This window comes from Nocardioides thalensis (assembly GCF_013410655.1).
GTDB lineage: Bacteria > Actinomycetota > Actinomycetes > Propionibacteriales > Nocardioidaceae > Nocardioides > Nocardioides thalensis.
Genome location: NZ_JACCFP010000001.1, coordinates 1,456,902 through 1,571,154, shown reverse-complemented (window position 1 = coordinate 1,571,154; position 114,253 = coordinate 1,456,902). Strand labels below are relative to the sequence as shown.

At 71.8% G+C, this 114,253-nt stretch carries 104 protein-coding genes and 1 pseudogene (2 of these 105 only partly in view); 30 read left to right on the top strand and 75 right to left on the bottom strand.

Features of this window, described 5'->3' with window-relative positions; all coding sequences use genetic code 11:
- On the top strand, nucleotides 1-799 hold the 3' portion of the coding sequence (locus HNR19_RS07735; protein WP_179667374.1) for a DMT family transporter. It extends 101 nt beyond the left edge of the window; only the last 799 of its 900 coding nucleotides appear in the window; its start codon lies off the left edge, out of view; its stop codon occupies nucleotides 797-799.
- Here the strand turns inward: HNR19_RS07735 and HNR19_RS07730 are convergent.
- Nucleotides 743-1,993, bottom strand: a complete 1,251-nt coding sequence (locus HNR19_RS07730; protein WP_179667373.1) for a glutamate-5-semialdehyde dehydrogenase — start codon at nucleotides 1,991-1,993, stop codon at nucleotides 743-745. The genes HNR19_RS07735 and HNR19_RS07730 overlap by 57 nt on opposite strands.
- A 104-nt stretch (nucleotides 1,994-2,097) precedes the next feature.
- Here HNR19_RS07730 and HNR19_RS23465 point away from each other — a divergent pair, with 104 nt between their 5' ends.
- Entirely contained in the window at nucleotides 2,098-3,630 is a 1,533-nt protein-coding gene (locus HNR19_RS23465) for a lysyl oxidase family protein (protein WP_179667372.1), read from the top strand.
- Between the two features lie 109 nt (nucleotides 3,631-3,739).
- Here HNR19_RS23465 and HNR19_RS07720 read toward each other — a convergent pair whose 3' ends face one another.
- The 4 genes from HNR19_RS07720 to HNR19_RS07705 all read right to left on the bottom strand — a co-directional run bounded on the left by HNR19_RS07720 (nucleotide 3,740) and on the right by HNR19_RS07705 (nucleotide 6,854).
- Entirely contained in the window at nucleotides 3,740-4,702 is a 963-nt protein-coding gene (locus HNR19_RS07720) for an electron transfer flavoprotein subunit alpha/FixB family protein (protein ID WP_179667371.1), read from the bottom strand.
- A 13-nt stretch (nucleotides 4,703-4,715) separates the two neighbouring features.
- Nucleotides 4,716-5,483 (bottom strand): electron transfer flavoprotein subunit beta/FixA family protein, encoded by a 768-nt coding sequence (locus HNR19_RS07715; RefSeq protein ID WP_343047098.1) that lies wholly within the window; start codon nucleotides 5,481-5,483, stop codon nucleotides 4,716-4,718.
- 206 nt (nucleotides 5,484-5,689) lie between these two features.
- On the bottom strand, nucleotides 5,690-6,067 hold the full coding sequence (locus HNR19_RS07710; RefSeq protein WP_179667369.1) for a hypothetical protein: 378 nt from the start codon (nucleotides 6,065-6,067) through the stop codon (nucleotides 5,690-5,692).
- A 4-nt stretch (nucleotides 6,068-6,071) separates the two neighbouring features.
- Entirely contained in the window at nucleotides 6,072-6,854 is a 783-nt protein-coding gene (locus HNR19_RS07705) for an enoyl-CoA hydratase/isomerase family protein (protein ID WP_179667368.1), read from the bottom strand.
- A gap of 110 nt (nucleotides 6,855-6,964) precedes the next feature.
- On the opposite strand from HNR19_RS07705, the gene glgX reads away from it, so the two are divergent.
- Entirely contained in the window at nucleotides 6,965-9,142 is a 2,178-nt protein-coding gene (gene glgX, locus HNR19_RS07700) for a glycogen debranching protein GlgX (protein ID WP_179667367.1), read from the top strand.
- A 109-nt stretch (nucleotides 9,143-9,251) separates the two neighbouring features.
- On the top strand, nucleotides 9,252-9,794 hold the full coding sequence (locus HNR19_RS07695) for a hypothetical protein (RefSeq protein WP_179667366.1): 543 nt from the start codon (nucleotides 9,252-9,254) through the stop codon (nucleotides 9,792-9,794).
- Here the strand turns inward: HNR19_RS07695 and glgP are convergent.
- Complete coding sequence (glgP, locus tag HNR19_RS07690; protein WP_179667365.1) at nucleotides 9,781-12,357, bottom strand: alpha-glucan family phosphorylase; 2,577 nt, start codon at nucleotides 12,355-12,357, stop codon at nucleotides 9,781-9,783. The two genes, HNR19_RS07695 and glgP, sit on opposite strands and share 14 nt — an antisense overlap.
- 198 nt (nucleotides 12,358-12,555) lie before the next feature.
- Here glgP and HNR19_RS07685 point away from each other — a divergent pair, with 198 nt between their 5' ends.
- From HNR19_RS07685 to HNR19_RS07660, 6 genes are all read left to right on the top strand, one after another.
- Nucleotides 12,556-13,761, top strand: coding sequence for a molybdopterin-binding protein (locus tag HNR19_RS07685; RefSeq protein WP_179667364.1), 1,206 nt, complete (start codon nucleotides 12,556-12,558; stop codon nucleotides 13,759-13,761).
- Between the two features lie 65 nt (nucleotides 13,762-13,826).
- Complete coding sequence (locus tag HNR19_RS07680) at nucleotides 13,827-15,875, top strand: alpha-1,4-glucan--maltose-1-phosphate maltosyltransferase (RefSeq protein WP_179667363.1); 2,049 nt, start codon at nucleotides 13,827-13,829, stop codon at nucleotides 15,873-15,875.
- Entirely contained in the window at nucleotides 15,872-17,578 is a 1,707-nt protein-coding gene (treS, locus tag HNR19_RS07675; RefSeq protein ID WP_179667362.1) for a maltose alpha-D-glucosyltransferase, read from the top strand. The genes HNR19_RS07680 and treS overlap by 4 nt, the downstream gene beginning before the upstream one ends.
- On the top strand, nucleotides 17,578-18,999 hold the full coding sequence (locus HNR19_RS07670; protein WP_179667361.1) for a maltokinase N-terminal cap-like domain-containing protein: 1,422 nt from the start codon (nucleotides 17,578-17,580) through the stop codon (nucleotides 18,997-18,999). Before treS ends, HNR19_RS07670 begins: the two co-directional genes overlap by 1 nt.
- A complete protein-coding gene (gene glgB, locus HNR19_RS07665) occupies nucleotides 18,996-21,014 on the top strand; it encodes a 1,4-alpha-glucan branching protein GlgB (protein ID WP_179667360.1) in 2,019 nt (672 codons plus the stop codon). The genes HNR19_RS07670 and glgB overlap by 4 nt, the downstream gene beginning before the upstream one ends.
- 29 nt (nucleotides 21,015-21,043) lie before the next feature.
- Nucleotides 21,044-21,814, top strand: a complete 771-nt coding sequence (locus tag HNR19_RS07660; protein WP_179667359.1) for an NUDIX domain-containing protein — start codon at nucleotides 21,044-21,046, stop codon at nucleotides 21,812-21,814.
- Nucleotides 21,815-21,838: 24 nt separating this feature from the next.
- On the opposite strand, the pseudogene HNR19_RS07655 reads toward HNR19_RS07660, so the two are convergent.
- Nucleotides 21,839-22,708 (bottom strand): annotated as a pseudogene (locus HNR19_RS07655) (EamA family transporter); the annotation flags it as partial.
- Nucleotides 22,709-22,754: 46 nt separating this feature from the next.
- Here HNR19_RS07655 and HNR19_RS07650 point away from each other — a divergent pair.
- Nucleotides 22,755-23,645 carry a LysR family transcriptional regulator gene (locus tag HNR19_RS07650; RefSeq protein WP_179667358.1) on the top strand — a complete coding sequence of 297 codons (891 nt, stop codon included), beginning with the start codon at nucleotides 22,755-22,757 and terminating at the stop codon, nucleotides 23,643-23,645.
- Nucleotides 23,646-23,855: 210 nt separating this feature from the next.
- Here HNR19_RS07650 and HNR19_RS07645 read toward each other — a convergent pair whose 3' ends face one another.
- The 5 genes from HNR19_RS07645 to HNR19_RS22630 all read right to left on the bottom strand — a co-directional run bounded on the left by HNR19_RS07645 (nucleotide 23,856) and on the right by HNR19_RS22630 (nucleotide 27,946).
- Nucleotides 23,856-24,602, bottom strand: coding sequence for an EI24 domain-containing protein (locus HNR19_RS07645; RefSeq protein WP_179667357.1), 747 nt, complete (start codon nucleotides 24,600-24,602; stop codon nucleotides 23,856-23,858).
- A 28-nt stretch (nucleotides 24,603-24,630) separates the two neighbouring features.
- Nucleotides 24,631-25,584: a co-chaperone YbbN gene (locus HNR19_RS07640; RefSeq protein WP_179667356.1), complete on the bottom strand. Its 954-nt coding sequence runs from the start codon at nucleotides 25,582-25,584 to the stop codon at nucleotides 24,631-24,633.
- Nucleotides 25,585-25,613: 29 nt separating this feature from the next.
- Nucleotides 25,614-26,141: a PH domain-containing protein gene (locus HNR19_RS07635; RefSeq protein ID WP_179667355.1), complete on the bottom strand. Its 528-nt coding sequence runs from the start codon at nucleotides 26,139-26,141 to the stop codon at nucleotides 25,614-25,616.
- 10 nt (nucleotides 26,142-26,151) lie between these two features.
- On the bottom strand, nucleotides 26,152-26,322 hold the full coding sequence (locus HNR19_RS07630; RefSeq protein ID WP_179667354.1) for a hypothetical protein: 171 nt from the start codon (nucleotides 26,320-26,322) through the stop codon (nucleotides 26,152-26,154).
- Nucleotides 26,323-26,470: 148 nt separating this feature from the next.
- Nucleotides 26,471-27,946: a M1 family aminopeptidase gene (locus HNR19_RS22630; protein WP_179667353.1), complete on the bottom strand. Its 1,476-nt coding sequence runs from the start codon at nucleotides 27,944-27,946 to the stop codon at nucleotides 26,471-26,473.
- A 174-nt stretch (nucleotides 27,947-28,120) separates the two neighbouring features.
- On the opposite strand from HNR19_RS22630, the gene HNR19_RS07620 reads away from it, so the two are divergent.
- Complete coding sequence (locus tag HNR19_RS07620) at nucleotides 28,121-29,011, top strand: serine protein kinase RIO (protein ID WP_179667352.1); 891 nt, start codon at nucleotides 28,121-28,123, stop codon at nucleotides 29,009-29,011.
- Nucleotides 29,012-29,022: 11 nt separating this feature from the next.
- Here the strand turns inward: HNR19_RS07620 and HNR19_RS07615 are convergent, their stop codons facing one another.
- Nucleotides 29,023-30,177 carry an acyl-CoA dehydrogenase family protein gene (locus HNR19_RS07615; RefSeq protein WP_179667351.1) on the bottom strand — a complete coding sequence of 385 codons (1,155 nt, stop codon included), beginning with the start codon at nucleotides 30,175-30,177 and terminating at the stop codon, nucleotides 29,023-29,025.
- Between the two features lie 109 nt (nucleotides 30,178-30,286).
- On the opposite strand from HNR19_RS07615, the gene HNR19_RS07610 reads away from it, so the two are divergent.
- Together HNR19_RS07610 and HNR19_RS07605 are read left to right on the top strand one after the other, a co-directional pair.
- Nucleotides 30,287-31,003 carry a winged helix-turn-helix transcriptional regulator gene (locus HNR19_RS07610; RefSeq protein WP_179667350.1) on the top strand — a complete coding sequence of 239 codons (717 nt, stop codon included), beginning with the start codon at nucleotides 30,287-30,289 and terminating at the stop codon, nucleotides 31,001-31,003.
- Nucleotides 31,004-31,023: 20 nt separating this feature from the next.
- The gene (locus tag HNR19_RS07605) at nucleotides 31,024-31,878 is read left to right on the top strand and encodes an LOG family protein (RefSeq protein ID WP_179667349.1); all 855 of its coding nucleotides are present in this window, start codon (nucleotides 31,024-31,026) and stop codon (nucleotides 31,876-31,878) included.
- Here the strand turns inward: HNR19_RS07605 and HNR19_RS07600 are convergent.
- The gene (locus HNR19_RS07600) at nucleotides 31,860-33,026 is read right to left on the bottom strand and encodes a glycosyltransferase family 4 protein (protein ID WP_246303491.1); all 1,167 of its coding nucleotides are present in this window, start codon (nucleotides 33,024-33,026) and stop codon (nucleotides 31,860-31,862) included. The two genes, HNR19_RS07605 and HNR19_RS07600, sit on opposite strands and share 19 nt — an antisense overlap.
- Nucleotides 33,027-33,147: 121 nt before the next feature.
- On the opposite strand from HNR19_RS07600, the gene HNR19_RS07595 reads away from it, so the two are divergent.
- Nucleotides 33,148-34,839, top strand: coding sequence for a TIGR03767 family metallophosphoesterase (locus HNR19_RS07595; protein ID WP_179667348.1), 1,692 nt, complete (start codon nucleotides 33,148-33,150; stop codon nucleotides 34,837-34,839).
- Between the two features lie 6 nt (nucleotides 34,840-34,845).
- On the opposite strand, the gene HNR19_RS07590 is transcribed toward HNR19_RS07595, so the two are convergent.
- The 11 genes from HNR19_RS07590 to rpsB form a co-directional block, all read right to left on the bottom strand.
- Nucleotides 34,846-35,640, bottom strand: a complete 795-nt coding sequence (locus tag HNR19_RS07590; RefSeq protein ID WP_179667347.1) for a GNAT family N-acetyltransferase — start codon at nucleotides 35,638-35,640, stop codon at nucleotides 34,846-34,848.
- Between the two features lie 8 nt (nucleotides 35,641-35,648).
- Nucleotides 35,649-36,767 carry a dual-specificity RNA methyltransferase RlmN gene (rlmN, locus tag HNR19_RS07585; protein ID WP_179667346.1) on the bottom strand — a complete coding sequence of 373 codons (1,119 nt, stop codon included), beginning with the start codon at nucleotides 36,765-36,767 and terminating at the stop codon, nucleotides 35,649-35,651.
- A gap of 37 nt (nucleotides 36,768-36,804) precedes the next feature.
- Nucleotides 36,805-37,179, bottom strand: coding sequence for a hypothetical protein (locus HNR19_RS07580; RefSeq protein ID WP_246303490.1), 375 nt, complete (start codon nucleotides 37,177-37,179; stop codon nucleotides 36,805-36,807).
- A complete protein-coding gene (locus HNR19_RS07575; RefSeq protein WP_179667345.1) occupies nucleotides 37,163-38,068 on the bottom strand; it encodes a phosphatidate cytidylyltransferase in 906 nt (301 codons plus the stop codon). Before HNR19_RS07575 ends, HNR19_RS07580 begins: the two co-directional genes overlap by 17 nt.
- Before the next feature lie 30 nt (nucleotides 38,069-38,098).
- On the bottom strand, nucleotides 38,099-38,653 hold the full coding sequence (gene frr, locus HNR19_RS07570) for a ribosome recycling factor (protein WP_343047340.1): 555 nt from the start codon (nucleotides 38,651-38,653) through the stop codon (nucleotides 38,099-38,101).
- Nucleotides 38,654-38,704: 51 nt separating this feature from the next.
- Nucleotides 38,705-39,418, bottom strand: coding sequence for a UMP kinase (gene pyrH, locus HNR19_RS07565; protein WP_179667343.1), 714 nt, complete (start codon nucleotides 39,416-39,418; stop codon nucleotides 38,705-38,707).
- A 51-nt stretch (nucleotides 39,419-39,469) separates the two neighbouring features.
- The gene (locus HNR19_RS07560) at nucleotides 39,470-39,742 is read right to left on the bottom strand and encodes a hypothetical protein (protein WP_179667342.1); all 273 of its coding nucleotides are present in this window, start codon (nucleotides 39,740-39,742) and stop codon (nucleotides 39,470-39,472) included.
- Nucleotides 39,739-40,980 carry a TFIIB-type zinc ribbon-containing protein gene (locus tag HNR19_RS07555; RefSeq protein ID WP_218910181.1) on the bottom strand — a complete coding sequence of 414 codons (1,242 nt, stop codon included), beginning with the start codon at nucleotides 40,978-40,980 and terminating at the stop codon, nucleotides 39,739-39,741. Before HNR19_RS07555 ends, HNR19_RS07560 begins: the two co-directional genes overlap by 4 nt.
- Nucleotides 40,981-40,996: 16 nt before the next feature.
- Complete coding sequence (locus HNR19_RS07550) at nucleotides 40,997-42,190, bottom strand: SPFH domain-containing protein (protein ID WP_179667340.1); 1,194 nt, start codon at nucleotides 42,188-42,190, stop codon at nucleotides 40,997-40,999.
- A gap of 336 nt (nucleotides 42,191-42,526) precedes the next feature.
- A complete protein-coding gene (tsf, locus tag HNR19_RS07545) occupies nucleotides 42,527-43,336 on the bottom strand; it encodes a translation elongation factor Ts (protein WP_179667339.1) in 810 nt (269 codons plus the stop codon).
- A gap of 43 nt (nucleotides 43,337-43,379) precedes the next feature.
- Nucleotides 43,380-44,315 (bottom strand): 30S ribosomal protein S2, encoded by a 936-nt coding sequence (gene rpsB / locus HNR19_RS07540; protein WP_179667338.1) that lies wholly within the window; start codon nucleotides 44,313-44,315, stop codon nucleotides 43,380-43,382.
- 329 nt (nucleotides 44,316-44,644) lie between these two features.
- On the opposite strand from rpsB, the gene HNR19_RS07535 reads away from it, so the two are divergent.
- A complete protein-coding gene (locus HNR19_RS07535; protein ID WP_179667337.1) occupies nucleotides 44,645-45,244 on the top strand; it encodes a murein hydrolase activator EnvC family protein in 600 nt (199 codons plus the stop codon).
- Nucleotides 45,245-45,250: 6 nt separating this feature from the next.
- On the opposite strand, the gene HNR19_RS07530 is transcribed toward HNR19_RS07535, so the two are convergent.
- The 14 genes from HNR19_RS07530 to rplS form a co-directional block, all read right to left on the bottom strand.
- Complete coding sequence (locus HNR19_RS07530) at nucleotides 45,251-45,487, bottom strand: hypothetical protein (protein ID WP_179667336.1); 237 nt, start codon at nucleotides 45,485-45,487, stop codon at nucleotides 45,251-45,253.
- Between the two features lie 31 nt (nucleotides 45,488-45,518).
- Nucleotides 45,519-46,469 (bottom strand): tyrosine recombinase XerC, encoded by a 951-nt coding sequence (locus tag HNR19_RS07525; protein WP_179667335.1) that lies wholly within the window; start codon nucleotides 46,467-46,469, stop codon nucleotides 45,519-45,521.
- A gap of 61 nt (nucleotides 46,470-46,530) precedes the next feature.
- Nucleotides 46,531-47,703 carry a DNA-processing protein DprA gene (gene dprA, locus HNR19_RS07520; protein WP_179667334.1) on the bottom strand — a complete coding sequence of 391 codons (1,173 nt, stop codon included), beginning with the start codon at nucleotides 47,701-47,703 and terminating at the stop codon, nucleotides 46,531-46,533.
- Nucleotides 47,700-49,304: a YifB family Mg chelatase-like AAA ATPase gene (locus HNR19_RS07515; RefSeq protein WP_179667333.1), complete on the bottom strand. Its 1,605-nt coding sequence runs from the start codon at nucleotides 49,302-49,304 to the stop codon at nucleotides 47,700-47,702. The genes dprA and HNR19_RS07515 overlap by 4 nt, the downstream gene beginning before the upstream one ends.
- Entirely contained in the window at nucleotides 49,304-49,735 is a 432-nt protein-coding gene (locus HNR19_RS07510) for a YraN family protein (RefSeq protein ID WP_246303489.1), read from the bottom strand. Before HNR19_RS07510 ends, HNR19_RS07515 begins: the two co-directional genes overlap by 1 nt.
- Nucleotides 49,736-49,890: 155 nt before the next feature.
- Nucleotides 49,891-51,804 carry a pilus assembly protein TadG-related protein gene (locus HNR19_RS07505; RefSeq protein ID WP_343047339.1) on the bottom strand — a complete coding sequence of 638 codons (1,914 nt, stop codon included), beginning with the start codon at nucleotides 51,802-51,804 and terminating at the stop codon, nucleotides 49,891-49,893.
- The gene (locus HNR19_RS07500) at nucleotides 51,687-52,154 is read right to left on the bottom strand and encodes a TadE/TadG family type IV pilus assembly protein (protein ID WP_179667331.1); all 468 of its coding nucleotides are present in this window, start codon (nucleotides 52,152-52,154) and stop codon (nucleotides 51,687-51,689) included. The genes HNR19_RS07505 and HNR19_RS07500 overlap by 118 nt, the downstream gene beginning before the upstream one ends.
- A gap of 165 nt (nucleotides 52,155-52,319) precedes the next feature.
- Complete coding sequence (locus tag HNR19_RS07495) at nucleotides 52,320-54,077, bottom strand: pilus assembly protein TadG-related protein (RefSeq protein ID WP_179667330.1); 1,758 nt, start codon at nucleotides 54,075-54,077, stop codon at nucleotides 52,320-52,322.
- A complete protein-coding gene (locus HNR19_RS07490; RefSeq protein WP_179667329.1) occupies nucleotides 54,077-54,505 on the bottom strand; it encodes a TadE/TadG family type IV pilus assembly protein in 429 nt (142 codons plus the stop codon). Before HNR19_RS07490 ends, HNR19_RS07495 begins: the two co-directional genes overlap by 1 nt.
- 138 nt (nucleotides 54,506-54,643) lie before the next feature.
- Nucleotides 54,644-56,452 (bottom strand): pilus assembly protein TadG-related protein, encoded by a 1,809-nt coding sequence (locus HNR19_RS07485; RefSeq protein WP_281366467.1) that lies wholly within the window; start codon nucleotides 56,450-56,452, stop codon nucleotides 54,644-54,646.
- A 137-nt stretch (nucleotides 56,453-56,589) separates the two neighbouring features.
- The gene (locus HNR19_RS07480; protein WP_179667327.1) at nucleotides 56,590-56,895 is read right to left on the bottom strand and encodes a DUF2469 family protein; all 306 of its coding nucleotides are present in this window, start codon (nucleotides 56,893-56,895) and stop codon (nucleotides 56,590-56,592) included.
- Complete coding sequence (locus tag HNR19_RS07475) at nucleotides 56,892-57,629, bottom strand: ribonuclease HII (protein WP_179667326.1); 738 nt, start codon at nucleotides 57,627-57,629, stop codon at nucleotides 56,892-56,894. Before HNR19_RS07475 ends, HNR19_RS07480 begins: the two co-directional genes overlap by 4 nt.
- A gap of 16 nt (nucleotides 57,630-57,645) precedes the next feature.
- The gene (gene lepB / locus HNR19_RS07470) at nucleotides 57,646-58,470 is read right to left on the bottom strand and encodes a signal peptidase I (RefSeq protein ID WP_343047097.1); all 825 of its coding nucleotides are present in this window, start codon (nucleotides 58,468-58,470) and stop codon (nucleotides 57,646-57,648) included.
- A 227-nt stretch (nucleotides 58,471-58,697) separates the two neighbouring features.
- A complete protein-coding gene (rplS, locus tag HNR19_RS07465; protein WP_179667325.1) occupies nucleotides 58,698-59,060 on the bottom strand; it encodes a 50S ribosomal protein L19 in 363 nt (120 codons plus the stop codon).
- A 145-nt stretch (nucleotides 59,061-59,205) separates the two neighbouring features.
- Between rplS and HNR19_RS07460 the strand changes: the two genes are divergently transcribed.
- On the top strand, nucleotides 59,206-60,426 hold the full coding sequence (locus HNR19_RS07460; protein WP_179667324.1) for a Fic family protein: 1,221 nt from the start codon (nucleotides 59,206-59,208) through the stop codon (nucleotides 60,424-60,426).
- A 192-nt stretch (nucleotides 60,427-60,618) separates the two neighbouring features.
- On the opposite strand, the gene HNR19_RS07455 is transcribed toward HNR19_RS07460, so the two are convergent.
- From HNR19_RS07455 to HNR19_RS07425, 7 genes are all read right to left on the bottom strand, one after another.
- On the bottom strand, nucleotides 60,619-61,827 hold the full coding sequence (locus HNR19_RS07455; protein WP_179667323.1) for an ammonium transporter: 1,209 nt from the start codon (nucleotides 61,825-61,827) through the stop codon (nucleotides 60,619-60,621).
- A gap of 119 nt (nucleotides 61,828-61,946) precedes the next feature.
- Entirely contained in the window at nucleotides 61,947-63,131 is a 1,185-nt protein-coding gene (gene trmD, locus HNR19_RS07450; RefSeq protein WP_179667322.1) for a tRNA (guanosine(37)-N1)-methyltransferase TrmD, read from the bottom strand.
- Nucleotides 63,131-63,676, bottom strand: coding sequence for a ribosome maturation factor RimM (rimM, locus tag HNR19_RS07445; protein ID WP_343047096.1), 546 nt, complete (start codon nucleotides 63,674-63,676; stop codon nucleotides 63,131-63,133). The genes trmD and rimM overlap by 1 nt, the downstream gene beginning before the upstream one ends.
- A 67-nt stretch (nucleotides 63,677-63,743) precedes the next feature.
- Complete coding sequence (locus tag HNR19_RS07440) at nucleotides 63,744-63,989, bottom strand: RNA-binding protein (RefSeq protein ID WP_179667320.1); 246 nt, start codon at nucleotides 63,987-63,989, stop codon at nucleotides 63,744-63,746.
- A 4-nt stretch (nucleotides 63,990-63,993) separates the two neighbouring features.
- On the bottom strand, nucleotides 63,994-64,509 hold the full coding sequence (gene rpsP / locus HNR19_RS07435; protein ID WP_179667319.1) for a 30S ribosomal protein S16: 516 nt from the start codon (nucleotides 64,507-64,509) through the stop codon (nucleotides 63,994-63,996).
- Nucleotides 64,510-64,676: 167 nt separating this feature from the next.
- Nucleotides 64,677-65,501, bottom strand: coding sequence for a TylF/MycF/NovP-related O-methyltransferase (locus tag HNR19_RS07430; RefSeq protein ID WP_179667318.1), 825 nt, complete (start codon nucleotides 65,499-65,501; stop codon nucleotides 64,677-64,679).
- A 55-nt stretch (nucleotides 65,502-65,556) separates the two neighbouring features.
- Nucleotides 65,557-66,633, bottom strand: coding sequence for an amidohydrolase family protein (locus tag HNR19_RS07425; RefSeq protein WP_179667317.1), 1,077 nt, complete (start codon nucleotides 66,631-66,633; stop codon nucleotides 65,557-65,559).
- 40 nt (nucleotides 66,634-66,673) lie between these two features.
- Here HNR19_RS07425 and HNR19_RS07420 point away from each other — a divergent pair, with 40 nt between their 5' ends.
- Nucleotides 66,674-67,519, top strand: coding sequence for a sulfotransferase family 2 domain-containing protein (locus HNR19_RS07420; RefSeq protein ID WP_179667316.1), 846 nt, complete (start codon nucleotides 66,674-66,676; stop codon nucleotides 67,517-67,519).
- Nucleotides 67,520-67,588: 69 nt separating this feature from the next.
- On the opposite strand, the gene HNR19_RS07415 is transcribed toward HNR19_RS07420, so the two are convergent.
- Nucleotides 67,589-69,643 (bottom strand): glycoside hydrolase family 3 protein, encoded by a 2,055-nt coding sequence (locus HNR19_RS07415; RefSeq protein WP_179667315.1) that lies wholly within the window; start codon nucleotides 69,641-69,643, stop codon nucleotides 67,589-67,591.
- Nucleotides 69,644-69,805: 162 nt separating this feature from the next.
- On the opposite strand from HNR19_RS07415, the gene HNR19_RS07410 reads away from it, so the two are divergent.
- Nucleotides 69,806-70,969 (top strand): ROK family protein, encoded by a 1,164-nt coding sequence (locus HNR19_RS07410; RefSeq protein ID WP_179667314.1) that lies wholly within the window; start codon nucleotides 69,806-69,808, stop codon nucleotides 70,967-70,969.
- An 11-nt stretch (nucleotides 70,970-70,980) separates the two neighbouring features.
- Here the strand turns inward: HNR19_RS07410 and HNR19_RS07405 are convergent, their stop codons facing one another.
- Nucleotides 70,981-71,349 carry an NYN domain-containing protein gene (locus HNR19_RS07405; protein WP_179667313.1) on the bottom strand — a complete coding sequence of 123 codons (369 nt, stop codon included), beginning with the start codon at nucleotides 71,347-71,349 and terminating at the stop codon, nucleotides 70,981-70,983.
- A 124-nt stretch (nucleotides 71,350-71,473) separates the two neighbouring features.
- On the bottom strand, nucleotides 71,474-73,060 hold the full coding sequence (gene ffh, locus HNR19_RS07400; protein ID WP_179667312.1) for a signal recognition particle protein: 1,587 nt from the start codon (nucleotides 73,058-73,060) through the stop codon (nucleotides 71,474-71,476).
- A gap of 182 nt (nucleotides 73,061-73,242) precedes the next feature.
- On the opposite strand from ffh, the gene HNR19_RS07395 reads away from it, so the two are divergent.
- Nucleotides 73,243-75,378, top strand: coding sequence for a carbon starvation CstA family protein (locus tag HNR19_RS07395; protein WP_179667311.1), 2,136 nt, complete (start codon nucleotides 73,243-73,245; stop codon nucleotides 75,376-75,378).
- Nucleotides 75,375-75,560, top strand: coding sequence for a YbdD/YjiX family protein (locus HNR19_RS07390; protein ID WP_179667310.1), 186 nt, complete (start codon nucleotides 75,375-75,377; stop codon nucleotides 75,558-75,560). The genes HNR19_RS07395 and HNR19_RS07390 overlap by 4 nt, the downstream gene beginning before the upstream one ends.
- A gap of 12 nt (nucleotides 75,561-75,572) precedes the next feature.
- Here HNR19_RS07390 and HNR19_RS07385 read toward each other — a convergent pair whose 3' ends face one another.
- The 8 genes from HNR19_RS07385 to HNR19_RS07350 all read right to left on the bottom strand — a co-directional run bounded on the left by HNR19_RS07385 (nucleotide 75,573) and on the right by HNR19_RS07350 (nucleotide 84,293).
- The gene (locus tag HNR19_RS07385; RefSeq protein WP_179667309.1) at nucleotides 75,573-76,925 is read right to left on the bottom strand and encodes an APC family permease; all 1,353 of its coding nucleotides are present in this window, start codon (nucleotides 76,923-76,925) and stop codon (nucleotides 75,573-75,575) included.
- A 39-nt stretch (nucleotides 76,926-76,964) separates the two neighbouring features.
- Nucleotides 76,965-79,208, bottom strand: a complete 2,244-nt coding sequence (locus tag HNR19_RS07380; protein ID WP_179667308.1) for a [protein-PII] uridylyltransferase — start codon at nucleotides 79,206-79,208, stop codon at nucleotides 76,965-76,967.
- 4 nt (nucleotides 79,209-79,212) lie between these two features.
- Entirely contained in the window at nucleotides 79,213-79,551 is a 339-nt protein-coding gene (locus tag HNR19_RS07375) for a P-II family nitrogen regulator (RefSeq protein WP_179667307.1), read from the bottom strand.
- Nucleotides 79,548-80,885, bottom strand: coding sequence for an ammonium transporter (locus tag HNR19_RS07370; RefSeq protein ID WP_179667306.1), 1,338 nt, complete (start codon nucleotides 80,883-80,885; stop codon nucleotides 79,548-79,550). Before HNR19_RS07370 ends, HNR19_RS07375 begins: the two co-directional genes overlap by 4 nt.
- Nucleotides 80,886-80,981: 96 nt before the next feature.
- Nucleotides 80,982-81,320: a P-II family nitrogen regulator gene (locus HNR19_RS07365; protein ID WP_179667305.1), complete on the bottom strand. Its 339-nt coding sequence runs from the start codon at nucleotides 81,318-81,320 to the stop codon at nucleotides 80,982-80,984.
- Nucleotides 81,317-82,753 carry an ammonium transporter gene (locus tag HNR19_RS07360; RefSeq protein WP_343047095.1) on the bottom strand — a complete coding sequence of 479 codons (1,437 nt, stop codon included), beginning with the start codon at nucleotides 82,751-82,753 and terminating at the stop codon, nucleotides 81,317-81,319. Before HNR19_RS07360 ends, HNR19_RS07365 begins: the two co-directional genes overlap by 4 nt.
- A gap of 125 nt (nucleotides 82,754-82,878) precedes the next feature.
- Nucleotides 82,879-84,036, bottom strand: a complete 1,158-nt coding sequence (gene ftsY / locus HNR19_RS07355; protein ID WP_179667304.1) for a signal recognition particle-docking protein FtsY — start codon at nucleotides 84,034-84,036, stop codon at nucleotides 82,879-82,881.
- A gap of 65 nt (nucleotides 84,037-84,101) precedes the next feature.
- On the bottom strand, nucleotides 84,102-84,293 hold the full coding sequence (locus HNR19_RS07350; RefSeq protein ID WP_179667303.1) for a hypothetical protein: 192 nt from the start codon (nucleotides 84,291-84,293) through the stop codon (nucleotides 84,102-84,104).
- A gap of 117 nt (nucleotides 84,294-84,410) precedes the next feature.
- Between HNR19_RS07350 and HNR19_RS07345 the strand changes: the two genes are divergently transcribed.
- Complete coding sequence (locus HNR19_RS07345; protein ID WP_179667302.1) at nucleotides 84,411-87,017, top strand: glycosyltransferase; 2,607 nt, start codon at nucleotides 84,411-84,413, stop codon at nucleotides 87,015-87,017.
- Nucleotides 87,018-87,077: 60 nt separating this feature from the next.
- Nucleotides 87,078-89,126 carry a phosphoadenylyl-sulfate reductase gene (locus HNR19_RS07340; RefSeq protein ID WP_179667301.1) on the top strand — a complete coding sequence of 683 codons (2,049 nt, stop codon included), beginning with the start codon at nucleotides 87,078-87,080 and terminating at the stop codon, nucleotides 89,124-89,126.
- Between the two features lie 83 nt (nucleotides 89,127-89,209).
- Here HNR19_RS07340 and HNR19_RS07335 read toward each other — a convergent pair whose 3' ends face one another.
- From HNR19_RS07335 to HNR19_RS07325, 3 genes are read right to left on the bottom strand one after another with little or no spacing between them, the layout of a single operon-like run.
- The gene (locus HNR19_RS07335) at nucleotides 89,210-89,953 is read right to left on the bottom strand and encodes a glycosyltransferase family A protein (RefSeq protein ID WP_179667300.1); all 744 of its coding nucleotides are present in this window, start codon (nucleotides 89,951-89,953) and stop codon (nucleotides 89,210-89,212) included.
- Nucleotides 89,950-91,860 (bottom strand): glycosyltransferase family 4 protein, encoded by a 1,911-nt coding sequence (locus HNR19_RS07330; protein WP_179667299.1) that lies wholly within the window; start codon nucleotides 91,858-91,860, stop codon nucleotides 89,950-89,952. The genes HNR19_RS07335 and HNR19_RS07330 overlap by 4 nt, the downstream gene beginning before the upstream one ends.
- Entirely contained in the window at nucleotides 91,850-92,788 is a 939-nt protein-coding gene (locus HNR19_RS07325) for an NAD-dependent epimerase/dehydratase family protein (protein ID WP_179667298.1), read from the bottom strand. The genes HNR19_RS07330 and HNR19_RS07325 overlap by 11 nt, the downstream gene beginning before the upstream one ends.
- A 43-nt stretch (nucleotides 92,789-92,831) precedes the next feature.
- Here HNR19_RS07325 and HNR19_RS07320 point away from each other — a divergent pair, with 43 nt between their 5' ends.
- From HNR19_RS07320 to HNR19_RS07310, 3 genes are read left to right on the top strand one after another with little or no spacing between them, the layout of a single operon-like run.
- Entirely contained in the window at nucleotides 92,832-93,878 is a 1,047-nt protein-coding gene (locus tag HNR19_RS07320) for a hypothetical protein (RefSeq protein WP_179667297.1), read from the top strand.
- On the top strand, nucleotides 93,875-94,957 hold the full coding sequence (locus HNR19_RS07315) for a hypothetical protein (protein WP_179667296.1): 1,083 nt from the start codon (nucleotides 93,875-93,877) through the stop codon (nucleotides 94,955-94,957). Before HNR19_RS07320 ends, HNR19_RS07315 begins: the two co-directional genes overlap by 4 nt.
- Nucleotides 94,954-95,661, top strand: a complete 708-nt coding sequence (locus tag HNR19_RS07310; protein ID WP_179667295.1) for a sulfotransferase family 2 domain-containing protein — start codon at nucleotides 94,954-94,956, stop codon at nucleotides 95,659-95,661. The genes HNR19_RS07315 and HNR19_RS07310 overlap by 4 nt, the downstream gene beginning before the upstream one ends.
- A gap of 41 nt (nucleotides 95,662-95,702) precedes the next feature.
- On the opposite strand, the gene smc is transcribed toward HNR19_RS07310, so the two are convergent.
- The 11 genes from smc to HNR19_RS07255 form a co-directional block, all read right to left on the bottom strand.
- On the bottom strand, nucleotides 95,703-99,263 hold the full coding sequence (smc, locus tag HNR19_RS07305; RefSeq protein ID WP_179667294.1) for a chromosome segregation protein SMC: 3,561 nt from the start codon (nucleotides 99,261-99,263) through the stop codon (nucleotides 95,703-95,705).
- Between the two features lie 117 nt (nucleotides 99,264-99,380).
- Entirely contained in the window at nucleotides 99,381-100,634 is a 1,254-nt protein-coding gene (locus HNR19_RS07300; RefSeq protein ID WP_179667293.1) for an MFS transporter, read from the bottom strand.
- A gap of 65 nt (nucleotides 100,635-100,699) precedes the next feature.
- Nucleotides 100,700-100,894, bottom strand: a complete 195-nt coding sequence (locus HNR19_RS07295) for a hypothetical protein (protein ID WP_179667292.1) — start codon at nucleotides 100,892-100,894, stop codon at nucleotides 100,700-100,702.
- Between the two features lie 134 nt (nucleotides 100,895-101,028).
- On the bottom strand, nucleotides 101,029-101,898 hold the full coding sequence (mutM, locus tag HNR19_RS07290; RefSeq protein WP_179667291.1) for a bifunctional DNA-formamidopyrimidine glycosylase/DNA-(apurinic or apyrimidinic site) lyase: 870 nt from the start codon (nucleotides 101,896-101,898) through the stop codon (nucleotides 101,029-101,031).
- A gap of 7 nt (nucleotides 101,899-101,905) precedes the next feature.
- Nucleotides 101,906-102,619 (bottom strand): ribonuclease III, encoded by a 714-nt coding sequence (gene rnc, locus HNR19_RS07285; RefSeq protein WP_179670151.1) that lies wholly within the window; start codon nucleotides 102,617-102,619, stop codon nucleotides 101,906-101,908.
- A gap of 22 nt (nucleotides 102,620-102,641) precedes the next feature.
- A complete protein-coding gene (rpmF, locus tag HNR19_RS07280; RefSeq protein ID WP_179670150.1) occupies nucleotides 102,642-102,827 on the bottom strand; it encodes a 50S ribosomal protein L32 in 186 nt (61 codons plus the stop codon).
- 28 nt (nucleotides 102,828-102,855) lie between these two features.
- Nucleotides 102,856-103,428 carry a YceD family protein gene (locus HNR19_RS07275; protein WP_179667290.1) on the bottom strand — a complete coding sequence of 191 codons (573 nt, stop codon included), beginning with the start codon at nucleotides 103,426-103,428 and terminating at the stop codon, nucleotides 102,856-102,858.
- Between the two features lie 81 nt (nucleotides 103,429-103,509).
- Entirely contained in the window at nucleotides 103,510-103,983 is a 474-nt protein-coding gene (gene coaD / locus HNR19_RS07270) for a pantetheine-phosphate adenylyltransferase (protein WP_179667289.1), read from the bottom strand.
- 10 nt (nucleotides 103,984-103,993) lie between these two features.
- The gene (rsmD, locus tag HNR19_RS07265) at nucleotides 103,994-104,575 is read right to left on the bottom strand and encodes a 16S rRNA (guanine(966)-N(2))-methyltransferase RsmD (protein WP_179667288.1); all 582 of its coding nucleotides are present in this window, start codon (nucleotides 104,573-104,575) and stop codon (nucleotides 103,994-103,996) included.
- 7 nt (nucleotides 104,576-104,582) lie between these two features.
- Nucleotides 104,583-106,823, bottom strand: a complete 2,241-nt coding sequence (locus HNR19_RS07260; RefSeq protein WP_179667287.1) for a DEAD/DEAH box helicase — start codon at nucleotides 106,821-106,823, stop codon at nucleotides 104,583-104,585.
- Nucleotides 106,824-106,851: 28 nt separating this feature from the next.
- A complete protein-coding gene (locus HNR19_RS07255; RefSeq protein ID WP_179667286.1) occupies nucleotides 106,852-108,558 on the bottom strand; it encodes a DAK2 domain-containing protein in 1,707 nt (568 codons plus the stop codon).
- A 129-nt stretch (nucleotides 108,559-108,687) separates the two neighbouring features.
- Here HNR19_RS07255 and rpmB point away from each other — a divergent pair, with 129 nt between their 5' ends.
- Complete coding sequence (gene rpmB / locus HNR19_RS07250; protein WP_179667285.1) at nucleotides 108,688-108,873, top strand: 50S ribosomal protein L28; 186 nt, start codon at nucleotides 108,688-108,690, stop codon at nucleotides 108,871-108,873.
- A gap of 110 nt (nucleotides 108,874-108,983) precedes the next feature.
- On the opposite strand, the gene HNR19_RS07245 is transcribed toward rpmB, so the two are convergent.
- The gene (locus tag HNR19_RS07245) at nucleotides 108,984-109,973 is read right to left on the bottom strand and encodes a thiamine-phosphate kinase (RefSeq protein ID WP_179667284.1); all 990 of its coding nucleotides are present in this window, start codon (nucleotides 109,971-109,973) and stop codon (nucleotides 108,984-108,986) included.
- A gap of 95 nt (nucleotides 109,974-110,068) precedes the next feature.
- Between HNR19_RS07245 and HNR19_RS07240 the strand changes: the two genes are divergently transcribed.
- Nucleotides 110,069-110,305 carry an Lrp/AsnC family transcriptional regulator gene (locus tag HNR19_RS07240; protein ID WP_179667283.1) on the top strand — a complete coding sequence of 79 codons (237 nt, stop codon included), beginning with the start codon at nucleotides 110,069-110,071 and terminating at the stop codon, nucleotides 110,303-110,305.
- A gap of 27 nt (nucleotides 110,306-110,332) precedes the next feature.
- Nucleotides 110,333-110,845, top strand: coding sequence for a DUF3515 family protein (locus HNR19_RS07235; protein ID WP_179667282.1), 513 nt, complete (start codon nucleotides 110,333-110,335; stop codon nucleotides 110,843-110,845).
- A 20-nt stretch (nucleotides 110,846-110,865) separates the two neighbouring features.
- On the opposite strand, the gene HNR19_RS07230 is transcribed toward HNR19_RS07235, so the two are convergent.
- A complete protein-coding gene (locus tag HNR19_RS07230; RefSeq protein ID WP_179667281.1) occupies nucleotides 110,866-111,990 on the bottom strand; it encodes a D-alanine--D-alanine ligase family protein in 1,125 nt (374 codons plus the stop codon).
- A 24-nt stretch (nucleotides 111,991-112,014) separates the two neighbouring features.
- Here HNR19_RS07230 and HNR19_RS07225 point away from each other — a divergent pair, with 24 nt between their 5' ends.
- Nucleotides 112,015-113,115, top strand: a complete 1,101-nt coding sequence (locus tag HNR19_RS07225) for a trans-sulfuration enzyme family protein (RefSeq protein ID WP_179667280.1) — start codon at nucleotides 112,015-112,017, stop codon at nucleotides 113,113-113,115.
- Between the two features lie 3 nt (nucleotides 113,116-113,118).
- Here HNR19_RS07225 and HNR19_RS07220 read toward each other — a convergent pair whose 3' ends face one another.
- Nucleotides 113,119-114,126, bottom strand: a complete 1,008-nt coding sequence (locus tag HNR19_RS07220; protein ID WP_179667279.1) for an NAD(P)H-dependent glycerol-3-phosphate dehydrogenase — start codon at nucleotides 114,124-114,126, stop codon at nucleotides 113,119-113,121.
- Between the two features lie 3 nt (nucleotides 114,127-114,129).
- Nucleotides 114,130-114,253, bottom strand: the 3' end of a protein-coding gene (locus tag HNR19_RS07215; RefSeq protein WP_343047093.1) for a lysophospholipid acyltransferase family protein. 617 nt of this gene lie beyond the right edge of the window; only the last 124 of its 741 coding nucleotides appear in the window; its start codon lies off the right edge, out of view — the gene reads right to left on this strand; its stop codon occupies nucleotides 114,130-114,132.

The window sequence follows — 114,253 nt, the reverse complement described above, 5'->3', positions numbered from 1 at the left end:
CGGTCTCGTGGTCCTGATGAGGTTCCTCGTACGGCGCCCGGAGTGGCTGCTGGCGCTGATGCTCGGACCGGTCGGCTTCACGTTCCACGTGCTCGCGCTGCACCACGGCCCGATCGCGTTGGTGCAGCCGCTGGCGATCATGGGCATCGTGTTCGCCGTCCCGATCCGGGCGGCGCTCGCGCGCACCTGGCCCTCCCCCACGGAGCTCGGAGCCGTGGTCGTCACCGCCGCGGCGCTCTCCGTGCTCCTGCTGGCCTCCGACGCGCGGTCGGTGGAGCAGGCACCGCCGATGTTCACGCTGCTGCTCGCCGTGGGCGCCGCCGCGTGCGGCGCGGTGGCGGCGCTGGCGCTCGCGGGCGCCGCGGGCCACGCGACGGCCCGGGCGTTCCTGCTGGGGTGCGCGTCCGGCGTGCTGTTCGGGTTGATGGCGGTGCTGATCGAGGCCAGTCAGCTCTACCTCGACGAGCACGGCCCGCTCGGGCTCGCGACGACCTGGCTGCCCTACGCACTGGTGGCCGCCGGGCTGAGCGGGGTCTCGGTCAACCAGCTCGCCTACCGGCAGGCCCGGCTCTCGGCCTCGATGCCGGTCCTCAACGTCGTCAACGTGCTGCTGACGCTCGGCTTCGCGTACGTCGTGTTCCGCGAGGTGCCCGATCACTCGCTCGGGTCGGTCGCCGCGTCGGCCGGCGCGATCGCCGCCCTGTGCTGGGGCCTGTGGACCCTGGCGCGGATCGAGGACGACCTACCGGACGTGGCCGTCGCCCACGACGACGTACTTGGTGGACGTCATCTCGGGTAGTCCCATCGGGCCGCGGGCGTGCAGCTTCTGGGTGCTGATGCCGATCTCGGCGCCGAAGCCGAACTCACCGCCGTCGGTGAAGCGCGTCGAGGCGTTGACGAGCACCGCGGCCGAGTCGACCTCGGCGACGAACCGCCGCGCGGCGCGCTGGTCGTCGGTGACGATCGCGTCGCTGTGGGCGCTGGAGTAGCGCCGGATGTGGTCGATCGCCGCGTCGATGTCGGGCACGACCGCTGCGGCGATGTCGAGCGAGAGGTACTCCTCGGCGTAGTCGTCGTCGGTCGCGGGCACCACGCCTTCGTACGACGTGAAGGCGTCGTCGCCGTGGATCGTGACGTCGCGCTCCTGCAGGGCGGCGACCACGCGCGGCAGGAACGCGTCGGCGACATCGGCGTGGACGAGCAGCGACTCGGCGGCGTTGCACACCGAGGTGCGGTGGGTCTTGGCGTTGAGGACGATCGCGAGGGCCTTGTCGAGATCGGCGGCGGCGTCGACGTAGACGTGGCAGTTGCCGGCGCCGGTCTCGATGACCGGCACCATCGACTCCTCGACGACGGAGCGGATGAGGCCGGCGCCGCCGCGCGGGATCAGCACGTCGACCAGCCCGCGCGCCCGCATCAGCTCCTTGACGCTCTCGTGGGTGTCGCCCGGCACCAGCTGGACGACGTCGGCGTCGAGGCCGGCGCTCGCCACGGCGTCGCGCAGGACCGTGACGATCGCCGCGTTGCTGGACCGCGCGCTGGAGGAGCCACGAAGGAGCACCGCGTTGCCGGACTTGAGGCAGATGCCGGCGGCGTCGGCGGTGACGTTGGGGCGCGCCTCGTAGATCATGCCGACCACGCCGAACGGCACCCGCACCTGGCGCAGCTCGAGCCCGTTGGGGAGCACCCCGCCGCGCACGACCTCGCCGACCGGGTCGGCGAGCCCGGCGACGTCGCGCAGGCCCTGCGCCATGCCCTCGAGCCGCTCCGGCGTCAGCCGCAGCCGGTCGATGATGTTGGCCGGCGTGCCGTCGGCCTCCGCGCGGGCGACGTCCTCGGCGTTGGCCCGGAGCAGCTCGTCCGATCGCGCCACCAGAGCCTCGGCCATGGCGTGCAGCGCCGCGTCCTTGGTCGCCTGGGTGGCGATCGCCAGCGCGCGGCTGGCGGTTCGGGCGTTTCGGGCGACTTCGGCGAGGTCGGGCGAGATACTCACCCTCCCAGATTAGTGGCGTCGGGGCGGCAACCTCTCGGGCATCTCAGCCGTCTTGACTCACAACAGGCCAGCTCTGCGCTGCCCGTGATCCCGAGAGGAACAACGTGGTCCCCTACTCGTCCCCGCGTCGCGGGAGGTCGCTGCTCCGCGCCGTCCTCGCGGCCGCCGTCCTGGCGGCGCCCGCCGCCGTCGCCGTCTCCAGCCCCTCCCCGGCCCACGCCGAGGACGGGCCGACCGTCGTCCTCACCGCTCCCGACCGGGTGCGGACCTGGGAGCACGACAACACCGTGTGGACCGACTTCGGGCTCCGGGTCCGGGTGACCGGCGCCGCGCTCGAGCTCTGGTCGCAGCGCCCCGACTACGAGTCCGAGGTCGTCCTCACCCAGAAGCTGGCGGGCGGCGACGTGACGCTGCCCGAGGGCCTGACCGACCGGGTCGGCCGGCTCGGGGACTTCATCCGGCTGCGCTTCGTCCCGCTCAACGACGACGGCACGGTGGACGAGGACCGCACGCCGTTCGTCCGCAGGATCGACGGGTGCCTGAGCGCAGTGGCACGGCTCTCGCCCGACGCGACGTTCCGGTCGAACTATCCGCGCGGCTGTTGGTACAACCCGCTCGCCATCGGCTCCGTGCAGGGCATCCCTGCCGGCTGGACCGGCTCGGTCGTCGAGGAGTACTCCGAGACCGGCGTGAAGGTGCGGCCGGGCAAGTACGCCGTCACCGCGCAGATCGCGACGCCGTACGCCGACGCGCTCGGCATCGCGCAGGCGGACCGGCGGACCAGGACCACCCTCGTCGTGCGCGACTCCGAGGAGGGAGAGTGCCGCGGCGAGTGCCGTCAGCAGCACGGCGGTGACCTCAGCGACCCGACCACCCCCCTGCAGCCCGAGGCCAGCGAGCCGACCGGCCCCGGGGTCGGCTCCCTGGCCGGCCTGCCCGAAGGCACGCCCGTGCCGGACCTGCGGTCGCTGCCGGCGTTCGGCATCGAGCTCAACCGCAAGGGCACGCAGCTGCGCTTCGCGGCGAACGTGTGGAACAACGGCACCTCCGACCTCGTCGTCGACGGCTTCCGTCGCGAGGACGAGGACGTGATGGACGCCTACCAGTACTTCCTCGACGACGACGGCGAGGTTGTGGACTACGAGCCGGTCGGCGAGATGGAGTGGGACCCGGACCCGACCCACCAGCACTGGCACTTCACCGACTTCGCCACCTACCGCCTGCTGGCCGAGGACAAGACGACCGAGGTCGTGTCGGGCAAGGAGGCGTTCTGCCTCGCCAACACCGACGCGGTCGACCTGACGGCCGCGGGAGCCAACTGGACGGTCAGCTACGACGACCTCGGCAGCGTGTGCGGGGGGCTGGAGTCGCAGGCCATCCGCGAGGTGCTCGCGGCCGGCTGGGGCGACACCTACGCCCAGTTCCGCGCGGGCCAGGCGTTCCCGATCGCCAACGTGCCCGACGGCGTCTACTACATCCAGGTGCTCGCCAACCCGGAGCAGAACCTGATCGAGGCCGACACGGCCAACAACGAGTCCCTGCGCCGGATCCGCCTGATGACCAACGCCAAGGGCGAGCGGCGCGTCTGGGTCGCGCCCGTCGGCATCGTCGACGAGTCCGTGGGCATGTTCGGCTGACGACGAACTGGCAGGGTTCGGGGTCCGAACCGTCAATTGTCAATGCCGCCCGGGCGATCGCCCGGGCGGCATTGACGGTTCGGACCCCGAACCCTGCCAGTTCGTCGTGTCAGCCCTTGCGCTTCTCGATCTCCGCGGTCGCGGCCGGGAGGACGGTGTGGAGGTCGCCCACCACGCCGAAGTCGACGAGCTCGAAGATCGGCGCCTCCTCGTCCTTGTTGACGGCGACGATCGTCTTCGACGTCTGCATGCCGGCGCGGTGCTGGATCGCACCGGAGATGCCGTTGGCTACGTAGAGCTGCGGCGACACGACCTTGCCGGTCTGGCCGACCTGGAAGGTGTGCGGCTTCCAGCCCGAGTCGACAGCGGCACGCGACGCACCGACGGCAGCACCGAGCGAGTCGGCGAGCGCCTCGACGGCGGTGAAGTCGCCGCCGGTGCCGCGGCCACCGGAGACCACGATCGCGGCCTCGGTGAGCTCGGGGCGGCCGGTCGCCTGGCGCGGCTGCGACGCGACGATCTGCGCGCTCTTGGCGGCCGCGGAGATCTCGGCGGAGAACTGCTCGACGGCACCGGCGCCCGCACCCTCCTCGGGGGCGGCGGCGTTGGGCTTGACCGCGATGATCGGCGTGCCCTTGGTGACCTTCGCCTTGGCGGTGTAGCTGCCGGCGAAGACCGACTGGGTGGTCACCGGGACGCCGTCCTCGACCTGGACGTCGACCGCGTCGGTGATCAGGCCCGACTCGAGCTTGATCGCGAGCCGGCCGGCGATCTCCTTGCCCTCGCCCGAGGCGGGGACCAGGATCGCGGCGGGCGAGGCCTGCGCGGCGATCTGGGCCAGGACCTCGGCCTTGGGAGCCACCAGGTAGCCCTTGATCTCGGCGTCGTCGACGACGTAGACCTTGTCGGCGCCGTAGCCCTTGACCGTCTCGGCGGCGGCGTCGGCCTTGTCGGCACCGCCGATGAACACGGCGGACGGCGAGCCGATCCGCTTGGCGATCGCGAGGAGCTCGAGGGTCGGCTTGCGGACCGCTCCGTCGACGTGGTCGACCAGAACCAGAACTTCAGACATGTTCAATCGCTCCTCAGATGAACTTCTTCGCGGCGAGGAACTCGACCAGCGCCGTGGCGCCCGAGCCGTCCTCGTCCTTGACGATCTCGCCGGCGGTGCGCGGCGGACGGGCCGCGGTCTCCTCCACGGCGGTCCACGCGGCGTCGAGACCGACCTGGCCGGCGTCGACGCCGAGGTCGCTCAGCGAGTAGGTCTCGAGCGGCTTCTTCTTCGCCGCCATGATGCCCTTGAACGACGGGTAGCGCGCCTCACCGGACTGGTCGGTGACCGAGAGGACCAGCGGCAGCGTGCCGCCGATGACCTCGGTGGCGGCGTCGCCGTCGCGCTTGATGCGCACCTGGTCGCCCTGGGTCTCGACGACCGAGGCCAGCGTGACCTGCGGCAGGTCGAGACGCTCGGCCAGCATCGCCGGTACGACGCTCATGCCGGCGTCGGTCGAGGCCATGCCGCACATGACGAGGTCGGGGCGGCCGATCTTCTCGATGGCCTTGGCGAGCACCAGGGAGGTCGCGATCGCGTCGGAGCCGGCGATCGCGTCGTCCTTGACGTGGACGCCCTGGTCGGCACCCATCTGCAGGGCCTTGCGGACGGCGGCCTCGGCCTGCTCCGGACCGATGGTCAGGGCGGTGACGGTGACGTCCTCGCCCTTCTCCTTGATCTGGAGGGCCTGCTCGACGGCGTACTCGTCGAGCTCGGAGAGCAGGCCGTCGACGCCGACGCGGTCAACGGTGTTGTCCGACTCGAACCGCCGGTCGGCGGTGGCGTCGGGGACGTACTTCACACAGACGACAATGTTCATGGTTGTGGCCGGAAAGGCCCCTCCTGTGCACTCGTGACGCTCCCGCGGGGGAGCCGGTGTCGCTGGCTAGGGCAGCGTTGGGCAGGTTACCGCCCGGTTCGACGGCCCGCGAGGCGTGACCGTCGTGGACTGTGTCACATCGAGTGTCACACGGTGTGACACCAGTGATCTGCGCCACCCGGGAGGGGTCAGGGGCGGATGATCCGCTCCAGGAACCGGCCGACGATCAGGTAGACCACCGCCGCGATCCCGTAGTTGAACAGGGCGGTCTTGACGTCGCCGTTGGGGTTCTCGAACTGCTTGACCGGGTTGTCCAGGTCGAAGAACCCGAGGTCTACCCAGCTGTCCGCGAAGTCCTGGATACCTTGGACGAGCGCATTGTCGGGGTTCGCCTTGAGGGCGAAGCTGAACGCTGCGAACGCGAGCACCAGGGCGAGCGCGAGGCAGATCATCCAGAGCGTCCGCGCGACGATCCCGCGGATGCGCGCCACGGTCAGCACGGTGGTGTTCGCACCCGTCACCGCCGCTCGCTTCCCCTCGGTGTCCTTGCGCGTGTCGTCGGTCATGCCCTCACCGTCCCACGAACGAGGCCTTGCCCGGACCGTTCTCTATGAAGGATGTCATGCCGATCGTGCGGTCCTCGGTGGCGAAGGCGGACGCGAAGTGCTGGCGCTCGATGGCGAGCCCGGTCTCCAGGTCGCTCTCGAGACCCCGGTCGACGGCGTCCTTGATCGCCCGCAGGGCGTACGGCGCGGCCGCGGCGAACTGTCCCGCCCAGGCGACCGCCTCGGCGTACACCTGGTCGGCCGGGACCACGCGGTCGACGAGGCCGATGGCCAGCGCCTCCTCGGCCTTGACGAACCGGCCGCTGAAGAGCAGCTCCTTGGCGCGGCTGGGCCCGACCAGGCGGGCGAGCCGCTGGGTGCCGCCGGCGCCGGGAATGATCCCGAGCAGCACCTCGGGCTGGCCGAGGACCGCGTTCTCGGCCGCGAACCGGACGTCGGCGGCGAGCGCGAGCTCGCAGCCGCCGCCGAGGGCGTAGCCGTTGACGGCTGCGACGACCGGCTTGGGGATCCGCGCGACCGCGGTGACCGCGCCCTGCAGGGCGTCGACCCGGTCGACCATGTCGACGTACGACATGTCGGCCATCTCCTTGACGTCGTTGCCGGCGGCGAAGACCCGCTCGCCGCCCCACACGACGACCGCGCGCACGTCGGCGCGGCCGGTGGCCTCGGCCGCGGCGGCCCGCAGCTCGTCCTGCACCTGGAGGCTGATGGCGTTCATCTTGGGCCGGTCGAGCCGAATGGTCCCGACGCCGTCCGCGACTTCAAGGCGGACGAACTCGCTGGTCATCTGTGTCCTCTCCGTGTCGGCCGGTCGGCCTGCGCGCGCCATTGTGCCGGTGATCACCGGGCGCGGCCACGCCCGTCCCCCGGTTGGACGCGCGCAGGCACAATGGCGGGGTGAATCCCAGCCTGTGGCGTTCCCTCGGAGAGCGGTCCCCGGTGTGGCCGGGACGCAACTGGCCCCTCGGCGCGGAGTGGTCGGCGGAGTCGACCAACTTCGCGGTGTGGGCCCCGCACGCCGAGGAGGTGTGGCTGTGCATCTTCGACGACGAGGGCGGCGAGCAGCGGCACCAGCTCACCGAGTTCTCGCTCGGGATCTGGCACGGGGCGCTGCCCGGGATCGAGCCAGGCACCCGCTACGGCTACCGCGTCGACGGCCCGTGGGACCCCGACCAGGGCATGCGGTTCAACCCCCACAAGGTCCTGCTCGACCCCTACGGCCTCGCCACCTCGGGCACGATCACCAACGGCATCGAGCTCCTCGGCTACGACGTCGACGACCCGACCCGCCGCAGCGAGCTCGACTCCGCGGGCCACACCGCCCGCAGCGTGGTGGTCGACACCTCCTTCGACTGGGAGGACGACCGGCCGATGAAGCGCCGGTGGCGCGACTCGGCGATCTACGAGCTCCACGTCAAGGGCTTCACCCAGCTCCACGACCGGATCCCCGAACAGCTGCGCGGCACGTACGCCGGTCTCGGCCACCCCGTCGTGACGCAGTACCTCAACGACCTCGGGGTCACAGCGGTCGAGCTGCTGCCCGTCCACCAGTTCTTCTCCGAGCCGGCCCTGCTCGACCGGGGACTCACCAACTACTGGGGCTACAACAGCATCAGCTACTTCGCGCCGGACGCGGCCTACAGCTCCTCCGGCGACCGCGGCCAGCAGGTCGTGGAGTTCAAGCAGATGGTGAAGTCGCTCCACCGCGCCGGCATCGAGGTCATCCTCGACGTCGTCTACAACCACACCGCCGAGGCCGGGCCGATGGGGCCCACGCTGTCGTTCCGCGGGCTCGACGACCGCGGGTTCTACCGCCGGGTGCCGAGCGGGCAGGTGCCCGAGGGGCCGCCCGCCGAGTTCGACGACACCTACTGGGACGTCACCGGCTGCGGCAACACCGTCGACTCCGAGCACCCACTGGCGCTCCGGATGATCCTCGACTCCCTGCGGTACTGGGTGACCGAGATGCACGTCGACGGCTTCCGCTTCGACCTGACGTCCGCGCTGACCCGCACCCGGGTCGCCGACGGCATCCCGGTCGACATGAGCAGCAAGCTGCTCGTGGCGATCGGCCAGGACCCGGTCCTGCGCCACGTGAAGCTCATCGCCGAGCCCTGGGACGTCTCGATGGAGGGCTACCTCGTCGGCCGGATGCCGCCGCCGTGGGTCGAGTGGAACGACCAGTTCCGCGACACCATCCGCGACTTCTGGCGCGGCCAGGCGCAGACGCACGCGGTGGCCACCCGCCTCGCCGGGTCGTCGGACCTGTATGCCGACGACGGGCGCTCGGCGTACGCCTCGGTCAACTTCATCACCGCTCACGACGGGTTCACCGTGCGCGACCTGGTGTCCTACGACCACAAGCACAACGAGGCCAACGGCGAGGACAACCGCGACGGCACCGACAACAACCGGTCGTGGAACCACGGTGTCGAGGGCGAGACGGACGACCAGGAGATCGTCGCGCTCCGGCGCCGCCAGGCCGCCAACCTGATGGCGACGCTGTGCCTGTCCAACGGGGTGCCGATGCTGACGGCCGGCGACGAGCGCGGCCGCACGCAGGGCGGCAACAACAACGCCTATTGCCAGGACAACGAGATCTCCTGGGTCGACTGGAGCGCCGACAACGCGTGGCTCGACGTCTACGAGGCGACGAAGACCGCGCTCCGGCTCCGCCGTGAGCACCCGGCGCTGCGGCAGCGGCACTGGTTCGAGGGCGAGCCGACGATCGTCGGGGGGCCGAAGGACCTGGCGTGGCTGCACCCGAGCGGCCGCGAGATGACCGACGACGACTGGCACGACCCGGGGCTGCGCACCGTCGGGATGTTCGTGACGGGCAAGCCGCTGCGCTCCCCCGGACCCACGGGCGAGCAGCAGCTCGACGCGTCGTTCCTGATGTGGTTCCACTCCGGCGACCAGCCGGTCGACGTGCTGCTGCCCGAGAACGACTGGGTGCATGCCGGGGAGGTGGTGCTGTCGACCGACCCGGACCAGCCGGTGGGCAGCGACGCGGTGAGCGGCAAGGAGCTGCGGATCGGCCCGCGCAGCGTGGTCGTGCTGCGCGAGAAGGAGTAGGGCGTTCCGTCGCGAGGATTCGGTCGCGCGGGCGCAACCAGCGCCGCGCCCGTGCGTCTTCATCGGTACAGGGGCTCGACGAGCCCGCAACCGATCGAAGGAGCCACCGATGATCCGCCGTACCGCCCGCGCCGTGGCCGGCGCCGCCCTTGCCGGCGCCGCCGTCGCCGCGCTCGCCTCCCCCGCGGCCGCCGCCCACGAGGAGCGCTGGGACCCCCGCGACGACGGGAAGTGGGACGAGTTCGGGGAGATCTGGGGCACCGAGGTCGACTACGGCAAGCAGCTGAAGGTGAGGGCGTGGTTCGACCACTACACCGACGGCCACTACTTCATGGTCGACACCGTCGGCGACACCACCCCCGACTTCCTCATCGACTGGTGGACCGAGGACTTCGGTGCCGAGGGCGCCACCTACGTCTCGGTCCACCGGCTGCGCGACGGCGAGCCGACCCGGCTCCGATGCACCCCGGACACCGTGAAGTACGACGAGGACCTGCCGCACCAGATGTCGTTCACCGTCCCCGTCTCGTGCTTGAGGCTCGAGGGCGAGTCGCCGGAGAAGCTGCGCGTGCGGGGGAAGACCCACACCGTTGCCGCCGACAGCAACCCGGTCGACAAGGTGCGCTACACCGACTGGGTCACGCGAGGGTGACGACGCCGAGCTCGGCGACCGCGCTCAGGTGCGGGTTCCGCGGTACGGCGCGCACGGTGTAGCCGAACGGCCCGCTGCGACCGAGGTCGACGCCTCCGTCGAAGCGGTGCCGGCCGCCGTCGTAGGACTCCACCAGCCCGAGCGGCGCCACGTGGGTCTCGACGAGCACGTCGTCGGCGTCGACCCGGCCGTGCACCAGCTGGACCTCGACGTCCTCGGGCGAGAGGTCGCCGAGCGCGACGAACGCGCGCACCGTGAGCGTCGATCCCACCTCGACGGCGTCACCGATGCCGTGGGCCTCGACGTGCTCGATGCGGACGCCCGGCCAGCCGGCCTTCACGCGTCCCTTCCACTGCGCGAGGTCGCGGGCGCCGCGGTAGTCGCTGTTGAGCGAGCGGGCGTTCTGCGCCGCGGGGGCGTACAGCTCCCGCACGTAGTCGCGCACCATCCGGGTCGCTAGCACCTTGGGGCCGAGCGACTTCAGGGTGTGGCGCAGCATCTCGACCCATCGGGTCGGCACGCCCTCGTGGTCGAGGTCGTAGAACCGCGGCGTGACCTCGTTCTCGAGCAGGTCGTAGAGCGCCGCTGCCTCGAGGTCGTCGCGCTTGTCGACGTCGTCGACCCCGTCGACCGACGGCAGCGCCCAGCCGTTCTCGCCGTCGTACCACTCGTCCCACCAGCCGTCGAGGATCGAGAGGTTGAGGCCGCCGTTGAGCGCTGCCTTCATGCCCGAGGTGCCGCACGCCTCGTAGGGCCGCAGCGGGTTGTTGAGCCACACGTCGCAGCCGGGGTAGAGCGGCTGCGCCATCGCGATGTCGTAGTTGGGCAGGAACGCGATCCGGTGACGCACGTCCTCGTCGTCGGCGAACTGGACGATCTGCTGGATCAGCCGCTTGCCGCCGTCGTCGGCGGGGTGCGCCTTGCCGGCGATCACCAGCTGGACCGGGCGCTCCGGGTCGAGCAGCAGCTTCCGGAGCCGCTCCGGGTCGCGCAGCATCAGCGTGAGCCGCTTGTACGACGCCGCGCGGCGCGCGAAGCCGATCGTCAGCACGTCGGGGTCGAGGGCGCTGTCGATCCAGCCGAGCTCGGCCTTCGACGCCCCGCGCTTCTCCCAGGACTTGTGCAGCCGCCGGCGCGCGTCGTGGACCAGCCGCTCCCGCAGCACCCGCTTGGTGCGCCACATGTCGCCGCTCGACACGTGGTCGACCGCGGCCCAGAAGGCTTCGGTGTCGTCACCGCTCGGGTCGGCGCCGTGCGCCGCCGCCAGTGCGAAGATCTCGCGCGCGACCCAGGTGGGCGCGTGCACGCCGTTGGTGATCGAGGAGATCGGCACCTCGGCCTCGTCGAACGCCGGCCAGAGGCCGTTGAACATGCCGCGGCTCACGTGCCCGTGCAGCTGGGAGACGCCGTTGGCCCGCTGGGCGAGCCGGAAGCCCATCACGGCCATGTTGAAGACACCGGGGTCGCCGCCCTCGTAGTCCTCCGCGCCGAGCGCGAGCACCCGCTCGACCGGGACGCCCGGCGTGGCGCCGGCGTCGCCGAGGTACTGCTCGACGAGCTCGCGCGGGAACCGGTCGATGCCCGCCGGCACCGGCGTGTGCGTGGTGAAGACGGTGGACGCCCGGCCCACCTCGATCGCGGTGTCGAGGTCCAGCCGGGGTCCGGCCGGGTCGACGGTGAGCTCGCGGATCCGCTCGATGCCGAGGAACCCTGCGTGGCCCTCGTTGGTGTGGAACACCTCGGGCTCGGGCGCGCCGGTGATCCGGCAGTAGGCGCGCAGCGCGCGGACGCCGCCGATGCCGAGCAACAGCTCCTGGCGCAGGCGGTGCTCGCTGTTGCCGCCGTAGAGGCGGTCGGTGATCTCGACGTAGTGGTCGGGGTTGCCCTCCACGTCGGTGTCGAGCATGAGCAATGGCACCCGGCCGACGCTCGCGACCCAGATGCGCGCGAGCAGGTCGGGGCCGTCGGGCAGCTGGATCGAGATGGTGGCGCGGCTGCCGTCTGCCTCGCGGAGCAGCGAGATCGGCAGGCCGTCGGGGTCGAGCACCGGGTAGGTCTCCTGCTGCCAGCCCTCGCGGGAGAGCGACTGCTTGAAGTAGCCGTGCCGGTAGAGCAGGCCGACGCCGACGATCGGCACGCCGAGGTCGCTCGCGGCCTTGAGGTGGTCGCCGGCGAGGATTCCCAGGCCGCCGGAGTACTGGGGCAGCACCGCGGTGATGCCGAACTCGGGCGAGAAGTAGGCGATCGAGCGCGGCGTCTCTGCTCCGGCGTTCTGGAACCACCGCGGCTCGGTGAGGTAGTGCTCGAGGTCGCCGCGCGCCTGGGCGAGCCAGCTGACGAAGCCCTCGTCGTCGGCGAGCTGCTGCCAGCGCTCGGGCGGGACCTCGCCGAGCAGCCGTACCGGGTCGTGGCCGACGGCCTCCCAGAGCTCGGGGTCGACGGCGGCGAACACGTCCTGGGTCGGCGGGTGCCACGACCACCGCAGGTTGGCGGCCAGCTCCCCGAGCGCCGTCAGCGCCGGGGGGAGGACGGGACGGACCGTGAATCGCCTGATCGCTCGCACGATCCGACGTTAACGCTCCCAGTTGAACGTTCCAAGACCGCATCGTCCAGACCAATTCGCCGCGACGTGTCGTCACACGTAACCGCAGGGCCCGACGGCCGTTAACCGGGCGAACGGGCGAGGCAGATTACATGGGGGCTGCCTCGCTCGTTCTTTCACTCCTCCGACCGTGCGTCCCGTCCGACTACCGTGACCGTCGTGCTGGACGTGACCGACTACCAGGCCCGGGTGGCCGCGCTGGTGAGCCCGACCGGGGCCGAGGACCTGCCGATCGCGGAGGCGGTCGATCGGGTGCTGGCCGCACCCGTCGAGGCGCCGGAGCCGCTGCCGGCGTTCGACAACTCCGCGATGGACGGGTACGCCGTCCGCGCCGCCGACGTCACCGGCGCCACCGAGGAGTCGCCCGTGCGGCTGCCGGTCGGCGACGACATCCCGGCGGGCGCGCCGATCGGCGAGCTCGCGCCTGGCACCACTCGCCGGATCATGACCGGGGCGCCCCTCCCCCGCGGCGCGGACGCGGTCGTGGAGGTCGAGGCCACCGACGGCGGCACCGACGAGGTCGAGATCCGGGCGGCCCGCTCCGCGGGCACGTTCGTACGCCGCGCCGCGGGCGACGTGGCGGTCGGCGCGACGGTGCTGGAGCCCGGTGCGGTGCTCGGCGCGGCCCAGGTCGGGCTGCTCGCCGCGCTGGGCGTGACCGAGGTGTCGGTGCGCCGCCGGCCCCGGGTGCTCGTCTGCTCGACCGGGTCGGAGCTGGCCGAGGACCCCGACCCCGCTGCCGGCCAGATCCGCGACTCCAACGGCGCCCTGCTCGCCGCGGCCGTCGAGCAGGCCGGTGGGCTGGCGGTGCGCCAGCTCTGGGTCGCCGACGACGTGCCGGCGTTCCTCGCCGCGCTCGACGACGCGCTCGTCGACGTCGACCTCGTGCTCACCACCGGCGGGGTCAGCGCCGGCGCCTACGAGGTCGTCAAGGACGCCCTCGGCTCCCGCGGCGTCGAGTTCCTCAAGGTGGCCATGCAGCCCGGGATGCCGCAGGGGTGCGGCCACTACGCGGGCCCCGGAGGCGCCGTACCGATCGTCTGCCTTCCGGGCAACCCGGTGAGCGCGCTGACGTCGTTCGAGGTCTTCGTGCGCCCCGCCCTGCGCGCCGCCTACGGCCACCCGCGGCCGCAGCGCCGGGTCGTCCGGGCCACCCTCACCGATGCCGTCGACAAGCCCGCGGGCAAGCGGCAGCTGCGGCGCGGCCGGCTCGACCCCGACGCGGGGACCGCGACCCCGTGGGGGCCGCCGGGGTCGGGCTTCCTCGGCTGGTTCGCCGGCGCCGACTGCCTGATCGACCTGCCCGCCGACGTCACCTCGGTCCCGGCCGGCGCCGAGGTCGACGTCTGGGACCTGCTGGGCTGAGCCGGGCCGACCCGCGACCGGACACCCCTCGCCCTCGCAACCAGGAGCGTGGTTGGGTTGGAGCCATGGTCGGACGCATTCCTGTGATCGACGTGATGCCGCTGGTCGGACCCACCGGAGCGCAGGGCAGGCTCCCGGCGAAGGCCACGGTCGGCGAGCCCCTCCCCGTCTCGGCGACGGTGTTCCGGGAGGGGCATGACCAGTACGCCGCGGAGGCCGTGCTCATCGGCCCCGACGGCGTACGACGACCGCCGGTGCGCATGCGACGGCTCGACACCGTCGACCGGCACACGGTCGACCGCCACGTCGCCTGGGTGACGCCCGACGCGCCCGGCGCGTGGGCGTTCGAGGTGCACGCCTGGTCCGACCCGCTGCACACCTGGCAGCACGACGCCGGCATCAAGATCCGCGCCGAGGTCGACGTGGAGCTGATGTTCACCGAGGGCCGGATCCTGTTCGAGCGCGTGCTCGCGGTGGGCGGGCTGAGCTCGGAGGAGAAGGAGGTCGTCGAGGGCGCGATCGCCGCGGCCGACGACACGACCCGTCCGGCGCTCGCCCGGCTCGCCCAGCTGGAGTCGCCGGAGCTCACCGAGGTGCTGCACGCCCACCCGCTGCGCGAGCTGCTCACGGTCGAGGGCCCGTTCCCGCTCTACGCCGACCGGCGGCGCGCGCTCTTCGGCAGCTGGTACGAGTTCTTCCCGCGCTCCGAGGGCGCCCGCCACGACCCCGAGACCGGCAAGGTCGAGAGCGGCACGTTCCTCACCGCGGCCGAGCGGCTCGAGGCGGTCGCGGCGATGGGCTTCGACGTCGTCTACCTGCCGCCGATCCACCCGATCGGGGAGGTCAACCGGAAGGGCCCCAACAACACGCTGACCCCTGGCCCCGACGACCCGGGCTCTCCGTGGGCGATCGGCAGCAGGTTCGGCGGCCACGACGCCGTCCATCCCGACCTCGGCACGGTCGCCGACTTCGACGCCTTCGTCGCGCGCGCCTCCGAGCTGGGCCTCGAGGTCGCGCTCGACCTGGCGCTCCAGGCGGCGCCCGACCACCCGTGGGTCAGGGAGCACCCGGAGTGGTTCACCACCCGCGCCGACGGCACGATCGCCTACGCCGAGAACCCGCCGAAGAAGTATCAGGACATCTATCCGATCAACTTCGACAACGACCCCTCCGGCATCGCGCAGGAGGTGCTCCGGGTCGTGCGGCACTGGATGGACCACGGCGTCCGCATCTTCCGCGTCGACAACCCGCACACCAAGCCGGTGGCGTTCTGGGAGTGGCTGCTCGCGCAGGTGCGGGGTACAGACCCCGACGTGCTCTTCCTGTCCGAGGCGTTCACGAAGCCTCCGATGATGCGCACGCTCGGCGCGATCGGCTTCCACCAGTCCTACACCTACTTCACCTGGCGCACCGCGAAGGAGGAGCTCGCCGACTACCTGGTCGAGGTGAGCTCGGAGTCCGACCACCAGATGCGGCCGAACTTCTTCGTGAACACGCCCGACATCCTCCACGCGTTCCTGCAGTACGGCGGCCCGCCGGCCTTCAAGATCCGCGCGGTGCTCGCGGCGATGGCCTCGCCCAGCTGGGGCGTCTACGCCGGCTACGAGCTGTTCGAGCACGTGGCCGTGCGTCCGGGCAGCGAGGAGTACCTCGACTCGGAGAAGTACCAGATCCGCATCCGCGACTGGAAGGCGGCCGATGCCGGCGCGGACGGCACGCGGACGCTGGCGCCGTACCTCACCAGGCTCAACGAGATCCGGCGCGCCCACCCCTCGCTCCAGCTGCTGCGCAACCTGAAGATCCACGCCACCGACGACGACCACATCCTGTGCTTCACCAAGACAGCCGGGTCTCGTGACGGCCGCGGGGCGGCCTCCTCGACCACCGGCACCAGCGACGACATCGTGATCGTCGTGGTCAACCTCGACCCGCACACCACCAGGGAGACGATGCTGCACCTCGACCTGCCGGCGCTCGGCCTCGCGCCCGACGCCCGCTTCTCCGTCCTCGACGAGCTCAGTGGCAACGAGTGGCAGTGGGGTGAGCACAACTACGTGCGGCTCGACCCCCAGGTCGAGCCCGCCCACGTCCTCACCGTGCGGAGGCACGGGTGACGGCGCCCGGCCACCCCGGTCACGTCGTCCTCAACGACGAGCCGGAGTGGTACCGCACCGCCGTCTTCTACGAGGTGCTCGTTCGGTCGTTCCGCGACTCCGACGCCGACGGCACCGGTGACTTCCGCGGGCTGACCGAGAAGCTCGACTACCTCGCCTGGCTCGGCGTCGACTGCCTGTGGGTGCCGCCGTTCTTCATGTCGCCCCTGCGCGACGGCGGCTACGACGTCTCCGGCTACACCGAGGTCCTGCCCGAGGTCGGCACCGTCGAGGACTTCCAGGAGTTCCTCGACGAGGCGCACAAGCGGGGCATCCGCGTGATCATCGACTTCGTCATGAACCACACGAGCGACGCGCACCCGTGGTTCCAGGCCTCGCGCAGCGACCCCGACGGCCCCTACGGCGACTTCTACGTCTGGTCCGACACCGACGAGCTCTACCAGGACGCGCGCATCATCTTCGTCGACACCGAGCCGTCGAACTGGACGTGGGACCCGGTGCGCGGGCAGTACTTCTGGCACCGCTTCTTCCACCACCAGCCCGACCTCAACTTCGACAACCCCGCGGTCCACGACGCGATGCTCGAGGCGCTGTCGTTCTGGCTCGACATGGGCCTCGACGGGTTCCGGCTCGACGCCGTCCCCTACCTCTACGAGCGCCCGGGCACCAACGGCGAGAACCTCCCCGAGACGCACGAGTTCCTCCGGAAGGTCCGCAAGTACGTCGACGACCACTACCCGGGCCGGGTGCTGCTCGCCGAGGCCAACCAGTGGCCGGCCGACGTCGTCGACTACTTCGGCAAGGGCGACGAGTGCCACATGTGCTTCCACTTCCCGGTGATGCCGCGCATCTTCATGGCGGTCCGGCGGGAGTCGCGCTTCCCGATCTCCGAGATCCTCGACCAGACGCCGCCGATCCCCGACGGCTGCCAGTGGGGCATTTTCCTGCGCAACCACGACGAGCTGACGCTCGAGATGGTCACCGACGACGACCGCGACTACATGTGGGGCGAGTACGCCAAGGACCCGCGGATGAAGGCCAACATCGGCATCCGCCGCCGGCTCGCGCCGCTGCTCGACAACGACGTCAACCAGATGGAGCTGTTCACCGCTCTCCTGCTCTCGCTGCCGGGCTCGCCGGTCCTCTACTACGGCGACGAGATCGGCATGGGCGACAACATCTGGCTCGGTGACCGGGACGGCGTACGCACCCCGATGCAGTGGACGCCCGACCGCAACGCCGGCTTCTCGGCGGCGACGCCGGGCAAATTGCACCTGCCCGTTATCCAGGACCCTGTCTACGGGTATCAGTCGACCAATGTCGAAGCGCAGCTCGAGAACGCCTCCTCACTCCTGCACTGGACGCGTCGGATGATCCACGCGCGCCGCAAGCACCCCGCGTTCGGGCTCGGCACGTTCACCGACCTCGGCGGCTCGAACCCGAGCGTGCTCTCCTACGTCCGCGAGCACGACGACGGCAGCCCCGACGGCGACGTGATCATGTGCGTCAACAACCTCTCCCGGTTCCCGCAGCCGGTCGAGCTGGACCTGCGCCGGTTCGAGGGCCGGGTCCCGGTCGAGCTGCTCGGCGGCGTGCCGTTCCCCGCCGTCGGCGAGCTGCCCTACCTGCTGACGCTCAGCGGCCACGGGTTCTACTGGTTCCGGCTCACCGACCCCGACACGACGGGGAGGCCGGTGCTCTGATGGCCACCCGGCTGGAGTCCCTGCACGAGTACATCGGCCAGGCCCGCTGGTTCGGTGGCAAGGGCCGTGACTTCTCGGTCACCGGCGTGACCCGGCTCGGCGAGGTCGGCGACCCCGGCGACGGCCACCGGGTCGTCGTGGACCTCGTCGAGCTCACCTATGACGACACGGGCGAGCGCGAGCTCTACCAGCTGCCGCTGGTGCTCTACGACGAGCCCGAGGGCCGCCTCGACCACGCATTCGTGGGCTGGTGGCAGGAGGGCGAGGGCGACGACGACTGGGTGCACGCCTACGACGCCGTCCACGACCGGGCCGCGATGGCGCGCTACCTCGAGACGTTCGTGCGCACCCCGACCTCCCCGGTGGTCGAGGGGTCTCGACAACCGGACGAAAGCCGTCACGCGACCCTCACCTTCGTCCGGCTCGAGGGCCACGAGCTCGACCCCGACACCCACGGCACCCTCTTCAGCGGCGAGCAGTCCAACTCCTCGGTGCTGTACGGCGAGGACGCCGTGCTCAAGGTGTTCCGGAAGATCACGCCGGGCGAGAACCCCGACATCACCACGCACCGGGTGCTGACCGAGGCGTCGTCCGAGCACGTCGCCCAGCTGTACGGCTGGATCGAGGCGCAGACCCACGACGGGATCCTCCACCTCGCGATGCTCCAGCAGTTCCTGCGCACCGCGAGCGACGGTTGGGACCTGGCCGTCGCCAGCGTGCGCGACCTGTTCGCCGAGGCCGACCTGCACGCCGAGGAGGTCGGCGGCGACTTCGCGTCCGAGGCGGCGCGGCTCGGGGTCGCCCTCTGCGAGGTGCACCAGCAGCTGGGCGAGTCGTTCGGCACCGGCACCGTGAGGGGCAGCCACGTCGCCGAGCTGATGAACGACCGCCTCGACGAGGCGATCAAGGTCGTCAGCGAGCTCGAGGAGCACGCCGACCGCCTCCGTGGCGCGTTCGCCGCGCTCGGCGACCTCGGCGACCTGCCGGTCCAGCGCATTCACGGCGACCTGCACCTCGGCCAGACGCTGCGCACCGTGCTCGGCTGGAAGCTCGTCGACTTCGAGGGCGAGCCCGCCAAGCCGCTGGCCGAGCGGCTGTTGCCGGACTCCCCGTGGCGCGACGTCGCGGGCATGCTCCGGTCGTTCGACTACGCGCCGCACGCGGTCGCGTGGTCGGTGCCCGAGGAGGACCGCGACGTGCTGGAGCAGCGCCGGCACCGGGCCGAGGAGTGGGCGGCCCGCAACAAGCGCGCGTTCCTCGAGGCCTACACCGACAACGACGAGCTCACCCACGAGCAGGGCGTGCTCGTCGCGGCGTACGTCGCTGACAAGACCGTCTACGAGTGCGTCTACGAGGCCCGCAACCGGCCATCGTGGCTGCCGATCCCGCTCTCGGCGATCGCACGGATCGGAACCCCATGACGACTCCCGAACCCCCCACCGCACGGACCTTCGCGCCCACGCTCGGCGAGGTCGACCTGCACCTGGTCAACGAGGGGCGGCACGAGCAGCTCTGGCAGGTGCTCGGCGCCCACGTGCGGGAGCTGCCCGACCCCGCCACCGGCAAGCCGGTCGCTGGCACGTCGTTCGCGGTCTGGGCGCCCGCCGCCCACGCCGTCAGCGTCATCGGCGACTTCAACGGCTGGGACGGCAACGCCCACCCGATGCGCACCCTCGGCGAGTCCGGCGTGTGGGAGACGTTCGTGCCCGGCATCGACGGCGGCACGACGTACAAGTACCTGATCCACGGAGCCGACGGCATCTGGCGGCAGAAGGCCGACCCGATGGCGTTCTACGCCGAGCAGCCGCCGGCGACCGGGTCGCGGGTGTTCCACTCCAGCCACACCTGGACCGACGACGCGTGGCTGGCGCAGCGCGCCCGCCGTACCGCCGTCTACGAGCCGATGTCGGTCTACGAGATGCACCTCGGGTCGTGGAAGCGCCACCCCGACGGGTCGTTCTGGACCTACGACGAGCTCGCCGCCGACCTGCCCGACTACCTCGCCGACCTCGGCTTCACCCACGTCGAGCTGATGCCGGTCATGCAGCACCCCTTCGGCGGCTCGTGGGGCTACCACGTGACGTCGTACTTCGCGCCCGACGCGCGCTTCGGCGACCCCGACGGGCTGCGCCGGCTCATCGACCGGCTGCACAACGCCGGCATCGGCGTGATCCTCGACTGGGTGCCGGGCCACTTCGCCACCGACGAGTGGGCGCTGGTGCGGTTCGACGGCACGCCGCTCTACGAGCACGGCGACCCGCGGCGCGGCTGGCACCCCGAGTGGGGCTCCCACATCTTCAACTTCGGGCGCAGCGAGGTCGCCAACTTCCTCTACGCGAACGCCGTCTACTGGCTCGAGGAGTTCCACGCCGACGGCCTGCGCGTCGACGGCGTCGCCTCGATGCTCTACCTCGACTATGCGCGCGGCCACGACCAGTGGCTGCCCAACGAGTACGGCGGCCGCGAGCACCTCGAGGCGGTGCGCTTCCTCCAGGAGATGAACGCCACCGTCTACAAGCGGGTGCCCGGCGTGGTCACCATCGCCGAGGAGTCCACCGCCTGGCCCGGTGTCACCGGCGCGACCTCGGGTGGCGGGCTCGGCTTCGGCTTCAAGTGGAACATGGGCTGGATGCACGACACGCTCGGCTACCTCCAGCGCGAGCCGGTGCACCGCGCGTGGCACCACGGCGAGCTGACGTTCTCGCTCGTCTACGCGTTCTCGGAGAACTACGTGCTGCCGCTCAGCCACGACGAGGTCGTGCACGGCAAGGGCTCGCTCCCGCGCAAGATGCCGGGCGACAAGTGGCAGCAGATGGCCAACCTGCGGGCCTACCTCGCGTTCATGTGGGCCCACCCCGGCAAGCAGCTGGTCTTCATGGGCAGCGAGTTCGCCCAGGAGAGCGAGTGGGCCGAGCAGCGCGAGCTCGACTGGAGCCTCCTCGGCGACCCGCTGCACAGCGGCATGCACGCGCTGGTCCGCGACCTCAACCACCGCTACCGCGACCTGCCCGCCCTGTGGCGGCAGGACAACGAGCCCGCCGGGTTCTCGTGGATCGACGCCCAGGACGCGGGGCACAACGTCGTCTCGTTCCTCCGCCACGGCGGCGACGGCGTGCCGGACCTCGCGTGCGTGGTGAACTTCGCCGCGGTCCCCCACCACGACTACCGCCTCGGCCTGCCGGTCGCCGGCCGGTGGGAGGAGGTGCTCAACACCGACGCCGAGTCCTATGGCGGCTCGGGCGTGGGCAACATGGGCGCGGTCGAGGCTGTCGCGTCGCCCGACCTCGAGGCGCGCGCCCCGGGCGGTCAGCCCGCGGTCGCCGTACTCTCGCTGCCGCCGCTGGCCGCACTGTGGCTGAAGGCGCCCGACCCCGACGTGGTGCCGGGAGCGGTCACTACGGCGACCGACGCGGACGACCCGACCGGCCCGCTCTGAGCCTCCGGCCCGCCCACTAAGGTGGCCCTGTGCCGGGGCAGGAGATCGAGCTGACGACCGTCGACGAGGGCGTCGCCCGCATCGCCTGGTCCCCCGACCTCGCGGAGCGCGGCTGGCAGGCCGCGGTCGACGTCGTACGACGCGAGGTGGCCGCGGCCCTCGCCGAGCACGGCCGGGTCGAGACCAAGGTGCCCGCCGACGACCCCGACGCGCAGCGGATCGCGACCTGGTCCGGACTGCGGCGCGAGGGCGTGCAGCGCGGCGTCGGCGGCGACCTGGTCGTCTACGCCCGGCTGGCCGACGACGTGCCGGTGCACGAGCCGGGCGGCTTCCGGGCGCTGCTCAACTCGTTCCTCCCGCGCAAGCGGGCGATCAGCCAGATGCTGGTGCGCGACCTCTCCGACGAGCCGCGGGTGCTGATGTGCCAGCTGACCTACAAGAACGACTGGGACCTGCCCGGCGGCGTGGTCGAGGTCGGCGAGTCGCCGCTGCTGGCGGTCGGGCGCGAGGTCGAGGAGGAGCTCGGCCTGCACCTGTCCCCCGGTCGGCTGCTGCTCACCGACTGGCTGCCGCCATGGGGCGGCTGGGACGACGCGCTGTGCCTCGTCTTCGACGGCGGCGCCCACGACGCAGCGCTCGTCGACAGCATCATCCCGCAGGCGCGGGAGATCCGGTCAGCGGCGTTCTGCACCCTCGACGAGGTCGACGAGCGGGCGGCCGACTTCACCGCTCGCCGCGTCCGCGCCGCGCTCGCCGGCATCGCGGGCGGCGGTACGCCGTACACCGAGTCGGGCCGCTGAGGCCGGCGGGCGGAGCGCGACCAGCACGCCCAGCACGAGGATCGCCCCGCCGACCAGCTCACCCGCGGACGGCCGCTCGTCGAGCAGCAGCCACGCCGAGCCCATCGCGACCGGCGGCACCAGCAGGATCCACGGCACCACCGCCGCCGACGGGTTGCGCGAGAGCAGCCCGTTGAAGATGCCGTAGCCGACGAGCGAGGCGAGGCCGGCGGTGTAGAGCGTGGACAGCGCCGCCTGCCAGCCGAACGCGTCGACCGCCTGGGACAGGCCGTCCGGGCCGTCGATGACGAGCGACAGCAGGACCAGCGGCACGGGTACGACGACCGCGGACCACACCGTGAGCGCCAGCCCGCCCGTCGCGCCGGACGCGCGCGAGACGACGTTGCCGATCGCCCACAGCAGCGCGGCGACCAGGCAGAGGGAGAGCGCGAGCAGGGGGACGTGGCCCCCACGCCCGAGTCCCACGACCACCAGTCCGGCCGCGCCGAGCGCCACGCCGGCGACCTGGGCCGGAGTCGGCCGCTCGCGCAGCACCGCGGCCGCGATCACGATCGTCAGCACGACCTGGGCCTGGAGCACCAGACCGGCGAGGCCCGCGGGCATCCCGGCCGCCATCGCGGTGTAGAGGAACGCGAACTGGCCGAGCGACATGAATGCCCCCACCGCCAGGATGACCCGCCACGGCACGTCCGGCTTCGGCAGCAGGAAGATCGCCGGCACCACGACGACCGTGAACCTCAGCGCCAGGAACAGCAGCGCCGGGACCTCGTCGCTGCTGTCCGCCGCCATGCCCCAGTCGATGACGACGAAGTTGAAGCCCCAGATCGAGGCGACGAGGGCAGCGAGGAGCGAGTCACGGCGGGACACGTCGTCCAGTCTGGCGGCGCAGATCATGAAGCACCAGCGAACAAAACTGCAGATAAACGGGTAGCGTTGCTGCATGATCGATCTGGCTGCCCTCGCCGGTCTCCGGGCCGTCGCGACCCATGGCTCGGTGATCGCCGCGGCGACGGCCACCGGCTTCACGCCGAGCGCCGTCTCCCAGCAGGTGAAGCGCCTCGAGAAGCAGGTCGGGGTCCCCCTGCTGGAGCGTGTGGGCCGCGGCGTCATCCTCACCAGCCACGGCCAGCACCTCGTCGAGTCGGGCGAGCGGGTGCTCGCCGACCTCGAGGCGCTCGAGGCCGATCTCCAGCACCGCGCCGGCGTGGTGACCGGCCACATCCGGCTGGTGGCGTTCTCCACCTCGATGCGCGGGATGGTCGCGCCCGTGGCCCGGCGGCTGCTCGACACCTATCCGGACCTGCGGCTGACCCTCGAGGAGCGGGAGCCCTGGGAGACCGTCGACCTGGTGGCGAGCGGCCGCTGCGACGTCGGGCTCGTGCATCGCTGGGGCGGCGTGGCGTTCGCGGTGCCCGACCACGTCGTGACGACCCGGGTCGCCGACGATCTCGCCGACCTGATCGTGCCCCGCGACCACCCCCTCGCCGGCCGGGGCACGGTGACGCCGCACGACCTGCTCGACGTCGGCTGGATCGCCACGCCCGAGAACACCATCTGCCGCCAGTGGCTGCACCGGATGTACGACGGGACGGGCCGGCCGCCGCGGATCGCGCACGTCTCCTTCGAGTTCGAGTCCCACCTCGCGCTCGTCGCGGCGGGCCTCGGGGTCGCGCTGGTGCCGCGGCTGGGCCGGGCCCCGCTCGGCGACGACGTCGTCGCGGTCGAGGTCACCGACCCCCGCCCCGTGCGCCTGGTCGACGCCCTCCACCGCCGCACGATGACCGACTCCCCCGCCGTCGACGCGGTCCTCGCCGCCCTCCGCACCCCCTGACCCCCGAGTCGGCAGAAGCTCGCACGCGCGGAGGCGCGAGTCGGCAGAAGTTCACACGCGCGGAGGCGCGAGTCGGCAGAAGTTCACACGTGCCGAGGCGCGAGTCGGCAGAAGTATGTGACCACCTTCTGCCGACTCGACCGGTCTGAGCGACCAACTTCTGCCGACTCGCGCTCCCTCAGCTGCGAGCTTCTGACGACTCGCGCTCCCTCAGCTGCGAAGTTCTGCCGACTCGGCGGCGTCGAGGGCCTCGCGGGCGAGCATCGTGGAGCCGACGACGGCGGCGGGCATCATCGCCACGGCACCGAACGGCACCAGGAAGCACAGCTGCACGGCCACGCCGAAGCCGAGCATCGTCGGCTCGTGGTCCTTGAGCAGCGCCTTGCGGGCGGCGCGGTCCATGCCGCGCGCCTCCAGGGCACGGGAGACCAGCTCGCCGGCGAGCAGCCGCCCGGAGACGACGACGCCGAGGACGGCGCCGAGGATCGCCCCGATCACGGGCAGCAGGCCGACCAGGAAGACGCAGATCGTGGTGACGAGGCCCAGGAGGATCAGGCCGATGCCGTCGCGGATCCCGCGCAGCCAGCCGACACCGGACTCCGGCACCTCGCCGCCGAGCATGAGCTCGGTCTCCTTCCAGATCCTCTCGTAGAAGGGGTCGCCGACAGCGAGCGTGAGCCCGGTGAACGTCACGATCGACAGGAACCCGGCGCCCACGACGAGCGCGACGTAGAGACCCCAGCGCAGCACGCGGCGCCAGAGCGTGGACCAGTCGTCGGCGAACGGCGTGGCCCACCCGATCAGGTCGTCGGCGAACACGACCAGCGCCACCAGGGCCGCGACGAGCACGACCAGCATCACGAGGGCGGGCACGATGCCGAGCAGCATCAGTCCCGGCCGCTGCCGCCACATCTTCAGGCCGCGGAACAGGAAGCCCGCGCCGTGCGCGAACGTCATGGCCGGTCCTCGTCCCGCCCCGCCCGGCTCAGAAGAGCGCCGAGGCGAGGGCCTGCCGGCCCTTGAGGACGCGGGGGTCGTCATTCCCGACCGCGCCGAAGAGCCCGATCAGGTGCTCGCGGGCGCGGTCGCGGTCCTTGCCGGCGGTACGCCGGACCAGCTCGATCAGTCGCGCGAAGGCGTCCTCGACGTGGCCGCCGAGCATGTCGAGATCGGCCACCAGCGTCTGGGCGTCGACGTCGTCGGGCGCGGCGGCGGCAGCGGCACGCGCCTCGTTGAGGTCGACCCCCTGGGTGCGCTGGAGCACCTTGGCCATCGCCAGGCCGGCGGCGGCCTCGGTGTCGGCCGGGTTGGCGTCGACGAGCTTCTGGTACTCCGCCACGGCGGTGTCGATGTCCCCCGCCTCGAGCGCGTCCTGGGCCGGCGCGTACCGCGGGTCGACAGCCTGCTCCGCGTCGTCGCCACCCGCGGCCGGAGCCGCGCCCGACTGCGGCTGGTGGCGGCCGGTGATGCCCTGGGAGGTCAGCTGCTGCGCGAGCTGGTTGAAGAGCGTGCGGATGTCGTCGATGGGCGCCGCGCCCGGGATCGGCTGGGTCGCCGGCCGGCCGTCGAGGATGACGAGCATCAGCGGCACCTGCGGGATCTGCATCGCCTGCGCGATCTGCGGCACGGCATCGACGTCGACGGACGCGGCGAGGAAGCGGCCGTCGTACTCGCCCGCGACGGTCGCCACGTCGGCCGCCATCTGGGTGCTCTCCGGCGACTGCGACGGCGAGTGGAACACCAGCACGACCGGAGCCGTCATCGACGACTCGAGGACGGACTGGAAGTTCTGCTCCGTGATCTCGACGGAGTACGCCGACGAGGCCGCCGCCGGAGCGGGATCGCCGCCTGCCGCCACCTGCGCGGGTCGGGCGGGCTGGGCCGGTCGCTTGAGCGCGGAGAGGTCGATCGCTCCACCGCGCAGGGGAGGCTGCGTCATGCCGCCATCCTAGAGAGGCCGCGGCAGCGTCAATTCGGCACCCGCGGGCCGCGGAGGCCCGAGCGCTGCACGACGCGCTGGATCGCCAGGTCGCGCTCGTCGGGTCGGCCCACGTAGCGGATGTCACGGAGCCCCTGCTCCTGGGCGGCGGACTCGAACACGAAGTGACCGAACCCCAGGACGCGACCGTGCAGCGGCTTCTTCACGGAGATGTCGAGGATCCGGTGCAGCGGCATGGTCGCGAGGTGCTGAGTGAGCACGCCGTGCACGCGGAACACCCGCATGTTGGTGATCACGAACCGGTCGCGGTGCTCGCGGACCACGCCCCACGCGCCCCTCAGCAGCAGCACGAACGCCGCGACCAGGAAGGCCCACGCCAGGTTGACGTGCACGAACGGGCTGACGACCAGCAGCACCAGGCCGACCAGCCCCTCGAACCCCGGCCGGAGGTAGGAGACCCAGTGGTGGCGCACCTCGTCGACGACGACCTCGCCCTCGTCCCGGAGGAGGTGACGCCCGATCCGCGGGTCGCCGATCCAGGCGAGGAAGCCGCCCACGTGGCCTTCCTCAGCCCATCTCGCCGATGAAGTCGATCAGGCCCGTGAAGAGCTGGGTGGTCAGCGACCAACCCCCGGCGCCGGCCTCCTTGGCCGTGTCGGCCAGCCCGGACGGGTCGGTGAACATCCAGAACCCGAGGAAGACCACGATCGCGACCACGATCAGCTTCTTGGCGTTCATGTCCGGTGTTCTCCATCCTCAGTCGTCGGGCGCCGCGCACGGCGCACGTGCGTCCGGCCCGAGCGGGCGCACGTCAGTCACATTGGTAGCAGCACCCGCGCCGGTACGGCGGGAGGCGCGCCTGCGCCGTACCCCAGTCGCCGAGGCGTCAGAACCCGTTGCGCTCGGTGGGCTTCGGCGGGCGCGGCGCCTTCAGCCACACCCGGAAGAACCGGTCGAGGCCGTGCCCGGCGACGTCCTCGGCGAGCGCGATGAACTCCCCGACGCGGGCGGTCGAGTGTCGCTTCTCGGTCGCCCAGGTGCGCAGCATCCGGTCGAACGGCCGGCCGCCCAGCTTGCCGCGCAGGGCTGCCAGCGCCATCGCACCACGCTGGTAGACGGCCCACGCGAAGATCCGACGCGGCCCCGGGTCGGTGAGGTCGACCCGCCAGAAGCTGCCCCAGCGCTTGGTCTCGCGGTAGTTGCGCTCCAGCCACCGCGGGATCGACTCGTCGCCGTGCTCGGCGTAGTAGACGGCCTCCATGTACGTCGCGAAGCCCTCGTTGAGCCAGATGTCCCGCCAGCGGTGGATCGCGACCGAGTCGCCGAACCACTGGTGGGCGAGCTCGTGCACGAGCACCGCGGTGCCGATGCCGCCGGAGTACGTCGGCCGGGTGGTGTTCTCGAGCGCGAAGCCCGAGGACAGGTCCGTCACCAGGCCGCCCGTGCTGTCGAACGGATAGTCACCGAGGTGCTCCTCCAGCCATACCGTCACCGGGCCGCTGCGGTTGACCGTGCGCTTGATGTACCCGCGCGACCCGTCGGGGAGCCGCTTCGAGACGGCGGTGACCCACGGGATGCCTCCGGTCCTCCCTGTGGAGACGGCGAAGTCACCGGCGGCGAAGTAGGCGAGGTACGTCGTCGTCGGCTGCGCCAGCCGCCAGTGCGTGGTCGCGAGACCGCCGTCGACGACCCGGCTGACCCGCTTCCCGTTGCTGATGACGTCCTTGTCGGCATCGGTCGTCACCCTGATGTCGAAGGTCGCCTTGTCGCGCGGGTGGTCGTTGGACGGGAACCACCACGGCGCCATGTGCGGCTCGTTCATCGTCACGACCTCGGTGCGGTCGGCCAGCCAGTTGGACTCGCCGGCGTAGGACAAGGGGGCCGGCTGCTTGGTCGGGTGGTCACACTTCGGGTCTTTGGGGTTCCACGGCACGTCAGGCCGCGGCTCTCCCCCGTAGGTCACCTCCACGGTGAATGTGTCGCCCGCAGTGACCTCTTCTGCGGGCGTGACCACGAGCTCGTGGCGACCGGCCTTCTCGGCCTCGGCCGGCACCCCGTCGACCACGACTCCTTCGACGCCGAGAAGCAGGTCGAGGTTGAACGAGGACAGATCCTGGGTGGCTCGCACCTCGAGGGTGCTGACGCCGTCGAGGCGTGCGGGGTCGCATCTGGTCTGGAACTCGTAGGTGACGCCGACGTCGTAGTGCAGGACGTCGATGCCCCCGTTGCCGTCGAGCGGGAAGTAGGGATCGCCGATCCCGTCGTCGCCCGGGGCCAGGACCGCTCCGGCCGGGACCACCGCGGCGGTGCCGACGGCGGCGACGAGGGCGAGCGAGGTCAGCAGGCGCGTGGGCTTCGGCACCGGGACAACCTATCCCGGCCCCGGTCGCGGTAAATCGGTGGAAAGCGCACCACTCCCCGGGCCACAATGCACCGACACGTGCCCGCAGCGGACGAGAGGAGGCCGACATGTCCACGACTGTCCTTGGCCTGCCCGCAGACCACCTCTCCCTCTCTTCCAGGAGCACGACCACCGATGGAGCATCTCTCCACCCCTAGCAGCACCCCTCTCCCCAGCGGCACCGACGCGGACCCCCTCGACGAGCGGTTCGTCTTCGACTTCGTCGCGTACGACGACCTCGGCGACGGCCAGCGCTGGAGCACCTGGCTCGACGTCGAGCCGCTCTCGCGCGGGCCGGAGCCGCGGCCCGACTGGGTCGTGACCTCGCAGGGCGCGATCGACACCGACCTCGGGATCCTCAAGACCGGCAAGGAGGCCGACGTCTTCCTGCTGGAGCGCTCCGACCCGCACCTGCCCGGCGAGTCCGTGGTGATGGCGGCGAAACGCTACCGCGCGCCCGAGCACCGCACGTTCCACCGGTCGGCGTCCTACACCGAGGGCCGGAGCATGAAGCGCTCCCGCGACGAGCGGGCCGTGAAGCGCAAGAGCACGTTCGGCCGCCAGGTCGCCGCCGGCGAGTGGGCGGTCTCGGAGTGGTCGGCGCTCAACCGGTGCTGGTCGCTGGGGCTGCCGGTCCCCTACCCCGTGCAGATCGACGAGACCGAGATCCTCATGGAGTGGATCACCGTCGAGACGCCCGACGGTCCGGAGACCGCGCCGCGCCTGGCGCAGACCCGGCCCGAGCCGGACGTGCTGCGCAGCTACTACGACCAGCTGCGGGACGCGCTGTCCACGCTGGTGCAGGCCGGTCTCGTGCACGGCGACCTGTCGCCGTACAACATCCTGGCGGCGGGCGAGCGGCTGGTGATCATCGACCTGCCGCAGATCGTCGACCTGGTCGGCAACGCCGCCGGGTTCGACTTCCTGCTCCGCGACTGCACCAACGTGTGCTCGTGGTTCGCCCGCCGCGGGCTGGAGGTCGACCCCGACGCGCTGTTCGCCGAGCTGATGGCCCACGCGTTCTGAGACTCTAGGTCTCAGGTCAGGAGTCCGGGCACCCCGAGCGCGTGGCGCCCGGACTCCACCAGCGTGGCCTCGGGCGAGAGCGGGTGGAACCTGATCGCGCGGACGTCGCGGTAGGCACGCTCGACGACGGAGCCCTTGAAGAACCCCGGCCCGCCGGCCAGATCCATCGCGAGGTCGCAGACCTCGATCGCGGCGCGGGCGACCTCGGCCTTCGCAGTCATCACCGCGAGGTAGGCGTCGGCCGACGGCGCGGGGTCATCCCCCACGGCAGCCAGCGCGCCGTCCAGGGCCCAGGTTGCTACCTGGAGCGCGCTGCGCATCCGGCCCACCTGGCGCTGCACGAGCGGGTCGTCGGACCGTCGCGCCGCGACCTCGAGCGCGGCGCCGTACGCCGAGTCCGCGACGCCGAGGTAGGCCCCGCAGATGATGGGGAACGCGACCTGCGAGATGACCTGGAGCGGGCCGTCGACCACCCCGTAGGGCCGGTTCGCGAGCACCTTGTCCTCCGGCACGAACACGTCGGTCAGCACGACGTCGTTGCTCGCGGTGCCGCGCATGCCGAGGGTGTCCCAATTGTCCGCCACGGTGACGCCCTCCGCGGCGAACGGGACCGCCATGTTGAGCACTCGCTTGCCCTGCTCGGGGTCGTCGTGGACGAACATCGTCGACATCACCGCGCCCGCCTCGGAGAGGCTGGCGAAGCGCTTGTGGCCGGTGACGCGCCAGCCGCCGTCGACCTTGACCGCCTCGCCGCGCGGATGCGTGTAGTCGCCGCCGCCGGTGGACACGATCAGGACCTGCTCGTCCGCGACCTTGCGCAGCGTCGCCTCGGCACCCGGCAGGCCGCGGCGGAACCGCCACGCGGTGAACGCGACGACGTGCTGGTGCATCCCGCTCGCCAGCGCCGTGGAGCCGCAGTGGCGCCCGAGCTCGCGCTGGAGCGCCGTCAGCTCGGCGATCGTCGCGCCGCCGCCCCCGAGCTCGGTCGGTACGGCGGCCGCGAGCAGCCCGGCCGCGCGCAGCGCGTCGAGCGACTCGCGCACGAGGGTGCCGTCGCGGTCGTGCCGCGCGGCGTGCTCGGCGAGGGTGGGGCCGAGCATCGCTGCGCGCTCGACGAGGGTGAGGTCGGTCGTCTGCTCCGTCGGGAGCGGGGCTGTGGTGGTCATGTCTTCGAGGGTCCGCCGAGTGCGATCCGGCCACTAGTCCACGATCGCGACCGGGCTGGTCCATGAAAGTGACCACACAACCCGGCCCGGCGGGTGCACCATGATCGACATGCCCGACTACGGAGACTTCTGCCCGGTCCAGATGGCCGCCGAGGTGGTGGCGGACCGGTGGACGCCGCTGATCATCCGCGAGCTGGTGCTGGGCAACACCAGGTTCAACGACATCGCCCGAGCGATGCCGGGGATCTCGCGGTCGCTGCTGGTGCAAAGGCTGCGACACCTGGAGCGCAAGGGCGTCCTCGAGACCTGGCCCAGCCCGACGGGTCGCGGCAGCGAGTACCACCTCACCCCGGCCGGCCGCGACCTCGAGCGGGTGATCGACAGCCTCGGCCGCTGGGCGATCGAGTGGCTCTTCGACGAGCTGCGACCCCACGACGTGCCGCCGACGACGCTGATGTGGTGGATGCACCGGCGCGTCGACCGCGACCGGTTCCCGCCGCACCGCACGGTCGTCGAGTTCCGCCACACCGCTCCCTCCCCCGAGACCATCTGGCTCGTCATCGACCGCGGCGAGGTGTCGGTCTGCATGCAGCATCCCGGCTTCGAGGTCGACGTCTTCGTCGGGGCCACCACGCCCGACCTGGCCGACGTGTTCCAGGGCTACTGCACCTGGCGCGAGGCCGTCGACGCCGGCCGGATCCAGGTGCAGGGACCGCCCCGGCTGGTCAACGCCCTGCCCACCTGGTTCCTCTGGAGCCCGTGGGCCGAGGTCACCCGCGAACGCGCGGACCGGGGGGCGCGCGCCGAGGAGCCCGCCGCCGGCTAGGCGGATTAGGGTCGGTCGACGTGACCGAGCCCGGCCAGCACCGAACCACGCTCTACTCCGCCGACGAGCTCTACGACGCGCGGCCCTACGACCGGAGCCTCGACGGACGGGCCTACGCCTGGTCGCGTACGGCGAACGCGCCCCAGGAGATGCTCGCGCGGGTGCTCCACGACGACGGCATCGACACCGCCCTGGCCACCTGGGTCGCCGGCAGGTCGCTGGTCGGCGTGATGGGCGGTCACGCGGTCGAGCGGGGGCAGCCGGCGTACGCCGCCGCCGCCCAGCTCGGCCGGCTGCTCGCCGAGCACCACACCGTCGCGACCGGCGGCGGGCCGGGCGCGATGGAGGCCGCGAACCTCGGCGCCCGGCTCGGCGCTGCGCCGGCGGAGGCTCTCGACGACGCGCTCGCCACGCTCGCCGCCGTACCGTCCTTCCTCCCGTCGGTCGACGCCTGGGCCGACGCGGCGCGGGCCGTGATCACGGCTCACCCGGACCCGACCGAGTCGCTCGGCGTGCCGACCTGGTTCTACGGCCACGAGCCGCCCAACCTGTTCCCCACCGCGATCGCGAAGTACTTCCGCAACGCGCTGCGCGAGGCGATCCTGCTCCAGATCTGCAACGCCGGGATCGTCTTCCTGCCGGGAGCCGCGGGCACCGTCCAGGAGATCTTCCAGGACGCGTGCGAGAACTACTACGCCGACGAGTCCGCCGTGGCGACGATGGTGCTCGTCGGCCGCGCCTACTGGACCGAGACCCTGCCCGCCTGGCCCCTGCTCCAGGCGCTGGCCCGCGGCCGGGTCATGGAGTCGCGGATCCACCTCGTCGACACCGTCGACGAGGCTGCCGCGCTCTTCGATCAGCCGGCCAGCGCATAGCTCCGGGCGGCGATCGCCTCCCGGTAGTGGCGCACCAGCAGCTCGTTGACCCGCTGCCACGAGCGGTCCTGCACGGCGCGCAGGGCGGCGGCACCCATGACCGTCCGCAGCGCGGGGTCGCGCACCAGACGGTCGACGTGGCCCGCCAGCTCGCGGCCGTCGCCCGGCTCGTAGAGGAAGCCGTTGTACCGGTCGGCCACGACGTCGATCGGACCGCCGGACCGCGGCGCGACGACGGGTACGGCGGAGGCGAGCGCCTCCTGCGCCGACTGGCAGTAGGTCTCGTATCGACCGGTGTGGACGAACACGTCGAGCGAGGCGTAGGCCCGGGAGAGCTCCTCGCCGTGGAGCAGGCCGAGGAAGTGCGCCTGCGGCAGCAGTGCCCTGAGCCGCTCGTCCTCGGGGCCGCCGCCGACGATCACCAGCGCGAACCGCGGGTCGCCGTGCAGGTGCGCGAGCAGGTCGAGCTCCTTCTCGGCGGCCAGGCGGCCGACGTACCCGACGAGCAGCCGGCCGTCGCCCAGCCGGCGACGGAGGCCCGCGTCGCGGAACCGCGGGTGGAACGACGCGAGGTCGACGCCGCGCGGCCAGCGGTGGACGCCGGGCACGTGCAGCGCGCTGAGCTGGTCGAGGGATGCCGTCGAGGGCGCCAGGGTGCGGTCGACCTGCACGTGGATCTTGCGGGTCAGCGCCGCCGCCGCGCGGCAGCCGCCGGGCACGTCGTACCGCTCGGCGAAGCCGACCAGGTCGGTCTGGTAGATCGCGACGGTCGGGATGCCGAGCTCGGCCGCGGCCTTCGCGGCCTGGTAGCCGAGGGTCGCCGGCGAGGCGATGTGGACGACGTCGGGACGGAACCGCTGCATCACCGCCCGCAGGCGCCGGCGGGTCTCCAGGCCGAGCCGGAAGTCGGGATAGAACGGCAGGTTGGCACCGCGGGCGCGGGTGACCGGGAACCCGGCGTAGCTCTCCGGACCCGTCGGCGCCACGAGCTCGGCGTCGTGGCCCTCGGCGGAGAGGTGCTCGAGCACGCGGCGCACCGAGTTGGTGACGCCGTTGATCTGCGGCAGGAACGACTCGGAGACCACCAGCACCCGCAGCTTGGGCGGGGCGGCGGAGGCCGTCCGGAACGAAACCATGGTGTCGACCATGCCTCGGAACCTAGGAAGGTTCGCGGAACTGATCGTCACGGTCACGGGTGTGGCGCGTGACGGCAACATGAACGCCCGTGCTTGCACGTGACCCGGCTCACAGGTCAGTCGTTGGGTCCGCGTGGATCTCTCCCGTCGCAACCTCTTCCGCGCTGGCGCCGCTACGGCCGCGCTCGCCGCCGTGTCCCGCATCGCCTCGCCCAGACTGGCCGCCGCCGCGGTCGCCGCCCGCACCACGCTCACCGCAGCGTTCGGTCCGGGCCCGGCCAACGCGCTGGGCTACCGCACGATCGTGTCCCTTCCGGGAGAGGCACGCGTCGTCCGCACCGACCTCGGGGTCGCCGCCCTCGACGGCCGCGAAGGCCGCCGCCAGGCGCTCCAGTCCTTCGTCCAGCTCAGTGACATCCACATCGTCGACACCCAGTCGCCGGGTCGGGTCGAGTGGCTCGACCGGATCGAGACGACCGGGTTGTTCGGCTCCTCCTACCGGCCGCAGGAGATCCTCAGCGCCCAGGTCTCCGACGCGATGGTGCGGGCCGTCAACGCCCAGGCCGCCGGGCCGGTGACCGGTCTGCCGTTCTCGTTCGCCATCGAGACCGGCGACAACACCGACAACTGCCAGTACAACGAGGTCCGCTGGAACATCGACGTCCTCGACGGTGGCACGGTCCGCCCCGACAGCGGGGCGCTCACCAGGTACGAGGGTGTGGCCGACAACAACGCCGCCTACTACGACGTGCACTACTGGCACCCCGAGCCGGTGCCGGCGGGCAAGAAGGCCGACCAGTACAAGACGAGGCACGGCTTCCCGACCGTGCCCGGGCTGCTGGACGCCTCGCGCCGCGCGTTCGACGCACCCGGCCTCGACATCCCGTGGTACTCCTGCTTCGGCAACCACGACGGCCTGATGCAGGGGAACTTCCCGCACACCATCCCCACCTCGCTGCTCGGCACCGGGGTGCTCAAGGTCATCTCGCCGCCCACCGGGCTCAGCGAGACCGACATCAAGGAGGCGCTCACCAACGCCGACCTGATGAGCCTGCTCGGCTCGCTGGTCGTGTCGCCGTACGTGCGCCTCGTCAGCGCCGACCCGAAGCGCCGTACCGTCACCCGCAGGCAGATCGTCGAGGAGCACTTCAAGACGACCGGCCTCCCCGAGGGCCACGGCTTCACGACCGAGAACCGGCTCAAGGGCACGGCGTACTACTACTTCGACCAGGACCGCGTCCGGCACGTGGTGATGGACAGCGTCAACCCCAACGGCTACCAGGACGGCTCGCTCGACCAGGCGCAGTTCACCTGGCTGAAGCAGGCCGTGTCGAGCGCGGCCGGCAAGGCGGTCATCGTCTACAGCCACCACACCAGCGACTCGTTCAACAACCCGCTGGTCGCGACCGGCGGCGACCTGTCGATCCCGCGGGTGCTCGGCGGGGCGGTCGTGGAGTTCCTGCTGTCCCAGCCGCGGGTCATTGCGTGGGTCAACGGGCACACCCACAAGAACCGGATCCTCGTCCACCGCCGCCCCGACGGCACCGGCGGGTTCTGGGAGATCAACACCGCGGCGCACATCGACTACCCCCAGCACGCGCGCATCATCGAGCTCGTCGACAACCACGACGGCACGCTGTCGATCTTCACGACGATCCTCGACCACGCGGGCCCCGCGACGGGCGGCCTCGCCGACACGACCGCCCTCGCCGGCCTGTCGCGCGAGCTGTCGGTCAACGACCCGCAGGCCAACATCGCGGCCGCGGCCGGTACGCCGGACGCGCGCAACACCGAGCTGCTCGTGGGCCGCCCGGCGGACTTCTGACCGCGCTCAGAGCGAGAGCCGGTAGGACCGCTCCTGCCCGTACGGCGCGAAGCCCGCGCGGCGCAGGATCGGCCCCGACGTCTCGACCCTGCCCTTGACGATCGCGAGCTCGCAGCCCTGCGCCACGGCGTAGGCGAGTCGGGCGGCGAGCAGCGCCCGGTAGACGCCCCTGCCGCGCGCCTCCGGCAGCACGCCGCCGCCCCACAGGCGGCCGTCGGGCCCGGCGACGGTGATCCCACCGGTCCCGACGGGCGCGCCGTCCACGTACGCGACGACCGCTCCCCCGCCCCCGGAGCGGAGCTTGGCCCGCTCGCCGGCGAACAGCCGCTCCAGCGCCGCGCGCTCCGGCCGGGTGCCGCCGAAGACGTCGGCGTTGAGGTGCACGCTGTCGACGAACGTCTCGATGTCGTCGGCCCAGCGCACGTCCACGTCGGCCGGCAGCGCCAGGTCGGGAGGATCCACCAGCGCCCGCGCCAGCACGTCGAGGGTCTCGTCGACCACGCCGCCGCGAGCGACGAGAGCGGCTTCGAGGCCGCCGGGCGCGTCGAGCCGGACCCAGGCGACGAGCTCGGTCAGGTCGGTGCCGTCGACCAGCTCGGTCCGCGCCCGCTCCAGGGCGTCGTCGAGCACCGTCTCGACGTCACGCTCCCGGGGCCGCACCACCAGCAGCTGGAGCGGGTGCTCGAACCACAGCGGGAACCGGACGGCCAGGTAGTCCTCGGCCTGGAGCACCCGCGCCTCGGACGGCACCCACAGCCACGCCGCGCTGGCGGCGTGGACGCGCGCCGGGCTCGGCTCCATGTGCGCGGCTACGGGGCAGCGGCGAGCTGGCCGCAGGCGCCGTCGATCTCCTGGCCGCGGGTGTCGCGGACGGTGGTGGGGACGCCCTTGGCCTCGAGGCGCCGGACGAACTCGCGCTCGTCCTCGGGGTCGGAGGCGGTCCACTTCGAGCCCGGTGTCGGGTTGAGCGGGATCAGGTTGACGTGCACCCAGCCGTGCCCGCGCTCGTTGAGCACGTCGGCCAGCAGGTCGGCGCGCCACGCCTGGTCGTTGATGCCGCGCATCATGGCGTACTCGATGGAGACCCGGCGGCCGGTCTTGGCGAAGTAGTCGTACGCCGCGTCGACGGTCTCGGCGACGGAGAAACGCGTGTTGATCGGCACCAGCTCGTTGCGAAGCTCGTCGTCGGGCGCGTGCAGGCTCAGCGCGAGGGTCACCGGGATGCCCTCGTCGGCCAGCTGCTTGATCCGCGGGACCAGCCCGACGGTGGAGACGGTGATGCCGCGAGCGGACATGCCGTAGCCGTCGGGGGCGGGGTCGGTGAGCCGCCGTACGGCGCCCAGGACCGCCTTGTAGTTGGCCAGGGGCTCGCCCATGCCCATGAAGACGATGTTGTTGACCCGTCCGCCGCCGCCGGGCACCTCGCCCCGCTCGAGCGCCCGGGCGCCGGCGATGACCTGCTCGACGATCTCGGCGGTCGACATGTTGCGCTGCAGGCCGCCCTGGCCGGTGGCGCAGAACGGGCAGGCCATGCCGCAGCCGGCCTGGCTGGACACGCACATCGTGACCCGGCCGGGGTAGCGCATGAGGACGGACTCGACCAGCGCTCCGTCGAACAGCTTCCACAGGGTCTTGCGGGTCGTGCCCTTGTCGGCCTCGAGCGTCCGCAGCGGCGTCATCAGCTCGGGCAGCATGGTCGCGACCAGCTCGTCGCGCTGCGCGGCGGGCAGGTCGGTCATCTGCGCGGGGTCGTCGACGAGCCGCGAGAAGTAGTGGGTCGACAGCTGCTTGGCGCGGAACGCCGGAAGACCCGCCTCGACGGCGAGCTCCTTGCGCTCCGCCGGCGAGAGGTCCGCCAGGTGCCGGGGAGGCTTCTTGCGCCCACGCGGTTCGGCGAGGACGAGAGGCAGCGGCTTCGGGTCGGACATCGACACGATTCTCCCACCCGCGCCGACGCGCCCGAAATCAACGATCGCGGGTGTAGAGGAACCAGCCGACGGCGAGGGCGACGCCGCCCACCACGAGCAGCGTCGCGACGGCGCCGAAGAGCATGTAGCGGGCGAACTTCCGGGTGTGGTGCGGCACCAGCAGCCCGATCGGTACGACGAAGGTCAGCAGCACGAACGGGAAGAGCGCCTGCGCCCGCTCGTAGCCGACGACCTCCTTGAGCAGCGCGGCGTACGTGCCGGGGATCAGGATGATGAAGACCATTCCGGTGAAGAACCCGGCGAGCGGGACGAACACGGGGTGGTCGCGGTGCCACCAGTCCGGGCGCAGCGTCTTCTTGTCGTCCGGGGTCCCGATCTCCTCCGGCACGTCCGGCTCAGCTGAAGACCGCATAGTGCAACAACAGCCAGACGGGGGCGATCGTGGCGAGCAGCGAGTCGAGGCGGTCGAGGATGCCGCCGTGTCCCGGGATGACCTGGCTCATGTCCTTCACGCCGAGGTCGCGCTTGATGACCGACTCGCACAGGTCGCCGAGGGTGGCCATCACGACGGCGATCAGACCGAGGCAGATGCCGACCCACCACTCGCCGTCGAGGAGGTAGACGACGAGCGCGACGCCGGCGCCGACGGTCGCGAGCAGCGAGCCGCAGAAGCCCTCCCACGACTTCTTCGGGGAGATCACCGGGGCCATCGGGTGCTTGCCGAACAGGACACCAGCGACGTATCCGCCGATGTCGGAGGCGATGGTGACCAGGACGAACGTGATGATGCCCGCGACGCCGTCGTCGTCGAGCCCGCCGCCGGTCCAGGTGTCGCCGCCCTCGGCGAGCATCAGTGCCACGAAGGAACCGAGGAACGGCAGGTAGACGATCGTGAAGACCGAGGCGGTGGCGTTCTTGACGTAGCCGTCGACGCCGCGGCGCAGCAGCCAGAGCATGACCACCAGGGCCGTGACGGCGGTGGCCGTGACGAGCGCCGCCGCGCCCGACACGTAGGCCACGACGACCATGACGACGCCGCCGACCATCAGCGGCTGCTCGGGCAGGTCGATGTCCTTGACGAGGAGTCCCTTGCGGATCTCCCACACCGCGACCACCACGGCGATCGCGACGATCAGCATGAACGCCGGCTTCCAGAAGTACAACGAGGCGCCCGCCGCGCCGAGCAGCACGACGGCTGACCCGACGGCGGCCTTGAGGTCTCGACCGGCCCGCCCGTGGTCCTTCGTGGGCGGTTCGGAAGACGTCGGCGCAGCGTCGGGCGGCTGGGTGGCGTCGCTCATCGAGGCGGGGTCCGCGGGTCCTGAGATCGCTCAGACCTCGAGGAGCTCGGCTTCCTTCTGCTTGAGCAGGTCGTCGATGGCGTCGGTGTGCTTCTTGGTCGTGCCGTCGAGCTTCTTCTCGGCGCCGGTGACGTCGTCCTTGCCGACCTCGCCGTCCTTCTCCAGCCGCTCGAGGTTCTGCTTCGCCTTCTGGCGGACCTGGCGCACGGCGACCCGGCCGCCCTCGGCCTTCTCCTTGGCGAGCTTGATGAACTCCTTGCGGCGCTCCTCGGTCAGCTCGGGGAAGACGCAGCGCAGCACCTGGCCGTCGTCGGAGGGGTTGACCCCGAGATCGGACTCGCGGATCGCCTTCTCGATGTTCGCCTTCGCGCCCTGGTCGAAGGGCTGGACCAGGATCACCCGAGGCTCGGGCGCCGTGAACGACGCGAGCTGCTGGATCGGGGTCGGCGAGCCGTAGTAGTCGACCATGATCTTGCTGAACATGCTGGGGGTGGCGCGGCCCGCCCGGATGGTCGCGAACTCCTCGCGGGTCGCGTCGACCGACTTGCCCATCTTCTGGTCGGCCTCGTTGAGGATGTCGTTGATCACCGGGTTCTCCTTCGTCCGTTCTGCTGGCTGGTCGGGCTGGGTCGGGGCTCAGCCCGCGTGGACCAGCGTGCCGATCTTCTCACCCTGCACCACGCGGCCGATGTTGCCCGCCACGGAGAGGTTGAAGAAGACCATGTCGATCTTGTTGTCGCGCGCCATGCTGATGCCGGTCGCGTCGGCGACCTTGAGGTCGCGGGTGAGGTACTCGTCGTAGGTCAGCTCGCCGAACATGGTCGCTCCGGGAACCTTGTTCGGGTCGGCGTCGTAGACGCCGTCGACGCCCTGCTTGCCCATCAGGATGACCTCGCAGCGGGTCTCCAGGGCACGCTGGGCCGCCACCGTGTCGGTGGAGAAGAACGGCATGCCTGCGCCGGCGCCGAAGATCACGACGCGGCCCTTCTCCATGTGCCGGATGGCGCGGCGCGGGATGTAGGGCTCGGCGACCTGGCCCATCGTGATCGCGGTCTGGACACGGGTCTCGACGCCGTGCTGCTCGGTGAGGTCCTGCAGCGCCAGGCAGTTCATGACCGTGCCGAGCATGCCCATGTAGTCGGCACGGGCGCGCTCCATGCCGCGCTGCTGGAGCTCGGCACCGCGGAAGAAGTTGCCGCCACCGACCACGATCGCGACCTGGGTGCCGCCCTTGGCGACCTCGGCGACCTCCCCGGCGATCCGGTTGATCACGTCGAGGTCGAGGCCGACGTCGCCGCCACCGAACACCTCACCCGAGAGCTTGAGCAGCACGCGCGCGTATCCCGTCACGAAGGCGACCCTACCGGGCGCGCCGTCGACCTGCGCAGTCCGCGGGACCGCTCAGCGGATGCGCTGGACCCGCTCCCGGAACTTCCTGCTGTTGTCGCCGTCGATGTCGGAGTCGCGGGTCCGGGAGATGTGGTCGATCTTCTCCTCGCCGCCCTGCACCGGCTGCGGCGAGATGATCGTGTCCCGCTCGAAGTGGTGCGACTTGTCGGTGTTGCGGTAGTAGCGGTAGAACGCCCAGTACGTCGCCGCCGCGCCCGCCGGGCCGGCCGCGAGCAGCCACAGGACGCCGTCGTCCGCCGCCTGCACGATGAGGTCGGCGGTCATGCCGTCGCCACCAGGATCGCGCCGGCGATGCCCTCGAGGAACGTGCCGACCGTGAACGCCGCCAGCAGCAGCTTGGGCTGCGAGACAGGGATGCTGCCCATGGTCTCGCCGGTCCGGGCGTTGACTGCGATGTAGTGGAGGAGACCGTTGCTCTCCTGCCGGTAGGAGTAGAGCCACACGGGCAGGTACATCGACACCCAGCGGGACCCGCCGACGTCGATCTGCTCCTGCTCCCAGCGGACCCCGCGGCCGAACCGCGCCAGCGAGGCGTGCACCTGCGACCGGCCGATCGAGAGCAGCTGGTCCTCGAGGACCGGGTGCAGCGCGTCGACGTTGAGGTCGCGCTTCTCGCTGGTGAAGCCGACGAGATAGCTGGCGTTCCACTTGACGGCGTTCTTCGTGTCGAACGGGAGGATCGCGTTGACGATGTTGTTGGTGTTCTCGCTGCCGAAGTCCATCCGCTCGGCGGAGCCCTCGATGGTCAGGTCGTCGACGGTGAAGTTCACCTGGCGCGCGACCTGGTAGACGTCGGCCGCGTAGTAGGTGACGGTGTCATCGCCCTTCTTCTCGGTCCAGCGCCGGGTCTGGACCTCGCCCTTGCCCCAGTACTTGGCATCGGCACGGGCGTCGATGACCAGGTAGGGCAGGTAGACCCCGAGCACGTTCTCCGGCACGAACTCCTTCTTGAACCGGCCGTGGGCGAAGAGCCGTCGCTTGGAGGCGAACTCGCGGATCTTCTCGACCGCCTGCTCCTTCGTCAGGTGGAACGGAAGCACGGCGTCGGGCACGGCCCCGTTCGGGATCTGCTGGTTGACGTTGAGGGTGTGGCGGCACCAGTGGCAGCGCGCGTTGAGCGCGTGCGCCGTGTCGACGACCACCTCAGCGCCGCACGCCTCGCACTTGAAGGTGAGCTGGTCGGCCACGTCGGCCACGATGTTCTCGGCCCCGCTGGCGATGACGGTGCCCTCGAGCTCCTCGATGCCCTCGCCGAGGCCGAACTCCTCCTCGACCCGGGCCTCCTGCCACTCGTTGCGGCAGAACAGGCAGACGAGCATGCCGGTCGAGCCGCGGAGCCGGACGTCGGTGGAGCCGCACTTCGGGCACCGGTTGAGCCCGTCCTTGAGCGACTCGTTGACGGTCTCGATGCTCGGCTTGGGCTCGGGCTCTGCCTTCGCCGCGGCGAGCTCCTCCTCGAGCGACAGCGGCGGCCCGTCGAAGGTGGGCTGCTGGGGTTCCACGGACTCCTGTGACATGTCAGAGACCGAGCGCCTTGGCCTTCGCGGCGTCGTAGTCGGCCTGGGTGATCAGGCCGGCGTCGAGCATCTCCTTGGCGCGCTTGAGCACGGTCATCGGGTCCTCGGCCGCGGGGGCAGCCGGGGCTGCGGGTGCGGCGGGTGCCGCGGGGGCGGCCGGCGCCGGCGGGGCGACGGGCTGCTGGAGCCCGCCGACGCCCATGCTGTTGGCGGCCATGCCCATGCCGAGCACGCCACCCGGGCCGGCGTTCTCGCCGGCTGCCTCGATACCGGCCGCGACGGACGCCTGGAGGTTGGAGTTGCCGCGGGCGCCGGAGAGCGCGTCGGCGCGCTGCACGTTCTTCAGCAGCTCACGGGTCGTCGCGTCGTACTCGATCGAGACGATGGCCGTCTTGACGATCTCGAGGCCGCGGTCGGTCTTCCACTGGTAGTTCTGCTCGACAGCGGCGGAGAGCGACTGAGCGAAACCGATCGAGTCCTGCTGGAGACGCGCGATGCGGTTCCCCTTCGCGGGGTCGTTGGTGTACATCGAGAACGCCGGGGCCAGGGAGCCGACCACCTCGTTGAAGAGCTGCTCGCCCGCGGGGTTGTCGATGTCGGTGAAGTCGAAGACGGCTCGGCCGCCGATCACGTTGGCGGGGACGAAGTTGCGGATGAAGGTCAGCGGGTCGGTGATCTTCAGCGTGTAGGTGCCGCGGGTGATCGCGCCGACCTGGGTGTTGAGGAACGCGTCGTCCCAGTAGATCTCCGACTGGGTGCCGAACTTGTTGTTGGGCAGCTCCTTGAGCGTCACGAACACCGCGTTCTGCTGCGTGGAGGGGCGGCCGCCGAACTTGAACCGCTCCCAGCTCTGCCTGATCACCGAGTCGACGAGGCCGCCGCCGGAGAACACCGACTGCGACGCGGGCTCGTCGGAGTTCCACACGTAGGCACCCGGCTCGGCCGCGAAGCCGGTGAAGCCGCCGTCCTCGAACAGGACCACGCCGTAGCCCTCGGGGACGATGATCTTGGAGCCGTTGGTGATCACGCCGTTGGAGCCGCTGTCGTTGCTGCCGCGGCCGGCGTTCCTCCCCTTGGCCACCGCCGGGAACAGCGCGGCGGTCGAGGGCACCCCGTCGGGTACGCCGTAGAAGTCGAGCCACTGGTCGCCGAGGGTGCCGCCGACCGCGCCGGTCGCAGCCTGGATGAGTCCCATTTGACGATCTCCTTCACCTGACACACGAGGGGCGCCCGCGATGCTGCGAGGCGCACGTCACCGACACATCTCCGACAGCCGGCGCGCCAAACCTAACGCGAGAGCCGTCCTGTGGATGGCGGAATGAATTCGTCCGTCCGGATGAAATGTCGGCCCGGTCCGGCCGTCGACAAATGCCGAAGGCCGGGCCCCACGTGAGTGGGACCCGGCCTTCGTGAGGATCGCGGGTCTGGCGATTCGTAGTGCGTGCCTGGCAAGGCGGCGGCGCGAAGGCGACCTACCAGGCGAAGCGGTCGTCGAGCGCCGCCAACGCCGCCAGGTGCGTGCTACGGATCGTCAGGCGCCCACCTCGAAGCGGGCGAACCGCTTAACGGTGGTGTTCGCGGCGTCGAGCACCTGCTTGACCGACTTCTTCGACTCGAAGACCGACTCCTGGTCGAGGAGCACGATCTCCTTGAAGAACGCGCCGATGCGACCCTCGACGATCTTGGCGACGGCAGCCTCGGGCTTGCCCTCCTCCAGCGTCTTCTTGGTCAGCACGTCCTTCTCGGCGGCGACGATGTCGGCCGGGACCTCGTCGGAGGTGAGGTACTGCGCCTTGAGCGCGGCGGCCTGCTGGGCGGCCTGCTTGGCAGCAGCCTCGTCACCCTCGAACTCCACCAGCACGCCGAGGGCCGGCGGCAGGTCGGAGGCCTTCTTGTGCAGGTAGACGGTGGTCGGGCCGTCGAAGTAGGCGACCTCGCCGAGCTCGATCTTCTCGCCGATGGTGCGAGCGAGCTCGTCGACGGTCTCGCCGACGGTCTTCTCGCCGAGCGACACGGCCTTGAGCGCCTCGGCGTCGCCGATCTTGTTGGCGTTCGCGGCGTCGGCGATGGCCTGGGCCGCGTTGATGAACGCCTCGTTCTTCGCGACGAAGTCGGTCTCGGCCTTGAGGCTGATCAGGGCGCTGCCCGAGGCCGCGACCAGGCCGGAGGACGCCTCGCGCTCGGCGGCGCGGGCGGCGGCCTTGGCCGCACCCTTGACGCGGAGCAGCTCGACGGCCTTGTCGAAGTCGCCGTCGGTCTCGTCGAGCGCCTTCTTGCAGTCCATCATCCCGGCCTGGGTCAGCTCACGGAGCTTCTTCACGTCGGCGGCGGTGTAAGCCATGGATCTCCCTCGATCTAACGGATGGTGTCGGTCGGCCGGCGGCTCAGGCCTCGGCCGGGGCCTCGGTCTCGGCGGCGGGCTCCTCGGTGGCCGGGGCGGCCTCGGCGGGGGCCTCGGTCGCGGCGTCCTCGGCGGGCGCCTCGGCAGCGGGCGCGGCCTCGGTGGCCGGCGCGGCGTCGGCGGCCGGAGCGGCGTCGGCGGCCGGAGCGGCCTCCTGCTGCTCGAGCAGCTCGCGCTCCCACTCGGCCAGCGGCTCCTCGGCCGTGGCGGCGTCGCCGCCCTTGGCGCCGGAGCGGGCGATGAGGCCCTCGGCGACGGCGTCGGCGACGACGCGGGTCAGCAGGCCGACCGCGCGGATCGCGTCGTCGTTGCCCGGGATCGGGAAGTCGACGACGTCGGGGTCGCAGTTGGAGTCGAGGATGGCGATGATCGGGATCCGCAGCTTGCGGGCCTCCTCGACCGCCAGGTGCTCCTTGTTGGTGTCGACGATCCACACCGCGGAGGGGGTCCGGCTCATCTCGCGGATGCCACCGAGGGTCTTCTCGAGCTTGTCGTGCTCCCGCCGCATCTGCAGGAGCTCCTTCTTCGTGCGGTTGGAGCCGGCCACGTCGTCGAAGTCGACGTCGCTGAGCTCCTTGAGGCGGTTGATCCGCTGGCTCATGGTCGAGAAGTTGGTGAGCATGCCGCCCAGCCAGCGCTGGTTGACGTAGGGCATGCCCACGCGCTGCGCCTGCTCGGCGATGGCCTCCTGGGCCTGCTTCTTGGTACCGACGAACATGATCGTCCCGCCCTTGGCCACGGTCTCCTTGATGAAGGCGTAGCTGCGGTCGATGTAGGCCAGCGACTGCTGCAGGTCGATGATGTAGATGCCGTTGCGGTCGGTGAGGATGAACCGCTTCATCTTCGGGTTCCAGCGACGGGTCTGGTGTCCGAAGTGGACGCCGCTCTCGAGGAGCTGGCGCATGGTCACGACAGCCATGATGGTGTCTCCTGTTGGGTTGTTTTCAGTTCGGTCCTGGCGCCTGCGTGCGGCCCGACCTGACTGCTCAGGACTGAGGACCGTCACCCACGGGCGGTCGGGCCCCGGAGGGGGACCCGTCGTGGTCTGCTGACGCGCGTATTCCGGCTCCCGGGCAGCCCACACGGGCGGTCCTGGAACCGGTCCGCCCAGGGTATCCGCTGTGACCGTGCCCGCACCAATCCCCGAGCGGGCCGGGAACGGTCCACAGGGGTGCTGCCGGACCCCGCTGTCCACAGCCGGGACCCGCGACGATCCCGATCGGCGCCCGCGCGGCGCACGCTGCTCGCATGCGCACCGTCATCTCGTCGCTGCTCCTCGCGTCGGCCCTCGCCGTCGTGGCACTCCCCCGCGCCGCTGCCGACGACGAGGTCCCTCGCGGCGCCTGGCCGCTCCGGCCGCAACCGGAGGTGGTGGAGCGGTTCGACCCGCCGGACACGCCGTACGGCGCCGGCCACCGCGGCGTCGACCTGCTCGGCCGGCCCGGGCAGACGGTGCACGCGGCGCTGGCAGGGACGGTGACCTACGCGGGGATGCTCGCCGGCCGCGGCGTGGTGGTCGTCGACCACGGCGACACGCGCACGACCTACGAGCCGGTGAGCGCGTCGGTGCAGGTGGGTGACCCGGTCGCGGCAGGCGCTCCGATCGGGTCCCTCGACCTCCCGGGGTCGCACTGCTTCCCGCGGGCCTGCCTGCACTGGGGGTGGATCCGCAACAGCGACGACGTCTACCTCGATCCGCTCCTGCTGGTCGGTCTCGGGCCGGTGCGGCTGCTGCCGCTGTGGCGCGACGAGCCCGTGGCCGCCGGTCGCGTCGGGCCGGGCGCGCCGACGCGGTCGCCGTACGCCGGCTGGACACGCCCCGTCGGGCTCGCGGGACTCTTCTCCTGATCGGGCTCAGCGCGACCAGTGGGACGGGCAGTGCTCGTCGTCCCGGCAGCAGGCGTGCGGCGTCATCGGCTCGTCGGGCCAGGGGTGGGTCCAGCCCATGCCGGCCAGCTCCGGGTGGCTGCACTTGTAGCCGGCCGGTCGATCGGCGGCCGCCGCCAGCTGCAGCACGCGGGCGCGCTCGACGGTCAGCAGCCCGCTGCGGTCCATCGCACGGGCCACGTCGGACAACGTCCTCTGCGCCACCCGGTCATCATCACAGACCGGCCCGCAGAGCTCACGCCCGTGGATGCGCCTGCCGGTAGGCGCGACGGAGCCGGTCGGTGGTCACGTGGGTGTAGCGCTGGGTCGTGGCGAGCGAGGCGTGGCCGAGGAGCTCCTGCACCGCGCGCAGGTCCGCTCCCCCCTCGAGGAGGTGCGTGGCCGCGGTGTGCCGGAGGCCGTGTGGGCCGAGGTCCGGCGCGCCGGGCACGTCGGCGAGCATCCGGTGCACGACCGCCCGCACGACCCGCTGGTCGACACGGCCCCCGCGGGCGCCGAGGAAGAGTGCCGGCCCCGACCCCTCGCGGGCCAGCAGGGGTCGTCCGGCTGAGAGCCACCGGTCGATCGCGGTCGCGGCGGGGTGCCCGAACGGGACCGTGCGCTCCTTGCGTCCCTTGCCGAAGACGCGCGCGACGTTGCGGTCGCGGTCGATGTCGTCGACGTCGATGCCCACGAGCTCCCCCACGCGGATGCCGGTCGCGTAGAGCAGCTCGAGCATCGCCACGTCGCGGAGCCCGGTGGGCGTGCCGTCGGCGGCGGTCGCAGCGGCCGCCTCGATGAGGGCCCTCGCCTCGTCGACCCGGAGCACGTCGGGCAGCGTCTTGTGGGGCTTGGGCGAGCCGAGCGACGAACCGACGTCGGTCGGCGCCCGGCCGGTGCGCGCCAGCCACGCGGTGAACACCCGGGCGGCGGTCGCCTTGCGGCCGAGGGTGGTCCGCGACCGCCCCATGGTCTGCTGCTTGGCCAGCCAGCTGCGCAGGGTGCGCAGGTCCAGCTCGGCCGGGTCGGTGTCGCCGAGCCGGTGGGCGTGGTCGAGCAGGCCGGTGATGTCACCGATGTAGGCCTTGACCGTCAGCGGTGCGACGTCGCGCTCGGACCTCAGGTGGCGCTCGTAGTCGCCGAGCACCCGCGCCATCGCCTCGGGCAGCTCGGCAGCGGGCTGCTCGGGTGCGGCGGGCTCGGACATGCCTCGAGCGTAGATGCTGAGCGTCGCGCAGCGCGCGAGGCGTGGGACTTGCTCATCTGTGTCAGGTCATCGCGAGATCGGTGAGGTGCCACCCGGAGTGGTCCCTCTCGACGAAGCCCTTCTGCAGCAGCCCCTCGAGCGCTCGTCGCACCGGCGCGACTCCGAGCCCCGCGACCACCGCTATCGAGTCGACGCCCGCACTCTGTGCGACCGGGACGGCGTCGAGCACCTGCCGCTCGCGGAACGTCAGCAGGTCGCGCGGGTTGTCGGGGCCGCGCGGCTCGTCGCGAACGTGCTCGCCTGCCTTGCCGATGAGCTCGAGCACGTCGTCACCGGAGGTGACGAGCGTGGCGACGTGGTTGCGGATCAGCTGGTGCACGCCCGCACTGGTCGCGACAGAGATCGGCCCGGGCACGCCCATGACCACCCGGTTCAACCGGGCCGCCCAATTGACCGTGCTGATCGCGCCGCTGCGGTAGGCCGCCTCGACGACGACCGTTCCCTTGGACAGGGCGGCGATGAGCCGGTTGCGGGCGAGGAAGCGGATCCGCTGCGGGGAGTGCCCGGGCGGCGCCTCGGAGACCACGGCGTGCTCCCGGCCGAGGTGGTCGAGCAGCTGGCGGTGCGCCGTCGGGTAGACGCGGTCGGCGCCGCAGGCGAGCACTGCGACCGTGGGCGCCCGGGTGCTCAGCGCGCCCCGGTGGGCCGCGTAGTCGATCCCGTACGCCGCGCCGGACACGATCGGGACGTCGGCGTGACCCAGCTGGGCGGCGATGTCGGCGGCCACCGACTCGCCGTACGAGGTCGAGGATCGCGAGCCGACGATCGCCACGGACTCCCCCAGGGTGTCGAGCCGGAGCGGGCCCTTGACCCAGAGGCCGATGGGGGGACCTCCCCGCTCGGAGATCGGCTCGTGGCCGTAGAGGTCCTCCACCTGGCCGGGCCACTCGTCGTCGCCGGGAATGACGAACCGCAGCCCGAGCCGGTCGGCCTCCTCCATCGTGCGGTCGACATCGACCTCGGCCAACCGCGCCGCGGCGGCCTCGAGCAGCTCGTGCTTGCGGGGGTCGTCGTGGATCGCGCGGAGCATCGCGATGCCGCCGATCTCGTGAGCGACGGCGAGGAACGCCCAGTCCCCCGGCTCGGCGATCAGGTTGAGGGTCAGGCGCGCCCGGCGCTCCTGGTCGAGGTTTGCCGGCTCCGGCGCCTGGAAGAGAACCGGTTGCACGTTCATCCGGCGCGCTCCTCGAGTGCCAGCCGCAGGTCGAGCGGCTCGCCGGCGCGCAGGCGCAGCGCCGTGCTGACCTCGTCGACCCCTGGCCGGACATCGATCCCCAGGCGCACCGAGGCGAGGTCGGCGACCGTCCAGGCGATGCGCGCGACGCGTACGGCGCCGCGAGCACTGAGCCGCCCCCGATAGGTCTCGCGATCGATCAGCTCCTGCGCCTTCCGCGGGACCGGCCAGGCGTCCTTGAGCCGCGGGCTCGGGATCTGGCTGTTGAGGCGCCAGCTGCATCCGACGAACCGCTCGTGCTGGCGGCGGCGGGCGGCCGCGACGCGCTCGGCCATCTGCGCCGACGTCTCGGCCGGCCGGAACGGGTCGCCGTCGGACGGCTTGGCCGGTGTGACGTGACGGGTGATGTCGATGCGGTCGACGATCGGGCCCGAGAGCTTGTTGCGGTAGTGACGCCGCACGGCTTCGGCGCAGTTGCACCGGTTGGCCTGGGGGTTCGTCGCGTAGTTGCCGCACGGGCACGGGTTCGACGCGAGCACCAGCAGGCCCCGCGCGGGGAGCCGCACCGACTCCTCCTGGCGCGCGATCGTGATGTCGCCGCTCTCGAGCGGCTGGCGCAGCGCCTCGATCACGTCGGCGCGGAACAGCGGGAACTCGTCGAGAAACAGGACGCCGCAATGGGCGCGGGAGATCTCCCCGGGCCTGACCTGGCCGTTGCCGCCGCCGACGATGCTCGCCTTGCTCGCGTCGTGGTGGGGCGCGGCGAAGGGCGGGCGGTAGATCATCCCGCCGCCGGGGTCGAGGACCCCCGCCAGCGAGTGCACCGCAGTGAGCTCGAGCGACTCCTCGGCCGTGAGGTCGGGCATGATCGTCGGGATCCGCTCCGCGATGCTGGTCTTGCCCGCGCCCTTGGGCCCGGAGAGCAGGATCGCGTGTCCGCCGGCGGCCGCGACCTCGACGGCGTACTTCACGTCGACGAGCCCGTTGAGGTCGGCGAAGTCGAGCTCGTCGAGACGCTCCTCCCCGAGCCACGTCAGCAGCTGCGTGCCCGACGCCGCGGCGACCGGCGGCGCGGCCGGCGGCTCCTGGCCGCGCAGCAGCGCGACCACCTGGGCGAGCGAACGCACGCCGTAGACCTCGACGCCGGGCACCATCGCCGCCTCGTCCATCTGGGGCTCTGGTACGAACACCCGGCTGATCCCCCGCTCGGCGGCGGCCAGCACCATGGGCAGGACGCCCACGGCGGGCCGGACCCCGCCGGAGAGGGTGAGCTCACCGACGAACGCCGTGGCGTCGAGGTCGCGGGGGTCCAGGCCAGCGTCGGCCCAGGCGACCGCGACGGCGAGGGCGACGTCGAAGTGGGTGCCCGACTTCGCCACGTCGGCGGGCGACAGCAGGATCGTGGTCCGCTTGGTGGCGGGCCACCCCAGGTCGCTGTTGATCAGGGCGGTGCGGATCCGGTCGACGCCCTCGCGGATCGCAGCGTCGGCGCGGCCCACCAGGGTGACGTTGGCCTGGCCCATCGAGACGTCGGCCTGGACGTCGACGAGGTGCCCCAGGGCCCCGTTGAGGGTGACGGTGTGCGTCGTGGCGTGCGGCATCAGGCCAGCCCGCGCACGTGGTCGACCTGCGCCGGTCCCTTGCGCGGGCGCATCACGGCGACCAGGTCGATCCGGGTCTCCGGTGGCCGCAGGCCCCGCTGCTCGGCCCACAGCTGAGCGAGCCGCTTGAGGCGGGCGAGCTTGTCGTCGGTGACCGCCTCGTGGGGCGTGCCTGCGGCGAGGGACGTACGCGTCTTCACCTCGCAGGCCACGAGCACGTCGCCGTCGCGCAGCACCAGGTCGAGCTCGCCGTCGGCGCACCTCCAGTTGCGGTCGAGGAGCACCATCCGATGGTCCTCGTCGGTGAGCAGCCGCTCCGCGACGTCCTCGCCGTAGCGCCCGAGCGCCTGTCGTGCCTCCGCCGTCGTCACCTCGGTGCTCGAGCTGCGAGCGACGCGAGCCTCGTGACCAGGCTCCATGGTCTCTGTCATGTCCGACCTCCTCGCCCCACAGGTTGGCGAGGTCCGTCGACACGATGCGAACGGTGGCCGTCGGCCTGTGGAGTCCGTGGACGTTCCACAGGCCGGGGTCACGCAGGTGGACCGTCGAGCTCATCGCCACCATCCGGGCGGCCGGGCCGGGGCGATCAGCCGACGAGGCGCGGAGCGCCGCAGGTCGGGGTGGGCACGGCGAAGACGTCGGCACCGCCCAGCTGGAGGCCGAGGAGGTCGGCAAGCGGCTTGACCAGCTGGTCCTGGAGCGCCTGGACGAGCGGGTTGAGGATCGAGCTCACGATCGTGCTGGTGATCGGGCTGAGCACGTTGTTGAAGACCGTGTTCAGCGGGTCGGTGAGGTGTCGCTCCTTCCACTGGCCCAGGAGCAGCAGGCCCTCCCAGTAGTGGAGGACGAGGTCGGTGTTGACCACCGGCGTCACGGAGAGGGGCTGAAGGACGTCCCCCGTGCCCGACCCGGTGGGGGTCTCGTAGCCCTCGGGGAGCGGCACGACGAGCCCGGTCTTGTCGTACGTCGTCGCCGGCGGCGCGCCGGCGGCCAGGCTCACCGACGAGTCGAGGGTCAGGTACGGCGGCTTCAGCAGGCTCCCGAGGTTGAGCAGGCTCAGGATGCTGTTCAACAGCGAGCCGACGGGATCGACCCGCGCCTTCACGCCGAGGGACCCGGCCAGGCTGATCGAGCCGAGGACCCCGGAGCGCAGGTCGACGGTGATGCTCTCGGCCTCGCCGCTCGGGCAGTTCACGTCCGTCAGCTCGGCGATGGCCTTGCCGAGGTCGAACGAGAGCGTCAGGTCGGTCTCCTTCAGCTCGACGCTCGTGCCGAGCGCCGGCACCGAGAGCAGCCTCGAGCTCAGGTGGATACTCGCGGTCAGCCGCACCTGTGCCGTCTCGTTGGTGGTGCCGACAGGTCCGCACATCGTGCGCGGCGACTCGATGACCGTCAGGGTCGCGGCAACGTTGCCGACACCGGGCACCGAGATGCCGAGGTTCGGGATCGCGACGGCATGGTCCTCGTTGGCGACGAGCACCGTGCCCGTCACGAGGTCGAGCACGTTGATGCTGGCGTCGAGGGCGGCCTGCGAGCCGGGCGCGGCCTCGATCAGCTCCGCGATGTCGATCGTAGGAGTGGGCAGCTTGAGCGCGAGTGCACGCAGGATGTCGGCCTGCGCGGCGTTGCCCTGTTGGTCGAGGACGTTGGCCGCGGCGAGGAACAGGTCGGCAGCACTGACGTTGTCGAGCGCCAGGAGCTGGTCGACCGATCCGACGTTGAGCCCGCCGACGTCGACGAGGTCGAGGAGCGACACGTCGGCGGCTGCGAGGCCCTGGTAACCGACCGCGGTCAGGCTGACGGTGCTGCCGAACAGCGCGCTCAGGATGGGGTTGAGGAGCGCACTCTGTCGGGAGTCGAGCGACGCGATGAACGACCCCAGGCGGAAGCACGCGCTCTCGTCCGCCGTCGCCACGGCACGTCGGTTGGCTTCACCCTCGTCGTCACCGGTGATCCCGGCGAACGCGAAGCCGACATCGGTGTTGACGCCCACCCTCACCGCGGTCGGCACGTAGGTCTGCGGGTCGTAGCCGGCCGTGGTCGAGCCGGCCACGAACGCGCCGAGGTCGTCGAGCTCGCCGAGCTCGATCGAGGTGATCTCGGGCGGGTCGTCGGGGTCGAAGCCCGCCACGTCGAGGTTCCGGTCGCGACTCGCGTCTGCTGCGGGCTGGAGGCTGCCGATCTGGGCGACCGTCCGGCCCTCGAGGTCGCGGACCAGGTCGAGCGCCACCACGTCGGCGAGCGACTGCGCGTCGGTGCGGGCGACACGCTGGACGCCGAGGTCGACCGCGAACCCGGCGATGAGCAGCAGGACGACGAGGATGAGCGACACGAAGACCGCCGCCGCTCCGCGCTCGTCCCGCCCGTCACGCGGACGGGGCCTCAACTCACCCTCACTACGGCGGAGTACTCGAGGGTCTCCGGCATCAGCTCGTTGACGAGCGGGATCTGGACGGGCCCCTCGGCCCGGTAGGGGTACGAGACGGTGACCTCGTAGCACTCCGCGTCGGCGGCGCACGGGGTCTCCCCTGCTCCGGCCACGTAGGGCTCCGCGTCGCACACGAGCACGCCGTCGTTGCACACCATGTTGCCGTCGCCGAAGATGACCGCACCCATCGCCTCGGCGACCGCTGCCTCGGCGTCACCCTGGCGCTTGGTCTCGTCGATCTGCACGGCGGCCGCCCGCGCCCCCTCGGTGGCGGCCTGGCTGAGGGTCTGCCGGAAGCTCAGCATGATCCCGAACGCGATGATGCCGAAGACCAGCAGCGACAGCGGCAGGACCAACAGCGCGAACTCGACCGCGGACGCACCACGCTCCTCGCGTCGTCGTCGCACACGCATGCGCCCCATCGCAGGCCCTCCCCGCCGTTCGCTCCCTCGTCCGCCCCCGAGCGGCGCACCGTCACAGTAGACCCGCGATAACCGGCAACGGAACGTATTGCAGGCGATCCTGCACGGTTGGGTCTTTGGTCCTAGTCCGTTGTGACTACGGCACTGGCCGGCCCCGCGAGGGCCTCAGTCGACGAGCCGGATCACCCGTGGCCCCGACCCCGCGTAGTCCGTCGTACCGGCCGCGTCCATGGGCGGCAGCGCGTTGCCGTTGATGAACACGACCTGCACCGACTCGATCTCGCCGTGCCGGTCGAGGGTCAGGCCGTTCCCCGGACCGGCCGGCGTGGTCCGCGTGGCCGAGTTGGGCTGGCCGGTCAGGAACGCCGGCCGGAAGCCCACGATCTGGTAGGACCTGCTGGCTCCCGACGTTGGCTGCACCCGCAGGACCGGGATCAGCATGAACCGCGGCGAGTGGTAGATCGCAGGCGAGAAGACGGGGTCCCCGGCGTAGTCCGCGGAGTTGACCGTGCCGAGGTTGACGCCGTCGTCCGTCAGGAAGCACGACAACGTGTCGTTGTTGATCACGAAGCCCTCGAGCACGGTCGTCGCGGGTACGCCGGACTCGGCGCAACCGGTGCCGGGCTGCACGTTGCCGAGCCGTCCCTTCGTCGACCCGACTCCCTCGATGAAGCCGGCCTGGGCGGCCTGGGCCGCCATGCCGGGGTCGGTGGAGATGCAGTTGGTGGCCTCGTTCGGCCACAGCACGGTGCCGGCCGTGCCCGTGCCGCAGAGGCCCGTCGCCACCGGCGACGGGTGGGCGGCGAGGGTGTGCTCCAGCCCCTTCGCGATGTTGAGGGCGATCTGGACGTTGGTCGACCCGCCACCCCAGCTGGGGAACAGCCGCAGGGTGCCGAAGTTGCCGCCGCTGGAGCCCTGGCCGCAGGTCAGCGTGGGGTTGCCGACGATCAGCGGGAGCGCGAGCAGCGCGCCGCGGTTGTCGTAGACCTTCGACCAACCGTCGCTGGTCCGGACCCGGACGTACCAGTCACCAGGCACGGTCCGGACTCCTGCCGGGACGTTGGCCAGGCGGATCGAGGTGTCGGTGTGCGTGGCGAAGTCCGCGGCGGGCACCCACACCGGCGAGCTGCCCCCGGGCTCGAAGAAGCCTAGCCCCGTCACGGGCTTCTGCGCGTTCTTGAGGCCGGTGCCCGCGATCGTGAGCGGCGACGGGTCCGGAGCCGGGACGGTGATCCTCGGCGGGTCCGAGAGAGGATCGGTCGTCAGGCTGGTCAACGTGGCACCGTTGGACTCGTCGGGGAACGCGAGACTGACCGTCGTCGCGGCGTGCCCGTTGTTGGGCTGGGCGATGGTCTGCCGCCCCCAGTCACAGCCGACGAAAGCGTAGAAGGGCACCGACCGCACGGCCGGAGACCTGATCGCCGCCGTCGCTTGCGCGTCGACCCGGGTGCTGTCGGAGCCGAGGACGGGCGCGAACGCGAAGCTCACCTCCCGCTCCGGGCTCAGGACCGTCAGGAGGTACGGGTCGGGGGCCAGCCGGAGCGCCCCGGACACCGTGGACACCGTCCCGTAGAGGACCTCTCCGTTGGCGAGGTCGCAGTCCACCAGGCCGGTCGGGGTCGGCGTCACCGCCCAGGTGTCGCCCGCATTCGCGACCAGGTGCGCCGCCACGTCCACGACGGCCTGGTCGGTCGCCACGGCCCGCGGTCCGTAGCCGCACGATCCCGACGTCGTGCCGGGCAGGTTGCTCCCCCCGACGCCGGCGAGCGCCGCGAGGTCGGTGTCCTTCTGCACGTCCTGCCGCTGGACGAACGCCTGGCCCAGGTCTACGGCCATCGACGCGGCGCCCATCAGCACGACGGACAGCAGCCCGACCAGGACCGCGACCTGGCCCTCCTCGCCCCGACGACGGTGAAGCCGCATCAGCAGCCGCCCGGCGTGGACTCGCTGTCCTCGACGCGGGCGCTGGCGGTGCGCGTGACCGTGGGGTCGTAGAACTCCGAGATCACCGGCAGGTTGAAGTCAGCCGTCTCGAACGTCACCGTCACCTCGACCGTCGTGCCGATGTCCTCTGCCTCGAGGGGCTCGGTGGGAGCCGAGACCGCGAGCGGGATGGAGCCCGCGTCGGCCGGCCCGAGTCGGCTGTCGACCAGCGCGAGCTGGGCGGCCGCGGACTGGCAGTCGCCGACCGAGATCCGTCGGACCAGGTCGCTCGCCGCCGAGGTGCCGGACTGCATCGCGTAGAGGTACCAGCTGAACTGGAGGATGCCGCCGACCAGGACGAGCAGGAACGGCAGCACGAGGGCGAGCTCGACCGCGGCAGCACCACGTTGCTCACGGCGTACGCGCACGTCCGCGCCCTCCCACCTTCCCGAGTGCTGCCCTCCCTGACAGCACTGACGAGGGTAGGGAGTCCCGGGCGTGGGCCATAGCACTCACGAGGAAATGAGGACGAAGGTCCCGGAGCGGCGCGGTCCTCCTCGGTGCGCTCAGCCGACCAGCCGTGGCGTCCCGCACTGCGGCGTCGGCAGCGCGAAGAAGTCGGCACCGGCGAGGGTGAGTCCCATCCCGGTCTGGAGCGGCACGAGGATCTCGTTGACCGTGTCGACCACCTGGTTGGCGAGCGCGAACTTCGTGAGCAGGCTCGGCAGCACGCCCTGGAGGAGCGGGTTCACCGCCGCCGTCAGGACGTCGGTCGCGATGGTGATCCCGCCGACCTTCACGGGGCCGACCTCGAGCGTGCTCTCGACCAGGTCGAGGTCGACGTACGGAAGCACCGTCCGGTCGATGCCCGCCGAGACCGGCTCGCCGTACTCCTGGGGCGGGTAGGACACGGTGACGTGCGTGGGCAGCGTGCTCGCGGGCTTCGAGGCGTTCGCGCTGACGGTCATGGCCACCCTCACCGGCACCTGGACCTTCACCGTTCCGACCAGGAGGGGCAGCTGGACCTCGACGCTGCCGCCGAGGATCACCGAACCGTTGAGGCTGGTGGTGATCAGGTCCCGCCAGATGTCGGCCTCGAACGTGACCGGGGGCCCGCAGTTGACGTCGGTCAGGCGGCCGTGTGCCCCGGCCAGCTCGACGGAGAGCGCGAGGACCACCCGGTTGTCCGGCTTCCCGTCCGCGCCCTGGAGCCGGAGGCTGACCGGCCCCTTGTCCAGGAGCGGTGCGTTGTCGAGCTGGAGGTTCGCGGTGGAGTTGAGCCGGACCTGGGCGGTCCGCGCCTCGTCGTCGTCGCACGCCCGGCGCGGCTCCTCGATGATCTGGAAGGAGGTGCTGGTCCAGCCGATCGAGGAGTTCCCTGCCTGGAGGTTGGCCAGGTCCAGGAAGTTCTGGCCGTTGGCCAGGAACGCGGAGCCGACGAGCAGGTCGAGCACGTTGAACTCCGTCTCGAGAGCTGCCGCGGACGAGGACGAGAGAGCGATCAGGTCGCCGATCAGCACCGGCTGCTCGGCGACGAAGCTCGCCGCCGCCCACTCGAGCACCTTCGCCTCGGCGGTCTTGCCGTCACGCTCGAGGACCGTGGCGATCGCGAGGTAGAAGTCGGACAGCAGCACGGTCGTCGTGAGGAGCCCGTCGACGGTGCCGAGGTCCACGCTCAGCTCGTCCACGATGTCGAGCAGGGTCACGCGGGTCGTCGCCAGGCCGTTGTAGCCGACGAGGCCCACGGTCGACTGGCCGACCAGCTGCTCCATCAGGTCGCCGAACAGCTCGGCGGCCGCGGGCTTGACCGTCGCGGCGTACGAGCCGAGCTGGAAGCACGCCGCGGACTCTGCCGCGCCGATGGCCCTGCGGCTCGCCTGCCCGTCCTCGACGCCGGTCACGCCGGCGAAGGCGAACCCGACCGAGGTGGATGCCTGCACCCTGACGGCCGTCGGGACCTCGCTCGGCAGGACGGCCAGGAACTCGCCGTCCGCGTCCATGACGCCGAGCGTGATGGTCAGCGCGGGTGGGTCCGCGGGGTCGAACCCGAGGGTCGAGGAGTTCCTCAGCGTCGACGCGTCGGCTGCCGACTCCATCGGCCCCTGCAGCTCGCCCGCGGTCCGCTCGCCGTCCAGCTCGCGCGCCAGGTCCAGCGCGACGACGTCGGCCAGCGCCTGCATGTCGGAGCGCGCCACGCGCTGCATGCCGAGGTCGACGACGAACGCCGCCGCGAGCATCAGCACGACCATCACCGCGCTCACGAACAGGGTGACCGCTCCGCGGTCGTCCCGGCGTGCCGGGGCCCGCCGCCACTCGTATCGAGCGATCACTCCCCCGTGACCGGGCGGCCCTCGATGGCATCGTCGACCAGGCATGCCAACGCCTTTCCCAGGTGACGGGTCACCCTCCCTGAGGACCCATCACCCGGGAGCGTAGGCAGGGGCGGGACGCACCCGCCAGAGGCGGGCGGGAAATCGGGACCAAGGTCCCGGGACCCCTGTTGAGCGTTGAACTACTTGGGCAGCTCGAGGTCGGAGGTGGCCAGCTCCTCGACGTTGACGTCCTTGAACGTCAGCACCTTCACGCTCTTCGCGAAGCGCGCCGGGCGGTACATGTCCCACACCCAGGCGTCGTTGATGGTCACCTCGAAGAACACCTCGCCGGCCTCGGTGCGGGCCTTCACGTCGACGGAGTTGCAGAGGTAGAACCGGCGGTCGGTCTCGACGACGTACTTGAAGATGCCGACGACGTCGCGGTACTCCCGGTAGAGGGTGAGCTCCTGCTCGGTCTCGTACTTCTCGAGGTCCTCGGCGCTCACGGCATCTCCCCATCGTCTGCTTCACACGGCCCGGCTGGATCCTCCGACTCTAGCGCCGCGGTGGTGTCCTCGGGCCACGGTTCGAGGCCCGCTGCGCGCCGTACGTTGACGAACCGCATGCGGTGCACCGGCGAGGGTCCGTGCCTCTCGAGGGCGGCGCTGTGGGTCGGCGTGATGTAGCCCTTGTGCGTCTTGAAGTCGTAGGCCGGCCAGTCGGCGTCCATCTCGGTCATGATCCGGTCGCGCGTCACCTTCGCGAGCACCGACGCCGCCGCCACGCACGCCGCGACCCGGTCGCCCTTCCACACCGCCAGGCCGGGCGCGCCGAGCCCGTCGACGGGGAAGCCGTCGGTGAGGACGTACGACGGCGCGACGTGCAGCTTGGCGACGGCCCGCCGCAGCGCCTCGACGTTGGCGACGTGCATCCCGAGCCGGTCGCACTCGTCGTGCGGGAGCACGACCACCGCCCAGGCGTCCGCCCGGCGCACGATCTGGTCGTAGCAACGCTCCCGGGCCGCGGCCGTCAGCAGCTTGGAGTCCGCGAGCCCGGGGATGATCCCCGCCTTGCCGGGCGGCAGGATCGCGGCGCCGGCCACGAGCGGCCCGGCGCACGCACCACGCCCGGCCTCGTCGACTCCGGCGATCGGCTCGATCCCGTGCCGCCTCAGGGCGCGCTCGTAGCCGTAGAGGCCGGCGTCGCGCCGTACCGTCGCTCCCCTGGGCAGCGTCGACATGTCGTGCTCGCGGCTCCTACTCGGCCGTGAGCGAGTCCTCGGGCGCACCCTCGGGGTCGTTGGGCACGTCCGCGAACGCCTCGGGGCGGCTGATCCAGTCCCAGCGGTCCTGCGGCCACACGAGCGAGAACACCCGGCCGACGACCAGCTCGGTGTCGACCCAGGGGCTCGTCGTGCAGGACTCCTGCTCCGTGCCGCACAGCTTGTAGCGCGAGTCGGCCGACTCCGCGCGGTTGTCGCCCATCACGAAGAGCTTGCCGTCGGGCACCGGGCCGACGGTCCAGTCGCACGGCTGCGCGCCCGCCGGCGCGTCGAAGTCGCCGGCGCACTTGCCGTGGGCCTTGGCGATGTACTCGCTCTCGTCGACCGGCTCGCCGTTGACGAGGATCCTGCCCTGCTCGTCGCAGCACTCGATCACGTCGCCCTCGGTGCCGATGACCCGCTTCACCAGGTGCCCGCCGGTCGGGTAGAGCCCGACCTTGGACAGCACGTTGGCCAGCCCGGTCGGCTGCTGGTCGTCGCCACTCTGGAGCCAGCCGCCCGGGTCCTCGAACACGACGACGTCGCCCCGCTGCGGGTCGCGGCCGAACCAGTACGAGACCTTCTGGACCAGGATCCGGTCGTTCTCGATCAGTCCCGGCTCCATCGACTGCGACGGGATGTAGAACGCCTGCACGAAAAGCGTCTTGATGACCACGGCCAGGCCGAGCGCGATCGCGAGCAGCAGGATGCTCTCCTGCCACACCGGCATGTGCTTGCGCTTCTTCTCCGGCTCCTGCGCCTCCTCGCCCGCCGCCGCGACGTCCTCGGGGGTCTCCGGATCGGAGGCATCAGTGGTCACGAGGGTCGAGTCTAGGCGAGCAAGCGAGCGACCCAGCACCGGGCGAGGAACGAGCCCGGAGGTGCTGGGGTCGCGAGCGCGCGAGCCACCCGCGAAGCGGGTAGGAGGGTGGCGATGGGTTCCGGGAACGGCCTCGGAAATGCAGTACGCCGCCCGCAGGACTGCGGACGGCGTACGAGGTCTCGATACGCCCTCGCCTAGCGGCTCGGGCTACTCGACCAACCTGATCAGGCCTCGCGGCGCTCCTTGATCTTGGCGGCCTTGCCGCGGAGGTTGCGCAGGTAGTAGAGCTTCGCGCGACGGACGTCACCGCGGGTGACGACCTCGATCTGCTCGAAGATCGGCGAGTGGAGCGGGAAGGTCCGCTCGACACCGACGCCGAAGGAGACCTTGCGGACGGTGAAGGTGCGGCCGACGCCGGAGCCGTGGATCCGGATGACGACGCCCTGGAAGATCTGGACACGCGACCGGTTGCCCTCGACGACCTTCACGTGCACCTTGACGGTGTCACCGGCGCGGAAGTCGGGGATGTCGGTGCGCTTGGCCGCGTTGCCGAGCTCGGCGACGACGGCGGGGGAAACGTTGCTCATGATGGCTCCTCGCGAGTGCCACAGGTCAACCGCGGAATAGTGGTTCGATATCCGGTGGGCGGCACGTACGACGATTCCCCTGTGGCAGAAGCGTCCGTGGCCCGACGGACGATCTTCCCACAGCGTCGAGGACAGGTGGAAATCGGTGGCACCGGCACCGGCACTGGACTGGACGCCGCACGCCTGGGAGCGGCGGCCGTGGCGGCAGCGGGTACGGCGGGGACCGCGCGCCGACCGGCAGGTGACCGAGATCGAGGTCAGCCTGCCGCCGATGATCCGCGACCTCGACTACCCGATCGACCGGCCGCTCGCCGCCATGACCACCGCGAGCACCGGCAACCTGGGCCACCTCGACCTGGTGCACGGACGCACCCTCGACGGCCTCAACCACCTCCAGCTGCGCACCGAGTCGGTCGACTCCTCGAAGATCGAGAACGTCGACGCGAGCCTGGCGGACTACGGCCGGGCGCTGCTGGGTGTCGGCGCCAACGCGTCGGCCACGTCGATGGCCTCGGCCACCGCCGCCCTGGCGACGATGATCCGCGACGCGGAGGACACCCGGAGCATCCGCGCGGAGGCGATCCTCCGCGCCCACCACCAGCTGTTCCGGCACCACCCCGACGAGGCGCCGCGGGCGGGCAGGTTCCGCACGACCCAGAACTGGGTCGGCGGCAGCGACTACTCGCCCCTCGGCGCCCTGCACGTGCCCCCGCCGCCGGAGACGGTGGAGGGCTACATCGACGACCTGGTCGCGTTCGCCAACCGCGACGACCTGCCGCCGCTGGTGCAGGCCGCCATCGTGCACGCGCAGTTCGAGTCGATCCACCCGTTCATCGACGGCAACGGCCGGATCGGGCGCACGCTGATCCACGCCGTGCTGCGCCGGCGACGCGCCACCCGGCACCTCACGGTCCCGATCGCCTCGGCGTTGGTGGGGCACCGCGACCGCTACTTCGCGGCACTGAACGACTACCGCAGCGGCCGCGCCGCCACGCTGATCGCGATGCTCGCCGCCGCCACGAGCGTCGCGACCGCGGAGTCGTGGGCGACCGCGACGTCGATCCGCGAGATCCGGGCGCGCTGGCACGACACCGTGGGCGGCTCCCGACCCGGCACCCCGCTCCACCGGCTGATGGACCTGCTCACCGAGGAGCCGATCGTCAACATCGCGCTCGTGATGGAGCGCCTCGACCTCCCCGAGAGCGCCGCCGTCGACGCCGTCGACACGCTGACCGCGGCCGCCGTACTCACCCGGGCCGCCCGGTCCCGCCGCGCACCCGTGTGGCTGGCCCAGGACGTCCTCGACGAGGTCCAGGACCTCTCCTCGAGGATCCAGGCGGCCAGCCGCCGCCTCGGCGACCTCTGAGCCCGCCGAACAGGCACGGTTCGGCTCGCGAACTGGCAGGGATCGGGGTCCGAGCGGGCGGGGTTCGGCGTACCCGAACGGCGACGGGGCCCGGGCCCGCAGCGCGTGCGGACCCGGGCCCCGATCAGTGCCGTGTCGAACCCCGGACTGTGCCAGTTCGAACCCCGAACCATGCCGGTTCGGCCAGCGGATTCAGTTGATGGCGTAGCCCTCGCCGTGGAGCGCGAGGTCGAGGCCGGCGACCTCGTCCTCCTCCTTGGCGCGGAAGCCGATGGTCTTCTCGATCGCGAAGCCCACGACGTAGGCGACGACGAACGAGTAGACGAGCACGGCCACCGAGCAGACGACCTGGGCGACCAGCTGGTCGACGTTGGCGCCGTAGAACAGGCCGGTCTCCGGGAACGCGGCGATGAAGCCCAGCGCCCAGCAGCCGATGATGCCGGCGACCAGGTGGATGCCGACGACGTCGAGCGTGTCGTCGTAGCCCAGCTTGAACTTCAGGTCGATCGCGAAGGCGCAGATCACGCCGGCCACCAGGCCGAGCAGCATCGCGAACACGGGCGTCACATGGGCGCACGCCGGGGTGATGGCGACGAGGCCGGCCACGACGCCGGAGGCGGCGCCCACGGCGGTCGCCTTGCCCTCCTTGAAGTGCTCCACGGCGATCCAGCCGAGCATCGCGGCGGCCGGGGCGCCGACCGTGTTGAGGAAGATCAGGCCCGCGCCGGCTTCACCGGTGTTGAGACCGGTGTTGAAGCCGAACCAGCCGAACCACAGGATCGCGGTGCCGATGAGGACGAGGGGCACGTTGTGCGGCTGCGCCTCCTCCTTGGAGAAGCCGACCTTGCGCTTGCCGAGCACCAGCGCGAGCGCGAGCGCCGCCGCGCCGGCGTTGATGTGCACCGCCGTGCCGCCGGCCCAGTCGAGGACGCCGGTCTCGCCGAAGTTGAAGATCCAGCCGTGGTCGGCGTTCCACACCCACGCCTGCACGGGGAAGTAGGACAGCGTGGCCCACACGCCGGCGAAGAGCATCCACGGCCAGAAGCGCGCGCGGTCGGCGACGGCGCCGGAGATCAGCGCGACGGTGATGATCGCGAACGAGGCGCCGAAGGCGACGCCGGTCAGGGGCGAGCCCTCCGCCTCACGCGCCAGGTCGCCGAGGCCGAAGTCGGAGAACGGGTTGCCGACGAACTTCCCGAGGCCGTCGCCGGTCAGGTCGCCCATGTTGAAGCCGTAGAGGATCCACAGCACGCTGATCAGGCCGAGCGAGCCGAAGCTCAGCATCATCATCGAGATGACGGACTTGGACTTCACCAGGCCGCCGTAGAAGAACGCCAGGCCCGGCGTCATGAAGAGAACGAGTGCGGTGCAGAGCAGCACCCACGCGGTCGAGTCGGTCATTGGTACCTCTCGGGGTATCTCGGGAGTTCGTCCGAGGGACCGCTTCGTTGCTGGCCCCCGTCTCCCGGAATCCTGACGAGGCGTCGTTTCGTCTAAAGTCAGGCCGTGTTTCCCGGGTGTTACAGGTTTTCGGGTGCGCGGCGTCGCCGTTTCGTCAGCATGACGGTCCCCAGCGGCCCGTCCAGATCGGGCCGCATCCGGTAGCCGGCCTTCTTGTAGAAGCGCTGGTTCCGCTCGCTGCCCGCCCCGGTGTAGAGGGCGTACGACGCCGCTGCCGCCGGCGCGAGGGCCTCGACGTGCTCGAGCAGCGACCGCCCGATCCCCTCGCCCTCCACGTCGGGCGCGGTCATCAGCCTGCTGATCCACCACACGTCGCCATCGAGCCGGCCCGTGACCGAGCCCACGATCCGCCCGCCGCGCCGGACGACGGAGAGGCGCACCTCGGGATCGCGGATCCGCGCCGCCATCTCCTCGAGGGTCTCGACCAGCGCGGGGATCTCGCCGACGCCGAGCTCGGGGTTGGAGATCGCCTCCTGCACCCAGCAGGCCCGCTGCAGCACCAGCAGCTCCGGGGCGTCGCCCGGCACCGCCGGCACGATCGGGGAGCCGTCCTCGAGCGCGGAAGGGGCGAGCAGGTCCGGCCGGCGCTCGGCCGTACGGCGCCGCGCCTGCTCGCGCCGCCAGGCCGCGATCGCGCCGTGGTCGCCCGAGCGGAGCACCGCGGGGACCTCGCGGCCCTCCCAGGCGGGAGGCTTGGTGTAGACGGGGTACTCCAACAGGCCGCCGGCGTGCGACTCCTCCACCAGCGACGCCGCGTTGCCCATGAAGCCCGGCAGCAGCCGGACCACCGCCTCCGTGATCGCCAGGGCGGCGACTTCTCCCCCGTTGAGCACGTAGTCGCCGAGGCTCACCTCCCGCACCTCGGCGAGGTCACGGGCGTGGTCGATGACCCGCTGGTCGATGCCCTCGTAGCGGCCGCACGCGAAGACCAGGCGCTCGCGGGTCGACAGCTCCGCGGCGAGCGCCTGGGTGAACGGCTCGCCCGACGGCGTCGTGAACACGACCGTGGTGCCCGCGCCGACGCCGAGCTCGGCGAAGGCCTCGCCGAACGGCTCCGGCTTCATCACCATGCCGGCGCCGCCGCCGTACGGCGTGTCGTCGACGGTGCGGTGCCGGTCGTGCGTCCACTGCCGCAGGTCGTGGACGTGCACCTCGAGGAGCCCGCTCTCGACCGCCTTGCCGGGGAGCGAGAGCCCGAGCGGCGCGAGGTAGTCGGGGAAGATCGTGAGGTAGTCCAGCCGCATCAGGAGTCCTCGGGCAGCGGCGTCACCAGGCCGGGCCGGTCGGCGATCACGACCCTTCCGGCCGCCAGGTCGACCTCCGGGACCAGCGCTGTCACGAACGGCACCAGCCCCTCGTGGCCGTCGGGGGTCCGCACCTGGAGCAGGTCCTGGGCGCCGTGGACCAGGCCGGTGACCTCGCCGAGGCGGGTGCCGTCGACGTCGTACGCCGCGAGCCCGATCAGCTGGTGGTCGTAGAACTCCTCGGGGTCCTCCGGCGTCTCGTCCAGAGGTACGGCGGCGCGGAGCAGCACGCCGCGCGCGGCCTCCGCGGCGTTCCTGTCGCCGAGCTCCTCGAACGTCGCGAGGAGCACGCCCTGGTGCCAGCGGGTGCGGGCCACCGTCAGCTCGCGGTGCGGGAACGCCGAGCCCTTCGGCGGCGCGGCCAGGAGCCGGGCGCCGGCGACGTAGCGCAGGTCCGGCTCGTCAGTGCGGACGTCGACCGTCACCTCACCGCGGATGCCGTGCGGCTTCCCGATCCGGCCGACGACGAGCTCGATGGTCTCCACGGGTTCCCTCTCGAAAAATGCGCTGACGGGCGCCGCCATTGTGGCAGCGCCCGTCAGTGGTGCTGGATCAGCGTCGGCCAGGCCGGTCGGTGTCGACGAAATCGACGCGGGTGCCGCTGCCGCCGAGCGCGGAGATCACGGTCCGGAAGGCGGTCGCCGTGCGGCCGCCCCGGCCGATCACCTTGCCGAGGTCGTCGGGGTGGACCCGGACCTCGAGGATCGAGCCGCGACGCAGCTGCTTGTCGCGGACGACGACGTCGTCGGGGTTGTCGACGACGCCCCGGACCAGGTGCTCCAGCGCCTCCGCCAGCATGGGCTCAGGCCTCTTCCGAGGTCTCGGCCGGCTTCTCGTCGGCAGCAGCCTCGGCGGCCGGCTCCTCGGCGGGCGCCTCGGCCGGGGCCTCCTCGGCGGCGGGCGCCTCGGCGGGAGCCTCCTCCACCTTGGGCTCTGCCTTCTTCTTCGTGGTCACCGCGGCGCCCTTGGGCTCGTTCTGAGCCTCCTTGAGCGCCTCGTTGAAGACCTCGAGCTTGTCGCGCTTCGGCTCAGCGACCTTCAGGGTGCCCTCGGCGCCCGGGAGGCCCTTGAACTTCTGCCAGTCGCCGGTGATCTCGAGGATGCGGGCAACGGCCTCGGTCGGCTGCGCGCCGACACCCAGCCAGTACTGCGCGCGGTCGGAGGTCACCTCGATGTACGAGGGCTCCTCCTTCGGGCGGTAGGTGCCGATCTCCTCGAGCACGCGACCGTCCCGCTTCTTGCGGGAGTCGACGACGACGATGCGGTACTGCGGCACCCGGACCTTGCCCAGGCGCTTCAAACGGATCTTGACGGCCACGTTTGTGGTGTCTCCTTGAGAACTTGTGGTGGGTGGGACGCTCCGACCAGGTGGGGAACACCGGCGTCACGGCCCGATGGGCGCTGGCTGCCGGGTAGAGAGGGTCCCGACGGCACAGAACTCAAGGGGAAAGTCTGCCACGGGCGGCCCGCGGGGCAGAAATCGAGTCAGCCTTCGCGGACGACGTGGACCTTGGCCCGCATCTCCACCCGGAACCCGGGCCGGCCGGCGAAGTACTCGTCGACCGCGGTGCGGCAGCCCGACCAGGTGTAGTAGTCGTCGATGACCAGGCGTCCGCCGGGCACGAGCCGGGGCGAGATCCGCTCGAGGCACGTCATGGTCGAGGCGTACCAGTCGCCGTCGACGTGCGCGAGCGCGACCGGCTCGTCGCCGGTGATCGTGTCCTCGAACAGGCCCTGCACCAACCGCACCGCGTTGTCCTCGACGGGCACGCCGTGGCGCGCGAACGAGGAGGTCACCTCGCCGAGGAGGTCGTCCCGGTAGCCGTAGTAGTCGTCGTCCCGCTCGCTGCCCTTCCCGGCGACGATCGCGGCATAGCGCTCGTGCACGTCGGCGCCGTCGCGCTCCCCGGGCGCCGGGATGAGGCCGAACACGTCGTGGACGTGGAGCTCCCGCCCGGGTGACTTCGCCAGCGCCATCGCGATCGCCGAGCCCCCGCTGGCGGTGCCGGCCTCGATCAGGATCCCGTCGCGACCGGCCGCCTCGGTCTCGAGCACGCAGGAGACCAGGGACTCGAGCTGCTCCTGCGCGAGGAACGTCAGCTTGTCCTCCCGCAGGGCCGTGATCTTCCGGGCGAGGTCGGGCGGGACGCGGTGGTCGGGGAACACGTCGAGACTGAAGGTCCGGAGCGCCTCCAGCTCGCGGCGCATCAGAGCCAGCTGCCCCTTTCGCTTCTCGAGCTCGGCCTTGAGGGCGGCGATGCGCTGCCGTGCCTTCTTGAGCTTCTGCTGTCGTTCGGGGGTCGCGGCCACGGCCGACAACGTACCGGCCCCGGGCGGTGCCGTCCGGCCGCGGGGGCCCGTCCGATCAAGCGACGACGCGGCCCCGGAGCACGACCCGTGTCGGCGACCTCAGCACGGAGAGGTCCTCGACCGGGCTGCGCGGGTAGACGACGAAGTCGGCCGGGTCGCCCTCGCCGAGGCCGGAGTTCCAGCCGAGCCACGCCCGGGCTCGCCACGAGGCGGCCGCGAGGACGTACGACGCCGGCAGGCCCATGTCGGCCATGGCCTCGATCTCCTCGTGCAGCACGCCGTGCCGCGCGCTCGTGCCGTCGTCGCTGCCGACGTAGAGCGCGATGCCGGCCTCGTAGGCAGCCATCAGCACGTCGCGGCGGCGGGCGTGGAGCCCCTCCATGGTCCGCGCGTAGGTGGGGTACTTCTCGCGGCCGGCATCGGCGATGCCGAGCATCTTGTTGGTCTGGAGCACGGTCGGCACCAGCGCGACGTCGTTGTCGACCATCTGCTGCAGGTGGTGCTCGGACAGGCCGACGCCGTGCTCGATGCAGTCGATGCCGGCGTCGAGAAGGGGGCCGACCGAGTCGGTGCCGAAGCAGTGGGCGGTGACCTTCGCGCCGTGCCGGTGCGCCGTCGCGATCGCCTCGGCGACCGCGTCCTCCGGGAAGGACGGCGTCAGGTCGGCCTTCTCGCGGGAGATCCAGTCACCGACCAGCTTGACCCAACCGTCCGCACCGGCCGCCTCAGCGGCCACGGTGTCGGCGAGCTCGCCCGGCTCGATCTCGAGGCCGTAGTTGCGCAGGTAGCGCTTGGTGCGGGCGATGTGGCGGCCGCACCGGATCAGCCGGGGCAGGTCCTCGCGGTCCTGGACCCAGCGGGTGTCGGAGGGCGAGCCGCAGTCACGGGTCAGCAGCACGCCGTTGTCGCGGTCGGCGATCGCCTGCGCCTCGATCGCCGCCGGCTCCATCTCGCCGCCGCCGTCCTCGAGGCCGAGGTGGTTGTGCGCGTCGACAAGCCCGGGGACGATCCAGCCCTCCCCCGCCGTCTCCGCCCCGAGGGGCTTCTCGTAGGTGACGACGCCGTCGACGACGAACAGCTCACGCACCTCGCCGTCGGGAAGGACCGGGCCTGAGAAGCGCAGGGGGCTCACTCCGCCGACGCTACCAATCGACGACTGCGATAATGCGGGCGTGCTCCGCAGCCAGCTTCCCCCGCGCCGGGGGCACGCGTTCGTGCTGCCGGAGATGAAGACGCTGTACGTCTCGACGCCCAAGGCCGCGTGCACCACACTCAAGTGGATCTTCGCCGAGCTCGGCGGCGAGGACCTGGCGCGGCTCGGCCCGCCGGCCGGCAAGTCCCACGGATCGCGGATCCACCACCGCGGCCAGTGGCAGAGGGTGCCCGCTCCCCACGACCTCTCCGACGAGGAGCTCGCCGACATCGACCCCGCGAACGGGTGGCACGTCTTCGCCGTCGTCCGCCATCCCGCCAGCCGCCTGTGGTCGTCGTGGCAGCAGAAGGTCCTTCTCGGGACGCCCGCGATCCTGGAGAAGACGCCGCGACACCTGATCCCCGACCCGCCGGCCAGCAGCGCCGACATCAGGGCCGCGTTCCGGGCGTTCGCGCTCGGACTCGCGGCCGGCGAGTGCGACGCCCTCCTCGACGACCCGCACTTCACGCCACAGCAGCGCCTCCTCCGGCCGCGGCGGGTGCCGTTCAGCCGGATCTACACGATGGACGAGATGGACAGCGTCCTCGCCGACCTGGGCGAGCGCGCGCGGCAGCACGGACTCGGCGCGCTGCCCACCCCGGGCTCCCACAACTCGACCCCGCTGAAGCCGCTGCGGTCCGTCTTCACGCCCGAGGTCTGCGCGGCCGTCGACGAGGTGTACGGCGCCGACCGGCGCCTGTGGTTCGCCGCGAGCGACCCGGTACCCCGCGCGGGGACGGACCCGGACTGGCCCGACGAGCAGATCGCGCTCGTGCGGCGCGCGATGGGGCGCGAGAGCCGCAGCAGGTTCACCGCCGACGGCTGAACCGGACGCCGGCACAGCTGGGACCGGAGTCCACCCGGTCCCCGGGGTGCCGGGGACCGGGTGGACGGGTCACCGGTGGTGACCGCGGTGGCCGGTGCGCAGGCCCCAGCCGTAGGGGTAGAGCGGGTCGTAGTCGGCGTCGCCGATGTTGATCGGCTCCTGCTCGACGCTGCGCGGCCACGTGACGGGCAGCCGGCCGGTGAACGGCCGCTTCCCGAACAGCACGTCCGCGACGCCCCCTCCCTCGCTGCCGGGCAGCCACGAGGCGACGAGCGCGTCGGTCTGCTCGAGCAGCTCCGGCGGGATGATCATCGGCCGGCCGGAGACGACGAGGACCGTGCAGCTGGCCGCGGCGGCGCAGACGGTCTCGACCGCGGCCGTGTCGGCCTCCGAGAGCAGCATGGTCTTCTCCGGCCGGAGCACGCCCCCGTCGCCGGGGTCCCAGCCCCAGCGCGGGCCACCGACGTCGCCGAAGCCCTCGGCGTACGGCGTCTCGCCGACCACGACGACACCGTGCGCGCCCGCGGGGACCGGCGCCGACGCGTCGGCGGAGAAGGTGACGTCGCCGTGGGCGGCGTCCTCGATGGCGTCGAGGACGGTGTCGCCCGGGATCACGTTGGTCGAGCCGCCCTGCCACGTGAGCGTCCAGCCGCCGGCCTGGTTGCCGATGTTGTCGGCGTTGCTCCCGGCGACGTAGACGTCGTCGGACGACGACAGCGGCAGCGTGCGGTCCTCGTTGCGCAGCAGCACCTGCGACTTCGCCACCGCCTCGCGCGCGACGCGGCGGTGCTCGGGGCTGCCGATCTCGTCGATGTGCCGCCGGTCGGTGAACGGGTCCTCGAAGAGCCCGAGCTCGAACTTGGCGGTCAGGATCCGCGACACCGCGTCGTCGATGCGCTCCTCCGGCACGGTGCCGTCCTCGACCAGCTGGACCAGCGTCTCGATGAACTGCGGGTAGCCGACGGTGTCGCCCGAGAACGGCTCCATGAACATGTCGACCCCTGCGTTCACCGACACCGCCACCTGGGTGGCGTAGTCACCCGGGATCTGGTGGATCGCCCTCCAGTCGGAGATCACGAAGCCGTCGAAGTCCATCTTGTCCTTGAGCCAGCCGTTGATCAGCTCGTCGTGCGCGTGCATCTTCAGCGGGTTGCCGAGGCCGTCGTCGGTCCAGTCGACGCTCGAGAAGGACGGCATGACCGAGCCGACGTCGTGGTGCTTGATCGCCGGGACGTACGGCGAGAGCGCCAGCCGGGCGAAGTCACGGCGGGAGGCCTCGGTGATGCCCTGGTCGATCGTGTAGTCGCCCTCGCCGGTGCCGAACGTGGTCAGCCCGTCGCCGGCGAAGTGCTTGGCGGTGGCCAGCACGTGCTCGGGGTCGTCGAGGTCGCCCCGCCGGCTGCCCTGGAGGCCGTCGATGATCGTGCCCATCCGCGCGGCCAGGACCGGGCTCTCCCCGAAGGACTCGTACGTGCGGCCCCAGCGGTCGTCGCGGGCCACGCACAGGCAGGGCGAGAAGTTCCACTGCGGCCCGCTCGCGCGGGTCTCCTCCGCGGTGATCGCGCCGATCCGCTCCACGAGGCGCGGGTCGCGGGTCGCCCCGAGCCCGATGTTGTGCGGGAACACGGTCGCGCCGTTGAGGTTGGCGTGCCCGTGCACGGCGTCCACGCCGTACAGCAGCGGGATGCCGAGGCGGGTCGACAACGCCTGCTCCTGGAAGGCGTCGACCATGTCGGCCCAGCCCTCCGGGGTGTTGTCGGCGGGCACCGAGCCGCCGCCGGACAGCACGCTGCCGAGGAACAGGTCGGCGATCTGGCCGGGGTCGGCGGACACGTCCGCGCGCTCGGCCTGCGCCATCTGGCCGACCTTCTCCTCCAGCGTCATCCGCGACAGGAGGTCGGCGACGCGGCGCTCGGTCGAGAGCCGGGGGTTCTTGTACGGCGCACCGCGGCCCGGTCGCTCGGTGAACCGGTCGCCGGCGCTCTCGACGCCGGCGGGCGCGCCGGACGCGGCGGCTCCCGCATCGACCGCGAGGCCGGCCGCGACGAGGACTCCTGTGGCGAGCACGGCGGGCAGGCGCAGCCGCCGTGGTCGGGATCGATCAGGAACGCGCAGAAGGGACATCGGTGTTCGCCTCTCCGAGATGGGCCGGCGTGGCCGGGGACGTGTGCTGGGGGTCACATCCGTGGCTCAACGTAGGGATCGGTTTTTCTCCGCGTCAATGCGTAAAGAAGCGCGAACGGGCCCTTGTTTGTCAGAGGACCGGACGAATAGCGTGGCGTCGCCGTGAGTCCCTCCACCCCGCTCGAGCGCCTGCGCTCCGCCAACCGCAAGTCCGTCGTCGCCCTGCTGGCCGCCGAGGGCCCGCTGAGCCGCGCCGACCTGGCGCGCGCGACCGGGCTGTCCCGCACGACGGTGTCGACCCTGGTCGCGGACCTGGTCGCAGCCGGTCAGGTGGTCGAGACCAACGACCGCGGCACCCCGCACAAGGGCGGCAGCGGCCGACCGCCCCTCCTCGTCTCCCTCGCACCCGGCACCGGCGTGGTGGCCGGCGTCGACCTGGGTCACCGGCACCTCCGGGTCGCGGTCGCCGACCTGGCCGGCACCGTCCTCGGCGAGGCCAGCGACGCCGTGGACGTCGACGCCGACAGCGACCGGGCCCTCGACCACGCGTCACGGCTGGTCTGCGACCTCGTGGCGGGCCAGGGTCTCGACCTCACCGACCTCGAGCTCGTGGGGATGTGCGTGCCCGCACCGCTCGACCGCCGGTCCTCGCGGATCAACACCGGGATCCTCAGCGGCTGGCGCGACGTCTCCCCCGCCCAGGAGCTCGGCCGCCGGCTGTCGGTGCCCGTCGTCGCCGACAACGACGCCAACCTCGGCGCCCTCGCCGAGCACGCCCGCGGCGCCGCCCGCGGGAGCGCGCACGCCGTGTTCGTGAAGGTGGCCTCCGGCGTGGGGGCCGGGATCGTGCTCGGCGGCCGGCTGCACCGGGGCGCGACCGGCCGGGCGGGCGAGATCGGCCACGTCCAGGTCGGCGAGGACGGCGCCGTGTGTCGCTGCGGCAACCGCGGCTGTCTCGAGACCCTCGTCACCGCACCCCGGCTGATCGAGGTGCTGCGGCCGGCGTACGACGAGCCGCTGTCGACGGAGCGGGTGCTCGAGCTCGAGCGCGAGAACGACGCCGGCGTCCGCCGGGTCCTCAACGACGCGGGCCGCGTCGTCGGCCGGGCCCTCGCCGACCTGTGCAACAGCCTCAACCCCGAGGTCGTCGTGGTGGGCGGGTCCCTCGGCGCCTCGGACGGCCTGCGCGAGGGCATCCGCTCGGCGATCGACCGCTACGCCCAGCCCGACACGGCGTCGGCCGTCCGGGTCGTCGCGGCCGAGCTCGGGCCGCGGGCCGAGCTGGTCGGAGCGCTCACCCTCGCGGTCAACCGCGCGACCGCCTGAGGACCCTCGAGTCAGAGCTGGGAGAGCAGCCAGCTCGGGCTGAGGGTCGTGGCCCCGACACCGTGGACCCGGGCGTCGAGCGCCCGGTCGGCGGTCACGACGACCACCCGGTCGCCGCGGGCGGCGGCGGCGCGCGCCTCGGCGACGATGGTGGCGTCGCCGTCCTTGGCGGCATGCACCGTGCGGACGTGCGCGTCCTTGCCGGCCCGTACGCCGCCCTTGGCCTGGCCTTCGAGCACCAGCACGACGACGTCGTGGCCGGTGTCAGCCACGAGCAGCTCCTCGTGCAGCCGGCGGGCCGCACCGGCCCGGTCCTTCCACCAGCCGTCGGGTCGCGCGCCGACGACGTTGGCGCCGTCGACGACGAGGACGGTGGTCATGGCTCCCTTTCGGCTCACTGGGTCTCGCTACACCGCTGCGCGGGTTCGCGGGCTCACCCGCGGCGGCACTCGACCTGGCCGCCCGACGCCGCGCGCTCGCTGCGCTCGCGCACGGCTGGGCGTCTCACTTGAGGAACTTGGAGAAGTCCTTGGGGAGGTCGAGGTTCGCCGCGGCGGCCTCGTAGTCGATGTCCTCGCCGGGCAGGCCGAACGGGTTCGCCGAGGACGCGGCCGCCTTCTCCTTGGCCTGGGCCGCCTCCTGCGCCGCCTTGGCCGGGTTGCCCGACCGCCGCTTCTTGCCCTTCGCCTGCTGCTTGGCCTTGGCCTTCGCCGACACGCGCTTGCCGCCGCCGGGGCCACCGGCACCGGGCATGCCGGGCATGCCCGGGACGCCGCCGAAGCCGCCACCCTTGGCCATCTGCATCATCATCTTGCGCGCCTCGAAGAACCGGTCGACGAGGTTGTTGACGTCGGACACGGTGCGGCCCGAGCCCTTGGCGATGCGCGCGCGGCGGGAGCCGTCGATGATCTTGGGGTTGGCCCGCTCGGCCGGCGTCATCGAGCGGATGACGGCCTCGACCCGGTCGATCTCGCGCTCGTCGAAGTTCTCGAGCTGGTCGCGGACCTGGCCCATGCCGGGCAGCATCTTGAGGATGCTCGACATCGACCCGAGCTTGCGCACCTGCTGCATCTGGGACAGGAAGTCGTCGAGCGTGAACTCGCCGCCCTGACCGGTCAGCTTCTGCGCCGCCTTGAGGGCCTCCTCCTGGTCGAACGCCTTCTCGGCCTGCTCGATCAGGGTCAGCACGTCGCCCATGTCGAGGATGCGCGACGCCATCCGGTCGGGGTGGAAGACGTCGAAGTCAGTGAGCTTCTCCCCCGTCGACGCGAACATCACCGGGCGGCCGGTGACGTGGCGGATCGACAGGGCGGCGCCACCGCGGGCGTCGCCGTCGAGCTTGGTGAGGACCACGCCGTCGTAGCCGACGCCGTCGAGGAACGCCTGCGCGGTCGTCAGCGCGTCCTGGCCGATCATCGCGTCGACGACGAAGAGCACCTCGTCGGGCTGGACGGCGTCGCGGATCCCGGCGGCCTGGGCCATCATCTCGGCGTCGACGCCGAGGCGGCCGGCGGTGTCGACGATGACGACGTCGTGGAGCTTGCGCTTGGCCTCCTCGATCGACGCTCTCGCCACGCCGACGGGGTCGCCGACGCCGTTGCCGGGCTCGGGTGCGAACACCGGTACGCCGGCGCGCTCGCCGTTGACCTGGAGCTGGTTGACCGCGTTGGGCCGCTGGAGGTCGCAGGCGACGAGCAGCGGCGTCTTGCCCTGCTCCTTCAACCAGAGCGCGAGCTTGGCCGCCAGCGTGGTCTTCCCGGCACCCTGGAGACCCGCGAGCATGATGACGGTCGGGCCGGACTTGGCGTACCGGAGCCGGCGGGTCTCGCCACCGAGGATGCTGACGAGCTCCTCGTTGACGATCTTGACGATCTGCTGGGCGGGGTTGAGCGCCTGGCTGACCTCCTCGCCGCGCGCCCGCTCCTTGACGGCCGCCACGAAGTCCTTGACGACCGGGAGCGCGACGTCGGCCTCGAGCAGCGCGATCCGGATCTCGCGCGCGGTGGCGTCGATGTCGGCCTCGGAGAGCCGTCCCTTGCCGCGCAGGTTCTTGAACGTCGCGGTGAGCCGGTCGGAGAGAGTGGCGAACACGGGTGATGCGTCCTCGGGTGGAGTCGGGGCCTGGCGTCGGGCCGGTCGGGCTGGGTCGGACTGGGCCCGCGGCCTGCGGACATCCGATCCTAACCGGCGGTCCCGTGGGGGCGGGTGTCGGCGACCGCTCGGCACCGCCAGCGGGGACGTGTGTGATCGAGGGCACAGGGTAACGCCGGGGCATGAAGCCCCACTCCGCCCTTCTCTGGACATTGATCGCTGTGCTCGGAGCCGGTTGCTGGGCCGTGCTCGCGCTCGTGCGCGGGGAGCAGATCTCCGCGCTCTGGATCCTGTTCGCCGCGCTGTCGTCGTACCTGATCGCCTACCGGTTCTACGCGCGCTTCATCGCCGACCGGGTGCTCGGGGTCGACGACACCCGTGCGACACCGGCCGAACGCAGGCAGGACGGCCAGGACTTCGAGGTCACCGACCGGCGCGTGCTGTTCGGGCACCACTTCGCCGCGATCGCCGGGGCCGGTCCCCTCGTCGGACCGGTGCTCGCTGCGCAGATGGGCTACCTGCCGGGGACGATCTGGATCATCGTCGGCGTCATCCTGGCCGGCGCCGTCCAGGACATGATGGTGCTGTTCTTCTCGATGCGCCGCGACGGCAAGAGCCTCGGCCAGATGGTGCGCGACGAGATCGGCGTCATCGGCGGCACGGCGGCTCTCGTCGCCGTCTTCGCGATCATGATCATCATCCTCGCCGTGCTCGCGCTGGTCGTCGTCAACGCCCTGGCCGAGTCGCCGTGGGGCGTGTTCTCGATCGGGCTGACGATCCCGATCGCCCTGTTCATGGGCTTCTACCTGCGCTACCTGCGACCCGGCCGGGTGATGGAGGTGACCGCGATCGGCGTCGCGCTGCTGCTCGCGGCGATCGTCGTCGGCGGCTGGGTCGACGACACCGCTCTCGGCGAGTCGCTGACCCTCTCCCACGAGACGCTGACGATCTGCCTCGTCGTCTACGGCTTCGTCGCCTCGATCCTCCCGGTCTGGATGCTGCTGACCCCGCGCGACTACCTCTCGACGTTCATGAAGATCGGCGTGATCGTGCTCCTGGCGGTCGGCCTGGTGGTGGCGAGGCCGGTGCTGGAGAACGTCGACGTCACCGAGTGGGCGATGGACGGGACCGGACCGGTCTTCGCGGGTGAGCTGTTCCCGTTCGTGTTCATCACCATCGCCTGCGGCGCCCTCTCGGGGTTCCACGCGCTCATCTCCTCGGGCACGACGCCCAAGATGATCGCCAAGGAGAGCCACGTCCGGATGGTCGGCTACGGCGGCATGCTGATGGAGTCGTTCGTCGCCATCAGCGCGCTGATCGCCGCGTGCGTGATCGACCAGGGCCTCTACTACGCGATGAACTCCCCCGCCGGCGTGACCGGGGGCGAGGCGGGGACAGCGGCCGAGTTCGTCGGCGGGCTCGGCTTCTCCATCACGCCCGACGCCCTCACGCAGGCCGCGGCCGCCGTACAGGAGCCGACGCTGATCTCCCGGACCGGCGGCGCGCCCACGCTCGCCGTCGGCATCTCGCAGATCTTCACCGACGCGTTCGGCGGCGGGCTGGCCGCCTTCTGGTACCACTTCGCGATCATGTTCGAGGCGCTGTTCATCCTGACCGCCGTCGACGCCGGCACCCGGGTGGGGCGGTTCATGCTGCAGGACACCATCGGCAACTTCTGGCCGAGGTTCGGCGACACCACGTGGAAGCCGGCTGCGTGGACCGCGAGCGCCGCCGTGGTCGCCGCCTGGGGCTACATGCTGTACGTCGGCGTCACCGACCCGCTCGGCGGCATCAACCAGCTGTTCCCCCTGTTCGGCATCTCCAACCAGCTGCTGGCGGCGATCGCGCTGTGCCTCTGCGTCACGCTGATGCTCAAGCACGGCAAGGCGAAGTGGGTCTGGGTGCCGCTCATCCCGCTGGCGTGGGACCTGGTCGTGACCATGACCGCCAGCTACCAGAAGGTCTTCTCCGACAACCCCGCGATCGGCTACTTCGCGCAGGCCGACCGCTACCGCGAGGCCCGGGACGCCGGCGAGGTCCTCGCGCCCGCGACCGACGCCGGGCAGATGGACCAGGTGATCACGAACTCCACGACCAACGGCGTCCTCCAGCTCACGTTCGCCCTGCTGGTGGTCGTGGTGGTCGCCAACGCCGCCGTGGTCTGGGTCAAGGCGCTGCGGGCGGGCAGCTGCCCGACGACCGAGGTGCCGCACGAGCCCTCGTCGATCGTCGCTCCGTCGGACTTCTTCGCCACCGCCGAGGAGAAGCGCGCGGTGCGCGAGTGGGAGGACTCGCGGATGACCGGGAGCTCTCGATGACCGCGGTGACGCGCTGGTGGGCGGGTCTGCGCTGGTACCTCAAGGAGGCGACCGGCGAGGCCCGCTGGGAGAGGTACGTCGCCCGGTGCGCTGCCGAGGGACGCGAGCCGATGTCGCGCCGCGCCTACGAGCGGCATCGCTCCGACCACCGCGAGCACTCCGCCGCCGGTCGGTGCTGCTGAGCCGGCGGCTCCTCAGCCGTCGAGGGGACCGTCCGCGACGGCGGCGAGCTCGCGGTTGCGGGCGTGCCGGGCGATGAGGAACAGCACCGAGCCCAGCGCGACGTAGCAGCCGGCGATGATCCAGGTCTGGGAGTCCTGCTGGGTGAGCAGCGCGATGCTCGCCGCCAGGGCGAGGATGGGGACGACGCGCGGCGCGGTGAAGTGCTCGTGCTCGACCCGGTCCTTCTTCAGCACGAGCACCGAGACGTTGGCCGAGATGAAGACGAGCACCAGCAGCAGCACCGTGGTCCCGGCGAGCACGCTCACGTCGCCGACGAAGCTCATGATCATGGTGACCCCGCCGACCGCGAGGATCGCGACCCACGGCGTCCGCCGGGTCGCGGCCACGCGGCCGAAGATCTCCGGCAGCAGACCGGCCTCCGCGAGGCCGTAGGTCGCGCGGCTGGCCATCACCATGAAGAGGAGCGCGCCGTTCGCGATGGCCACCAGGGCGATCGCGGCGAAGAGCCAGGACGGGAAGTCGACGCCGGAGGCGTCGATCACCTCGAGCAGGGGGCCGTCGGACGTCGCGAGCTGCTCGGTGGGCACCACGATGGAGGCGCCCAGCGCGATCAGCAGGTAGACCGCGCCCGCGGTCAGGATCGCGCCGAAGAGCGCGCGGGGGTAGGCCCGGGACGGGCGCTTGACCTCCTCGGCCATGTTGGCCGCGGCCTCGAAGCCGAGGAAGGAGAAGAACGCGGTGATGGTGGCCGCGAACGCGCCCTCCGTCGGGCTGATGCCCTCGGCGAACGTCGTCACCCGCGTGACGTCGCCGTCGCCGCGTCCGAACACCATCGCGGCGACCACGATGATGATGACCAGGCCGGTCATCTCGATCAGGGTCGCGACGACGTTGGTCATCAGGGACTCGCGGACGCCGCGGAGGTTGATGACGACCAGCACGGCGATGAACGCGAGGGTGACCGGGACGGCCGGCAGGTCGACCAGCTCCTGCAGGTAGTCACCTGCGAAGGCGTTGGCCAGCGCGGCCGACGTCGTGATGCCCGACGACAGCATCAGGAAGCCGATGACGAACGTCAGGTAGGGCTTGTCGAAGGCCCGCTCCGCATAGCGGGCGGCTCCCCCGGCGTGCGGGTACTTGGTGATCAGCTCCGCGTACGTGCCCGCGGTCAGCAGTGCGAGCACCAGGGCGATGATCAGCGGCAGCCAGAGCGCACCACCGACGTCGACCGCCATCCCGCCCACCAGGGTGTAGATGCCCGCCCCGAGGGTGTCGCCGACGATGAAGAAGAAGAGCAGCAGCGTGGTCGCGCTGCGCTTGAGCTTGGTCTCGGGACCCTCTGTGGGGACGAGCGTGTCCGTCATGACCCGCAAGGTGCCCCAGAAGAGCGATCGTCATACGAATCAGGTCGTCAGCCGGCTGACGGCCTGCCGCACGGCGTGCGCCGCCTCCGCGGCTCGCGTCTCCGAGAGCGCGCCGGCCGACGCCTCCTGGACGTAGAACACGTCGACCGCCTGCGGACCCAGCGTCGAGACGTGCGCGGAGCGGACCGAGATGTCCAGGCCGGCGAGCGTTGAGCAGACGAGGTAGAGCACGCCGAGCCGGTCGGCGGCGCGCACCTCGACGACCGTCGCCTGGTCGCTGGCCTCCGGCCGCACCACCACCGTCGGCGCGAGCTCCGCCCCGGTCGCCGCCCGCGGGGCCAGCCGGGCGGACGGGTCGACCCGGCGCGCGAGCACGTTGTCGAGCTGGTCGCGCAGGAGGCCGGGATCGAGGTGCTCCTCCACGACGTCCCACACCGACACGCCGTACTCCCCCTGCGACCACACCCGCGCCGCCCGCACGCCGATCCTGCGGAGCGCGAGCATCGCCGCGACGTCGGCGAGCAGCCCGACCCGGTCGGTCGCGACGACGGTGATCCGGGAGCCGTCCCGCACGGCGTCGACCTGGATCGAGACCCCGCCCTCGCGGACCGTCTCCGGCAGGTCGAGGTCGCCGAGCTGCGCGGCCGGCGGCGGGCTCTCCCCCTTGAGCGAGGCGGCCGCACGGCGCGAGAGGTCGTGGATGAGGCCGGCCCGCCACGTCGACCACGCCTTCGGCGAGGTGGCGCGGGCGTCGGCCTCGGTCAGAGCGGTCAGCAGGGCCAGGGCCTCGGGTGTGGTGACGTGGGCGGTCAGCGCGTCGAGCGTCGCCGGGTCGTCGGGGTCACGGGTGGTGGCGACCTCGGCCAGGAGCAGGTGCCGCCGTACGAGCAGCTCCACCAGCGCGACCGCGTCGTCGTCGAAGCCCATCCGCTCCGCGACCGTGCGCGCGATCGGGGCGCCGGCGACGCTGTGCTCGGTCAGGCTGCCCTTGCCGATGTCGTGCAGCAGCGCCGCGACCGCGAGCACGTCGGGGCGCGACACCTCGCGGATCAGCGCCGCCGCCTCCATGCAGGTCTCCACCGAGTGGCGGTCGACGGTGAACCGGTGGATCACCGAGGCGTGCGGCAGCAGCCGGATCCGGTCCCACTCGGGCAGGATCGCGGTCAGCGCGCCGGTCTCCTCGAGCGTCTCCCAGACCGCGAGCAGCCCGGGGCCGGCCGTGAGCAGTCGCACCAGCTGGCGCCGCGCCTCGTCCGGCCACGGGACCGGCAGCGGCGGGCTCTCCCGCGCCAGGCGGGCCGCGGTCGGCGGTGCCAATACCACGTCGCGCACGGCGGCCTCGGCCGCGGCGCGCAGCAGCAGGGTCGGGTCCGAGGCGGGGCGCGCGTTTCGCTCGAGCACGACCTCGCCCTGGGACAGCGCGACCCCCGGCGCCAGGTGCTCCAGCTCGGGGCGGCGCGGCTTGGCCGCGGGGGTACGCCGCAGCGCGTCGTCGGTGCGCCGCCACGCCAGTCGCGACAGGTGCGTCAGCCGCCGGCCGAGCTCGCGCACCTGCCGCTGCGCTGCGCGCTCGTCGTCCAGCTCGAGCGCCTCGGCGATGGTCGCCCAGTGCTCCGGCCCGATCCGGTCGGTCGCCCGGCCGGCGGCGCCGTGCAGGACGTCGCGCAGGTCGAGCAGCTGGAGGCGTCCGCGCTCGAGGTCGGCTGCCGACACGTCGACCAGCCAGCTCGTCGTCAGGCTGCGCAGCACCGTCGCGTCGCGGAGACCGCCCTCGGCCTCCTTGAGGTCGGGCACCGAGAGGTGTGCGAGCTCGCCGACGAGGCGGTGCCGGCTCCGCACGAGCTCGCGGAGCTCGGGCAGCCGCTCCCGCGCCCGGCGTCGCCAGCTCGCGAGCACGGCGGTGCGCAGGCGGAGGGTGAGGTTGGGGTCGCCGGCGACGTGCCGGACGTCGAGCAGGCCGGAGGCCACCCGGACGTCGGCGTCCGCCGCCTCGAGCATCTGCGGAAGGCTGCGGACGGAGTGGTCGAGCTTCGCCCCGGAGTCCCAGATCGGGTACCAGACCTGGCCGGCGAGCTCGGCCCAGTCCTCGCCGTCGACGTCGACCTGCGCGTCGTCGGCGACGAGCACCACGTCGAGGTCGCTGTACGGCGCCAGCTCGCCCCTGCCGTAGCCGCCGACCGCCACGAGGGCAGCGCCCGTGCCCGGACCGCCCGCCGCCTCGTAGGCACCCGCGCAGAGGGCGTCGGCGTCCTCGGTGCGGGCGGCGCGGTCAGCGGCGGTCATCCGGTCAGACGGCGGCGGAGCCCGTGTCGCCGGTCCGGACCCGCACCACGGACTCGACGGGAGTGACCCAGATCTTCCCGTCGCCGACCTTGCCGGTGTGGGCCGCCCGGGCGATCGTCGCCACGATGTCGTCGACGTCGGCGTCGTCGGCGACGATCTCGATGCGCACCTTCGGCACCATCGCGATGTCGTACTCCGCGCCGCGGTAGACCTCCGTGTGGCCCTTCTGCCGGCCGTAGCCGCTGACCTCGCTGACGGTCATGCCGCTGACGCCGACCGTCTCCAGGGCCGCGCGCACGTCTTCCCACTTGTGCGGCTTCACGACCGCGTTGATCAGCTTCATGGCTGCATGCTTCCAGGCCCGCCGCCGAAGTGGGGGCGAGCACCGCCGGTGACGTGCAGGTCGTAGGCCGTCTCCGCGTGGACCACCAGGTCCAGTCCGGCGAGCTCGTCCTCCGGCTCAACCCGGAAGCCCAGCGTCTTGTCGAGCAGCAGCGCCAGCAGCGCGCTCACCACGAGCGAGTAGCCGAGGGTGGCGCCCGCCGCGACGAGCTGCTTCCCGAGCTGGTCGGCGCCACCGCCGTACAGGAGCCCGTCGACGCTCGTGACGGACGACGAGGCGAGCAGCCCGAGGCCGATCGTGCCGACCAGTCCGCCCACCAGGTGGACACCCACGACGTCGAGCGAGTCGTCGTACTTGAGCGTGTACTTGAGGCCCACCGCCAGGGCGCAGATGCCGCCGGCGGCGAGGCCGACCAGCATCGCGCCGACCGGCGTGACCGCGCCGCACGACGGCGTGATCGCGACCAGGCCCGCGACCACGCCGGACGCGGCGCCGAACGAGGTGGCGTGGCCGTCGCGGAGGCGCTCCACCGTGAGCCAGGCGAGCAGGCCGGTGCAACCGGCCAGCAGGGTGTTGAGGAAGACGATCGCGGCGGTGTTGTTCGCGCCGAGGGCCGACCCGGCGTTGAAGCCGAACCACCCGAACCAGAGCAGGCCGCAGCCGACCATGACGAGCGTCAGGTTGTGCGGCTTCATCGGCTCCTTGCCGAAGCCGGCGCGACGGCCGAGCACCAGCGCGACGGCGAGCCCGGCGGCTCCGGAGTTGATCTCGACCGCGGTGCCGCCGGCGAAGTCGAGCGCGCCGAGCTCGTTGGCCATCCAGCCGCCGACGTGGTCGCCGGCGTTGAAGTCGAAGATCCAGTGGGCGACCGGTGCGTAGACGAGCACCGTCCAGAGCGCCGCGAAGACCAGCCAGGTCCCGAACCGCGTGCGGTCTGCGAGCGCCCCCGCGATCAGGCCGACCGTGATGACGGCGAACAATCCCTGGAACGCGGCGAACAGCGTGATCGGGTACGGCGCGCCGGGCACCTCCTCGAGCATCCCCTTGAAGCCGAGGTACTGGGTCGGGTCTCCGACCAGGCCACCGCCGAGGTCGTCGCCGAACGCGATCGAGTAGCCGACGAGGACCCAGACGACCATGACCACGGCGAGCGCGCCGAAGACCATCATCATCATGTTGAGGACGCCCTTCACGCGGACCATGCCGCCGTAGAAGAACGCGAGACCGGGGGCCATCAGCAGCACCAGCGCGGCGGCGGTGAGCAGCCAGGCGGTGTCGCCGGAGGCGGTGTCACTGGCGGCGGCGGGCGCGGCCAGCGGGAGCAGATCGAGCATCGTCACACTGTGGAGAGGGTTTGTTTCGCGCGTGTAACAGGTCTCCCGGGAGGTGTTACACGGGAGTGAATGGCCCTGTCCCCCGGCCTCGCCGCGTCAGAGCGCGGCAGAGTCCTTCTCGCCGGTCCGCACCCGGACGACCGTCTCGATCGGGCTCACCCAGACCTTGCCGTCGCCGATCCGGCCGGTCTGCGCGGTCTTGGTGATGATGCCGACGATGTCCTCGGTGTCGGCGTCGTCGACCACGATCTCGATCCGGATCTTGGGCACCAGGGCGATGTCGTACTCCGCGCCGCGGTAGACCTCGGTGTGGCCCTTCTGCCGCCCGTAGCCGCTGACCTCGCTGACGGTCATGCCGGTGACGCCGAACGTCTCCAGCGCCTCGCGGACGTCCTCCCACTTGTGCGGCTTGATGACAGCGGTGACCAGCTTCATGCGTTTGCTCCGTCCTTGAGGGTGGATCCGGGAGTGAGGACCGAGGTACGGCGGGCACCGCCCGCAGCGGCACCCAGATCGTAGGCCGACTCGCCGTGCTCGACGAAGTCGATCCCCTCGACCTCCGCCTCGGGGTCGAGGCGCAGCCCGATGGTGAGCTTGATCAGGCCGCCGACGATGAGCGTGGCGACGCCCGACCAGACCATCGCGAAGACCGCGCAGACCACCTGGAGCACCAGCAACTTCGCGCCGCCGCCGTAGAGCAGGCCGTCGGGGATGGCCGAGGTGGCGCGGGTGGCGTGCGCCAGGAAGCCGACGCCGATCGTGCCGACGAGGCCGCCGACGAGGTGCACGCCGACGACGTCGAGCGAGTCGTCGTACCCGAGCTTGTACTTGAGGCCGACGGCCAGCGCGCAGAGGACGCCGGCGACGGCGCCGAGGATGATCGCTCCGGTGGGCGTCAGCGCGCCACAGGCGGGGGTGACGGCGACGAGACCGGCGACGACGCCGGAGGCGGCCCCGAGCGAGGTGGCCTTGCCGTCGCGGATCTTCTCGACCAGCAGCCACGCGAGCATCGCGGCGGCGGTGGCGGTGAACGTGTTGACCCAGACCAGCCCGGTCTCGGTGATGAACGCGCCCATGAACGCCTCACCGTCACCACCGGGGAGCGCGTCGGCGTTCACCAGCGAGCCGACGTTGAAGCCGAACCAGCCGAACCACAGCAGGCCTGCGCCGATCATCGTGAGCGTCAGGTTGTGCGGCTTCATCGGCTCCTTGCCGAAGCCGATCCGCCGGCCGAGCAGCAGCGCCAGCACGAGCCCGGCGACACCGGCGTTGATGTGCACGACCGTGCCGCCCGCGTAGTCGATGGGCGCGACGTTGAGCACGCCGTCGGTCGAGCCGAACAGCATGTCGGCGAGACCCTCCGGGTTGGCCCAGGTCAGGAAGCCGCCGCCCCACACCATGTGAGCGAGCGGGAAGTAGGACAGCGTCACCCAGATCGGCATGAACACGATCCAGGCGGAGAACTTCAGCCGGTCGGCCACCGCTCCGGAGATCAGCGCGGCGGTGATGACCGCGAACGTCAGCTGGAAGGCGACGAAGACGTAGTTGCCCGGGTCGAGGTCGTTGAGCGCGAAGTTCTTGAACGGGTTCGCGAAGAACCCGCCGGCCCCGTCGGTGCCGCCCACGGAGCCGGAAGTGGTGCCGTCGGCCGAGGCGAAGAAGTTGCTGTAGGACATCGACCAGCCCCAGAGCACGTAGACGATGCCGACCACGCCGAGGGCGCTGAACGACATCATCAGCATGTTGAGCACCGACTTCGACCGGCTCATGCCGCCGTAGAACAGCGCGAGCCCGGGCCCGGTCATCAGCAGCACGAGCGATGCCGAGACGAGCATCCACGCGTAGTAGCCGTCGTACGCGAAATTCACTCTGACCTCCAGGGAGTGGCGGGTTGCTCTCACCCTGGAGGCCGGAGGTTTCCGAGCCGCTTGCGACTCATTGCGGACGGGTAACAGGTCCCGTCCGTTTGTTTCGGGTGTGTTACCCGTGCGGGCTAGCCGAGCAGGGCGTCCACGAACGCGGCCGCGTCGAACGGGGCGAGGTCGTCCGGCCCCTCCCCGAGACCGACCAGCTTGACCGGTACGCCGAGCTGACGCTGGACCGCGACCACGATGCCGCCCTTGGCGGAGCCGTCGAGCTTGGTGAGCACGATGCCGGTGACGTCGACGACCTCGGAGAACACCTTCGCCTGGACCAGTCCGTTCTGGCCGGTGGTCGCGTCGAGGACGAGTAGCACCTCGGTGACCGGGGTCTGCTTCTCGATGACCCGCTTGACCTTGCCGAGCTCGTCCATCAGGCCCTGCTTGTTCTGCAGGCGGCCGGCGGTGTCGACGACGACGGTGTCGACGTCCTCCCTGATGCCGCGAGCGACGGCCTCGAACGCGACGCTGGCGGGGTCACCACCCTCGGGACCGCGGACGACCTCGACACCGACCCGGTCGCCCCAGGTGGCGAGCTGCTCGGTCGCGGCGGCACGGAACGTGTCGGCCGCGCCGAGGAGCGCAGTGCGGTCCTCGGCGACGAGGATCCGGGCCAGCTTGCCGACGGTGGTGGTCTTGCCGGTGCCGTTGACGCCGACGACCAGGACGACGCCGGGGGCGTCGCCCTCCCCGGTGACGCGCAGCGACCGGTCGAACGTGGGATCGACGAGCGCGATCAGCTCCTCGCGGAGCACGGTGCGCGCGTCGGGAAGGTCGCCGCCCTCGACGCGGAGCCGGGTGCGCAGCTTCTCGACGAGCTGCTGGGTCGGCTCGACGCCGATGTCGGCGCCGATCAGCAGGTCCTCGATCGCCTCCCAGGTGTCCTCGTCGAGACGCTCCTTGCTGAGCAGCCCGAGCAGGCCGCGACCGAGCGTGCCCGAGCCGGCGAGCCGCTGGCGGAGCCGGACCAGCCGCGAGGCGGGCCGCTCCGGCTTCTCGAGCGTCGGCGCGACGGGCTCCGCCGGGGTCTCGACGGACGGTGCCTCGACCGTCGGCGCCTCGGTGGAGGGCGCGATGACGTCGGTCGGCGCCTCGGTGGAGGGCGCGATGACGTCGGTCGGCGCCTCCGGCGGCGGCGCGACGCTCCCCCGGCCGCCACGCGTGGTGACGAACCCGATGACGCCGAGAACGGCGACGACCGCGATGCCGATGACCAGGTAGAGCCACTCCATGGCGCTATCCAATCAGCCGGGCCCGGCGGCCCGGCAATTCGCCTGCTACCTGCGCGGGTGCTCGCTCACCTGGTCGAGCGCAGGAGGTCGACCTCGTGCTCCTCGAGGACGGGCGCGGCCTCCGCGGCCTTCTCCATCGCATCGCTCAGCCAGGGCACGCCCGGCGCCTTCTCCCCGCGGTGCGGGTAGGCCACGTAGAACAGCACCGCCCCGGCGACGACGAGGCTCACGAGCATGGCGACCACGAGAAAGAGCACGGCACCGACGTTACCCGCGACACCCTGCCGCGATCCCGCCGCGGACGCGTCGCGTCGATCACACGGAGGGCGGCGCCGAATCCGGTCCCGCCCGCACCAACCACTAAGTTTGCGGGCATGTCGACCTCCGACCCCGCTGCCTCCGGTCCGCGCTCACCCGAACGCGCGCTGCGCCGATTGACCCGCGCCGCGCTGGGCACGGCCGTGGTGCCCGTCCAGGACGGGACGGTGCCCGACGCCGCGGTCGTCGACGAAGCCGCGCGGTCCGCCCGTGAGGCCCGCCTGCTGGCGCCGCTCGCGCGCGCCCTCACCCGCGGGGCCACCTTCGACGAGGCAGTGGTCGCCACGGTCCGTCAGCTGCTCGACGTCCGCGAGCGCCAGACCGCGCGGGCACTGGCCATGGGCGCGGCCGGTGCGGGGTCGCCCTGGTTGCCCGACCTGTGCATCGCGCTGATCCACCACGACCGGTTCCTGTTCGACTCCGCCTGGGACGCCTTCCGCGGCGTCGACGCGGAGGCCCTCGCCACGCACGCCCCCGCCGAGGCGATCGCGAGCGCGCTCCACTCCGGCACCCCCGAGGGGCGCGAGGTCGCCCTCGGCATCGCCGCCGTACCGGACCGGCTCGCGACCGAGGCCCTCGCCAACGCCGCAGGACCCCTCCTGGTCTTCGGTGAGACCGACCGCGCCCGGTCGCTCCTCGACGAGCTGGCGCGCCGCGAGGCCGGCGGCGAGCCGATCCCGGACGAGGTCGCCCAGGTCGTCACCAACCTCCGGCGCTGGACGCACCCGGCTCCCCCGCCGACGGCGCCGCCGGACGCCGTCCGGGTGGCCGTCATCGACTACTACCAGCCGGACCTGGGCAGGTCGTCGCGCAACGTGGGCGACTACGTCCAGACGCTCTCGATGCTCGGTCATCTCGCCCGCCACCAGCAGGTGGAGTTCACCGGCGAGGCAGGGCTGGGCGAGCTGGCCACCGACCTGCAGGGCCGGGTGCGTCCCGAGCTCCGGATCGACGAGCCTGCCGGCCGCGTCCACCTCTCGACCGTCAGCCGCGACTACAGCGAGGGCGACCCGATCGCACCGGACACCTGGATGGTCGCGTTCGGCTGGCACATGCACCCGATGTGGAAGCTGCGGTTCGGGATGCCCTACCACCCGAACCTCAACCCGATCTTCGCGTCCTTCCACGTCAACCACGTCGAGCTGCTGACGGCGGAGGCGATCGACTACCTCCGGGCGCACGGCCCGATCGGGTGCCGCGACTGGACCACCGTCTACCTGCTGCTGAGCGCCGGCGTCGACGCGTTCTTCACCGGCTGCGTCACGTCCACGGTCGGCAACCTCTTCCCCGACCGTGACCAGGTGCGGACGGAGCCCGGTGTCGTGGCCGCGATCGACTACCCGGCCGGCAAGGTCAAGGCCAACCGGCCGATCGAGTCGTCGACGAACGTCGAGGACAAGTACCGGTTCATGGACCTGACGACCGGCGTGCGCGACGCCATCGACCGACTGGACGACTACCAGCGCCGCTACCACCGGATCGTCACCTCGCGGCTGCACTCCTACCTCCCTGGCACCTCGCTCGGGATCCCTGTCACCTTCCGGCCGAAGACCATCGGGGACGTGCGGTTCGACGGACTGCTCGACATGACGCCCGAGGGCGAGGCGTTCGTCGCGATGCGCGACGGCATCACCGGCCTGCTCGGCGAGGTGCTGCCGCTTGTCGTCAGCGGCGCCCCGAGCGACGAGGTCTACGCCCGCTGGCGCGAGGTCACTGCGCCGCTCGTGGAGCAGGCACGCGCCCGGCTCGCCGCGCCGGTCCGCATGGAGACCGCGGCCGTCGACGGCAGCGCACTCGTCGCCAAGGTCGCGGCCGGCCGTCGGGACGTCGGCCCCGCCCCCGCACCGGGGGCGACCGACGTCGCCCTGAGCACCGACCAGAACCTCGCGAGGATGCTTCCCGTCACGATCGAGTCGATCGTCGCCAACGCGAGCGGCCCGCTGCACCTGTGGCTCTGCACGCGCGGCCTGGGCCCGGACTACCAGGACTGGCTCTCCGCGGCGTTCCCCGAGGTCGCGATCACGTTCCTGCCGTTCGACGACGTCGACTACGGCGAGATCACCCGGATGATCACGCACATCACCGTGTCGACCATGGACCGGCTGCTGCTGCCCGACCTGCTTCCCGAGCTCGACCGCATCACCTACATCGACATCGACACGGTGACCGAGGGCGACGTCTGCGAGCTGGCTGCGATCGACCTCGGCGGCCGGTCGTTCGCGGCGCGCGAGTCCTACTTCCGCGTCGAGAACATGTGGCGCAACGCCGGCGACCATCTCTCGGCCGACCGGGCCGCGGAGCTGCGCCGGGCGATGGCCGCCAAGCACCCGTTCGGCACGCCCACCCTCAACGCGGGGGTCCTGGTGCTCGACCTCGCCCGGCTGCGGGCCGACCGGTTCGTCGACTGGTGCCTGCCGATGGTCGCCGACTTCGGGCTCAACGACCAGGACGTCCTGCTCGCCTGGGCCGGCGACGACTACCAGCGGCTGGAGCCCCGGTGGAACGCCTTGCCGATCGTCGAGTCGATCGAGGACTGGGCGATCGTCCACTACGCCGGCATCGGCAAGCCGTGGAGCGAGGACCTCACGCCGCACCGCGAGCACTGGCGGCGGTACGCCGAGCGGGTCGCGGCTCGGGCACCGGCCCCACCCGCGAGTGCCTGAGCGGGGCGGCGCCGGTGCTAGGCTCGCCCGGCCTTTTCCGTGACGTCTGGGGGTTCCTCGGTGGAGTACCGCGACGCGCTCGACGCGACGCTCGCGACTCTGCGTGAGATCGAGCGCGACTGGAGTCCCGCCGTACTGGCGAACGCCTTCGGTCCGGAGGCGATGGTGATGACCGACCTCATCGCGCGCCACGGCCTCGCCATCGAGGTGTTCAGCGTCGACACCGGGCGGCTGCCCGAGGAGACCCATGCGCTCGCGCACAGCGTGCACCGGCGCTACGGCCCGATCATCCGGATGCTCACGCCCGACTCGGCCGAGGTGGAGGCGTGGACCCGCGAACACGGCCAGAACGGCTTCTACGGCAGCGTCGAGCTGCGGGAGGGCTGCTGCGCGGTGCGGAAGGTCGCGCCGCTGCAGCGGTTCCTGGCCGGGAAGAGGGCGTGGATCGCTGGCCTGCGCCGCGAGCACGGGGCGACGCGGCGCAACCTCGCCGTCTCCGCGTGGGACGAGGTCAACGGCCTCCAGAAGTTCAACCCGATGCTCGACTGGACCACCGACCAGGTGTGGGCCTACATCAAGGCCCACCAGGTGCCCTACAACGAGCTGTTCGACCGCGGCTACACCAGCATCGGCTGCGCGCCGTGCACGCGCGCCGTCGCCCCCGGCGAGGACACGCGGGCCGGTCGGTGGTGGTGGGAGGTCGACTCCGTCAAGGAGTGCGGCATCCACCTGAACCCCGTGACCGGCAAGTTCGAGCGAGCCGCCGCGCCCGAGCAGGCGGCCACCACCCCTCCAGCCACGCCCGGTGTGCGCGTGTTCGTCGGACCGCCGACCGTGACGCACAATGAACCGATCAACGAACCAAGCGAAGAGATGAGCGAGATGAACGACGAATCGAAGGCGAAGCGGGTCCTGATCCTCGGGGGCGACGGTTTCTGCGGGTGGCCCACGGCGCTGCACCTTTCGGCGCAGGGCTACGACGTCGCGATCGTCGACAACCTCTCGCGTCGCAAGATCGACATCGAGCTCGAGTGTGAGTCGCTGACGCCCATCCGGCCGATGGGCGAGCGCCTCGCCGCGTGGAAGGAGGTGTCCGGCAAAAACATCGCGTTCCACAACATCGACGTGGCGGTCAACTACCGCCAGCTCCTCGACCTGCTCGAGGACTGGAAGCCCGACGCGCTGGTGCACTTCGCCGAGCAGCGGGCGGCGCCGTACTCCATGAAGAGCAGCCGCCACAAGCGCTACACCGTCTCCAACAACCTCAACGCGACCAACAACGTGCTGGCGGCGGTCGTGGAGTCGGGCCTCGACGTGCACATCGTGCACCTCGGCACGATGGGCGTCTACGGCTACGGCACGGCCGGCATGAAGATCCCCGAGGGCTACCTCGAGGTGCAGGTCGACGCCGGCGAGAACGGCATGGTCACCCAGGAGATCCTCTACCCCGCCAACCCGGGGTCGATCTACCACATGACGAAGACCCAGGACCAGCTGCTCTTCGCCTACTACGCCAAGAACGACCACGTCCGCGTCACCGACCTCCACCAGGGCATCGTGTGGGGCACCCAGACCGCCGAGACCAAGCTGGACGAGCGGCTGATCAACCGCTTCGACTACGACGGCGACTACGGCACGGTGCTCAACCGGTTCCTCATGCAGGCGGGGATCAACTACCCGCTCACCGTCCACGGCACCGGCGGCCAGACGCGCGCGTTCATCCACATCCAGGACACCGTGAAGTGCGTCCAGCTGGCGATCGACAACCCGCCGGCCAAGGGCGACCGCGTCTCGGTGTTCAACCAGATGACCGAGACCCACCGGGTCCGCGACCTGGCGAAGATGATCTCCGACCGGACCGGCGCCACCATCGCCAACCTGCCGAACCCGCGCAACGAGGCCGACGAGAACGAGCTCCACGTCGCCAACGACCGGTTCCTGCACCTCGGCCTCACGCCGATCACGCTCAGCGAGGGCCTGATGCAGGAGGTCACCGAGATCACCAAGAAGTACGCCGACCGCTGCGACCAGTCGAAGATCCCCTGCGTCTCCGTGTGGGGCGAGTACGCCGAGGCGGCCAAGGCGGACAAGGCCGAGCAGAAGGCCTGACCCTCCTGCGTCTGTGGGCCGAGTCGGCTGGTGATCACCAGCCGACTCGGCCTCATTTTTGCGTGAAGACGCGCCGACTCGGGCTATCTCGGCAGGTCGCGGACGCGGTCTATCGCCATGCCGGGCAGGGCGCGGATGACCGACCTCCGGCTGCTGCTCGCGGTGACGAGCGAGCTGTCACGGCGCCGCTTGAAGATGATCGTGTCGGGCACGACGACGTGCTTCCAGCCGGCCGTCATCGACTCGACGGCGAACGTCCAGTCCTCGAAGGCCAGCCCGTTGGCGAGGTCGTTGAGCCGGTAGGGCACCTCGAGGTAGGCCTCGCGCGGCGCGAGGCACAGCGCGTCGTAGAAGTTGCGCACGTAGAGGTAGTGGGGCGTGAAGAGCGGGTCGTCCTGGGCGATGTTGACCAGCACCGTCGAGGCCGCGTCGAAGATGATGTTGAGCTCGGGGTGGGCGATGACCCGCTCGCTGCCCTCGGCGGCGGCGTCGAGCGCGGCGACGCCGGCCACCAGCCAGTTCTCGCTGAAGAGGTCGTCGGCGTCGAGGAACGCCACGTGGCGGCCCCGGGTGTCGGGCAGCACCGCGTTGCGGACCTTGCCGAGGTCGCGGACGTCGTACTCCCGGCGCTGCCAGGCGTCGAAGCGCGGCTGGTGGAAATAGCGCCGCGTGGTCTCGGACGGCGCGTCGAGCGAGACGACCTGCTCGACGACCAGGCCGCTCTCCCGGGCCGCGGCGATCGCGGCCTCGGCGGAGCGCATGGTCGGGCCGCAGACGGCGGACTCGTCGTGGGCGGTCACGACGACCGTCACGTCGGGCGCGCTCATCGCTCCCCCTCGGCGTCGGGCTGCTCGGTGAGCAGCAGCGACGCCACGTGCTCGGTGAACGCCTCGTGGGTGCGCTGCGCCAGCAGCCGCTCGCGCACCGCGTCGGCGCGACGCTTGGCCTCGGCGGGGTCCGCGAGGACCTCGCGGATCGCGGCGACGTACGCCTCGGCACCGGCGTCCGCCGGGAGCACCCAGCAGTCCTCCTCGTCGAGCACCTCGTCGGTGCCGCCCACGAGGGTGCCGACGATCGGGACACCCATCATCCCCACCTCGAGCAGCAGGCTCGGGACGCCGTCCCAGGCGGAGGTGTAGAGCCAGGCGTCGGCCTCGCCGAGGTCGAGGTCGGTGATGTGCGCGTAGGTGCCGGGAGCCTGCACGTTGTCCGGCCGCTCCAGCACGATCCCCACACCGTCGATCACCGCGCCGCCGTACATCACGAAGTCGACGTCGGGCATGAGCCGCGCGATCTCGAACGCGAGGTCGACGCGCTTCTGCCGGTCCCAGCGACCGGCCCAGAAGACCTTCGGCCGGCGGCCCGGCGACGGCTCGGGCCGCGCGGCCACGGGCAGGGACGCATCCACCGGCGCCCTGAACACGTGCACCTTCGCCAGCGCGGTGTCGTCGACGAGGTACTGCTGCTGGAACCACTCGACCAACGCCCGGCTGTCGGTGATCATCCCGGTCGCGAGGTCGAGGTTGCGGTAGAACTGCTTGAGGGGATGGCCCTTCCAGTTGCCCCGCATCATCTGCTCGTTGCAGAAGAACACGAAGAAGAGCCGCTCCGTGGCCTGCAGGGCCCGCCCGTACGTGGCCATCGAGCTGTAGAGCAGGGGCGAGTTGATGCCGACGACGGCGTCGGCGTGGAAGCTGCGGATCAGCTCGACCAGCGCACGCTGCCGTTGCGCCGGCTCGATCAGCTCCTCCCCCGGGCTCTCGTCGGGGCCGTTGGTCAGCAGCCGCGAGAGGTCGACCTCGCGGACGCCCGCGGGAAACCGGCCGGGCGGTGAGTCGCCGCCCTGCTCGGTGTAGATCACCACGATCTCGGCCGGGTCGATCCTGCGAGCGAGCGCGTGGGCGATGTGGCCCTCCATCCGGCGGCCGCCGCCCCACCGCGGATCGCCGATCACCATCACCAGCCGGGCCCGCTGGAAGCCTGCCTGCTCCTGCGCGTCCGCCACGGCGGCGATCACCCGTGCCACGTCATCGTTGACGAACGGCTGGATCTTCGGGCTCGTCGCTTCCTTCCACGCGTCGCCCAGCAGCGGCTCGACCTCGACCGCCTTCGCGAGCATCTCCCCGAGCGTGCCGGTGCGGAACCGCTCGCGCAGGTCGGCGCGCTTCGCGGCGAGGAGCTCGACGACCTCGTGGGGCTCCCTGCCGAGCGCGGGCGCCAGCAGCTCGATGCCGGGCGCCGGGTCGGCGATCTCCCCGGCGTCCTTGCCCTCGCGCAGCCACTGGAGGTACGGCGCGGCGCCGCTGCCGGCGCGGTGCGGGTAGCGGGCGAGGTAGCGCTCCATGGAGAAGCCGGGCTCGGGCTCCCGGCCGTAGGCAGCGCCGTGGTTGACGAAGTGTCGGACCGGGTCGGCCTTGGGATGGGCGAACACCATCGGCGCCTGGCTGAGGTAGTGGAGCACGTCCATGTGCTCGCGCACCAGCACCCATTCGGGATCGGTCCACTGCTGGATGCTGGTCAGGGCCCGCGCCACCCGCTCGTCGACGAGCGGGCCGAAGTGGGTGTGCTCCACGGGCACCTCGGGGAGCTCGGTCAGCGGGATCGGGGCGTGCTCCTGCTCCTCCGGCGCCGTGGCCTTGTCGCCCTGCGTGGGCCGGGCGCCCGCTGCCTGCGCCCCTGCCTCGCGAGCTCCCGGGCGGCGTCGCAGACGGCGCCGCAGGCCGTCACCGGGCAAGAGTCGGGTCCTCGGCCGCGCGCAGGAACCACTCCCAGGTGACCTTGAGGCCTTCGGAGAGCGGCGTGGTCGGGTTGTAGCCGAACGCGGCGCGCGCCTTGTCGATCTGGCACCAGGTGTTGCGCACCTCGCCCGCACGGAAGTCCTCGTAGACGACCTCCAGGTCGCGCCCGGTGGCCTCGCGCATCCCGTCGATCAGGCTGTTGAGGGAGGTCGGCATGCCGCTGCCGAGCTGGTGCGGCCCCGTGACGTCGGACTCGACGGCCGCACGGATCGCCTCCACGAGGTCGCCGACGTAGAGGTAGTCGCGGGTCTGCGACCCGTCGCCGTAGACCACGAGCGGATCGCCGGCGAGCACGCGCTTGTAGAAGTGGGCGACGACGGAGCCCTTGTGGAACGACCGGGGCCCGTAGATGTTCGAGAAGCGGAGCGCGCACCCGCTGACGCCGTACGACTCGGAGAACGCGCTGAGGTAGCCCTCCATCATCAGCTTCGACGCGCCGTACGGCGACGTCGGGCGCGGCGACATCTCCTCGTGCACCGGGGGCGGCACCTCGCCCATGATCGCCCCACCCGTCGACGCCGCGACCACCCGGCCGACGCCGTTCTCGCGGCACGCCTGGAGGAGGTTGAACGTGCCGATCACGTTGTTGTCGAAGTTGTGGGCCGGGTCCTCGATGCTGTCCATCACCCGGGTGTCGGCGGCGAGGTGGACGACGGCGTCCTGGCCCGCCAGCGCTGCGCGCACCTGCCCGGCGTCGCGGAGGTCACCGGGGACGAACGCGACCTTGTCGAGGTCGAGGTGCCTGCGGTCCCCCAGCGACTCGTTGTCGAACACGGTCACCCGGTAGGTCCCGAGGCCGGCGAGGTAGTCCGCGAGATGACGTCCGACGAAGCCGGCGCCGCCGGTGATGAGCAGGTTCTTCATGGCGCTCCACACCCTAACCGCTGGGTTCGTTAGTCTCTTGATCGTGTCCCGCCCCGGTCTCGTGCTCCACATCGGGACGGGCAAGACCGGCACCTCGTCGATCCAGCAGTTCCTGCGGATCAACCGTCCCCGCCTGGCGCGCCGAGCGATCCTCTACCCGCACGCGCCCGGCAGGGCCCGCCACACCCAGCTCGGGTTCTTCGTCAAGACCGAGGCGGAGCTCGCGCGCATCGTCGAGTGGACTCGAGCGGGCCACGGGGACCTCGACGCGTTCCGGGCGGACTTCGAGCGCCGCCTGACGACCGAGATCTCCGAGGCCGCGCCCAAGCGGGTGATCATGTCCGACGAGGCGCTCTACAGCCTCTCCGACGAGGCCCTCCTGCGACTCAGGTCGCTCGCCGAGCGGATCGCCGACCGGGTGCGGGTCATCGTCTACCTGCGCCGGCAGGACGATCACCTCGTCAGTCGCTACCAACAAGCGGTGAAGACCGGCGCCACCGAGACGCTCGCGGAGTTCGCGCGCCTCGACCACACCCCCACCTACGACTACGCAGCCCGGCTCACGACGTGGCAACAGGTCGTGCGGCCCGACCAGCTCGTCGTCCGCCGCTTCGAGCCGTCGCGGTTCGGCGCGGGCGGCCTCTACCAGGACTTCCTCGACGCGGCGGCGATCAAGGCTCCCCTCGATCGCTTCAAGCCGGTGGAGTCGCAGAACGAGAGCCTCGACGCCGAGGCCGTCGAGCTGTTGCGGATCCTCAACCTCTACCGCGTCGAGCACGAGGGCGCGGTGGCCGGAGTGATCAACAACCGGCCGCTCTTCACGCGCCTGGGGGCCGACGGCCCGACGCTCACGCTCGCTGACGACGAGTTCACGAGGTTCATGGGCCAGTGGACGGCGACCAACCGGCAGGTCGCCGCGACGTACTTCGCCGGGGACGAGCTCTTCGGGCCGCGCCGGGCGTCCCGGTCGACGACGACCGACCAGCGCCTCGACCCGGCGCGGCTCGACCACTACTTCGAGCTGCTCGAGATCCCTGCCGAGCAGCAGGCCGCCGTCCGTGCGATCGCGGAGCGGGAAGCCGCACGATGAGCGCCGGCGGCACGCTGGTGGACCTGGTGCTGCACGTGGGCATGAACAAGGCCGGCAGCACCTCGATCCAGCACTTCCTCCGAGGCAACGAGACCGCCCTCGCGGCCGGCGGGTGGCTCTACCCGCGGACTCCCGGCAAGGTGCGCCACGTGCGTGTCGGCTTCTACGTGAAGTCCGATGCCGAGCTCGCACGGACCGGGGCCTGGGTCACCGGCGACTACCCGGACCCTGACGTCTTCCGGGCGCGGTTCCCGCGGCGGCTCGCAGCCGAGCTGCACGAGTCCGGTCAGCCACGGGCCATCCTGTCGGAGGAGTACCTCTGGCATGCCGGCCGGCTCCCGGCCGTCCGGGAGCTGGTCGCGCCCTTCGCGCGCAGCACCCGGGTCGTGGTCTACCTGCGGCGCCAGGACGATCACCTGATCAGCGCCTACCAGCAGAGCGTCCGCGGTGGCGACACCCAGCGCATCGACTCGTTCGCCGCCGCCCGCGCGCGCTCGGCCCACTACGACTATGGGTCCCGGCTGACCGCGTGGCAGCGCGACGTGGCGCCCGATGCGCTCGTCGTCAGGCGGTTCGGTCCGGCGCACTTCGCCGGCGGTTCGCTCTACCAGGACTTCCTCGACGCCGCCGAGATCGACGTCCCGGCCACGTCCCTCGAGATCCCCCCGCGACGCAACGAGAGCCTCGACGCCGAGGCGGTGGAGTTCCTGCGGGTCTACAACCTGCACCGGATCGAGAACGAAGGCGTGAGGCCCGCGCAGATCCGCAACGGTCGCCTGTCGCAGCGCCTCGCGGAGTCGGCCGACCGGGGACCGACGCTCACTCTCGCGCCGCAGCACCTGGACGCGATCATGGCGCGCTTCGCCGACTCCAACCGCCACGTGGCGCGGCACTGGCTCGGCGAGACCGGCGAGCTGTTTCCTCCCTCCCGGGAGACCGCCGGCACCACGACGGTTCAGCGACTCGACCCCGAGCGCCTCGACCACTACCTCGCCGAGCTGGAGATCCCGGAGTCACAGCACGCTGCCCTGCGCCGGATCGCCGAGCGGGAGGCGTCGCTCGGTACTCTGAACCGGTGACCGAACAGCTGGCCCTGCCCGACCTCGAGGCCTTCTGGGTCACGCGCGGCGCCCTGGCCCGCCACGTCCTGGCCGTGCCGGAGCTCGGCTGCGTCTACGTGAAGAACCCGAAGGCGGGCTGCTCGACGATGACGCTGTGGCTCGACCGCGCCTACACCGGCGACCACGACTTCCTCCCGGAGCGCGTGCACAAGGACAACCGGCTGCCCAAGCCCCGCGACATCGGGTGGCGCAAGGTGGTGCGGATGCTGGACGGCGCGGCCTACAGGTTCAGCTTCGTCCGCGACCCGCTCGCGCGCGCCCGGTCGACCTGGTACGCCAAGTTCGTCCTCCAGAAGCGCGAGTGGGGCCCGCGGCTCCAACCCGTCCTCGGACTCGAGGTCGACCCCGACACCCCGCTGACGTTCGAGCAGTTCGTGTCCGCGCTGGAGCTGCAGGACCCGCTCAGCGAGATGGATCCCCATTGGCGGCCGCAGCACCTCAACCTGATGCACGGGGCGGTCACCTACGACCACATCGGGCGACTGGAGCGGTTCGACGCCGACTTCGCCCTCATCCGGGAGCAGGCCGGCCTCCCGGACGTCCCGGTCTTCATCCCCAACTCCCGCAAGTCCGGCCAGCCCGATCCCTACGACGGGCGTCCCGACCTGGTGCGCCGGGTGGAGGCGATCTACGCCCGCGACCTCGAGCTCTACGGGTACTGATCGTCCGGCCGGACCGGGGCTCCGCCGGTCCCGCGCGCTCCTCAGGCCGGCTCGGACTCCCGCAGCCGCTGGCTGATCACCGTCGAGACGCCGTCGCCCCGCATCGTGACGCCGTACAGCGCGTCGCCGACCTCCATGGTCCGCTTCTGGTGGGTGATGACGAGCAGCTGGGAGTTCTCGCGCAGCTCCTCGTAGATCTCCAGCAGCCGGCCCAGGTTGGTGTCGTCGAGAGCTGCCTCGACCTCGTCGAGGATGTAGAACGGCGACGGCCTTGCCTTGAACAGCGCCACCAGGAACGCGACGGCCACCAGGGACCGCTCGCCACCCGACAGCAGGGAGAGCCGCTTGACCTTCTTGCCCGGCGGCCGGGCCTCGACCTCGACGCCGGTGGTCAGCATGTCGGACGGGTCGGTGAGCACCAGGCGGCCCTCGCCCCCGGGGAACAGTCGCTTGAAGACGTGGTCGAACGCGGCCTCGACGTCACGGTAGGCCTCGGTGAACACCTGCTCGACGCGGGTGTCGACGTCCTTGACGATGTCGAGGAGGTCCTTGCGGGTGGCGCGAAGGTCCTCGAGCTGCTCGGTGAGGAACTTGTGGCGCTCCTCCATCGCGGTGAACTCCTCGAGCGCGAGCGGGTTGACCTTGCCGAGCTCGCGCAGCGCGCGCTCGGCGGCCTTGAGCCGCTTGAGCTGCTCCTCGCGGTCGAACGCCTTGGTCTCCGGCTCGGCGGTCTCGTCGCCCTCGGCGGCGGGGTCCTTCGCGACCGGAACCAGCTGGTCGGGGCCGTACTCCTCGACCAGCGAGTCGGCCTCGAGACCGAGCTCCTCGAGCGCGCGACCCTCGATCTGCTCGATGCGCATCTTCTGCTGGGTGCGCGCCATCTCGTCGCGGTGGACGGAGTTGACGAGCTCCTCGTGCTCCTTGGCGAGCTCGCGCAGCTGGGCGCGGACCGCACGCAGCTGGTCCTCGCGACCGCGGCGCGACTGCTCGACCGCCTCACGCTCGGCGCGGGCGGCCTCGATCGAGACCTCGAGACGCTGGATGACGTACGCCGCCGCCTGGGCGACCGCCTGGCCGGCGCGGCCCTCCCGCAGCAGCCGCTCGCGGCGCTCGGCGGCGCGGACGCGGGCCGCGCGCTCGGCCTGGGCGGCCTTGCGGATCTGGTCGACCCGGCCGTGCAGCGACCGGCCCCGCTCCTCGGAGGTACGCAGCGCGAGCCGGGCCTCCATCTCCGCCTGGCGGGCGGCCTTCGTCTCCTCGGCGAGACGCTCCCGCTCGGCCGTGTCGGGCTCCTCCTCGCCGGCGTCCTCCGCGGAGGCGAGCCGCTCCTCGAGCTCCGCGAGCCCGCTCAGCGCCTGCTCGCGCGCGGCCTGGGCCTGCGTGATCGCCTCGCTGACCCGCTCCGCCTCGGCGCGCGCCGCGCGGGCGAGCGAGCCGTACTGACCGAGCTCCTCGGCGACGGCGGCCAGGGTGGCGTCCGACTCGTGCAGCTTGGCGAGGGCGACGTCGGCACGCTGCTGGGCCTCGGCGCGCTCCGACTCGACCCGCGCCAGGTCGAACGAGAGCCGCTCGCTGGCGGACACGGCCTCGGCGAGGGCCGCCGTCGCCTCGTCGACGGCGGCCTGCACCTCGATCAGGCTCTGCTGGTGGCCGGAGCCGCCGGCGGCGAAGTGCTGGCCGAGCAGGTCTCCCTCGCGGGTGACCGCGACGACGTCGGGCAGGTCGGCGACCAGCCTCCGGGCGGCCGCCAGGTCGTCGGTCACGACGGTCTTGTGCAGCAGCCGGGTGAGGGCCGGGCGGAGGTCGTCGGGGCACTCGAGCACGTCGACGGCGTACGTCGCCGCGCCGGGCAGCTGCGGCCAGCCGGACCGGTCGACCGTGCCGCCCCCGAGCAGGAGGCCGGCGCGGCCGAGGTCGTCGGCCTTGAGGTGGCTGATCGCCTCGACGGCGACGTCGGCGTCGGTGACCGCGACCGCGTCGGCAGCGGCGCCGAGCGCGCTGGCGACGGCGGCCTCGTAGCCGGAGCGCACGGTGACCAGGGCCGCGACCGAGCCGAGCAGGCCGGAGACCGTGTCGCTCGCGGCGAGCAGCGCGCCGGCGCCGTCCTTGCGGGACAGGCCGATCTCGAGCGCCTCCTTGCGCGCGGCGAGCGCGGACTTGTCGCGGTCGGCCTGCTGGGCCTCCTCGCGGAGCTTGGTGAGGCGCTCGTCGAGGTCGTCGAGCGCGGCGCTGGCGGCCTCGTGCTCGGCGTCGAGGCCCTCCTCGCCGGCGTCGAGCCCGGCCACCCGGGTCTCGAGTGCGGTGAAGTCCTTCTGGGCGCGGTCGGCGCGGGCGAGGGCGTCGGTGCGGGTCGTCTCGAGGCGGCCGATCTCCTCCTCGGCAGCGGTCGCCCGTGAGCGCAGCGCGTTGACCTGGCCGTGCAGCCGGGCGAGGCCCTCGCGGCGGTCGGCGGCGGCGCGCAGCAGCGCCTGGACGCGCCGCTCCTCCGCGGCCGCGGCCTCCTCGGCGGCGCGGCGGGCGGCGACGGCGGCCTCGAGCGCGGTCTGCTGCTCGGCGACGAGGGCCTGGATCTCCTGCTCCTGCTCGTGGAGCCGCTCGGCCTCGGCGTCGAGCTCGTCGGGATCGCGGCCCTGCTGGTCCTCGGCCTCCGCGACACCGGCCGCGTTGCGCACCCGCTCGGCGGCGAGCGACTGGGTGCCGCGCAGCCGCTCGCGGAGGGCGCCGAGCGACGACAGGGACTCCTGGGCCTTCGAGAGCGCGGGCAGGTCCTCGCGGAGGGCCTCCTCGAGCGCGGCCTCCTGCTCGCGGGCGGCGGCGACCGCGGTCTCGACCTGCTCGCGCCGGGCGACGAGCAGGCTCTCGTCGGCGAGCTCCTGCTCGAGGGCGGTGCGCGCGGTCACCAGGTCGTCGGCAAGGATCCGCGCGCGGGCGTCGCGCACGTCGGCCTGCACGGTGGCCGCGCGCCGGGCCACCTCGGCCTGCCGGCCCAGCGGCTTGAGCTGCCGGCGGATCTCGCTCAGCAGGTCGTTGAGGCGGGTCAGGTTGCCCTCGGTGGAGTCGAGCTTGCGGAGCGCCTTCTCCTTGCGCTTGCGGTGCTTGAGGACGCCGGCTGCCTCCTCGATGAAGCCGCGCCGGTCCTCCGGGGTGGCGTGCAGGATCGTGTCGAGCTGGCCCTGGCCGACGATCACGTGCATCTCGCGGCCGATGCCGGAGTCGCTCAGCAGCTCCTGCACGTCGAGCAGGCGGCACGAGGTGCCGTTGATGGCGTACTCGGAGCCGCCGGTGCGGAACATCGTCCGGCTGATCGTGACCTCGGAGTACTCGATCGGCAGCGCGCCGTCGGAGTTGTCGATGGTCAGCAGGACCTCTGCGCGACCGAGGGGCGGGCGGCCCGACGTACCGGCGAAGATGACGTCGTCCATCTTGCCGCCGCGCAGGCTCTTGGCGCTGGCCTCGCCCATGACCCAGGCGAGGGCGTCGACGACGTTGGACTTGCCGGAGCCGTTGGGGCCCACGATGCAGGTGATGCCGGGCTCGAGCTGCAGCGTGGTCGAGGATGCGAAGGACTTGAACCCCTTGAGGGTCAGGCTCTTCAGATACACGCGGGCTCCCCTTGCTGGACGACGGTCGGTGGTGCGGCGGCGCGGACGCGAACGCCCCATCCTGCCGTGCCGGCGGACGCGGGCGGTCGCGGGGGAAGCGTGACCGCGTTCAGGTTACTAGGGGACGGCGTCCGACTCGCGCACCTCGTCGTCGGCGTGGGCGATGTGGGCGAGCTGGCGCCACACCAGCGCCAGCAGCACGGCGGAGCCGACGAAGCCGACCCAGAAGGGCGCCGTGACGCCCCAGACGTCGGCGAGCACCCCGCCGAGCCCGCTGCCGACCACCATCCCGCCGAAGACGCCCACGGCGTAGACCGCCCCGACCCGCCCCTGGAGCTCCATCGGGACGGCGCGCTGCCGCACGGCCTGCGACAGCGTGCCCCACACGAACGCGTAGGCGCCGAACCCGAACATGATCGCCAGCGCGACCCAGGGGACGGTGGTCACCGCGAACCCGAGGTGCATCACCACCTCGAGGAGGAGGCACACCCGCATCAGGGTGGCGAGCGGAACGCGGCGCTCGAGCCAGCCGTAGAACGGCGTCGTGACCAGGCCGCCGACGGCTGCGGCGGTCGTCAGCAGCCCGTAGCCGACGGCGCCCATGTCCAGCACCTCGAGGGAGTAGAGAACGAGGACGGCCCACGAGGCCGACCAGGTGATGTTGAACGAGAAGATCACCAGCGCGAGCGTGCGCACCGGCGGGTGGCCGAGCAGCCACTTCACGCCCTCGACGATGTCGCGCCGCACGTGCGTGCCCTCCGCGTCCCGCACCGGCCCCGCGGGGAGCCGGATCCGCGCCATCAGCACCGCCCCGAGGAGGGCGCACCCGATCTGGGCGCCGAACGGCACCGCGAGTCCGACTCCGAAGAGCAGCGCACCGATCGGGGCCCCGGCGATCTGGTTGAGCGTGATGAAGCCGAACTGGAGCCGGGCGTAGCCGGTGCCGAGGTCGGCCTTGCCGACCAGCATCGGCATCAGGGTGCCCGACGCGCTGTCGGCGAACACCTCGGCGACGCCGACGAGGAACAGGGTGGCGAGCACGACCGTGATGTCGACCCATCCGGTGACGATCGTCGCGCAGAGCAGCGCGAGCACCGCGATCCGGGCGAGGTCGGCGACGATGACGAGGCGCTTCCGGTCGACCCGGTCGGCGATCGCGCCGGCGTGCAGGCCGAAGAGCAGCCAGGGCAGCCGTTGCAGCAGGACGGCGAGCGACACGAGGAACGGGTCGCGGGTCTGCGAGGCCACGAGCAGCGGCCCGGCGGCGAGGGCGATGCCGTCGCCGAGGTTGGAGATCCAGCTGGAGCCGACCAGCCAGCGGTAGCCGACGCCGAGTCGAGCGGGAAGGATCAGCTCGAGGACGCGGCGCACCGGAGAAAACTACGGCGCGCGTGAATGCTCGGCCACCCGATTTACGGATGCCCGTGAGGGGCCTGTCAGGCCGGCTGCATCTCCTGGTCGTCGGCCAGGATGGAGGCGGCCCGAGTCGCCATCAGCTTGTCGTTCTCCTCGCTGAGACGGAGGACGAGAGACTCCAGCTCGGCCACCCGGTTGCGCAGTCGAGCGTTCTCGACGGCGAGCCGGGGGTCGCGCAGGTCGCTGTTCAGGTGACCGATCAGCGCCTTGGCCATGAAGGTGTACCTTCCGGTTCGAATCCTGCTCTGTTCCCGCCCGCCACCCCGCGGGTGGCGCTTGGGTTGGGGGGAAGAGGGCCCGTCCTCGACTGGAGGGCCGTCTCCAAGAGTCGCACTTCACACGCGCTGGGTCAAACTCTGCGGACCCGCGGGACCGGTTGGCACCTCGGGCAGAAGTACGACGACCGGTTCATGAACGCGATCCGCCTGATCGGGGTGCCGCACCGGTCGCAGGGCTGGTCCTCGCGACCGTAGGCGTGGAGGGAGCGGTCGAAGTAGCCGGACTCGCCGTTGACGTTGACGTAGAGCGCGTCGAACGACGTCCCGCCCTGGACCAGCGCGGCGGCCATGACCTCGCGCGCGTGGCCGAGCAGCTCCGTGACCTGCTTCCGGGTGAGCCGCTCCCCCGGCCGGTCGCCGTGGACCCGGGCGCGCCACAGCGCCTCGTCGGCGTAGATGTTGCCGACGCCGGAGATCAGCCCCTGGTCGAGCAGCAGCCGCTTCACGCCGGCCGAGCGGCGCCGTACCCGCTGGACGAAGAGGTCGTCGTCGAACTCCGGGTCGAGCGGGTCGCGGGCGATGTGCGCGATCTCGGAGGGCAGCCCGGCCCCGCCGGCGGAGACCAGCAGGCCGCCGAACATCCGCTGGTCGACGAACCGGAGCTCCGCGGGGCGGCCTCCTCGACCACCGAAATCGAGCGCGAACCGGACGCGCAGGTGGCGCTCGACGGGGGCGCCGGCCGGCTGGACGAGCATCTGGCCGCTCATGCCGAGGTGGCCCAGCAGCGCGTCGCCGTTGTCGAGCGGGAGCCAGAGGTACTTGCCGCGCCGCCGGGCGCCGGTGACGGTGCGCCCGGTGAGCGCGGCGGCGAAGCCGGACGGGCCGCGCGGGTCGCGGCGCACCGGCCGCTCGTGGAGGACCTCGACCGCAGTGATCGTGGCGCCGACGACGTGGCGCTCGAGGCCGAGGCGGACGACCTCGACCTCGGGGAGCTCGGGCACGGTGGCGCTAGGCCGGCTGGCCGAGGTCGGCGACGATCTCGCCGTAGGCCGTCTCCGCGGCGCCCTGCTCGGCCTCCTTCTTGGAACGGCCGTTGCCGTTGCCGTAGAGGCGACCGCCGACGCGGACCTGCGCGGTGAAGGTCTTCTGGTGGTCGGGCCCGTCGTCCTCGATGACGTACTCGGGGACGCCGAGTCCGCGCTCGGCCGCGAGCTCCTGGAGGGACGTCTTCCAGTCGAGGCCGGCGCCCATCGCGGAGGCCGACTCGATGAGCGGGTCGAACAGGCGGTGGACGACGACCGAGGAGACCTCGATGCCGCCGCTGAGGTGGACCGCGCCGATCACCGCCTCGACGGTGTCGGACAGGATCGACGCCTTCTCGCGCCCGCCGGTGGCCTCCTCGCCGCGGCCGAGCTTGATGTACTGCCCGAGGTCGAGCTCGCGGGCCACGCCGGCGAGCGCGCGGGCGTTGACGACCGCCGCACGGAGCTTCGCGAGCCGGCCCTCGGGGAGGTCCGGGTGCATGCGGTAGAGCGTCTCGGTGACGACGACGCCGAGCACCGAGTCGCCCAGGAACTCCAGGCGCTCGTTGGTCGGGAGGCCGCCGTTCTCGTAGGCGTACGACCGGTGCGTCAGCGCGCGGTCGAGCAGCTCGGGGTCGAGCTCAGGCTCGCCGAGCGCACGACGCAGCTCGCCGTACACCGTGTCGGTGTGAGCAGTGATGCCGCTGCTCCGACCGTGAGGGTCAGAGAACCTGACGGCGGTCGGCGCGGGCGCCGTACTGGCCGCAGGTGCCGCAGGCGCGGTGCGGGATGTGCTTGGCGTCGCAGGCCGGGTTGGCGCAGTCGACCAGGGTGGGGGCGACGGCCTTCCACTGCGAGCGGCGGTGCCGCGTGTTGCTGCGCGACATCTTGCGCTTCGGGACTGCCACGGTTGTCTCCTCGGATCTTCGGTGCCGGTCAGGGCTCGGTTTGTTCGGGCTGCTGCGTGTCGTCGGCCAGCTTGCTGAGCGCCGCCCACCGCGGGTCGATCGCAGCCTCGTGCGCATGGTCGGGGTCGTCGGCCAGTCGTGCCCCGCACTCGGGGCACAGGCCGGGACAGTCCGGCATGCACAGCGGCTGGAACGGCAGTGCGAGCACCACCGCGTCCCGCAGCAGAGGCTCCAGGTCGACCAGGTCGTCCCGCAGCATGCTGACCTCGTCGTCCTCCTCCGCCCCCTCGGAGTCACGGATGTCGTCGTAGACGAACAGCTCCTGGAGCTCCACCTCGACGTCGTCTCGGATCGGCTCCAGGCACCGTGCGCACTCACCCTCGAGCCCGGCCTTCGCCGTACCCGTGACGAGCACGCCCTCCATGACCGCCTCCAGCCGCAGGTCGAGCTCGACCGGCGATCCTTCGGGGACAGTGAGAACTTCGATGCCCAGATCTGCTGGTGCCGGGACCGTGAGCGTCACTTGACGCTGGGACCCCGGGCGGCGCCCGAGCTCGCGAGTGTCGAGCACGAGCGGCGCTCTCGGGTCCAGGCTGGTCACGTGATCACTCCTGGTCCAAGCACAAACAGATCGGATCAATGCTAGTCGGGCGTGACAGATGGGGCAAAACGCGGTCGGCGGTCACGCCAGGCGCTCCGTCAGCCGCTCCAGCACGGCCGGCGGCACCAACCCGGACACGTCTCCCCCGAGGGAGGCGACCTCCTTGACCAGGCTCGACGACACGTAGCCCAGCGAGGCGGTGGTCGGCACGAACACCGTCTCCACGCCGGTGAGGTGGGCGTTCATCTGCGCCATCGGCAGCTCGTACTCGTAGTCGTTGCCGCCGCGCAGACCCTTGACGATCGCCTGGGCCCCGATCTCCCGGCAGAAGTCCACGATCAGGCCGGTGAAGCCCATCACCTTGACGTTCGGCAGGTCAGCGCAGGCCTCCTCGAGCATCTCGAGCCGCTCCTGGGGGTCGAACATCCGGTTCTTCGACATGTTGGTGCCGGTGGCCACGACGAGCTCGTCGAAGAGCGCCGCGGTGCGCCGGAAGATGTCGAGGTGACCGTTGGTCACCGGGTCGAAGGAGCCGGGACACACCGCGCGCGTCATGGCCGGAACGTTAGTGGTCGTCCGGTGTCGTGGCGAACCACAGGGTGGTCTCGCCGTACTTCTTGCGGCCCTTCTTGCCGGGCAGCGGCTCGAGGCCGGCCGGCCAGGCGGGCTCCGGGCTGCGCGAGCCGCGCTCGACGACGACCAGCGCGTCGTCGGCGAGCCAGCCGTTGGCCGCCAGGAGCGCGAGGTCGCCGGCGAGGGCCGTGTCCGTGAGCGGGTAGGGCGGGTCGCTGAAGACCAGGTCGTACGGCGCCGCCGGCCGCTCGGCGAGCACGGCACTGACCGAGCGGCTCCGGACGTCGGCCGCGTCGCAGCCGATCGCGCGCGCGTTGGCGCGCACCAGGTCGGCGGTGCGCCGGTCGGACTCGACGAGGGTCACGTGGCCCGCCCCGCGCGACCACGCCTCGAGGCCGATGGCGCCGCTGCCGGCGTACAGGTCGAGGAACCGGAGGTCGTGGAACGAGCCGGCCCAGACGTCGAGCGCCGAGAACAGCGCCTCGCGCACCCGGTCGGAGGTGGGCCGGGTCTGGTCGCCCTTCGGGGTCTGCAGGCGGCGGCCGCCGGCGACACCGCCGATGATGCGGGTCATCGGGCCCTCACGACTTGTCCACGAACTCGGCCTGCTGCGAGCGCTCGAGCTCGGCGACGGCGTCGGCGAGGAGGGGTGCGTCGCCGAGAGCGGGATCGGCGTCGAGCAGCTTCTCCGCCGCGTCGCGGGCGGCGACGATCGTGTCCTCGTCGCGGAGCACCCGCAGCTTCTCGAGGCTGGACCGGCGGCCGGCTTGGGACGCGCCGAGCACGTCGCCCTCGCGCCGCTGCTCGAGGTCGATGCGGCTCAGCAGGAAGCCGTCGGTGGTCGAGGCGACGGCGTCGAGCCGCTCCCGGGCCGGGGTGCCGGGCTCGGCGCGGGTCACGAGCAGGCACAGGCCGTGCAGCCCGCCGCGGCCGACCCGGCCGCGCAGCTGGTGGAGCTGCGAGACGCCGAACCGGTCGGCGTCGAGGATCACCATCGTGGTGGCGTTGGGCACGTCGACGCCGACCTCGATCACGGTCGTCGAGACGAGGACGTCGAGCTCGCGTCGCGTGAACGCCCGCATCGTGGCGTCTTTCTCGTCGGCCGGCAGCCGGCCGTGGAGCCGGCCGATCCGGAGGCCGTCGAGCGGGCCGGCGGCGAGCCGCTCGACGACCTCCTCGACCGCGGCGGCCCCGGGAGCCGGGGCGATCGGGTTGCCGTCCTCGTCGAGGTCGACGACCTCGGTCTCGCCCGCCTCGGCCTCGTCGCCGGAGATGCGTGGGCACACGACGTAGACCTGGTGGCCCTTGCCGACCTCCTCGCGCACCCGCTGCCAGGCGCGGTCGAGCCAGGCCGGCTGCTCGGCGAGCGGCACCACCGTGCTCTGGATCGGCGCGCGGCCCGCGGGCAGCTCGCGCAGGGTGGAGGTCTCGAGATCGCCGAACACCGTCATCGCGACCGTGCGCGGGATCGGCGTCGCGGTCATCACCAGCACGTGCGGTGGCGTGCGCGCCTTGTCGGCGAGCGCGGCACGCTGCTCGACGCCGAAGCGGTGCTGCTCGTCGACGACGACGAGCCCGAGGTCGGCGAACTCCACCTGCTCCTGGAGCAGCGCGTGGGTGCCGATCACGATGCCGGCCTCGCCGGTGACGATGTTGAGCAGCGGCTCGGTGCGCTGGGTCTTGGTCATCGAGCCGGTGAGCAGCTCGACCCGGGTCGCGTGCTCCGGGGCGCCGAGCACCCCGCCCTCCGCGAGGTCGCCGAGCATCGTCACGATCGACCGGTAGTGCTGCTGGGCGAGCACCTCGGTCGGCGCGAGCAGCGCGGCCTGCCCGCCGGAGTCGACCACCCGCAGCATCGCCCGGAGCGCGACGAGCGTCTTGCCGGAGCCGACCTCGCCCTGGAGCAGCCGGTTCATCGGGTGGGCCTGCGCCAGGTCGTGCTCGACCTGCGCCCCGACCTCGACCTGCCCGGCGGTGAGCTCGAAGGGCAGCCGGGCGTCGAACGCGGCGAGCGCTCCCCCGCCGCCGGTGCGTGGGGTCGCGCCCTGCGCGCGCAGCGCCCGGCGGCGCCGTCCGAGCACGAGCTGGGTGACCAGGGCCTCCTCGAACCGGAAGCGGTGGAGCGCCCGGTCGACCTGGTCGCGGTCGTCGGGCGCGTGCACCCAGGCGTAGGCGGTCGAGATGTCGAGCACGTCGTAGGCGTCGCGCACGGAGGCGGGCAGCACCTCGGGGACCTCGCCCATCACGTCGCGGGCGAACCGCACCGCGCGCTGGACGTCCCAGGTCTCCACGCCCTTGGTCAGCGGGTAGATCGGGTAGAGGTCGCCGATCTCCTCGATCATCTCGGCGACGTCGTTCTCGCCCTCCGCGGCGTCGGACAGGCCGAAGATCGTCATCGCCGGGTTGGTGAGCTGCCACTCGTTGCGGAACCGGTCGGCCTTGCCGAGGAAGACTCCGCGGCGGCCGACCGCGACCCGGTTGGCCTGCCAGCGGGCGGTCCGCTCGTGCTTGGCGAAGAACGTCATCCGCAGCGGCGGGCCGTCTGTGCGCAGCGTCGCCTCGACCCGGTGTGCCGGTCGGCCCGTGCGCCGGTCCTTGTAGGTCTTGATCTCGCACTGGGAGATCTCGCCGATCACGCACAGCATCTGGCCGACGTGGAGGTTGTCGACCCGGCTCAGCCGGCCCGTCTCGAGGTAGCGGCGCGGGAAGTGGCGCAGCAGGTCGCCGACCGTGCGCAGGCCGAGGCCCTCCTCGAACTTCTTGCGCTTGGCGGGGGGCGCGCCGCCCAGCACGGAGACGAGCGGCGACTCGAGGGTGATCACAGACTTGGTTGCTCCCGGTGCGGCGTACTCACTCGACGGACAGGAGCAGCGGGTAGCGCTCCTGCCCCCCGTCGTACACCACGACGTCGACACCGGGGTGCATCTCCTCCACCCACGCCGACACGTGGTCGGCGATCTCGCCGTTCTCGCGGCCGCGGACCAGCGTGACCAGCTCGCCACCGGCCGCCAGCAGCCGCTCCACGACGACCACGGCGACGCGCGCGAGGTCGCTGCCCACCACCGCGAAGTCACCGGCGATCACCCCGAGGGCGTCGCCCACCTCGCAGGGTCCGGCCGTCGTCATCGCCGTCCGCGCGGCGGTCGTGACGGCGCCGTGGCGCACGTGCCGCGCGGTCGCGGTCATCTCGGTCACGTCGCTGTCGAACGCGCGGCCCGGCTCGTGGACCGCCAGCGCGGCCAGGCCCTGGACCTGCGCCTGGGTCGGGATCACGGCGACGCGCAGGCCGGGATGGTCGACCTCAGCGGTGCTCGCGGCCATCCGCGCCGTACGAACCGTGTCCTCGTCGTTGGGCAGTACGACGACCTCGCTCGCGCCGCAGCGGGTGATCGCGGCGAGCAGCTCACCGGCGGAGGCGCGTCGTCCCGGCGCGCCCTCGACCACCTCGGCCCCCGCCTCGGCGAACAGCTCTGCCAGGCCCGGCCCGGCGGCGACCGCGACCACCCGGCGCGGCCCGGCCAGGACGGCCGGGGCCGGTCGCTCGCCGGCCCGCGCCGCCGTCTGCGCGGCCACCTGCTGCACGAAGTGGGTCACCCGGATCCGGTGCGGCCGGCCGACCTCGAGGGCCGCCTCGATCGCGCCCCCGACGTCGTCGGTGTGGACGTGGACGTTCCACAGCCCCTCGCCGCCGACCACCACCACGCTGTCGCCGAGCTCGGCCAGCCGGGCCCGGACCCGCGGGATCTCGCCGTCGGGGCTGTCGAGGAGGTACATGACCTCGTAGGCGGGGCCGTCGGCGCTCAGGTCGCCCGCGCCGTCGTGCGGGAGGTGCGGCACCGGGATCGCGTGGCTGCCGAGCGGGGCGGTCACCGGGACCGGCCGGTGGCCAGTCAGCACCGTCTCGGCCGCGTCGAGGATCACACAGATGCCGCGGCCGCCGGCGTCGACGACGCCGGCGCGGGCGAGCACGTCGAGTTGCTCGGGCGTGTGGCCGAGGGCCTCACGCGCTGCCGCCGCCGCGGTGGTGAAGACGTCGCGGGAGCGGACCGCCGGATCCTTTGCGGCCGTGCGGGCCGCCTCGCTCGCCGCGCGCAGCACGGTGAGCATCGTGCCCTCGACCGGCTCGCCGACCGCGGCATAGCTCGCCTCGGTGGCCTGGTGGAGGGCCTCGGCCATCACCTCGGCGTTGCGGTCGCCGGGCGTCGCAGCGCCGATGCGTCGGGCGATCGCGCCGAGCATCTCGCTGAGGATCACCCCGGAGTTGCCGCGGGCGCCGAGCAGCGCGCCCCGGGCCAACGCCGCCAGCGCGGCCTCGCGCCCCTCGTCCTGCGCCTCGCGGATCGCGTCGCGCGCCGCGGCGATCGTCAGGTACATGTTGGTGCCGGTGTCGCCGTCGGGCACCGGGTAGACGTTGAGGGCGTCGATCTCCTCGCGCGCGTCACCGAGGGCGTCGACGGCGATGTCCACGAACCGGAGGACGCTCTCGAGGGCGATGCCGCCCACGGCGCCGCCCGACGGGCTCCCCGCCGACGTGCGCTCCTCCGTCCCGTCGTCCATCCTGCTGAGAGTAGTGGGCGGCGGAGGTCCCCGCGGATTTCAGCCGCGAGGCGGTCGTCGGCTAATCTGTTCCGGTTGCCCGAAGCCGGGCACCCCTGACTTGAGACCGTTCCAACCCAAGGAGTCACCGTGGCTGCCGTGTGCGACATCTGCGCCAAGAAGCCGGCCTTCGGCAACAACCGGCCGTGGTCGCGCAAGATCACCAAGCGCCGCTTCAACCCCAACATCCAGCGTGTGCGCGCTGTCGTCAACGGCACCCCGAAGCGCATGAACGTCTGCACCGGCTGCCTGAAGTCCGGCAAGGTCACCCGCTGACCCGACGAACCGGCACGGTTGGTTGAACGAACCGTCAACGCCGCTCGGCCTCTGGCCCGGGCGGCGTTGCCAATTGCCGGCTCGACCGACCAACCGTGGCGGTTCGTCGGCTAGAAGTGCGTCCACCCGGTCGGTCCTTCGTACGCCGCGCCGTCGACGATGACCGTGGGACCGTCGGCGCCCGGCTCGCGGACGATGCCGACCGCGCGCCAGCCGTCCGGGAGGGCGACGTCGGCGGGGAACGTCGCGAGCAGGCAGTGGTCGTCGCCCCCGCCGAGGATCAGCCCGAGCGGGTCGGAGTTGGTCGCGGCGGCGACGGCCTGGAGCGGCTCGGGCACCTCGAACGCCGCGGTGTCGACGTCGATCACGACACCGGAGGCGCGGGCGACGTGGAGCGCGTCGGCGAGCAGCCCGTCGGAGACGTCGATCATCGAGGTGGCGCCCGCGTCGGCGGCGGCCGGCCCGGCGTCGTACGGCGGCTCCGGCCTGCGATACGCGTCGACCAGGACCCGCGGGGACCGGAAGCCGCGGCCCAGCACGGCGAGCCCGCCGGCGGCCCAGCCCTGGCGGCCGGCGAGCGCGACGACGTCGCCGGGACGCGCGCCGGAGCGCAGCACGGGCGACACGGTGCAGCCGCCGAGGACGGTGACGCTGATGACGACCTGGTCGGCGCTGGTGAGGTCGCCTCCGACCAGGCCAGCGCCCACCGACGCGCACTCCTCGGCGAACCCGCGGGTGAAGTCGAGCGCCCACTGGGCCGGGAGGTCCTTCGGCGCCGCGAGGCCGACGGTCAGCCAGGTGGCCCGGCCGCCCATCGCGTTGATGTCGGACAGGTTCTGGGCCGCGGCGCGGTGGCCCACGTCGACGGCGTCCACCCACTCCCGCCGGAAGTGCCGGCCCTCGACCATCACGTCGGTCGAGACCACGACGTGCCCGTTGCGCACCCGCAGCACCGCCGCGTCGTCGCCCGGACCGACCAGCACCTGCTCCCCCGGAGCCAGCCGCGCGACCAGCTCGTCGATCCGGCTGATCAGGCCGAACTCGCCGATGTCGGCGAGGGTCTGGTCACGAAGCGCGGGGTCGGGCGCGGGGTCAGCCATGGGCCCATCCCACCAGAACGCGCGGACTCGTGACATCGGCGGGGGTGACGGTAGGTTGGTGCGTCGAACCAGCCGACCGAGCCGAGGAGCGACCAATGGTGGTGCAGGCCTACATCCTGATCCAGACCGACGTGGGCAAGGCCGCCGAGGTCGCCAAGGCGATCGCCAAGATCAAGGGTGTGACCCTCGCCGAGGACGTGACCGGCCCCTACGACGTCATCGTGCGCGCCGAGGCCCGCAACGTCGACGAGCTCGGCAAGCTGGTGGTGTCGAAGGTGCAGAACCTCGACGGCATCACGCGCACGCTCACGTGCCCCGTCGTTCACATCTGAGAACAAGAGATTCGTAGCGTCAGCGGGGTGGGGCGCGCAGCGGAGCGGAGTGAGCGAAGCGAGCGTAGCTGCGCGGGCGCGCTCGTCGCGCTCCTCCTCGTCCTCCTCACCGCCTGCGGCAATCCCCCACAGATCAACTCTCCCGACCTCTCGGAGGCGGACGCCGAGGCCTGCGCGGAGTTCGTCGACGCCCTGCCGGAGACCCTGTCCGGCCTCGACCGCGTCGAGGTCGAGCCTGCCGATGCTCCCGGCGCGGCGTACGGCGACCCGGCGATCGTGATCACCTGCGGCGTCGGCGAGCCCGCCGGGTTCGCGAAGGGCGCCCCGTGCGAGTCCGTGGCCGGCATCGACTGGTTCGTCCCGGCGGAGACGTACGGCGACGAGCCCGTCGACGTGGTGATGACCAGCGCGTGGAGCCGCCCGCGCGTGCGGGTCGAGATCCCCGACGACCACTGGCCCGAGGCCACCGCCGCCGCGACCGGCGTACTCAGCCCGATCGTGAAGGAGACGCTGGAGAGCGTCGGCCGCTGCGACTTCTGAGCCCTGCTCTCCGGCGGCCGTCAGCGCAGCCCGGTCCCCCGCTGCAGCGCCAGCCCGACCAGGCGGTCGACGAGCGCGCCGTACTCCAGCCCGGTGGCGGCCCACATCCGCGGGAACATCGACAGCGGCGTGAACCCGGGCATCGTGTTGAGCTCGTTGACCACCAGGGAGCCGTCGGGCATCACGAAGAAGTCGACGCGGGCGAGGCCCTCGCAGCCGACCGCGCGGAAGGCATCGGCCGACAGGGCGCGCATCCGGGCGGTCGTCTCCTCGTCGAGGACGGCCGGCACGTCGAGCTCGGTCGCCTCCTCGGGGACGTACTTGGCCTCGAAGTCGTAGAACTCGTGGTCGCCGGTGATCCGGATCTCCGCGGGGACGCTGGTCTCGACGTCGCCGTCGAGCGTCTCGAGCACGCCGCACTCGATCTCGCGGGCGCCCTCGGCCGAGACCTCGATCAGCACCTTCGGGTCGTGGGCGAGCGCGCCCTCGATCGCGTCGGCGAGCTCGCCGGCGTCGTGCGCTTTGGCGATGCCGATGCTGGACCCGCCGCGGGCGGGCTTGACGAAGAGCGGGTAGCCCAGCCGGTCGCAGCGCTCGCGCACCGCGAGCTCGTCGCGCTCCCACTCCCGCGCGGTGGTGGTGGTGCTCGGCATCACCGGCAGGCCGGCGGCGGCGAGGACGACCTTCATGTAGGCCTTGTCCATGCTGACGGCCGAGGCGAGCACCCCGGCGCCGACGTAGCGGACGCCCGCCATCTCGAGCAGCCCCTGGAGGGTGCCGTCCTCGCCCCAGGGGCCGTGGAGCAGCGGGAAGACCACGTCGACGTCACCGAGCTCGCGCGGCGGTGCGGACGGCTCGCTGACGACCAGGCCGGCGCCGGACGCCGTACGGCCGAGGGCGACCGGTGGTCGGGCGCCATCGACCGAGGGCAGCTCGTCGGCGCCCTTGAGCTGCAGCCGCTCGACGTCGCCGGACTCGAGCACCCACCTGCCGTCGGTGGCGATGCCGATCGGGATCACCTCGTAGCGGTCGGGATCCAGCGCTTGGAGCACGCTCCCCGCGGTCACGCACGAGATGGCGTGCTCACTGGAGCGGCCGCCGAAGACGACAGCGACACGGATCCGACGGTCGGTAGCGGCGTTCATCGGCGTTGACCCTACCGTTGTGGCATGTCCGACGAGCCCTCCCACCCCGACCACCCGATCGACGTCCGCCCCGCCACCATCGCCGTCACCGGGGGCCGACCGGCCCGACAGCCCGACGCGCCGCTCAACCCGCCGATCACGATGGCGTCGACGTACGTCGCGGCGGGCGACGTCGAGTACGGGCGCTACGGCAACCCGACCTGGTCGGCGTTCGAGGAGGTGCTCGGCGCGCTCGAGGGCGGGCGCGCGCTGGCGTTCGCGTCGGGCATGGCCGCGGCGACGACCGTCCTGGACCTGGTCGGCCCCGGCGCCGGCGTGGTGGCGCCGCAGCACGCCTACAGCGGCACGATCATGGCGCTCGCCGACCTCGAGGCGCGCGGCCGGCTGCACGCCCACCTGGTCGACATCGCCGACACCGACGCGGTCATCGGCGCGATGAAGGCCGACGAGGACTGCGCCCTGCTCTGGATCGAGTCGCCGACCAACCCTGCGCTCGAGCTCGCCGACATCGAGACCCTCGCCCGGGCCGCGCACGAGCTCGGCGTCAGGGTCGTCGTCGACAACACCTTCGCCACCCCCCTGCTGCAGCAGCCGCTCTCACTGGGGGCCGACATCGTCGTGCACTCGGCGACGAAGTACCTCGCCGGTCACAGCGACGTCCAGCTCGGCGCCCTCGTCGTCTCCGACGAGGAGGTCTCCGGCGCCCTCAAGGCCCGCCGCGACCTCGTCGGCGCCGTACCCGGCCCGTTCGAGACCTGGCTCGCGCTGCGCGGCATGCGCACCCTGCACCTGCGCCTCGAGCGCGCGCAGGCCAACGCGATCGAGATCGCCGGCCGGCTCGCGGATCACCCCGGCGTCGTCGAGGTGCGCTACCCCGGGTTCGGCGCGATCGTCGCCCTGGTGCTGGCCGACGGCTTCAGTGCCGACCTCGTGGCGCGCAGCACCCGGCTGTGGGTGCACGCCACCTCGCTCGGCGGTGTGGAGTCCACCCTGGAGCGGCGCCGCCGCTGGAAGGCCGAGGCCTCGACGATTCCCGAGGGGCTGCTCCGCCTGTCGGTCGGCATCGAGGACGTCGAGGACCTGTGGACGGACCTCGAGCGGGCGTTGGCCCCGCTTGTGCCGTAGGGCTCAGTCGATCTCGGCCTTGGTGTCGCGCTGGATGAAGGACTGCATGAGCTCCGACGTCGTGATGTCGCCGGCGAGGACCTCGTCGACGTGCTGCACGATCGGGGCCTCGACGCCGGACTGCTCGGCAAGGGCGCGGATCGAGGAGCACGACTTCGCGCCCTCGGCGACCTGGCGGGTCGAGGCGTAGATCTCCTCGACGGTCATCCCCTGGCCGAGCTTCTCGCCGAACGTGCGGTTGCGCGAGAGCGGCGAGGAGCAGGTGGCGACGAGGTCACCGAGGCCCGCGAGACCCATCAGGGTCAGCGGGTTGGCGCCGAGACGCATGGCCAGGCGCGCCGTCTCGGCGAGGCCGCGGGTGATCAGCGAGGCCGTCGTGTTGTCGCCGAAGCCGAGGCCGACCGCCATGCCGACGCACAGGGCGACGACGTTCTTGTAGGCGCCGCCGAGCTCGCAGCCCAGCACGTCCACGCTGGTGTACGGGCGGAAGGCCGGTGAGTGGCACCGGCTCTGCAGCATCGTCGCGACGTCCTCGTCGGCGCAGGCGACGACGGACGCGGCCGGCTCCCGACGGGCGATCTCGCGCGCGAGGTTGGGGCCGCTGATGACTGCGATCCGCTCGGGACCGATGTCACCGACCTCCGCGATCACCTCGCTCATCCGCTTCACGGTGCCGAGCTCGACGCCCTTCATGAGCGACACCAGGACGGCGTCGCTCTCGACGTACGGCAGGAACGCGGGGAGGTTGTCGCGCAGCGACTGCGACGGCACCGCCAGCACGACGACGTCGGCGCCCGCGAGCGCCCGCTCCGGGTCGTGGGTGGCGCTGATCGCCGGCGGGAGCTCGATGCCGGCGAGGTAGTCGACGTTCTCCCGCTTGTCGTTGATGCTCGCGGCGACCTCCTCACGGCGGGCCCACATCGTGACGTCGTTGCCCGCGTCGGCGAGGACCATCGAGAACGCGGTGCCCCACGATCCCGCACCGAGGACGGCGACCTTCCCGTTGCTCATCCGCTATCGACCACCCTTCTTGAAGCGGTCTCCGTGGACACGCATGTCGTATCTCTCGGCCGGTGCCTGCTCGCCCCGGATCTCCTCCAGCTGCCGCGTGATCGCCGCCATGATGCGTTCGGTCGCC

Excerpts from the sequence above, each read along its gene's own strand:
- HNR19_RS07370 (WP_179667306.1), bottom strand. The coding sequence starts at position 80,885 with ATGCTCGATCTGCTCCCGCTGGCCGCGCCCGCCGCCGCCAGTGACACC.
- HNR19_RS07325 (WP_179667298.1), bottom strand. The coding sequence starts at position 92,788 with ATGAAGAACCTGCTCATCACCGGCGGCGCCGGCTTCGTCGGACGTCAT.
- HNR19_RS07590 (WP_179667347.1), bottom strand. The coding sequence starts at position 35,640 with ATGGAGCCGAGCCCGGCGCGCGTCCACGCCGCCAGCGCGGCGTGGCTG.
- HNR19_RS07500 (WP_179667331.1), bottom strand. The coding sequence starts at position 52,154 with ATGGGGCGCATGCGTGTGCGACGACGACGCGAGGAGCGTGGTGCGTCC.
- HNR19_RS07525 (WP_179667335.1), bottom strand. The coding sequence starts at position 46,469 with ATGTCCGAGCCCGCCGCACCCGAGCAGCCCGCTGCCGAGCTGCCCGAG.
- HNR19_RS07455 (WP_179667323.1), bottom strand. The coding sequence starts at position 61,827 with ATGACCGACTCGACCGCGTGGGTGCTGCTCTGCACCGCACTCGTTCTC.
- HNR19_RS07295 (WP_179667292.1), bottom strand. The coding sequence starts at position 100,894 with ATGGCCAAGGCGCTGATCGGTCACCTGAACAGCGACCTGCGCGACCCC.
- HNR19_RS07315 (WP_179667296.1), top strand. The coding sequence starts at position 93,875 with ATGAGCGCCGGCGGCACGCTGGTGGACCTGGTGCTGCACGTGGGCATG.
- HNR19_RS07510 (WP_246303489.1), bottom strand. The coding sequence starts at position 49,735 with ATGACAGAGACCATGGAGCCTGGTCACGAGGCTCGCGTCGCTCGCAGC.
- HNR19_RS07650 (WP_179667358.1), top strand. The coding sequence starts at position 22,755 with ATGATCGATCTGGCTGCCCTCGCCGGTCTCCGGGCCGTCGCGACCCAT.
- HNR19_RS07240 (WP_179667283.1), top strand. The coding sequence starts at position 110,069 with ATGGTGGTGCAGGCCTACATCCTGATCCAGACCGACGTGGGCAAGGCC.
- HNR19_RS07220 (WP_179667279.1), bottom strand. The coding sequence starts at position 114,126 with ATGAGCAACGGGAAGGTCGCCGTCCTCGGTGCGGGATCGTGGGGCACC.
- ftsY (WP_179667304.1), bottom strand. The coding sequence starts at position 84,036 with ATGGAGTGGCTCTACCTGGTCATCGGCATCGCGGTCGTCGCCGTTCTC.
- HNR19_RS07245 (WP_179667284.1), bottom strand. The coding sequence starts at position 109,973 with ATGGCTGACCCCGCGCCCGACCCCGCGCTTCGTGACCAGACCCTCGCC.
- HNR19_RS07600 (WP_246303491.1), bottom strand. The coding sequence starts at position 33,026 with ATGGTCGACACCATGGTTTCGTTCCGGACGGCCTCCGCCGCCCCGCCC.
- HNR19_RS07485 (WP_281366467.1), bottom strand. The coding sequence starts at position 56,452 with ATGCCTGGTCGACGATGCCATCGAGGGCCGCCCGGTCACGGGGGAGTG.
- HNR19_RS07705 (WP_179667368.1), bottom strand. The coding sequence starts at position 6,854 with ATGACCAGCGAGTTCGTCCGCCTTGAAGTCGCGGACGGCGTCGGGACC.
- HNR19_RS07415 (WP_179667315.1), bottom strand. The coding sequence starts at position 69,643 with ATGTCCCTTCTGCGCGTTCCTGATCGATCCCGACCACGGCGGCTGCGC.
- HNR19_RS07255 (WP_179667286.1), bottom strand. The coding sequence starts at position 108,558 with ATGGACGACGGGACGGAGGAGCGCACGTCGGCGGGGAGCCCGTCGGGC.
- HNR19_RS07550 (WP_179667340.1), bottom strand. The coding sequence starts at position 42,190 with ATGGGACTCATCCAGGCTGCGACCGGCGCGGTCGGCGGCACCCTCGGC.
- HNR19_RS07575 (WP_179667345.1), bottom strand. The coding sequence starts at position 38,068 with ATGAGCGACGCCACCCAGCCGCCCGACGCTGCGCCGACGTCTTCCGAA.
- HNR19_RS07405 (WP_179667313.1), bottom strand. The coding sequence starts at position 71,349 with ATGACCACCGTCCTCGTCGTCGACGGCGCCAACGTCGTCGGCGCGCGA.
- HNR19_RS07680 (WP_179667363.1), top strand. The coding sequence starts at position 13,827 with ATGGTCGGACGCATTCCTGTGATCGACGTGATGCCGCTGGTCGGACCC.
- HNR19_RS07385 (WP_179667309.1), bottom strand. The coding sequence starts at position 76,925 with ATGACGGACACGCTCGTCCCCACAGAGGGTCCCGAGACCAAGCTCAAG.
- rplS (WP_179667325.1), bottom strand. The coding sequence starts at position 59,060 with ATGAGCAACGTTTCCCCCGCCGTCGTCGCCGAGCTCGGCAACGCGGCC.
- HNR19_RS07610 (WP_179667350.1), top strand. The coding sequence starts at position 30,287 with ATGCCCGACTACGGAGACTTCTGCCCGGTCCAGATGGCCGCCGAGGTG.
- HNR19_RS07560 (WP_179667342.1), bottom strand. The coding sequence starts at position 39,742 with ATGACCGCCGACCTCATCGTGCAGGCGGCGGACGACGGCGTCCTGTGG.
- HNR19_RS07645 (WP_179667357.1), bottom strand. The coding sequence starts at position 24,602 with ATGACGTTCGCGCACGGCGCGGGCTTCCTGTTCCGCGGCCTGAAGATG.
- tsf (WP_179667339.1), bottom strand. The coding sequence starts at position 43,336 with ATGGCTTACACCGCCGCCGACGTGAAGAAGCTCCGTGAGCTGACCCAG.
- HNR19_RS07710 (WP_179667369.1), bottom strand. The coding sequence starts at position 6,067 with ATGACCGACGACACGCGCAAGGACACCGAGGGGAAGCGAGCGGCGGTG.
- trmD (WP_179667322.1), bottom strand. The coding sequence starts at position 63,131 with ATGCGGCTGGACTACCTCACGATCTTCCCCGACTACCTCGCGCCGCTC.
- HNR19_RS07630 (WP_179667354.1), bottom strand. The coding sequence starts at position 26,322 with ATGAACGCCAAGAAGCTGATCGTGGTCGCGATCGTGGTCTTCCTCGGG.
- dprA (WP_179667334.1), bottom strand. The coding sequence starts at position 47,703 with ATGAACGTGCAACCGGTTCTCTTCCAGGCGCCGGAGCCGGCAAACCTC.
- HNR19_RS07720 (WP_179667371.1), bottom strand. The coding sequence starts at position 4,702 with ATGTCTGAAGTTCTGGTTCTGGTCGACCACGTCGACGGAGCGGTCCGC.
- glgB (WP_179667360.1), top strand. The coding sequence starts at position 18,996 with ATGACGACTCCCGAACCCCCCACCGCACGGACCTTCGCGCCCACGCTC.
- HNR19_RS07225 (WP_179667280.1), top strand. The coding sequence starts at position 112,015 with ATGTCCGACGAGCCCTCCCACCCCGACCACCCGATCGACGTCCGCCCC.
- HNR19_RS07475 (WP_179667326.1), bottom strand. The coding sequence starts at position 57,629 with ATGTCGACGCTGCCCAGGGGAGCGACGGTACGGCGCGACGCCGGCCTC.
- coaD (WP_179667289.1), bottom strand. The coding sequence starts at position 103,983 with ATGACGCGCGCGGTGTGTCCCGGCTCCTTCGACCCGGTGACCAACGGT.
- HNR19_RS07535 (WP_179667337.1), top strand. The coding sequence starts at position 44,645 with ATGCGCACCGTCATCTCGTCGCTGCTCCTCGCGTCGGCCCTCGCCGTC.
- HNR19_RS07380 (WP_179667308.1), bottom strand. The coding sequence starts at position 79,208 with ATGACCGCCGCTGACCGCGCCGCCCGCACCGAGGACGCCGACGCCCTC.
- rpsB (WP_179667338.1), bottom strand. The coding sequence starts at position 44,315 with ATGGCTGTCGTGACCATGCGCCAGCTCCTCGAGAGCGGCGTCCACTTC.
- HNR19_RS07440 (WP_179667320.1), bottom strand. The coding sequence starts at position 63,989 with ATGCTGGCGGAGGCGCTGGAGCACCTGGTCCGGGGCGTCGTCGACAAC.
- HNR19_RS07365 (WP_179667305.1), bottom strand. The coding sequence starts at position 81,320 with ATGAAGCTGGTCACCGCTGTCATCAAGCCGCACAAGTGGGAGGACGTC.
- rsmD (WP_179667288.1), bottom strand. The coding sequence starts at position 104,575 with ATGACCCGCATCATCGGCGGTGTCGCCGGCGGCCGCCGCCTGCAGACC.
- HNR19_RS07620 (WP_179667352.1), top strand. The coding sequence starts at position 28,121 with ATGGAGCATCTCTCCACCCCTAGCAGCACCCCTCTCCCCAGCGGCACC.
- HNR19_RS07345 (WP_179667302.1), top strand. The coding sequence starts at position 84,411 with ATGTCGACCTCCGACCCCGCTGCCTCCGGTCCGCGCTCACCCGAACGC.
- HNR19_RS07640 (WP_179667356.1), bottom strand. The coding sequence starts at position 25,584 with ATGACGCAGCCTCCCCTGCGCGGTGGAGCGATCGACCTCTCCGCGCTC.
- HNR19_RS07335 (WP_179667300.1), bottom strand. The coding sequence starts at position 89,953 with ATGAGCGCGCCCGACGTGACGGTCGTCGTGACCGCCCACGACGAGTCC.
- HNR19_RS07615 (WP_179667351.1), bottom strand. The coding sequence starts at position 30,177 with ATGACCACCACAGCCCCGCTCCCGACGGAGCAGACGACCGACCTCACC.
- HNR19_RS07495 (WP_179667330.1), bottom strand. The coding sequence starts at position 54,077 with ATGCGGCTTCACCGTCGTCGGGGCGAGGAGGGCCAGGTCGCGGTCCTG.
- HNR19_RS07580 (WP_246303490.1), bottom strand. The coding sequence starts at position 37,179 with ATGCGGTCTTCAGCTGAGCCGGACGTGCCGGAGGAGATCGGGACCCCG.
- HNR19_RS07695 (WP_179667366.1), top strand. The coding sequence starts at position 9,252 with ATGATCCGCCGTACCGCCCGCGCCGTGGCCGGCGCCGCCCTTGCCGGC.
- HNR19_RS07230 (WP_179667281.1), bottom strand. The coding sequence starts at position 111,990 with ATGAACGCCGCTACCGACCGTCGGATCCGTGTCGCTGTCGTCTTCGGC.
- HNR19_RS07390 (WP_179667310.1), top strand. The coding sequence starts at position 75,375 with ATGACCGCGGTGACGCGCTGGTGGGCGGGTCTGCGCTGGTACCTCAAG.
- HNR19_RS07395 (WP_179667311.1), top strand. The coding sequence starts at position 73,243 with ATGAAGCCCCACTCCGCCCTTCTCTGGACATTGATCGCTGTGCTCGGA.
- HNR19_RS07670 (WP_179667361.1), top strand. The coding sequence starts at position 17,578 with ATGGCCACCCGGCTGGAGTCCCTGCACGAGTACATCGGCCAGGCCCGC.
- HNR19_RS07375 (WP_179667307.1), bottom strand. The coding sequence starts at position 79,551 with ATGAAGCTGATCAACGCGGTCGTGAAGCCGCACAAGTGGGAAGACGTG.
- HNR19_RS07515 (WP_179667333.1), bottom strand. The coding sequence starts at position 49,304 with ATGCCGCACGCCACGACGCACACCGTCACCCTCAACGGGGCCCTGGGG.
- rlmN (WP_179667346.1), bottom strand. The coding sequence starts at position 36,767 with ATGTCCGACCCGAAGCCGCTGCCTCTCGTCCTCGCCGAACCGCGTGGG.